At 61.4% G+C, this 111634-nt stretch carries 116 protein-coding genes, 2 tRNA genes and 1 pseudogene (2 of these 119 running past the window's edge); 50 read left to right on the plus strand and 69 right to left on the minus strand.

The window, feature by feature from the left end; all coding sequences use genetic code 11:
* A protein-coding gene (locus tag V6617_RS13275) for a curlin (RefSeq protein WP_338607439.1) crosses the window boundary here: on the minus strand, positions 1-45 show its start. The gene continues 360 nt to the left of window position 1, outside the view; 45 of the gene's 405 nt are visible here — the first part of the coding sequence; it begins with the start codon at positions 43-45; its stop codon lies beyond the left edge, outside the window.
* Between the two features lie 252 nt (positions 46-297).
* On the opposite strand from V6617_RS13275, the gene V6617_RS13280 reads away from it, so the two are divergent.
* A complete protein-coding gene (locus V6617_RS13280) occupies positions 298-1488 on the plus strand; it encodes a hypothetical protein (protein ID WP_338607440.1) in 1191 nt (396 codons plus the stop codon).
* Positions 1489-1541: 53 nt separating this feature from the next.
* On the opposite strand, the gene csgH is transcribed toward V6617_RS13280, so the two are convergent.
* From csgH to V6617_RS13295, 3 genes are all read right to left on the minus strand, one after another.
* Positions 1542-1952, minus strand: coding sequence for a curli-like amyloid fiber formation chaperone CsgH (gene csgH, locus V6617_RS13285; protein ID WP_338607441.1), 411 nt, complete (start codon positions 1950-1952; stop codon positions 1542-1544).
* A gap of 77 nt (positions 1953-2029) precedes the next feature.
* Positions 2030-2464, minus strand: a complete 435-nt coding sequence (locus V6617_RS13290; protein ID WP_338607442.1) for a curlin — start codon at positions 2462-2464, stop codon at positions 2030-2032.
* A gap of 161 nt (positions 2465-2625) precedes the next feature.
* The gene (locus V6617_RS13295; RefSeq protein WP_338607444.1) at positions 2626-3075 is read right to left on the minus strand and encodes a YcgN family cysteine cluster protein; all 450 of its coding nucleotides are present in this window, start codon (positions 3073-3075) and stop codon (positions 2626-2628) included.
* Between the two features lie 126 nt (positions 3076-3201).
* Here V6617_RS13295 and V6617_RS13300 point away from each other — a divergent pair, with 126 nt between their 5' ends.
* Genes V6617_RS13300 through V6617_RS13310 form a run of 3 tightly spaced genes read left to right on the plus strand, consistent with a single transcriptional unit; the run spans position 3202 to position 6513 of the window.
* Complete coding sequence (locus tag V6617_RS13300; RefSeq protein ID WP_338607445.1) at positions 3202-5391, plus strand: PBP1A family penicillin-binding protein; 2190 nt, start codon at positions 3202-3204, stop codon at positions 5389-5391.
* 4 nt (positions 5392-5395) lie between these two features.
* Positions 5396-5971, plus strand: coding sequence for a DUF1214 domain-containing protein (locus V6617_RS13305; RefSeq protein ID WP_338607446.1), 576 nt, complete (start codon positions 5396-5398; stop codon positions 5969-5971).
* Positions 5968-6513 carry a hypothetical protein gene (locus V6617_RS13310; RefSeq protein WP_338607447.1) on the plus strand — a complete coding sequence of 182 codons (546 nt, stop codon included), beginning with the start codon at positions 5968-5970 and terminating at the stop codon, positions 6511-6513. Before V6617_RS13305 ends, V6617_RS13310 begins: the two co-directional genes overlap by 4 nt.
* A gap of 1032 nt (positions 6514-7545) precedes the next feature.
* On the opposite strand, the gene V6617_RS13315 is transcribed toward V6617_RS13310, so the two are convergent.
* Entirely contained in the window at positions 7546-8358 is an 813-nt protein-coding gene (locus V6617_RS13315) for a hypothetical protein (protein WP_338607448.1), read from the minus strand.
* A 339-nt stretch (positions 8359-8697) separates the two neighbouring features.
* Here V6617_RS13315 and V6617_RS13320 point away from each other — a divergent pair, with 339 nt between their 5' ends.
* Entirely contained in the window at positions 8698-9849 is a 1152-nt protein-coding gene (locus V6617_RS13320; protein ID WP_338607449.1) for a DUF2336 domain-containing protein, read from the plus strand.
* Here V6617_RS13320 and V6617_RS13325 read toward each other — a convergent pair.
* The 3 genes from V6617_RS13325 to V6617_RS13335 are packed head-to-tail and all read right to left on the minus strand — an operon-like array spanning position 9846 to position 12956.
* Positions 9846-10181 (minus strand): DUF1491 family protein, encoded by a 336-nt coding sequence (locus tag V6617_RS13325; RefSeq protein ID WP_338607450.1) that lies wholly within the window; start codon positions 10179-10181, stop codon positions 9846-9848. The two genes, V6617_RS13320 and V6617_RS13325, sit on opposite strands and share 4 nt — an antisense overlap.
* A gap of 10 nt (positions 10182-10191) precedes the next feature.
* Positions 10192-11163, minus strand: a complete 972-nt coding sequence (locus tag V6617_RS13330; protein WP_338607451.1) for a peptidoglycan-binding domain-containing protein — start codon at positions 11161-11163, stop codon at positions 10192-10194.
* A complete protein-coding gene (locus V6617_RS13335) occupies positions 11160-12956 on the minus strand; it encodes a PAS domain-containing sensor histidine kinase (RefSeq protein ID WP_338607452.1) in 1797 nt (598 codons plus the stop codon). Before V6617_RS13335 ends, V6617_RS13330 begins: the two co-directional genes overlap by 4 nt.
* A 317-nt stretch (positions 12957-13273) precedes the next feature.
* Here V6617_RS13335 and V6617_RS13340 point away from each other — a divergent pair, with 317 nt between their 5' ends.
* Positions 13274-13546 (plus strand): hypothetical protein, encoded by a 273-nt coding sequence (locus V6617_RS13340; RefSeq protein ID WP_338607453.1) that lies wholly within the window; start codon positions 13274-13276, stop codon positions 13544-13546.
* Positions 13547-13591: 45 nt separating this feature from the next.
* Entirely contained in the window at positions 13592-14023 is a 432-nt protein-coding gene (locus tag V6617_RS13345) for a SufE family protein (protein WP_338607454.1), read from the plus strand.
* On the opposite strand, the gene V6617_RS13350 is transcribed toward V6617_RS13345, so the two are convergent.
* From V6617_RS13350 to V6617_RS13395, 10 genes are all read right to left on the minus strand, one after another.
* Entirely contained in the window at positions 14020-14505 is a 486-nt protein-coding gene (locus V6617_RS13350; RefSeq protein ID WP_338607455.1) for a DUF6456 domain-containing protein, read from the minus strand. The genes V6617_RS13345 and V6617_RS13350 overlap by 4 nt on opposite strands.
* Positions 14492-14899 carry a helix-turn-helix domain-containing protein gene (locus V6617_RS13355; RefSeq protein WP_338607456.1) on the minus strand — a complete coding sequence of 136 codons (408 nt, stop codon included), beginning with the start codon at positions 14897-14899 and terminating at the stop codon, positions 14492-14494. Before V6617_RS13355 ends, V6617_RS13350 begins: the two co-directional genes overlap by 14 nt.
* A gap of 137 nt (positions 14900-15036) precedes the next feature.
* Positions 15037-15459, minus strand: a complete 423-nt coding sequence (locus V6617_RS13360; RefSeq protein ID WP_338607457.1) for a MucR family transcriptional regulator — start codon at positions 15457-15459, stop codon at positions 15037-15039.
* Between the two features lie 135 nt (positions 15460-15594).
* Positions 15595-15948 carry a monovalent cation/H(+) antiporter subunit G gene (gene mnhG, locus V6617_RS13365; RefSeq protein ID WP_338607458.1) on the minus strand — a complete coding sequence of 118 codons (354 nt, stop codon included), beginning with the start codon at positions 15946-15948 and terminating at the stop codon, positions 15595-15597.
* Positions 15945-16271 (minus strand): cation:proton antiporter, encoded by a 327-nt coding sequence (locus tag V6617_RS13370; RefSeq protein ID WP_338607459.1) that lies wholly within the window; start codon positions 16269-16271, stop codon positions 15945-15947. The genes mnhG and V6617_RS13370 overlap by 4 nt, the downstream gene beginning before the upstream one ends.
* Entirely contained in the window at positions 16268-16747 is a 480-nt protein-coding gene (locus tag V6617_RS13375) for a Na+/H+ antiporter subunit E (RefSeq protein WP_338607460.1), read from the minus strand. Before V6617_RS13375 ends, V6617_RS13370 begins: the two co-directional genes overlap by 4 nt.
* Positions 16744-18336 (minus strand): Na+/H+ antiporter subunit D, encoded by a 1593-nt coding sequence (locus V6617_RS13380; protein ID WP_338607461.1) that lies wholly within the window; start codon positions 18334-18336, stop codon positions 16744-16746. Before V6617_RS13380 ends, V6617_RS13375 begins: the two co-directional genes overlap by 4 nt.
* A gap of 15 nt (positions 18337-18351) precedes the next feature.
* Entirely contained in the window at positions 18352-18729 is a 378-nt protein-coding gene (locus tag V6617_RS13385) for a Na+/H+ antiporter subunit C (RefSeq protein WP_338607462.1), read from the minus strand.
* Positions 18729-19160, minus strand: a complete 432-nt coding sequence (locus tag V6617_RS13390) for a Na+/H+ antiporter subunit B (RefSeq protein ID WP_338607463.1) — start codon at positions 19158-19160, stop codon at positions 18729-18731. Before V6617_RS13390 ends, V6617_RS13385 begins: the two co-directional genes overlap by 1 nt.
* Complete coding sequence (locus V6617_RS13395) at positions 19157-21532, minus strand: putative monovalent cation/H+ antiporter subunit A (protein ID WP_338607464.1); 2376 nt, start codon at positions 21530-21532, stop codon at positions 19157-19159. The genes V6617_RS13390 and V6617_RS13395 overlap by 4 nt, the downstream gene beginning before the upstream one ends.
* Before the next feature lie 203 nt (positions 21533-21735).
* Between V6617_RS13395 and msrB the strand changes: the two genes are divergently transcribed.
* The 4 genes from msrB to V6617_RS13415 all read left to right on the plus strand — a co-directional run bounded on the left by msrB (position 21736) and on the right by V6617_RS13415 (position 25689).
* Complete coding sequence (gene msrB, locus V6617_RS13400) at positions 21736-22134, plus strand: peptide-methionine (R)-S-oxide reductase MsrB (RefSeq protein WP_338607465.1); 399 nt, start codon at positions 21736-21738, stop codon at positions 22132-22134.
* A 45-nt stretch (positions 22135-22179) separates the two neighbouring features.
* Entirely contained in the window at positions 22180-24258 is a 2079-nt protein-coding gene (locus V6617_RS13405) for a S9 family peptidase (RefSeq protein WP_338607466.1), read from the plus strand.
* A gap of 122 nt (positions 24259-24380) precedes the next feature.
* Positions 24381-24980, plus strand: coding sequence for a superoxide dismutase (locus V6617_RS13410; RefSeq protein WP_338607467.1), 600 nt, complete (start codon positions 24381-24383; stop codon positions 24978-24980).
* A 148-nt stretch (positions 24981-25128) separates the two neighbouring features.
* Entirely contained in the window at positions 25129-25689 is a 561-nt protein-coding gene (locus V6617_RS13415) for a response regulator (protein WP_338607468.1), read from the plus strand.
* Here V6617_RS13415 and V6617_RS13420 read toward each other — a convergent pair.
* Together V6617_RS13420 and V6617_RS13425 are read right to left on the minus strand one after the other, a co-directional pair.
* Positions 25673-26203, minus strand: a complete 531-nt coding sequence (locus tag V6617_RS13420) for a hypothetical protein (RefSeq protein ID WP_338607469.1) — start codon at positions 26201-26203, stop codon at positions 25673-25675. The two genes, V6617_RS13415 and V6617_RS13420, sit on opposite strands and share 17 nt — an antisense overlap.
* Before the next feature lie 4 nt (positions 26204-26207).
* Positions 26208-27692 (minus strand): helicase HerA-like C-terminal domain-containing protein, encoded by a 1485-nt coding sequence (locus V6617_RS13425; RefSeq protein WP_338607470.1) that lies wholly within the window; start codon positions 27690-27692, stop codon positions 26208-26210.
* A 254-nt stretch (positions 27693-27946) separates the two neighbouring features.
* Between V6617_RS13425 and V6617_RS13430 the strand changes: the two genes are divergently transcribed.
* Positions 27947-29149, plus strand: a complete 1203-nt coding sequence (locus V6617_RS13430; protein WP_338607471.1) for a TIGR03808 family TAT-translocated repetitive protein — start codon at positions 27947-27949, stop codon at positions 29147-29149.
* 92 nt (positions 29150-29241) lie between these two features.
* Here the strand turns inward: V6617_RS13430 and V6617_RS13435 are convergent, their stop codons facing one another.
* The gene (locus V6617_RS13435; RefSeq protein WP_338607472.1) at positions 29242-30258 is read right to left on the minus strand and encodes an asparaginase; all 1017 of its coding nucleotides are present in this window, start codon (positions 30256-30258) and stop codon (positions 29242-29244) included.
* A gap of 89 nt (positions 30259-30347) precedes the next feature.
* A complete protein-coding gene (locus V6617_RS13440; protein ID WP_338607473.1) occupies positions 30348-30677 on the minus strand; it encodes a hypothetical protein in 330 nt (109 codons plus the stop codon).
* Between the two features lie 181 nt (positions 30678-30858).
* Here V6617_RS13440 and V6617_RS13445 point away from each other — a divergent pair, with 181 nt between their 5' ends.
* Positions 30859-31470 carry a PadR family transcriptional regulator gene (locus V6617_RS13445; protein ID WP_338607474.1) on the plus strand — a complete coding sequence of 204 codons (612 nt, stop codon included), beginning with the start codon at positions 30859-30861 and terminating at the stop codon, positions 31468-31470.
* Here V6617_RS13445 and V6617_RS13450 read toward each other — a convergent pair.
* The 10 genes from V6617_RS13450 to V6617_RS13495 form a co-directional block, all read right to left on the minus strand.
* Positions 31460-31684, minus strand: a complete 225-nt coding sequence (locus tag V6617_RS13450) for a hypothetical protein (protein WP_338607475.1) — start codon at positions 31682-31684, stop codon at positions 31460-31462. The two genes, V6617_RS13445 and V6617_RS13450, sit on opposite strands and share 11 nt — an antisense overlap.
* A gap of 229 nt (positions 31685-31913) precedes the next feature.
* Positions 31914-32723 (minus strand): 3-oxoadipate enol-lactonase, encoded by an 810-nt coding sequence (gene pcaD, locus V6617_RS13455; RefSeq protein WP_338607476.1) that lies wholly within the window; start codon positions 32721-32723, stop codon positions 31914-31916.
* Positions 32724-32885: 162 nt separating this feature from the next.
* Positions 32886-33590 (minus strand): ribonuclease activity regulator RraA, encoded by a 705-nt coding sequence (locus V6617_RS13460; protein ID WP_338607477.1) that lies wholly within the window; start codon positions 33588-33590, stop codon positions 32886-32888.
* Positions 33591-33601: 11 nt separating this feature from the next.
* Positions 33602-34387, minus strand: coding sequence for an SDR family oxidoreductase (locus V6617_RS13465; protein ID WP_338607478.1), 786 nt, complete (start codon positions 34385-34387; stop codon positions 33602-33604).
* 74 nt (positions 34388-34461) lie between these two features.
* On the minus strand, positions 34462-36432 hold the full coding sequence (locus tag V6617_RS13470; protein ID WP_338607479.1) for a tripartite tricarboxylate transporter permease: 1971 nt from the start codon (positions 36430-36432) through the stop codon (positions 34462-34464).
* A gap of 94 nt (positions 36433-36526) precedes the next feature.
* The gene (locus V6617_RS13475) at positions 36527-37621 is read right to left on the minus strand and encodes a tricarboxylate transporter (protein WP_338607480.1); all 1095 of its coding nucleotides are present in this window, start codon (positions 37619-37621) and stop codon (positions 36527-36529) included.
* Positions 37622-37708: 87 nt separating this feature from the next.
* Positions 37709-38584, minus strand: a complete 876-nt coding sequence (locus V6617_RS13480; RefSeq protein WP_338607481.1) for a CoA ester lyase — start codon at positions 38582-38584, stop codon at positions 37709-37711.
* The gene (locus V6617_RS13485; RefSeq protein WP_338607482.1) at positions 38577-39800 is read right to left on the minus strand and encodes a CaiB/BaiF CoA-transferase family protein; all 1224 of its coding nucleotides are present in this window, start codon (positions 39798-39800) and stop codon (positions 38577-38579) included. Before V6617_RS13485 ends, V6617_RS13480 begins: the two co-directional genes overlap by 8 nt.
* The gene (locus tag V6617_RS13490; RefSeq protein WP_338607483.1) at positions 39797-40669 is read right to left on the minus strand and encodes an FAS1-like dehydratase domain-containing protein; all 873 of its coding nucleotides are present in this window, start codon (positions 40667-40669) and stop codon (positions 39797-39799) included. Before V6617_RS13490 ends, V6617_RS13485 begins: the two co-directional genes overlap by 4 nt.
* Before the next feature lie 104 nt (positions 40670-40773).
* On the minus strand, positions 40774-41673 hold the full coding sequence (locus V6617_RS13495) for a LysR family transcriptional regulator (RefSeq protein ID WP_338607484.1): 900 nt from the start codon (positions 41671-41673) through the stop codon (positions 40774-40776).
* 330 nt (positions 41674-42003) lie between these two features.
* On the opposite strand from V6617_RS13495, the gene V6617_RS13500 reads away from it, so the two are divergent.
* A complete protein-coding gene (locus V6617_RS13500; RefSeq protein ID WP_338607485.1) occupies positions 42004-42672 on the plus strand; it encodes an NAD(P)-binding oxidoreductase in 669 nt (222 codons plus the stop codon).
* A gap of 116 nt (positions 42673-42788) precedes the next feature.
* Here the strand turns inward: V6617_RS13500 and V6617_RS19020 are convergent.
* Positions 42789-42890 (minus strand): annotated as a pseudogene (locus tag V6617_RS19020) (type 1 glutamine amidotransferase domain-containing protein); the annotation flags it as partial.
* Between the two features lie 115 nt (positions 42891-43005).
* Positions 43006-43080: transfer RNA gene (locus V6617_RS13505), tRNA-Gln, on the minus strand.
* Positions 43081-43325: 245 nt separating this feature from the next.
* On the opposite strand from V6617_RS13505, the gene V6617_RS13510 reads away from it, so the two are divergent.
* Positions 43326-43402 (plus strand) — tRNA-Pro (locus V6617_RS13510).
* A gap of 45 nt (positions 43403-43447) precedes the next feature.
* Here V6617_RS13510 and V6617_RS13515 read toward each other — a convergent pair.
* From V6617_RS13515 to V6617_RS13535, 5 genes are all read right to left on the minus strand, one after another.
* Positions 43448-45070 (minus strand): tannase/feruloyl esterase family alpha/beta hydrolase, encoded by a 1623-nt coding sequence (locus V6617_RS13515; RefSeq protein ID WP_338607486.1) that lies wholly within the window; start codon positions 45068-45070, stop codon positions 43448-43450.
* 156 nt (positions 45071-45226) lie between these two features.
* Positions 45227-46630: a DUF6351 family protein gene (locus tag V6617_RS13520; RefSeq protein WP_338607487.1), complete on the minus strand. Its 1404-nt coding sequence runs from the start codon at positions 46628-46630 to the stop codon at positions 45227-45229.
* A gap of 231 nt (positions 46631-46861) precedes the next feature.
* Complete coding sequence (locus V6617_RS13525) at positions 46862-48196, minus strand: NAD(P)/FAD-dependent oxidoreductase (RefSeq protein ID WP_338607488.1); 1335 nt, start codon at positions 48194-48196, stop codon at positions 46862-46864.
* Entirely contained in the window at positions 48196-48360 is a 165-nt protein-coding gene (locus V6617_RS13530; protein ID WP_338607489.1) for a hypothetical protein, read from the minus strand. The genes V6617_RS13525 and V6617_RS13530 overlap by 1 nt, the downstream gene beginning before the upstream one ends.
* A 118-nt stretch (positions 48361-48478) precedes the next feature.
* Entirely contained in the window at positions 48479-49093 is a 615-nt protein-coding gene (locus V6617_RS13535; protein WP_338607490.1) for a biotin transporter BioY, read from the minus strand.
* Between the two features lie 67 nt (positions 49094-49160).
* Here V6617_RS13535 and V6617_RS13540 point away from each other — a divergent pair, with 67 nt between their 5' ends.
* Positions 49161-50087: an MBL fold metallo-hydrolase gene (locus V6617_RS13540; protein WP_338607491.1), complete on the plus strand. Its 927-nt coding sequence runs from the start codon at positions 49161-49163 to the stop codon at positions 50085-50087.
* Here the strand turns inward: V6617_RS13540 and V6617_RS13545 are convergent.
* A complete protein-coding gene (locus tag V6617_RS13545; RefSeq protein ID WP_338607492.1) occupies positions 50049-50867 on the minus strand; it encodes a DUF1499 domain-containing protein in 819 nt (272 codons plus the stop codon). The genes V6617_RS13540 and V6617_RS13545 overlap by 39 nt on opposite strands.
* A gap of 4 nt (positions 50868-50871) precedes the next feature.
* The gene (pdxH, locus tag V6617_RS13550; protein WP_422394784.1) at positions 50872-51513 is read right to left on the minus strand and encodes a pyridoxamine 5'-phosphate oxidase; all 642 of its coding nucleotides are present in this window, start codon (positions 51511-51513) and stop codon (positions 50872-50874) included.
* Between the two features lie 139 nt (positions 51514-51652).
* Between pdxH and V6617_RS13555 the strand changes: the two genes are divergently transcribed.
* On the plus strand, positions 51653-52609 hold the full coding sequence (locus V6617_RS13555) for a J domain-containing protein (protein ID WP_338607493.1): 957 nt from the start codon (positions 51653-51655) through the stop codon (positions 52607-52609).
* Here V6617_RS13555 and V6617_RS13560 read toward each other — a convergent pair.
* Both V6617_RS13560 and V6617_RS13565 read right to left on the minus strand, forming a co-directional pair.
* On the minus strand, positions 52606-52974 hold the full coding sequence (locus V6617_RS13560) for a hypothetical protein (RefSeq protein ID WP_338607494.1): 369 nt from the start codon (positions 52972-52974) through the stop codon (positions 52606-52608). The two genes, V6617_RS13555 and V6617_RS13560, sit on opposite strands and share 4 nt — an antisense overlap.
* Positions 52975-52985: 11 nt before the next feature.
* Positions 52986-53936 carry an L-threonylcarbamoyladenylate synthase gene (locus V6617_RS13565; RefSeq protein ID WP_338607495.1) on the minus strand — a complete coding sequence of 317 codons (951 nt, stop codon included), beginning with the start codon at positions 53934-53936 and terminating at the stop codon, positions 52986-52988.
* Between the two features lie 70 nt (positions 53937-54006).
* Here V6617_RS13565 and V6617_RS13570 point away from each other — a divergent pair, with 70 nt between their 5' ends.
* Genes V6617_RS13570 through V6617_RS13585 form a run of 4 tightly spaced genes read left to right on the plus strand, consistent with a single transcriptional unit; the run spans position 54007 to position 56541 of the window.
* Positions 54007-54957, plus strand: coding sequence for a histone deacetylase family protein (locus V6617_RS13570; protein ID WP_338607496.1), 951 nt, complete (start codon positions 54007-54009; stop codon positions 54955-54957).
* A 16-nt stretch (positions 54958-54973) separates the two neighbouring features.
* The gene (locus V6617_RS13575; RefSeq protein WP_338610723.1) at positions 54974-55207 is read left to right on the plus strand and encodes an exodeoxyribonuclease VII small subunit; all 234 of its coding nucleotides are present in this window, start codon (positions 54974-54976) and stop codon (positions 55205-55207) included.
* Between the two features lie 15 nt (positions 55208-55222).
* Entirely contained in the window at positions 55223-55810 is a 588-nt protein-coding gene (locus V6617_RS13580) for an SCO family protein (RefSeq protein ID WP_338607497.1), read from the plus strand.
* A complete protein-coding gene (locus V6617_RS13585; protein ID WP_338607498.1) occupies positions 55807-56541 on the plus strand; it encodes a TlyA family RNA methyltransferase in 735 nt (244 codons plus the stop codon). Before V6617_RS13580 ends, V6617_RS13585 begins: the two co-directional genes overlap by 4 nt.
* Positions 56542-56549: 8 nt before the next feature.
* Here V6617_RS13585 and V6617_RS13590 read toward each other — a convergent pair whose 3' ends face one another.
* The 6 genes from V6617_RS13590 to fabI form a co-directional block, all read right to left on the minus strand.
* Entirely contained in the window at positions 56550-56816 is a 267-nt protein-coding gene (locus V6617_RS13590; protein ID WP_338607499.1) for a hypothetical protein, read from the minus strand.
* Between the two features lie 96 nt (positions 56817-56912).
* Positions 56913-57992: a 3,4-dihydroxy-2-butanone-4-phosphate synthase gene (gene ribB / locus V6617_RS13595; protein WP_422394834.1), complete on the minus strand. Its 1080-nt coding sequence runs from the start codon at positions 57990-57992 to the stop codon at positions 56913-56915.
* Positions 57993-57994: 2 nt separating this feature from the next.
* A complete protein-coding gene (gene aroC / locus V6617_RS13600) occupies positions 57995-59116 on the minus strand; it encodes a chorismate synthase (protein ID WP_338607501.1) in 1122 nt (373 codons plus the stop codon).
* A gap of 91 nt (positions 59117-59207) precedes the next feature.
* Complete coding sequence (locus tag V6617_RS13605) at positions 59208-59636, minus strand: group III truncated hemoglobin (protein WP_422394785.1); 429 nt, start codon at positions 59634-59636, stop codon at positions 59208-59210.
* Positions 59637-59643: 7 nt separating this feature from the next.
* The gene (locus V6617_RS13610; protein ID WP_338607502.1) at positions 59644-60285 is read right to left on the minus strand and encodes a histidine phosphatase family protein; all 642 of its coding nucleotides are present in this window, start codon (positions 60283-60285) and stop codon (positions 59644-59646) included.
* A gap of 57 nt (positions 60286-60342) precedes the next feature.
* Positions 60343-61143 (minus strand): enoyl-ACP reductase FabI, encoded by an 801-nt coding sequence (fabI, locus tag V6617_RS13615; RefSeq protein WP_338607503.1) that lies wholly within the window; start codon positions 61141-61143, stop codon positions 60343-60345.
* A 145-nt stretch (positions 61144-61288) separates the two neighbouring features.
* Here fabI and V6617_RS13620 point away from each other — a divergent pair, with 145 nt between their 5' ends.
* The 3 genes from V6617_RS13620 to V6617_RS13630 all read left to right on the plus strand — a co-directional run bounded on the left by V6617_RS13620 (position 61289) and on the right by V6617_RS13630 (position 63948).
* A complete protein-coding gene (locus V6617_RS13620; protein WP_338607504.1) occupies positions 61289-62701 on the plus strand; it encodes an FAD-binding oxidoreductase in 1413 nt (470 codons plus the stop codon).
* A gap of 55 nt (positions 62702-62756) precedes the next feature.
* On the plus strand, positions 62757-63317 hold the full coding sequence (locus V6617_RS13625; RefSeq protein ID WP_338607505.1) for a hemerythrin domain-containing protein: 561 nt from the start codon (positions 62757-62759) through the stop codon (positions 63315-63317).
* A 232-nt stretch (positions 63318-63549) separates the two neighbouring features.
* Entirely contained in the window at positions 63550-63948 is a 399-nt protein-coding gene (locus V6617_RS13630) for a hypothetical protein (protein WP_338607506.1), read from the plus strand.
* Between the two features lie 3 nt (positions 63949-63951).
* Here the strand turns inward: V6617_RS13630 and V6617_RS13635 are convergent, their stop codons facing one another.
* Positions 63952-64185 carry a hypothetical protein gene (locus V6617_RS13635; RefSeq protein WP_338607507.1) on the minus strand — a complete coding sequence of 78 codons (234 nt, stop codon included), beginning with the start codon at positions 64183-64185 and terminating at the stop codon, positions 63952-63954.
* Positions 64186-64563: 378 nt separating this feature from the next.
* Complete coding sequence (locus V6617_RS13640; RefSeq protein ID WP_338607508.1) at positions 64564-65271, minus strand: SOS response-associated peptidase; 708 nt, start codon at positions 65269-65271, stop codon at positions 64564-64566.
* Between the two features lie 87 nt (positions 65272-65358).
* Between V6617_RS13640 and V6617_RS13645 the strand changes: the two genes are divergently transcribed.
* The 3 genes from V6617_RS13645 to V6617_RS13655 all read left to right on the plus strand — a co-directional run bounded on the left by V6617_RS13645 (position 65359) and on the right by V6617_RS13655 (position 66514).
* Positions 65359-65766, plus strand: a complete 408-nt coding sequence (locus tag V6617_RS13645; RefSeq protein ID WP_338607509.1) for an NUDIX domain-containing protein — start codon at positions 65359-65361, stop codon at positions 65764-65766.
* Complete coding sequence (locus tag V6617_RS13650) at positions 65763-66128, plus strand: TIGR02301 family protein (protein WP_338607510.1); 366 nt, start codon at positions 65763-65765, stop codon at positions 66126-66128. Before V6617_RS13645 ends, V6617_RS13650 begins: the two co-directional genes overlap by 4 nt.
* A gap of 110 nt (positions 66129-66238) precedes the next feature.
* Entirely contained in the window at positions 66239-66514 is a 276-nt protein-coding gene (locus V6617_RS13655; RefSeq protein ID WP_338607511.1) for a hypothetical protein, read from the plus strand.
* 35 nt (positions 66515-66549) lie between these two features.
* Here V6617_RS13655 and V6617_RS13660 read toward each other — a convergent pair whose 3' ends face one another.
* The 5 genes from V6617_RS13660 to V6617_RS13680 form a co-directional block, all read right to left on the minus strand.
* Entirely contained in the window at positions 66550-67425 is an 876-nt protein-coding gene (locus V6617_RS13660; protein WP_338607512.1) for a helix-turn-helix domain-containing GNAT family N-acetyltransferase, read from the minus strand.
* A gap of 106 nt (positions 67426-67531) precedes the next feature.
* The gene (locus tag V6617_RS13665; protein ID WP_338607513.1) at positions 67532-68437 is read right to left on the minus strand and encodes a lipid kinase; all 906 of its coding nucleotides are present in this window, start codon (positions 68435-68437) and stop codon (positions 67532-67534) included.
* 90 nt (positions 68438-68527) lie between these two features.
* Complete coding sequence (gene tdh, locus V6617_RS13670; protein WP_422394835.1) at positions 68528-69556, minus strand: L-threonine 3-dehydrogenase; 1029 nt, start codon at positions 69554-69556, stop codon at positions 68528-68530.
* A gap of 12 nt (positions 69557-69568) precedes the next feature.
* The gene (locus tag V6617_RS13675) at positions 69569-70759 is read right to left on the minus strand and encodes a glycine C-acetyltransferase (protein WP_338607515.1); all 1191 of its coding nucleotides are present in this window, start codon (positions 70757-70759) and stop codon (positions 69569-69571) included.
* Between the two features lie 189 nt (positions 70760-70948).
* Positions 70949-71518 carry an XRE family transcriptional regulator gene (locus V6617_RS13680; RefSeq protein WP_338607516.1) on the minus strand — a complete coding sequence of 190 codons (570 nt, stop codon included), beginning with the start codon at positions 71516-71518 and terminating at the stop codon, positions 70949-70951.
* Between the two features lie 252 nt (positions 71519-71770).
* Here V6617_RS13680 and putA point away from each other — a divergent pair, with 252 nt between their 5' ends.
* A complete protein-coding gene (gene putA, locus V6617_RS13685; RefSeq protein WP_338607517.1) occupies positions 71771-75439 on the plus strand; it encodes a trifunctional transcriptional regulator/proline dehydrogenase/L-glutamate gamma-semialdehyde dehydrogenase in 3669 nt (1222 codons plus the stop codon).
* Positions 75440-75616: 177 nt separating this feature from the next.
* Here the strand turns inward: putA and V6617_RS13690 are convergent, their stop codons facing one another.
* Positions 75617-76954 (minus strand): dihydroorotase, encoded by a 1338-nt coding sequence (locus V6617_RS13690; protein ID WP_338607518.1) that lies wholly within the window; start codon positions 76952-76954, stop codon positions 75617-75619.
* A 72-nt stretch (positions 76955-77026) separates the two neighbouring features.
* On the opposite strand from V6617_RS13690, the gene V6617_RS13695 reads away from it, so the two are divergent.
* The 3 genes from V6617_RS13695 (at position 77027) to V6617_RS13705 (ending at position 79166) form a co-directional block, all read left to right on the plus strand.
* On the plus strand, positions 77027-77857 hold the full coding sequence (locus V6617_RS13695; RefSeq protein ID WP_338607519.1) for a folate-binding protein: 831 nt from the start codon (positions 77027-77029) through the stop codon (positions 77855-77857).
* A gap of 11 nt (positions 77858-77868) precedes the next feature.
* Entirely contained in the window at positions 77869-78471 is a 603-nt protein-coding gene (locus V6617_RS13700) for an HD family hydrolase (RefSeq protein ID WP_338607520.1), read from the plus strand.
* 140 nt (positions 78472-78611) lie between these two features.
* Positions 78612-79166, plus strand: a complete 555-nt coding sequence (locus tag V6617_RS13705) for a hypothetical protein (protein WP_338607521.1) — start codon at positions 78612-78614, stop codon at positions 79164-79166.
* 57 nt (positions 79167-79223) lie between these two features.
* Here V6617_RS13705 and V6617_RS13710 read toward each other — a convergent pair whose 3' ends face one another.
* Both V6617_RS13710 and V6617_RS13715 read right to left on the minus strand, forming a co-directional pair.
* Positions 79224-80255, minus strand: a complete 1032-nt coding sequence (locus V6617_RS13710; protein WP_338607522.1) for a cell wall hydrolase — start codon at positions 80253-80255, stop codon at positions 79224-79226.
* Between the two features lie 257 nt (positions 80256-80512).
* Positions 80513-82807, minus strand: a complete 2295-nt coding sequence (locus V6617_RS13715; protein ID WP_338607523.1) for a putative PEP-binding protein — start codon at positions 82805-82807, stop codon at positions 80513-80515.
* Between the two features lie 357 nt (positions 82808-83164).
* Between V6617_RS13715 and ispH the strand changes: the two genes are divergently transcribed.
* Both ispH and rnhA read left to right on the plus strand, forming a co-directional pair.
* Entirely contained in the window at positions 83165-84139 is a 975-nt protein-coding gene (gene ispH, locus V6617_RS13720; RefSeq protein ID WP_338607524.1) for a 4-hydroxy-3-methylbut-2-enyl diphosphate reductase, read from the plus strand.
* Positions 84136-84579, plus strand: coding sequence for a ribonuclease HI (gene rnhA / locus V6617_RS13725; RefSeq protein ID WP_338607525.1), 444 nt, complete (start codon positions 84136-84138; stop codon positions 84577-84579). The genes ispH and rnhA overlap by 4 nt, the downstream gene beginning before the upstream one ends.
* Positions 84580-84614: 35 nt before the next feature.
* Here rnhA and V6617_RS13730 read toward each other — a convergent pair whose 3' ends face one another.
* The 4 genes from V6617_RS13730 to V6617_RS13745 all read right to left on the minus strand — a co-directional run bounded on the left by V6617_RS13730 (position 84615) and on the right by V6617_RS13745 (position 89071).
* Positions 84615-85595, minus strand: a complete 981-nt coding sequence (locus V6617_RS13730; RefSeq protein ID WP_338607526.1) for a DUF808 domain-containing protein — start codon at positions 85593-85595, stop codon at positions 84615-84617.
* A 52-nt stretch (positions 85596-85647) separates the two neighbouring features.
* A complete protein-coding gene (gene glyS / locus V6617_RS13735; protein ID WP_338607527.1) occupies positions 85648-87684 on the minus strand; it encodes a glycine--tRNA ligase subunit beta in 2037 nt (678 codons plus the stop codon).
* A gap of 167 nt (positions 87685-87851) precedes the next feature.
* The gene (locus V6617_RS13740) at positions 87852-88217 is read right to left on the minus strand and encodes a VOC family protein (protein WP_338607528.1); all 366 of its coding nucleotides are present in this window, start codon (positions 88215-88217) and stop codon (positions 87852-87854) included.
* A gap of 11 nt (positions 88218-88228) precedes the next feature.
* A complete protein-coding gene (locus V6617_RS13745; protein WP_338607529.1) occupies positions 88229-89071 on the minus strand; it encodes an alpha/beta hydrolase in 843 nt (280 codons plus the stop codon).
* 228 nt (positions 89072-89299) lie between these two features.
* Here V6617_RS13745 and V6617_RS13750 point away from each other — a divergent pair, with 228 nt between their 5' ends.
* Positions 89300-89950 (plus strand): TetR/AcrR family transcriptional regulator, encoded by a 651-nt coding sequence (locus V6617_RS13750; RefSeq protein ID WP_338607530.1) that lies wholly within the window; start codon positions 89300-89302, stop codon positions 89948-89950.
* Positions 89951-90033: 83 nt separating this feature from the next.
* Here V6617_RS13750 and V6617_RS13755 read toward each other — a convergent pair whose 3' ends face one another.
* Positions 90034-91053 carry a polyprenyl synthetase family protein gene (locus V6617_RS13755; protein ID WP_338607531.1) on the minus strand — a complete coding sequence of 340 codons (1020 nt, stop codon included), beginning with the start codon at positions 91051-91053 and terminating at the stop codon, positions 90034-90036.
* Between the two features lie 220 nt (positions 91054-91273).
* Between V6617_RS13755 and V6617_RS13760 the strand changes: the two genes are divergently transcribed.
* The 6 genes from V6617_RS13760 to V6617_RS13785 all read left to right on the plus strand — a co-directional run bounded on the left by V6617_RS13760 (position 91274) and on the right by V6617_RS13785 (position 96729).
* Positions 91274-92062, plus strand: coding sequence for a tRNA1(Val) (adenine(37)-N6)-methyltransferase (locus V6617_RS13760; protein ID WP_338607532.1), 789 nt, complete (start codon positions 91274-91276; stop codon positions 92060-92062).
* A gap of 58 nt (positions 92063-92120) precedes the next feature.
* Entirely contained in the window at positions 92121-92984 is an 864-nt protein-coding gene (locus tag V6617_RS13765; RefSeq protein ID WP_338607533.1) for a S49 family peptidase, read from the plus strand.
* Between the two features lie 2 nt (positions 92985-92986).
* The gene (locus V6617_RS13770; RefSeq protein ID WP_338607534.1) at positions 92987-93208 is read left to right on the plus strand and encodes a hypothetical protein; all 222 of its coding nucleotides are present in this window, start codon (positions 92987-92989) and stop codon (positions 93206-93208) included.
* A gap of 100 nt (positions 93209-93308) precedes the next feature.
* Entirely contained in the window at positions 93309-94223 is a 915-nt protein-coding gene (locus V6617_RS13775) for a glycine--tRNA ligase subunit alpha (protein ID WP_338610726.1), read from the plus strand.
* 62 nt (positions 94224-94285) lie between these two features.
* Complete coding sequence (locus V6617_RS13780) at positions 94286-94843, plus strand: LemA family protein (RefSeq protein ID WP_338607535.1); 558 nt, start codon at positions 94286-94288, stop codon at positions 94841-94843.
* Positions 94844-94848: 5 nt separating this feature from the next.
* Complete coding sequence (locus tag V6617_RS13785) at positions 94849-96729, plus strand: DUF2207 domain-containing protein (protein WP_338607536.1); 1881 nt, start codon at positions 94849-94851, stop codon at positions 96727-96729.
* Positions 96730-96733: 4 nt separating this feature from the next.
* Here the strand turns inward: V6617_RS13785 and V6617_RS13790 are convergent, their stop codons facing one another.
* From V6617_RS13790 to V6617_RS13800, 3 genes are all read right to left on the minus strand, one after another.
* Positions 96734-97603, minus strand: a complete 870-nt coding sequence (locus tag V6617_RS13790; protein ID WP_338607537.1) for a 4-(cytidine 5'-diphospho)-2-C-methyl-D-erythritol kinase — start codon at positions 97601-97603, stop codon at positions 96734-96736.
* Positions 97603-99309, minus strand: coding sequence for a tetratricopeptide repeat protein (locus V6617_RS13795; RefSeq protein WP_338607538.1), 1707 nt, complete (start codon positions 99307-99309; stop codon positions 97603-97605). The genes V6617_RS13790 and V6617_RS13795 overlap by 1 nt, the downstream gene beginning before the upstream one ends.
* 260 nt (positions 99310-99569) lie before the next feature.
* Positions 99570-101222 carry an electron transfer flavoprotein-ubiquinone oxidoreductase gene (locus V6617_RS13800; RefSeq protein WP_338607539.1) on the minus strand — a complete coding sequence of 551 codons (1653 nt, stop codon included), beginning with the start codon at positions 101220-101222 and terminating at the stop codon, positions 99570-99572.
* A gap of 58 nt (positions 101223-101280) precedes the next feature.
* Between V6617_RS13800 and V6617_RS13805 the strand changes: the two genes are divergently transcribed.
* The 3 genes from V6617_RS13805 (at position 101281) to V6617_RS13815 (ending at position 104104) form a co-directional block, all read left to right on the plus strand.
* The gene (locus V6617_RS13805) at positions 101281-102099 is read left to right on the plus strand and encodes a uracil-DNA glycosylase (protein WP_338607540.1); all 819 of its coding nucleotides are present in this window, start codon (positions 101281-101283) and stop codon (positions 102097-102099) included.
* 121 nt (positions 102100-102220) lie between these two features.
* Positions 102221-103114 carry an NAD(P)-dependent oxidoreductase gene (locus V6617_RS13810; RefSeq protein ID WP_338607541.1) on the plus strand — a complete coding sequence of 298 codons (894 nt, stop codon included), beginning with the start codon at positions 102221-102223 and terminating at the stop codon, positions 103112-103114.
* A 105-nt stretch (positions 103115-103219) separates the two neighbouring features.
* Positions 103220-104104 (plus strand): NAD(P)/FAD-dependent oxidoreductase, encoded by an 885-nt coding sequence (locus tag V6617_RS13815; protein ID WP_338607542.1) that lies wholly within the window; start codon positions 103220-103222, stop codon positions 104102-104104.
* Between the two features lie 4 nt (positions 104105-104108).
* Here V6617_RS13815 and V6617_RS13820 read toward each other — a convergent pair whose 3' ends face one another.
* Positions 104109-105020 (minus strand): DMT family transporter, encoded by a 912-nt coding sequence (locus V6617_RS13820; protein ID WP_338607543.1) that lies wholly within the window; start codon positions 105018-105020, stop codon positions 104109-104111.
* Positions 105021-105292: 272 nt separating this feature from the next.
* On the opposite strand from V6617_RS13820, the gene V6617_RS13825 reads away from it, so the two are divergent.
* From V6617_RS13825 to V6617_RS13855, 7 genes are all read left to right on the plus strand, one after another.
* Complete coding sequence (locus V6617_RS13825; protein WP_338607544.1) at positions 105293-106594, plus strand: MFS transporter; 1302 nt, start codon at positions 105293-105295, stop codon at positions 106592-106594.
* Between the two features lie 3 nt (positions 106595-106597).
* A complete protein-coding gene (gene moaB / locus V6617_RS13830) occupies positions 106598-107131 on the plus strand; it encodes a molybdenum cofactor biosynthesis protein B (RefSeq protein WP_338607545.1) in 534 nt (177 codons plus the stop codon).
* Between the two features lie 200 nt (positions 107132-107331).
* Positions 107332-108396, plus strand: a complete 1065-nt coding sequence (locus V6617_RS13835; protein WP_338610728.1) for a PA0069 family radical SAM protein — start codon at positions 107332-107334, stop codon at positions 108394-108396.
* 36 nt (positions 108397-108432) lie between these two features.
* Complete coding sequence (locus V6617_RS13840) at positions 108433-108951, plus strand: hypothetical protein (protein WP_338607546.1); 519 nt, start codon at positions 108433-108435, stop codon at positions 108949-108951.
* Between the two features lie 15 nt (positions 108952-108966).
* Entirely contained in the window at positions 108967-109350 is a 384-nt protein-coding gene (locus tag V6617_RS13845; protein ID WP_338607547.1) for a nuclear transport factor 2 family protein, read from the plus strand.
* Between the two features lie 41 nt (positions 109351-109391).
* Complete coding sequence (locus tag V6617_RS13850) at positions 109392-110033, plus strand: ribonuclease HII (RefSeq protein ID WP_338607548.1); 642 nt, start codon at positions 109392-109394, stop codon at positions 110031-110033.
* A 94-nt stretch (positions 110034-110127) separates the two neighbouring features.
* A complete protein-coding gene (locus V6617_RS13855) occupies positions 110128-111264 on the plus strand; it encodes a site-specific DNA-methyltransferase (RefSeq protein ID WP_338607549.1) in 1137 nt (378 codons plus the stop codon).
* A 97-nt stretch (positions 111265-111361) separates the two neighbouring features.
* Here the strand turns inward: V6617_RS13855 and V6617_RS13860 are convergent, their stop codons facing one another.
* Positions 111362-111634, minus strand: partial view of an A/G-specific adenine glycosylase gene (locus tag V6617_RS13860; protein WP_338607550.1) — the end only. It continues 795 nt past the right edge of the window; the window shows 273 of its 1068 coding nt (coding positions 796-1068); the start codon falls outside the window, past its right edge; its stop codon occupies positions 111362-111364.

Genomic DNA, 111634 nt, shown 5'->3' on the forward strand with positions numbered 1-111634 from the left:
CAGTGCGAGACCGGCGGCCTTTGCTGTGTTGGTGTTGCGTCCCATGATCGTGCTCCTCTGGTTTTGCTGTGGCGGTGTTGCGCCTCCATGACCACGACTATGAATTGGGCGAGCTGAACCGACGTCGAAGGTCACGTTTATCTGGCGTTAAGGTTGCCTCGCCCCTCAAAGCGCCGTCATATTGGAACCCGTGCGGCGCGTTGCTTGTTGTTCGTGCGAGGGACAGCGCCAAGCCGGGACGCTCCTGCCATTTTCGCTTTACCAATTCGCTCCTCAACGGAGCCAAAAGGATTTGCCATGGACGACGACACCGAAACTCAAGACCGCTCGAGGAACCCGCTCGTTATCGCGCTGGGCGCTGCCGCCGTATTGGGCTGGGCGGCGTTCGTGATCTTGTGGTTTGCCTCATCGACAACGACGGGCGGCCTGCAAAACGAAGTCAACGCCCTGACGTCCGAGCGCGATCAGTTGGCAGCCGATGTCCAGACCATGGAAGAGTCGGGGACAACGCTCGAGGAACTCGAGGCCGAAATCAGCACGCTGACCGAGGAACGCAACCGGCTGACCGAAGAACGCGATACTATTGTCGCTGAACGCGACGAGGTACAGGCCGCCCTCGAGGGAGCCAACGCCGAACTCGAGACAGTCGCCGACGCACTGGCCGAGCGCGAGGGTCGCATCGAAGAATTGCAGGCCAATCTCGCCGAAGCCGAAAGTTCGTTTTCCGAAGTGCAGGACCGAATTGCCCAGAGCACGGCAGAGTTGGCCGATGTGGGCAGCCGGTTGCAGACGGCGCGCAGCGAGGAAGCCGAGCTGCGCGAAACCGCGGCCCAGTTGACTCAGGAAGCGGCCGACGCCACGCGCACGTCAGCGGAAATGGAAAGCGAAGTGCAGGCGGCGCGCGAAGCGCAGGCTGCCGCCCAGACCCAGCTGTCCGAGCTGCGCGCCAGCCAGGCCGAATTCGAAGACCGGCGCGAAAGCCTCGAAACCGTGGTGGCCGACCTCGAAGGTCAGCAGACCGAACTGGAAAGCCAGGTTGCCGACGCGCAGGCCCAGCGCGAGGAGGTGCAGGCCCAACTCGAAACCTTGACGGCCACGCTGTCGGACCGCACCGACGAGCTTGAGGCTCTCGAAGCCGAGGTCGCGTCCCGTCAGGATGAAAGCGACGCGGCCGCGCAGGCCAGCATCAGCGGCATCGGGCCGGGACGGTTCGTGGCGCAGGGCGAGGGCACGAACAGCCTGACCTTCCTGTTCGGCAATGACGGATCATTTGCCGCCTGGGAGGGTGTCGTGCTCGATGCCGAAGCGACAGAGCCCGCGCTGAGCGGCACCTATGCGGCAAGCGAGGGCTCGTTGACCATCGAGGAGATCGATGGCGGCAGTTCGGTGCCCACACCGATCGAATGCGAGATCGTGGCCGGGGACAGCGGTCTGGCTGTCGAAGGAGACTGCGTCCTCTCGGGCCTGACGCTGCGCCAGGTCCGGTAGCGCTGCGATACACGCCAAAGAAAAGGGGCTCCCGTTTCGGAGCCCCTTTTTCGTCAGGCCCAATTGCCCTGCGGATCGAGGCAGGTGTGGACCACCCCGTCGACCTCGACGGTCAGGGCGATATCATATGCCGGCGCGTTGCCGACCGAGACGCGCCCCAGGCTGACAGGCCCGGCGGCGTGTGCGGCAAAGCCGCCACCCTGATTGATTGTGGAACTGTTGGCGCCGCCGACCGACTTTACCGAAAGACGGTAGGTGCCGTTGGTCGGTCCCTGGGCGTTATAGATGGCCTCGAGGGCCATGCCATTGCCTGCAGCGGTCGAAACCACCTCGCAGGGCACCGGGCGTGTTGCGCCGGCGACATCGTCGGTCGAGCGGGCATAGCTGGCCGTACCGACAGCGACAAGTGCGACGGCGGTGCCGAGAATGGAAAGCGAATAGGCCTTGCGGCGATCAATGGTCATCGGATGCGTCCTTCCTTGGCGCCGGGGGGCTAAAAGCCCTGCCCGGCTGGGGAAAATGGGTGAGCCATGCGCGACTGTCAGGGGCAGACCTGAACGAAGGCGGCGACATTGCCCGATCCGTTCTGATCAACCGCAGCAGTGCAGCCATCGCCGACCTGGACGCCGGCAGCCACGTTGCCATTGCCGTCCTGAGTAAGGACCGAGGTATGGTTGGACCCGAACTGGCCAACGCCGGCCTCATTGAAATTGCCGTTCTGCCAGGTTTCGGACTGGTTGTCCCAGCCGCTCTGGCCGCTGGCGGCGACATTGCCGTGGCCCGACTGATGATGGGTGCTCGAATTCCACCAGCCGTCCTGGAAAGCACCGATGGCGTTGCCCGTGCCCGACTGGGTGCCGCCGGCCGAATTGCCCCATCCGAACTGGTTGATGTAGATGTCGTTGGCCATGGCAGGAACGCTCACGGCGCCGAAGCTGGCAGCGAGGGTGGCTGCGATGATGATCTTTTTAAACATTGTTCCGTCTCCTGGTTGGGTTGGGCGGGTGTTGCGTACCGCCGGTTGCCTCTTGCAGGATCAGGTTTAGTTCTCTCGGCCGGAACCGGCCGTGAACTCGATATTCAGAAAGCGTTCATCACGATTTTTCCCGGTCCGAACCGTTTGCAGGGCCGGGTTGGTTATTCGGCCGGTTCCCAGTCGACCCAGTCTATGATGTGGCTTTCCCAGTCGGACGTGTCGGCATTTTCTTCGGCAATGGTGCGGCCGCGAACGGAAATTCCGGCGGCGTGGACGGTCTCGGGATCGCCCGAAACGAGCGGATGCCACCAGGCCAGCCCCCTGCCCTCGGCGATGCGCCGATAGGCGCAGCTCCTGGGAATCCAGGCGATCTCGCGGACCTTTTCAGGGGTAAGCTTGATGCAGTCGGGAACCTTGGCCTGCCGGTTGGGATAGTCCGAACAGCCGCAGGTGTCTCCATCGAGCAGCTTGCAGCGCACATTGGCGGGGAAAATCTGGCCGCTCTCCTCGTCCTCGAGCTTGAGCAGGCAGCATTTGCCGCAGCCGTCGCACAGCGCCTCCCACTCCTCGGTGGTCATGGCTTCAAGCGGTTTTTCGTCCCAGAATGCCATTGTCGGCACCAACTCCACACTTTTAACCCCGTTGGCAAAACCACATAAAATTGTGATGACCCATTGGGGCTTAACGCCATACAATACCATCGGTTCGGGATCGAGCGCACCCGGACGGGCAAACAATTGAAGCCGAGCAGCAAAAGGCCCAAGGTGCAGGACCCGTTTTACACAAAGCAGAAGCGTGCCAAAGGCAAGAACCGGCTGCTCGAGGCCGACGCATGGCTGGATTCGTTTCTCTATGACGGCATGCGCTCGACGGGACGAGTCTATACCAGGATTCAGGATTTTTTCTCGCTTTTTTCGGTGCGTGGGCTGCGGCGGATTTTCGTCGAACTGGCATCGGACGCCTTGAGCTTTGGCGCCATGGGCTCTGTGCTGATGGTGGCGCTGGCGCTTTCGGCGATGGATGCAACCGCCTCGGGCGAGTTCAACCGGGCCGAGGACTATTCGGTGATCTTTCTGGACCGCTACGGCAACGAAATCGGGCGGCGCGGCATCCGGTCCGACGATTCGGTGGCGCTGACGGAAATCCCCGACTTTTTGATCAAGGCGACGCTGGCGACCGAGGACAGGCGGTTTTACGAGCATTTCGGCATCGACGTATGGGGTACGACCCGGGCGCTGCTCTCCAATGCCGGGGGCGATTCGGGCCTGCAGGGTGGGTCCTCGATCACCCAGCAATTGGCCAAGCTCCTGTTTCTGACCAATGAGCGGACCTATGAGCGCAAGATCAAGGAGCTGTTTCTGGCCTTCTGGCTGGAAGCCAATTTCACCAAGGACGAAATCTTAAAGCTCTATCTCGACCGCGCCTATATGGGGGGCGGCAATGTCGGGGTGACGGCGGCGGCCGAGTTCTATTTCGGCAAGCCCATCCAGGATATCGATCTCGCCGAGGCCGCAATGCTGGCCGGGCTTTACAAGGCGCCGACCCGCTGGGCTCCTCATGTCGATATCGCTGCGGCGCGCGGGCGGGCCAATGTGGTCCTCACCAACATGGTCAATGGAGGCTATCTGACCGAAGGCCAGGTGACGGCAGCGCGGCGCCGGCCGGCTGAGCCGGTCGACCGTTCCGCCGAAGCCAATTCGCCCAACTACTTTCTCGACTGGGCGTTTCTGGAAACCAAGCGCCTTGTGGGCGACAGCCCCGAGGTGGGGTTCGTGGTGCGCACAACCATCGATCCCGACCTGCAGGTTCATGCCGAAGACGCCATTATCTCGGTCCTGCGCGAACAGGGCACCGCTTACAATGTGAGCCAGGGCGCCATGGTGGTCATGGAGCACAACGGCGCCGTGCGCGCCATGGTGGGCGGCACCGATTACGGACAGAGCCAGTTCAACCGGGCGGTGGCGCCCAACCGGCAGCCGGGATCGGCGTTCAAGCCATTCGTTTATGCCACCGCGTTCGAGATGCTCGGGCTCACGCCGCGCAGCCCGATCACCGATGCACCGATCTGTATCGGCAATTGGTGCCCGCAGAATTACGGGCGCTCGTTTCGTGGCGGGACGACGATCCGCGCGGCGATGGCCGCTTCGATCAACAGCGTTCCGGTTCGCCTTTCCACCCAGACCGGGCGTGAGCCGATTGCCGAAATGGCGCATCGTCTCGGCATCCGCAACGCGTTTCCGGTGACCCGTTCGCTGGCGCTGGGCGTGGCCTCGGTGAGCGCACTCGACATGGCTTCGGCCTATGCGGTGTTTGCCAATGGCGGCTATCGGGCGACCGGGTTCGGGGTCACGCGCATCACGACGTTGCGCGGCGAAGTGATTTATGAGGCCAATCCTGACGAGAACCGGGTGCGGCTCCTTGATGAGCAGATCGTTTTGTCGATGAACGACATTCTCAACGCCGTCAATTATGGCGGCACGGGCGGACGCGCGGTTGTCGAGGGTGTCCCGAGTGCGGGCAAGACCGGAACGACCAGTTCGTACCGCGATGCGTGGTATGTGGGATATACCGGCAATTACGTCGCCTCGGTCTGGTACGGAAACGACAATTACACGGCCATGAACAATCTGACCGGGGGCAGTCTGCCGGCCATGAGCTGGCAGAAATTCATGGCCTACGCACACACCAATATCGAAGTGAAGCCGGTTTTCGGGGTGGATATGGAGCCTCGGCCCTTCATCATCGCAGATTCGGCAAACGGGGAAGATGGCGAACAGGCGCCCGAGCGCGCGCCGACCCTGGCCCCGGCAGCGGCGATCAAGCTGCTTGATCTGTCGGAAAAAATGCGCCAGTCCCTTGCCGTTGGGGGGAGCGGGGCCATCGATCAGGCAACGGCTCCAGTCGCCGGCGCCAACGAAAGTCTGTGACGTCTTGGGTTTGATTTTCCGACTGCTGGTTGGCCTCGTGGTCGCCCTCTCGGTGGGGTTCGGGGCAAGCTATTATGCGCTGACCGACGGCAGGCTGTTTGCGGCGGTCCGGGTCGGCTCCTGGGCCGCGTGGCCCGATGTGGGACAACCCATACCCAACCCCTACAGCCGGGCCTATCTGGCGCGGACGGGCCATCTTCAGCTTGGCTATGCCGAGGGCCTTCAATTTCGCGCCTACACGGACGATTCGGGCGATCCGCTGGACGCGCGGTGCCAGTACCTGGTGGCTGGGAAAGTGCCCGGTGCCAGTTTCTGGACGCTTGTGGCAACCGACCCGGACGGCGCCAATATCGCCGCTTCGCCCGAGCTTCCCGCGTTGCACAGCGAACGCGTGGCGCGATGGGGCGATGGTGGGCTCAATGCGACAATCGGGACCGAAATGGGCCCGGGCAACTGGCTGGAAATCGAAGGAACGGGACCGTTCACGCTTGCTCTGACCCTTTATGACGCCGTGGTGTTTTCAGGCGCCAACACAACAATCGAAGCCATGCCGGCCATCGAAAAGGTGTCCTGCCAATGAGCCGGCTGTTGTTCTGGATATTGGGCGGGGTGGTTCTGGGCGGGCTTATCCATCTGGTTGTCATCCTCACCCTGCCCGACGCGGCCGTGCGCGATGTGTGGCATCGGCTCGAGGCTGTCGCGCCGCTTGAAACCTTTGTGGTTTTCGATGATCTGGCTCCCGGTGAAGCCAACCCGATGGGGCTGGACCCCGAACTGCTCTATGGTGTGTGCAGGCTGGAGCTGGGCGACGGGCCGGGCATCGTCAACGGAGATTTGCCGCTCGCGTTCTGGTCGGTCGCTGTGTTCAACGCCGATGGGCATGTGATCTATTCCACGACCAATCGTTCGGGTTCGGGTGATCTGCTGGACATGGGCCTGTTCAATCCCGCCCAGACGCGCCTTCTGGCCGAACAGCGCTTCGAGATCGACGAAGGACTTTTGATCGTTGAGGCGCAGGGCAACGACGTTGCAGTCGTCGTGCGGCTGGCGCCGCCCCATCAGGCCATGCGGGAGCGCTATCGTGACGCGCTCTCCCAACTGAGCTGCTCGATCATCCGTTAGAGCCGTTCAGGATTTGATTGACTCAAATCCTTGGCTCTAAACCCTGGTTCTGTCGCGTGTCCGAACCGCAAAACCGTTTCCACTCTTGCTTCTCCCCGCCGCTTTGCGTCCCCCCTCGCTGCCCCGGCGCACGCCGGGGTCCATGTGCCTTTCCATTCGCTTGTGAGCATGGGCAAGGCTGCTGGGTCCCGGATCATGTCCAAGATAGCAATGGGGCTTGGGCCGCCTTCTCGGCTCCATCACCACCATTCACCCCACCCCCATCGTCATCCTCGGGCTCGACCCGGGGAGTGAGTGCCGTCCGTAGGCAAATCGCTCCGGTGGAGCGATTTGAGGCGCGAACGCCCGGAGCGCTATGCGCGAGGGCAGCAACGCCCGAGGATGACGTGGGTGAAGGTGGAAACGCTGCGTAAAAAACTTTATCCCCGCCCCCTCACCCCCGTGCCATTGTTCCCGCACGGCCGCACCAGAGACGAGGATGCATACGAGCTTCCGGTGAGGGCGGGATTGGAGAAGGGGGAGCATGGGTCCGAGCCTTAGGACCGCATCGGCCCTCGGGCACTTCGATCCCATCCGACAGGCCGATCCGGGTTCCATGCGGGTCGCCGCAGGGAAGGCCCAAAGCGGACGGATGGCCGGGCGAGGATGGGAGTCCACGTCGTACTCCCGAAAGGGAGAGGGGCACCGACGGGAGGTTGGCAGGGAAAGTGGGCACCGGTTTCCCGGTTCGCCAACCGACCCACTAAAAATGCCAATATCCCGGACGACAAACCCCAGCCCGAGACGCCGCCATAAGCCCAAAACCCCGGATGCGTGGGGCGATGATCGCTTCATATAAAAACTAAATCATGCGGAGCGCTCATCGCCCCATGCCGTCTACTTCGATCCGTCCTTCGGCCAATCGTGCCGGTGGCACGATTGGAGGTGAGAAGGCCATGAGAGCTAAGCTCGAATGGCAATCATAGTCCGAGGTCATTGGCCGTCGGACGTCTTGGCATGCCTTTCGGCCCCATCAGCCCCGGCACGATAGCGCTATTTCCGCACCAGCGGTTCGGGCGTGAACGGAGCCGTTTCATAACGCGAGGCGATACCGGTATCCTTAAAGACCAACCCCTCCCCACCGGTCAGACAGAAGTCGCCCGCCTGGGCGCGGGCCACGTAAGGCTGCATGCGGGCAAGCTGGGCGTCGACGACGCGGCCTTCTTCATGCGGCGTTTCGACGAGAAGGCGTTCCAGCGCGACAGAATAGGACTGATAGCGGTAGGTCAGCGCACGGGTGAACCAGTCGATCGTCCGGTCATTTTCCCATTTGCGCGCCGCGACTCGCGCCGCGGCATCGGGCGCGGCGAGCGTCACATTGGAAACGGCGATGGCGCGCTGGCGGTCGACCTCGATGACCCGGCAGATAGCGGCAAAGGTCGTGGGTATTGTGGCGATGTCGATACCGATATCATCGGCGACCTTGCGGTAGCGGACGCGCGAGGACTGATATTGTGTGCTGCGCAGGGACGAATAATAACGGTCCGCGATGAACTGGACGTCGAGGTTGGCAGCGATCCTGGTGCGCTGGAGTTCGACGGCTGTATCGTAAAACCAGTCATGGGCGTGTGGCGCGATGAGAAAACGCCAGACACGATCATGCATCTCGCGTTCCTGATCGGTCTGATTGAAGTTGGAAACCGGCTCGCCATCGGCTGCGGCGCGTGCGTCACCCACCGTTGGCATGATGCGATCGTGGAGCACGCCGGGCGCGGCGCGGCCGAAATCGCCCGTCGGACGGGCGCAGCCGGACAGCAACAAACATGCCACGGCTGCACATGCGCCGCCAAGCAACCAGTCTCTCAAAATCTTCAGCCCTTGCGGGTCCGCCTGATCTTTGGGGCCGGTGCGGGCTTATTCCCGCCGGCCCCGCGCTCATAGCGAACGCCTGTGAACAATATGACCTGCGCGCCTGGTCCTCCGGTCGACACCGGTGCCGAGCGGGCGTCTTTGGGGCTGAATTTTACCAGCATACCCATATTTGGCCTCGTGGTGCGTCCGGTCCTCCGCTTACCCCAGCCGGCACCATGCCGTCCCGGATCCGAACATTACCCATTAAGACTTCGTCAAGGTTAACAGTCCGCTAACGAATCTGCGGCAATAGTGAAGAGCAACAAGAGTGGACCGGGGGATCGAGTCGACCAAATGATCGGCTTTCAGCCATACGAGACGTTTCAGCTGCTGATTGAAACCGGCGGCGTCGAGCGGGCCAACACGCTTCTGGTGGCGGCGTGCGACGCCTATGCGCGACGCAGCAGACCACTGGCAGCAGAGGCCGAGCAGTTCGAGGCACTGGCCAAGCGCTTGTTTCCGACAGCTGCTCCGACAGCGCGCACCAAGGCGGCGGGCATACTGGCGAGCGCGCAACACCTGACGCCGCAGCTTGAAATCCTGGTCTATGACCATCTGGGCACGGGCCTGATCGCTCATATCGAGCGCGCACCGTCGCTTTCCGACGATGTGATGATGCGCCTTATCGAAAAGGGCAACGCGGACGTGATCGCGGCCATTGCCCGGCGCCCTGCCCTGTCCAATGCCATTCTGGCCCGACTGTTCCCGGTCAACAGCCGCAAGGTGTACCGCGCGCTGGCAGCCAACGGATCGATGGCCCCACGGGGCGCCTACCTCAACGCCCTGACCCGCTCAGCGGAGATGGACCACGAGGTCGCTGCGATCCTCGCCAGGCGCGAGGATTTCGACGCGGCGCTTTTGACCGGCGTGTTTTTCGATCTGCCCGAAGAGGGGCGAATCAACGTGCTGCGCGCCTATGCGCGCCGCAACCTGCCGCAAGCGCCGATGATGCGGACCTTTGAGCAGATTTCGGTGGCCACCGACGAGTTCACCGGTGCGCTCATGAAGCTGTTCTCGGAAAACCGCCGGCCCAAGATCACCCGCCTTCTCAACCAGATCACCGGTCTGGACGAATTGCGTTGCGCCGAAATCGCCCATGACACGAGCGGCGCTGCGTTGTTCGTGGTGCTGCGGGCCTTTGGGTGCACCTCTTATGATGGGCTCAAAGTGCTCATTCACGCGACCAGCCACGATGCCGACAGGTCCAAGACGCTGGCCAGTTTTGCGCGGCTGTTCGATGAGGTGAGCGTTCCGGCCATGGTGTTCATGATGAGCGCCTGGCGCGGTGACGTCAGGCCCGCCGAACTCACACGGCCCGAATATGCCCGTTTTGCCGAGCCCAGTCGGCGGACGCCCGAAGGCAAGCAGGTTGCGCGAACGGGAACCGTGGGCGATCAGGCGATCGAGGCGCTCGACCGGATGAAGTCGACGCGCAAGGCGGGCTAGATCACGTCCAACCCCAGATCATCAGTGCGGCAATCGACAGATAGAACCCAGAGGTCCTGATCGAATTCGATTTCCCGCGCTATGCGGTCCTTGACCGTTAGCGGATCGGTCCGCTCGAAGCGCTTCTGGAAGACCCGATAGTCAGGAGGCGAATCCATGGTGGCACCGGGGGCTGGCGTAAAGAGCGAAACCGTCCCGTCGAGGTGATCGACCTCTATCCATATCTGACCTGCCACGGCGTCACCGCGCCGCGAGACGACGCAGAAGTTTCCCATGTCGTTGTGACGGCGCACAAAGGCGGCGCACCAGATGTCGGACCTAAGCTGCTGCATGGAGTCAGCGTTACAGGAAAGCCCCCGCCTCGACCAGCATCTGCCGCAGCACAGGGCTGACCTCGCCGGTCGGTCGGTAATTGTTGAAAATCTGGAACTGGCGGATGGCCCGCGCCGTGGCCTCGTCTGCAACCCCGTTGACCGGTCCCTGCAGGAAGCCAAGACGGCTCAGGCCACGCTGGATGTCGCTGACCAGATCGCCATCGAGCACTGCGGGAACATTGGGCTCCGCGGTTGCTGGCGTGGTCTGGGGAGCAGCAGCGGGCAGGTCAGGCGAAATATCGGCCACCGTCTGCCGTTCGACGCTGTCAGCGACTGTGGGGGCCGTTTCCTGCATCTGGGCGAGCAGCGGAGCGATGTCATCGGTCTGCGGGGCTGCAGCGACCGGCGCCGGCTCATTCGCCTGTGAGGTTTGTAGCGGCGCGTCCTTAACGGCCTGGATCACCTGCGGAGTGGCAGCGCCAGTGCGGGGGAGATCAAAGCGGGCCTCGAAATCGCGAATGGCGTCAGCGGTCCTCGGACCGTAATAGCCATCGACCGTTCCATCGAAAAAGCCCATCGCCTTGAGCTTTTCCTGAAGGTCGGCAATGTCCTGATTGCCTATGGCGGGCTCTGCGGGCTCAGGTGCCTCCGGGACGGAAGTCGCAGTCCGCGCGGTGGTCGTCGGCGCTGGTCCGGGTGTAACCGGTTGGGCGGTGGGACGTTCCGGGATTTCCAGCGGTTCGACCACGACCGGCTCGATGGGGGTCCGGGTTGCGGCACCTGCCGACCCCGATACGAACAAGGGGGCTGGGTGGCGCGTGTCCTGAAGGAACAGGGCGTTGGTCGCAGCCATAAGGGTAAGCCCGGAAATCAGCACCAGACCCGTGGAGGCCATGGGTGAACGGGCAAAGCGCGTAAAGCCCCACGAGAGGGCATGACCGACCATGCTGGCGGCGCCAGCGCCGACCGCAAGGGGAATCTGGGCAATACCGGCGTTCATTTTGCTGCGCTTCTTTTTTCGTCTTGGAGCCATTTGTCTTCGTCGCTATCGCGCTTGGTCGCGTAAAGATGTTCGATGGTCGCCGAGCTTTTCCCGGCGCCCAGCGGACCTTCGAAAGGGAGGAGCACACTTATCGTTGTTCCCATACCCTGCTCGGACACCACGTCGAGGCGGCCGCCGTGCAGGCTGACCAGTCCCTTGACGATGGACAGCCCCAGCCCGGTGCCTTCGTAGCGGCGCGAGAGGCTGTCCTGAGCCTGCAGGAACGGTTCGCCGATTCGCTCGACGGTCTCGGGGCGCATGCCGATGCCCGAGTCGCTGACCGATATCGCCAACATCTTGCCTTGCCGGCGCATGGCCAGCGCAACCTTGCCGCCATCATGGCTGAATTTTACAGCATTGGAGAGTAGATTTATCAAAATCTGCCGGCAAGCGCGTTCATCGCCCATGATCTGGGGCAGTTTTTCGGGAATAGAAGATTCTATGGTGACGGCACGGTCGCGGGCCAGATTTTCGACCATCTGCAGGCACGGTTCAACCAATGCCTGGGGTGCAAACAGTTCTGCATGGACCTCGAACTTGCCCGCCTCGATCTTCGACATATCGAGCAGCATGTTGACCACGTCGAGCAGGTGATGCCCGCTGCGACTTATGTGGCCCGCATATTCGGCGTGAGTTGGCGACAGGGTGCCGCCAATCTCTTCGGACATCATGTCGGAGAAGCCCACTATGGCATTGAGCGGGGTCCGCAGTTCGTGACCGATGGTGGCCAGGAAACGCGACTTGGCTTCCGAGGCCTCTTCGGCCTGCTGGCGCGCCGCATCGACCTGCCGTTCGGCATCCTTGCGCACGCTGATATCGCGAAGCACGGCCAGCACGTCACTCAATGAGTCATTCGGGCGCTCGTCGTCCAGTGGCGCAAGTGCGAATTCGACCCAGATATAGCGCGCATTGGCGCCCGGCTCAGTATCATCGCGGCGCAAGCGCAATTCGATAGTGCTTGCGCCAGCACCGTTCGAGGCGTCCGAGATGGCCTTTCGGTAGGCGGGACGGTCCATGACATGGACTCGCTCAAACAGGCCAGCGCCATCAAGCTCAAACGTGCGGCAGCCTAAAAGATTGCCCGCCGAGCGTGAGATAAAGACCGGACCACCGTCTGCGCCGTAGCGGACCACGGCCCCAAGGATGTTTTCAGCCAGGACGGCAAAGGCACGCGTCTGGGACACGGGCGATTCGGCCGAAATAATTTCGAGGCGGGTGGCGGTGATGGCTGCTATGGCGGCAAAAACCGCCAGCGCCAACACTGAGTAAGGCTGCAGCGCTGCGCTTGAGGCGACATGCGACCCCAATACGCCGGCGAGAAGGATTATTGGCGGAATTGCCCAGGCGAGCGTGCGAAAGCGTCCCTTGGCGAGAACCTGAGCGTAGAGCGCGGCCAAAAGCCCAAGAGCCAGGCCCAGATCAACCATGGCCGGATCGCCCGCCGCAAAGAGGGCTCCGATCGAACCGAGCGCCAGGGTGTGAAGCACGATTGCGGGCTCGAAATCGCCACGCAGGAGCAGAGCCCCTGACAGCGCGACAGGGCCGGCAAGGACAGTTGTTGCAATGAGCGGTGCAACATTGCTGCCAAAGAGCATGACGAGGGATAGAGCCATCGCCAGTCCCAAGCCAACCATCATGGCAAGTGTGTTGAGAACCAGAACACGATGCAGGACAGAATTGCGCTGGCCGGACCGGGCCGTGCCGGTCGGGAACTGTGGGGCAATTGTGAAATCCGCAAAGGGGTTACGCATGAAACGCTCAACTTCATATGCCGCGATACGCTGCGGCCTTGCTTCGGGACGACTTCCTTTGGCCGGCACACACTTCCATCCAAGCCCTAAGACACCCTTAAGTGAGACCGGGTTCGGTCGGCCTGGAGCAGAATCGGGTAACGTTCGAGGCAGGTTTCTAGGGGTAGCGTAAACAGAGTCTTGCTTAACGGGTCGCTTTCGAGCCCGATCGCATTCGCTTAAAATTTTACGCGAGTTTGCCAAAAATGCTTCATGCCGGTTCCCTAGGCTAGATCCCGACGCTGTCCATATGTCCCCGGACGACGAGGTTTGGCTCTATGTTTGTTGTTCGCTCTGCCTTCTGGCTTTCTGCCGCCTTTCTCATCATGGCCCCTGGCGCGGGTATGGATGTGGGCGATTCGGCGCGCGCAACCGGCAAACACTTGGCCAACCAGGGCGTTCAGGCCGTCAGCGACACGCTGACCCCCTCCGATTGTTTTAGCGTTGAATGCGCAGTGGGGCGTACGGTTCTGGCGCAGATCGCCGTGCCGCAAACGAGCGTAGCCGCCAAACGCGCCTTCCCCCCTCCCCGCCCCGACTGGGCCTATTGAGGCTCACCCCTTCCAATGGAAGGAATCAGGGACTAAATAGCGGGCATGAATACAACAGCCGCATTTGACGAGATCGCCGACAATCTTTCCTTTCTCGACGACTGGGAGGACCGGTACCGCTACATCATCGAGCTCGGCCAGGGACTGGCGCCGCTTACCGATGATGAGCGCACCGCCACCAACAAGGTGCATGGATGTGCGTCGCAGGTGTGGCTGGTGACCGGAAGCGAAGCGGGCGAGAAAGGAACTGTGCTGACCTTCCGCGGCGATTCGGATGCGATGATCGTTCGCGGGCTGGTGGCCATAGTTCTGGCGCTCTATTCGGGGCGTCCTGCTGCAGATATCGCGACGACCGACGCCCTGCCGATTCTCGATTCCATTGGATTGCGGGAACATCTTTCAACACAGCGCTCCAATGGACTGGCAGCCATGGTGACGCGCCTGCGCGCAGACGCGCAGGCGGCCGTTCAGGTCTAACCGAACTCTGCGGGCCGTGCGCCCACACCCAGCCAGTTTCGGGTGCTTGTTCTCGTTGCGCCAGTGGCGGCCGCAGTCAGGCCAAAGCGGGTAGCCAGGGCGTCGAGGCCGATACGCAGGACCAGCTTGGCGCTGCGTCTGGGCCACCCGCGCTCGCGCTCGATATCCTGCAAACCCTTTTCGTAGCCGCAGACATCAATGACGACCTCCACGCAGTCGCGGGGAATGGCTGTATAGAGCTCTGCAAGCTGCCTCCTGGCATCGAACGCCATATCGCCCATGTCCTGGGCGTGCCCGCCGTGCCCGCTATCAACGCGCGGTCCGTAGTTCATTGTGGTCCGGGCGCGCAGCCGGCTACGCTCGAACAGCGTCAACAGGCGCCCCGCGGCCTCCAGGTGATGGGCATTGAGAAAGGCCGGCTCGCCGTTCCGGCTGCGAGCCAATTGCCCCAAGGGCGTCGAGCCAAAATCAGACGCTGGCATGGGCCGTCTCCGGCGGTGTGACCTCGAGCACGCAAGGCTGGCGCCTGGCCGTTTCTATGCGCTCTTCAAGCGCCACGAGCCGGCGGTCGTAATCGCCTCCATCGTCACGCATGTCTTCGACGTGAGCACACGCATAGGCGACCGTGGTGCGATCCCTGCCGAAGAACTGGCCGACCTGGGTCAAGGTCATACCCAAGAGCACATGGCACAAATACATCGCTAACTGCCGCGCGGCCGCCGTGTGCAGGCCCAGCCGTGAGGGGGCGAAAAAGTCGCAATAGCGGACCCCTGTTTCACCGGATACCGTGCGAACGACAAGCTTGCAGTCTTGCCGTTGTGCTGCCGATAACCGATTGCGTTCGAGCCGCGCTGCCGTGGATATCCAAACCGTCATAGGACCACTCTCTCATAAATAGGATATAATTCCTATAACGGAGAGAAGGTCGCGCGGGGATAAGTTCAGAAATGGTTTGGATACAAAAGAGAAAGGGCCGCAAATGCGGCCCTTTGACTGGTAAAGCTATGGACCGGTCAACCGGCCTTGCGGCCCAATCCGTTGTCCTTTGCCAGCTTGGAGCGCGTGGCAGAATAGGACGGAGCGACCATCGGATAGTCGGCGGGCAGGCCCCACTTCTCTCGGTACTCTTCCGGCGAAAGGTTGTAGTGGGTGCGCAAGTGCCGCTTGAGCGACTTGAACTTTTTCCCGTCCTCCAGACAGACGATATAATCCGACGTCACCGACTTTCTGACGGGCACAGCCGGCTTTTTCTCTTCGACGGGAGCGGTGGTTTCTTCCGAACCCAGCGACCGAAGCGCGGCGTGAACTTCCGAGATCAATTTCGGCAGGTCGGTCGGGCTGATCGCATTGTGGCTGACATAGGCAGCGACAATCTCAGTACTGTATTCGACAAGGTCAAGCTCGACCCTGTTCTCGGCATTCGCCGGAGCGGTCATCGCAAATCCCTTCTTGCGTATGGAAGCTACTTATTGGGGCGGGCTAATCCCGGGGGAACCCCATAACCTCGCAATTAATGACGTTCTTCTAATTTTGCAACCATTGAACAACAACTTGGCGAAATTTAGAGTGAATCACTCTTTACTTTGCAGTCCGTTGGAATTTTCCAGATCATCGACCACGAAACGCGCAGCCGGGCGATAACCGGCTACATAGGCGGCTCGCGCTAGAAGATGGGCCGAAATAGGGGCCGTCAGCATGAAAAAGATGAAACCAAGCAGGGCGCGCAGGATCACCGAACCGTCGAAGCTGACCAGTGCTATGGCCAGAAGGGTCAGGCCCGAGCCCACCGTTCCGGCCTTGGAGCCCGAATGCATGCGGGTGTAGAGATCGGGCAGTCGAACAATGCCAAGGGCCGCCACGAAGCTGAACAGAGCGCCGACGATCACCATGATGCCGGCGAGATAATAGAGTGCCTCCACAATCATTTCCGGCTCTCCTCAAGATGATCTTCCCGGGCCGCTGCGTCGATCTGCCAGCGCTGGAGAATGAACCTGGCGAACGCGACTGTAGACAAAAACCCAACAAGGCCCAGCGCGATGGCGATATCGAGATAGAGCATGAACCCGGTTCGCAGGGCGATTGCAGCGATATAGCCGATGACCACAGCAACCAGCATATCCAGGCCCAGCACCCGATCGGGCAGGCTGGGACCAACGACAATGCGGTAAATCGTTATCAGCAGAGCCGCTGTGAGAACACCAAGTGAGACGGTGGTGGCCAGATGGAGAAATTCGGGGCCCGCTATCATTCAAACACCTCGATGATCCGTGCTTCGAAACCATTCTTGATCGACGCGATGACATCCTCGCGGTCGTTCATTTCGAGCACGTGGATGTACAAAGTCTTCCGATCGTCGGAGACATCAACGCTCAAGGTGCCCGGCGTGAGGGTAATCAAATTGGCCAGCAGGGTGATCTGGACGTCACTTGTGACCGATAGTGGATAGGCAATAATTCCCGGCGCCAGGCGCTTTTTCATGCCAGGCGATATGACCAGGATAGCAACCCGGGCTGCCGATAGGGCGAGCTCGTAAAAAAACAAGGCAGCAAGCGAAAGGGCACGAACGAACCGGCGCATCATATACGGGCGCTCGACCCGGTCGCGGATGAACAGCACGGCCATCGCACTGATGAAGGCGCCGAGCAAAAGGTTGAGCAGGGTGAAGGAGCCGGTGACGGCGGCCCAGACCAGCGCGAGAGTTATAACAAGAAAGGCAAAGCTCATGGCTGGGGCACCTGTGCAAACACGGCGTCGACATAGCGCGTGGGCGAGAGCATATCATGGGCGGCGATGCCCGAGGCGGTGAAAAGCCAATCAGGGAAAAGGCCGAAGACCACAATGACGGCAAAAAGAACTACCGTCGGCACCAGTCCCATCCCCACCTCACGAGCGGACAAGGGACGCAAATCCTCATTGGCCTGCTCAGAGCGCTCCCCCTCCTGCCCGTTACGCCAGAAAATATGGGCCCAGAGACGGCTCGCGGCGATCAGGGTGAGGAAGGAATTGAACAGCACCGCAAAAACGAGCCACCAATTGGCGGCGCGGATGCCACCCTCCACCAGCAGGATCTTGGGCCAGATGCCAAGGAAGGGCGGCAGTCCGGAAATGGCGAACACCATGATGACAAAGAGAATCGACATGGGAGCGCTGGCGCCATAGATGCCGCCCATCTTGCGGATGTCGCTGGTGCCACTCATACGCTCAATCAACCCGGCCAGAAGGTAAAAGGCCGTGACCGTGAGCATGGAATGGAAGGCGTAAAACACTGCTCCCCCGATTCCGTGCGTGGTGCCCAATGCGAACCCAGCGAAAATCGCACCGATGCCGCCGATAACCAGAAAGCCCACGGCGCGGCGCAGATTGGTCTGCGCGATGGCGCCCAGCGGGCCCAGAATGAGCGTAGCGAACGCAACGACCGCAATGACCGTCTGGATTTGTGCATAGCCTTCAGGCAGCGCCATGGTGAGAACACGGATCGCGGCATAGGCGCCGACCTTGGTGAGCAGGCCACCGAAAATGGCCGACACGGAAACGGCGGGCGTATGGTAAGAGGCCGGCAGCCAGGCATTGGCAGGAAAGGCAGCGGCTTTCACCCCAAAGGCGAAAAGAAACAGCACAGAGACCGTGACAAGCGGGCCGATTGGCAGATCGGCGCCCTTTGCCACGAGATCGGCGAAATTGAGCGTGCCCGTCAAGCCGTAGAGATAGGCGATGGCTACAAGAAAGAAGGTCGTCGCGAGGAAATTGAGAAAGCCGTATTTTATGGCACCGTCGAGCTGAAGCTTGCGGCCCCCGAGGATCATCATGCCGAACGAGGCGATCAGCATGACTTCAAACCACACGTAGAGGTTGAAGATATCACCGGTCAAAAACGAGCCACTGACGCCACACAACAGCAGCAGCAGCATGGGGTAAAAGCCAAAACGATGACCACGGTCAGTCAACTCGATCTGAGCATAAAAGGCGACGATGAGTGCAGCGATGGATGCGGCGAGCGAGAAGATGGCGCTCGTCATATCGGCGGCAAACGTTATGCCGAAAGGCGGCAGCCACTTGCCCATGGTCATGGCGATGGGGCCGGTCTCGAAGACGCGAAGCAGCAGATAAATATTCGAAACCATGATCGCCAGGATCACCGCAACAGCGAAGGCAAGCTGCATGTGACGCTGGTTGCGCAGCATGACAAGCAGGCCCGCGCCAAGGAGTGCCAGCGCCACCGGCCACACGACGATCCAGTCGGCGGCAGGCGTTGCCACATCGATCATCGCCGTGGGCAGCTCGAGAGACTCGTATGATGTACCGGCAGTCGCCATTATTGTGTGTGTTCCCTAGTAACTCAGGGGAGGCCGAGGCGCATTTTCAGGCTCGGCGACGCGCATGTTGTCGGTGTTGTCGGCATCGAGTTCCTGATAAGCCCGATAGCCTAGGACCAGCAGAAACGAAAACAGGGCAAAACCGATAACGATGGCCGTCAGGATCAGCGCCTGTGGAAGCGGATTGGCCGAGCCTTCAAGCGGGAAATATTCCCCCGCCGGTACGATGGGTGGAACTTCGGCGGTCAGCCGGCCGATGGTGAAGATAAGGAGATTGACGCCATTGCCCAGGATCGCAACGCCCAGAAGCATACGAATGATCGCCTTGGACAAGAGAAGATAGGCGGCGGCGGAAAAGAACAGGCCGATCAGCCCGGCAAGCGCGACTTCCATCAGTCATCCTCCTCTTCGCCTTCTTCGCCCTCGAGCGACAGGGCAATTGTGCCCACGGCACCCACGACGACGGCATAGACCCCGATATCGAAGATCAGCGGGGTGGACAGAGCAATTTCGGTACCCTCGAACTCGAAAATCCACCATAGGCCGGTCAGAAATGGCACCTCGGCAGCAAGCGAGATGAACCCGGCAATGGCGGCGAGAACGACGCCCAGACCCGCCAGGACAATGGGATGAACCCGCAGCGCCCGGCGGCACGCATCGACGCCGGCGGCGATGCCATAGATTGCGAGACCGGACGCGCCGATCAGCCCGCCGATAAAGCCGCCGCCCGGCTCATTGTGGCCGCGCAGCAAAACGAAGATCGAAAACACCAGCATGAGCGCAGTCAGCACAGGTGCTGCAGTTTTGAAGATGACGGTATTCATCGTGCACTCCCGATCCTGCGGGCACGGCCCGCTCTGGCGCCCCGCGTTCCGCTCGTCGAAGCCCGAAGCCGGATAAGGGCCAGGATGGCGAGACCGGCGGCCATGACCACCGAAATCTCACCCAGGGTATCAATGGCGCGATAGTCGACGAGAATGACGTTGACGATATTGCGGCCATGGGCAATCGGCGTGCTGGTGGCGCGGAACAACTCGGTCAGCGACAGATCGAGATCGGTCTGAAGCACGACCAGCAGCAGAATGGCGATGCCAAGGCCGACGGCAAGGGCAACAACACCATCGCGAATGGCCGTTTCAAGGTCACGGCTGTCGGCTTCATCGAGATGCAGCCGGGTCATGACGAGCGCAAGGATGATAACAGTCAGAGTTTCGACCATGAACTGGGTGAAGCTCAGGTCGGGGGCACCAAAGAGCATGAAGATGACGGCCACTGCGAAACCCTGGATACCGAGCGCAACGATGGCGGTCAGGCGGGTCCGGGCGATGAGCACCGCAATGAGCCCGATGGCGGCGATGCCGATGGCGCCCCACTCGTAGAAGTTGAGCACGGGCCAGGCGGGAAGCGGTGGCAGGCTGTCTGTGATGAGCAAGGGCGCAAAGATGCCTACGGCCAGCACCGTGAACATCAGCAGCAGATACCATTCGAGGCGACCATGATGGAGGACGCGCGTAATACGATCGGAGAGCCGGACGAGTCCGAACATGCAAGCATCAAAGCCGATATCAAAGGTCCAGCCAATGGCTTCGCCGGTGCGCCGCAATGTGGAGCGAACAGCATCGACTTTCCATAACAGAACGCCGCCCAGCGCCCATGTGGCTATGGAAGCCCATACGGCGGGGTTGGCGAGATCAAAGGCGAGGTGGATATGGGCATCGACCGCGGAATTGTAGATGGATCCCCCTGCCGGATCGAGCACGACATGGTTGATCCAGTCGGTGAACAGGCCCGCGCAAATGCCCAGAACGCCCAGAGTAACAGGGCCGGAATAAAGGCTCAACGGCCCCTCGTGGGGCGCGTGCGGTGTTGGACGCAGATCACCCAGGAAGGGCTTAAAGGCGATCATCAGGCCCACCACCATCATCAGGGCATTGCCCACGATGAGCACGGCGAGGAACAACAGGTCGGGCCACAGACCCGAAGTTAATGCCAGATACATCTCCTCTTTGGCCAGAAACCCGATGGCAATGGGAAAGCCTGCCATGGAAAAGCCGGCGAGAAGGGCCGTAATAAAGGTGATCGGCATGGCTTCGCGCAACCCGCCGAGCACTGTGATGTCGCGTGTGCCAGTGCCGTGGTCGATCGTGCCGGCGATCATGAACAGCGCACCCTTGAACAGGGAGTGAGCGCAAAGATAGAGCAGCGCGCCGAGAATGGCTTCCTTGGTGCCCACGCCGATAAGCATGACGAGAAGGCCGAGCGAACCAAGGGTGGTATAGGCCAGCATCTGCTTGAGATCGGTCTGGCGCACGGCCAGAGCACTGCCCATCAAAAGAGTTGCGCCGCCGAACAGGGTCAGAATCCAGAACCAGGGTTCGGTATCACCCAGAATGGGGGTCATGCGGGCCAACAGATAGACGCCGGCCTTCACCATGGTGGCCGAATGCAGATAGGCTGAAACCGGGGTCGGCGCTTCCATGGCGTTGGGGAGCCAGAAGTGCAGCGGAACCTGAGCTGATTTTGCGAAAGCTCCGGACACAACCAGTAGCATGGCAATGAGGTAAAGCCCGCTCTCCTGCGCCGCACCGGCCGTCGTCAGCATACCTGTTAGAGAATTCTGGCCGGTGATCAGGGTCAGAAGAATGAGACCCGCCAGCAGCGCGAGCCCGCCGCCGCCGGTGACGACCAGCGCCTGGATGGCAGCCCGGCGCGCGGCCTGACGGGAGTGGTCAAAGCCGATCAGCAGGAAAGAGGTAATCGAGGTCAATTCCCAGAAGACGAACAGGGTGAAGACGTTGTCGGCGAGGACCAGACCGAGCATGGACCCCATGAACATCAGGATGTAGGAGAAAAACCGGCCTTGATGGGGATGACCGGCCAGATAGCCGCCGGAATAGATGACGATAAACGTGCCAATGCCCGAGATCAGCAGCCCGAAAACGAGACTCAACCCATCAACGAAGAAGGAAAAGGAAATTCCGTAGGCCGGTATCCAGTCGAGGCCGACGCGAATGACTGAAAAATCGGCAATCGGACCGATAAAGGAAGTGAAGGTCGCGAAAATGGCGGCGGGAACGATGGCCAGTATCCAGCCAGCTGATGGCCCGGCAAAGGTCTTGATCCACGGAGCGAACACAGCCGCTACAAAGGGAGCGACCGCAATCAGCGCGACAATCACATCAAGACCTGGTCCCAAGCGAGCCCCCGAACTTCATTTCACTGTCCAATCGCTGCCGGAGGCAGCCGAAAAGAATCAATCGCGCAAACAGTACGCATCCCTGTCGCAAGCTCAACCAAAACCGGTTGATTGGAACGCAATATTGACCCCAGCAGTTGTGATAACCACATTGCTCTCAGCTGATACATGTCTGAGTGCACAGCTGGCAGGAGTGGCGCAAGATGAACGACATGCAAAAGATATCCAATAGCGAGTGGCGCGATAAATTGACGCCCGAACAGTATCATGTGACGCGCGAACACGGCACCGAACGTGCTTTTTCTCATGCCTACAATGTGGAAAAGCGGGCGGGCGTTTATCATTGCGTGTGTTGCGACGTGCCGCTTTTCACGTCCGATACCAAGTATGATTCCGGGTCGGGCTGGCCGAGCTTTTTCCAGCCGGTTTCCGAGGATGCAATCAAGGAGATCGACGATAGGAGCCATTTCATGCGGCGCACGGAAATCCGCTGCGCCAATTGCGATGCGCATCTCGGGCATGTCTTTCCCGACGGTCCTGCTCCGACGGGTTTGCGCTATTGCACCAATGGGCTTGCGCTGAACTTCATCCCCGACGAATAGTGACGACGTTTTAAGATCATATTTTTTGACTTTCAGGGATAGACCATGACCGACTTCGCGCCACCCGTTGCCGCGCAACACCCCCATTCGGACACGCGGCATGGGGTGACCCGTAACGATCCGTATACCTGGTTGCGGGCCGACAATTGGCGCGAAGTTATGGCCGACCCTGGCGTGCTGCCAGACGATATCCGCTCCTATCTTGAGGCTGAAAATGCCTGGTACGAAAGCGGTTTCGGAAAGCCGACCGAGCCATTGCGCGAAACGATCTATTCGGAAATCCGCGGACGGATCAAAGAGGATGACAGTTCCGTGCCCTCGCCCGACGGTCCGTTTGCTTATGCTTCGCGAACGCGTGAAGGCGATCAGTATCCACTGATGGTGCGCACACCGCGCGACGGGGGCACCGAGACAGTATTGCTCGACTGCAACGCCGAAGCGGGGGAAGGCTATTTCGGGTTTGGTGGCGCTGAACATTCGCCCTGCCACACGATGATAGCCTGGGCTGCAGACCGGAACGGGTCTGAATACTACACCATATTTATTCGCGACCTCGACACGGGCAAGGACCGTGACGAGCGGATTGAAAAGTCCGGTAGCGGCGCTGTCTGGGCCAGTGATTCATCACGGTTCTACTATGTCGAACTCGATGAGAACCACAGGCCCTTCAGAGTGCGCGAGCACATGCTGGGAACAAGCCAGGCCGATGATGCTATCGTTTACGAAGAAAAGGACGCGGGCTTTTTCGTCGGTGTGGGAATGACGCAATCACGGCGTTACCTCACCATTTCCGCGCACGACCATCAGACCTCGGAAGTCTGGCTGATCGATGCGGAAAATGGCGGCGCGCCGTTCTGTGTGGAAAAGCGGCACGAGAATACCGAATATTCTCTCGAAGAACGGGACGGCACGCTTTACATCCTGACCAATGACGACGAAGCCGAAGATTTCAAGATCGTTACGGCTCCAGTCGATGCTCCGGGCGTGGACAATTGGGCCGATCTGGTGCCGCACGAGGCGGGACGACTGATTCTCGACGTTGAAGTTATCGCCAACCATCTGATCCGGCTCGAGCGTAAGGATGGCCTGCCACGGATCGTGGTGCGCGATCTGCGCGATGGGAGTGAACAGACAATTTCGTTTCCCGAGGAAGCCTATTCGTTGGGGCTGATTTCCGGCTACGAGTTCGATACAGCAACCCTCCGGTTTTCCTATTCCTCGCCCACCACGCCGGCGCAGATTTTCGACCTCGATTTGGCGACTGGTGAGCGGGTGCTGCGCAAGCAGCAGCAAGTGCCTTCGGGGCACGATCCTGCCCTCTATGAAACACGCCGGTTGTTTGCCAAAGCGCCGGACGGCGAGGATGTGCCGGTGACCTTGCTTTATCGCAAGGGCCTCAAGCTCGACGGCAGCGCCCCTACCCTGCTCTATGGATATGGCGCTTACGGTCATTCCATCCCGGCGGGGTTTTCGGTTTCGGTGTTTTCGCTTGTCGACCGTGGATTTGTCTATGCAATTGCCCATATACGCGGCGGGATGGACAAGGGATATCGCTGGTACAAGAATGGGCGGGCGGCCTACAAAACCAACACGTTTTCCGACTTCATCGCCGCTGCGGAAATGCTGATCGAAAAGGGCTACTCGTCCGAGGGCAGGATCGTGGCCGAAGGCGGGTCGGCCGGCGGCATGCTGATGGGCGCAGTCGCCAATATGCGGCCCGAATTGTGGGCTGGTGTCATGGCGATCGTGCCGTTCGTGGACGTGCTGAACACCATGCTGGACGATACTCTGCCGCTCACCCCACCCGAATGGCCTGAATGGGGCAACCCGATTACCTCGGAAGACGATTACAGGCGGATCGCCGCCTATTCACCCTATGACAATGTCGATGCCAAAGCCTATCCGCCGATCCTGGCGCTGGCGGGGCTGACGGATCCGCGCGTCACCTATTGGGAACCGGCAAAATGGGTGGCGAAACTGCGTGCAACCAAGACCGACGAGAACGCATTGTACCTGCGCACCAACATGGACGCCGGACACGGTGGAGCTTCCGGACGCTTTGAACGCATCAAAGAAACAGCGATTACATATGCCTTTGCGCTCAAATGCGTCCAATTGGCATAAGTTTTCCCGTCCAGCCGTTGCGCCGGTGTCATGGCGGCGGTATATAAGAAGCATTAGCTTGGTAAATTCGCGACCAATTTATCGAGCGAGAGATTTTCAGAACCTTATAAGGAGGCCCTCCGATGAGCTTTTCACTCCCAGACCTGCCCTATTCCTATGATGCGCTCGGCCCGTACATGTCGGCTGAAACGCTTGAGTTTCATCATGACAAGCACCATCAGGCCTACGTGACCAACGGCAGCAAGCTGCTCGAAGGTTCAGGCCTTGAGGGCAAGAGCCTCGAAGATATCGTCAAGGAAAGCTTCGGCAAGAACCAGCCCCTGTTCAACAATGCCGGCCAGCATTTCAATCACATTCATTTCTGGAAGTGGATGAAGCCCAATGGCGGCGGCAAATCCCTGCCCGGCAAGCTGCAGGCGGCCGTCGATTCCGACCTTGGCGGGTTCGACAAGTTCCGCGATGATTTCCTCGCCGCTGGCGCCGGTCAGTTCGGTTCGGGCTGGGCTTGGCTGACCCTCAAGGACGGCAAGCTCGAAGTGACCAAGACCCCCAACGGGGAAAACCCGCTGGTGCACGGCGGCACGCCGCTGCTGGGTGTGGATGTGTGGGAACACTCCTATTACATCGACTACCGCAACGCGCGCCCGAAATATCTCGAAGCCTGGTTCGACAATCTTGTGAACTGGGACTACGTGGCCGAGCTGCACGAAGCCGCCTCCTAAATTATACTATTGCATCAATGGGATATGGCCCGTCTGTCCACAGGCGGGCCATATGCTTTAAGGTTACTGGAATTGGCACCTTCCGGCTGCACGATGGGCGTGTTAAGGCTTGGGTAACCATTGATATTTGATGCCAAGCGAGCCGCCCGTGTTGCCTGTTCCGACCATTGCCGTTCTTTCCAACAGCCCGGCGCTGGCATCGGTTCTGGGAGCGACATTGCGGAGGGGGCATGGCTGGCGCGTGCGCGAATTTTGCGACCACCGGGCGCTGAGCGACTACATGCGCATCGCGCCGCTGGCGCTGCTGGTAACCGATTACGACCTCGACCGGGTGACGGCGGCGGACGTGGCGCTTTCGATCCGCAACGGCGATGATCTTGCGTCCCGACATGTCCAGATCATTGCCCTGAGCCGGACCGTGGATAGCGAGATGAGGCGGCGATGTGTGCAGGCGGGCATTGACGAAGTCATCGTCAAACCCATGAGCCCTGTGTATCTCGAAGAGCGGATTGCCGCGCGGCTGGCCAACGGAACCGGTGGGTATGTGAGCGCCGAGCCCTATTATGTGGGGCCGGACCGGCGAAACCGGATTGCGTTGGACGACACACGGGTCATTCCTGTCGAGCGGCGCGGCGAAAACATCGTCTCGTTTCTCGCCCACAAGGCGATGCGCGAACAGCGCCCGGATTCATCTAGACCAGACGCGTAAGCCTGTTCCACAGATCATCGAAAGTCTCCGATATCTGAATCAGGCCATCGATATTGCCGCGACCGACGGAGGCGACATCGCCGGCAAAGCCTTTCACGACTTCATAGGCTCTGCCCTGATTGAGCAGGCCGACAGGGCGGTCGCTTTGAGCACCGCCGGCGGCGACCCAGGCCGAATAGAGGGCGGCGACCGTATCGATGCCGCCCGGCAGGCCGATCAATGCCTGACTGGCCCTCACCATACGGGCTGCAGCGGCGGATTCGGTGTCCTCGGAAACGATCTCGACCCCCTGCGGCACGTCGAGACGACGGGTGATGGGACCGGTGGCGACTGTGACGTGGCCACCGCCAGCCAGCGCCGATTCAATCAGGGTTCGCGGCCATTGGCCATTGCGGGCGATGCAATGGAGATGCGCACCATTGCGCGCGATGGTGGCGCCGGCCTGACGGTAGAGCGCCTGGTGAGCGGTCAGCCCAGTATCGGCGAATATGGCAACGGCGCTGAGCTTTGCCATATCGCTAGCGCCCCCTGGTAAGCGTGCCGAGCACACTGCGCACAAAGGAATCCCCGGCGCGGCGGGCGACGGTGCGGGCAAAGCTGGTCAGCGCGGCTTCCATCGGGGTTTGCCGGGTGGAACGGCGCGTCGCAGGCTTGGACCGGGCCTGTTCGATCTTTTCGAGTTCGGATTCACGAGCCGCAATCTCGGCCTCGCGCAGCGCCTGGGCGGCGCGGGCGTCGAGAAGCTCATAGGCCGACTCGCGATCGATTACGGCGTCGTAAAGCCCGGAAACCGGGCTCCCGGCAATGACAGTGGCTCGCTCTTCTGGCGTGATCGGGGCCATGCGGGAGGATGGCGGACGGATCATGGTGCGACCGACCACCGAGGGAATGCCTTTTTCTTCCAGCACGGAGACCAGCGCCTCGCCCGTACCGAGTTGGGTGATGACTTCGGCGGTGTCGAAATCGGGATTGGGCCTGAAGGTTTCGGCGGCGATCCTGACGGCCTTTTGTTCCCTGGGGGTATAGGCGCGCAGGGCGTGCTGGATGCGGTTGCCGAGTTGGGCGAGGACGCCTTCGGGTACATCGGCGGGATTTTGCGTTACAAAATAAACACCTACGCCTTTCGAGCGCACCAATTTCACGACCTGCTCGATCTTGTCGAGCAGCACTTTTGGCGCCTCATCGAACAAAAGGTGCGCTTCGTCGAAAAAGAACACCAGTTTGGGCTTATCGGGATTGCCCACTTCTGGAAGTTGCTCAAACAGTTCCGATAACAGCCAGAGCAGGAACATAGCATAGAGCCGAGGAGCGCGCATAAGTTCGTCGGCGGCGAGGATCGAGATGAAGCCGCGGCCTTGCGTGTCGGTGCGCATGAGGTCGGAAATTTTCAGCGCCGGCTCGCCGAAAAAGTTCTCGGCGCCCTGCTGTTCGAGGACGAGCAGCGCGCGCTGGATGGCGCCGACAGAAGCTGTGGAGATGTTGCCGTAGTGGGCGGAGAGTTCGGCCCGGCGCTCGGCGACGTGGCTGAGAAGTGAACGCAAGTCCTTGAAATCAAGGAGCAAAAGACCTTCCTCGTCGGCCAGTTTGAAGGTGGCGTTCAAGATGCCTTCCTGAGTGGCGTTGAGGTCGAGCATGCGCGAGAGCAACAGCGGTCCCATCTCGGAAACCGTGGTGCGGATCGGGTGTCCCTGGCGGCCGAACAGGTCCCAGAAGATGGTTGGGAAAGCCTCGTAGGCATAGTCGGAAAAGCCGATCTTTTCGGCGCGTTCGGCAAGGAAGTCCTTGGGCTCGCCCGGCTTTGAAAGCCCTGCCACATCGCCCTTGATGTCGGCGCAGAAAACCGGGACCCCGGCGCGGGAGAAGCCTTCGGCAAGTATTTGCAGGGTAACGGTTTTTCCCGTTCCCGTTGCGCCGGTGATGAGGCCGTGGCGGTTGCCGAAACCGAGATGGAGGTATTCGGGCCGGGCGCTGGTTCCGAGATAAACGGCGTCGTCGAGGAGCATGGGCGGGGTCCGATTCAACAGCAGGACCCAATCTATAGCGGGGTGCAAGCGCGCACCGCAAGGATTCACTATTGCGCGTAAAAAGTATGGAGTTGAGTGAAATTTACCCGTTAGTTGCCGGAATCGGAGGAAATATGAAAATCGACCGTCGCAGATTTCTCGCAGCTTCACTTATCCCCGCGCTATGCACCCCGTTTATGATGCGGGCAGCCTTTGGTCAGGCGGTGACGCCATGGCCGGACGCAGCGACGGACATGACCGAAATGTTGCAGGCCGCTATCGATAGCGCGCGCGACACCGGGCATCTGGCGCTACCGGCCGGGCGCTTTTCGACGCGGGGCTTGCGCCTGCCCTCGGGGTTCATGCTGTCGGGCGTGCCCGGCTCGACCGAGCTGGTGCATCTGGGCAGCGATCCCCTGCTGGGCGCCGAGGGCGAAGCCAACATCGTTCTGGCCGGGCTGTCGATCGACGGCAGCGGTGCGGGCGGCGAGATGTGGCATGGCGGACTTGTCCATTTTGCCGATTGCGCGAACGTGACGATCCGCGACTGCGAGGTTTCCAATACGGCACTCAACGGCATTACGCTGATGGGATCGTCGGGGCGGGTTGAAAATTGCCGGGTGAGCGGCAGCGCCTATACCGGGCTGTTCGTCTACGACGGGGCGGGCGTCTCGATTGACGGCAACACCATAACCGAGTGCGGCAATGGCGGGGTCAGGGTGTGGCGCGGCGAAGCGGGGGCTGACGGGACAATCATTTCGGGCAACCGGATCTCCGGAATCGACTGGACAGATGGCGGCAATGGGCAGAACGGAAACGGGATCAACATTTTCCGGGCCGATGAGGTGATCGTTTCGGGCAACCATATCTCCGAGTGCGCCTTCTCGGCGATCCGCCTCAACGCCACCAACAACACCCAGATCACCGGCAACACATGCCTTGGCAGTGGGGAGGTGGCGATCTTTTCGGAATTTTCGTTCACCGGCTCGGTGATCGCCAACAACATCATCGATGGGGCGGCTGCGGGCATTTCGATGACCAATTTCAACGACGGCGGACGGCTGGCGGTGTGCACGGGCAATATCGTGCGCAATCTTTATCAGGCGTCCGAGACCAATCCCGACCTCGATACGCCCTATGGGATTGCAGCGGAGGCCGATGCCATCATTTCCGACAATGTGATCGAAAACGTACCGGGGACCGGCATAACCGCAGGTTGGGGACCGTATCTGCGCGATGTGACGATCAGCGGCAATTTGGTGCGCGATATCGATACCGGCATCGTGGTGAGCGTGGCTGAGGGTGCGGGCGCTGCGAGCGTTACGGGAAACACGATCATCGGAGCGCGACAGAACGGCATTGTCGGCAGTGCGTGGTGGGATTTGATCTCCAGCGATCTGGCGCAGGAGACGGAGCGGTTTCCGCAGGTTTTGGTCGAGGGGAACCGGGTTTCCTGACGGCACGGCCGGTGCGAGAGGCTTGAGCGCTGCCGGTTACCGGGTCCCGGGTCTTCGCCCGGGATGACGGTGGGGGCGTGGTGGGCGTTGGCTCAGAGTTTGAGACGCGCGGCCTCGGTGGCTTCGATATAGCCGATTTCGTGGCCGGCCCAGTTGCGCTGGTGCTGGCGGGCGCGCGATTGCAGGACTTTTGCCTGTTCGGGCGTTGGGCTGGAAATTTCGAGCAGGAGGGCGGCGGCCATGGCGGTTGCGGCGGGGACGCTGCCATCGTCGCATTTGAGGGCAAAGCCGATGCCCTGCTCGGGCAGCGCACCGCAATAGATGCCGTCCGCGCCGAATTTGAGCATCAGGCGACCATCAAATACCGCCATGGCGTCGGTATCGAACGCGCCGGTGCCACCGATCAGAAAGGGATGAGAGGTGGCGGCGGCGAAAATCTGGTGCGCGGCGGCTGCGGTTTCGGCATTCAGCCCCTCGCCCGTGGCCATGCGGGCAAAGCCTCTGGCAAAGGCATGGATCGGCGCAGCCCAGGTGGGGATCGAGCACCCGTCGGTCCCGCATTTGCCCTCGGTGAGGGGATGATCGAGAACATCCTCGAGCGCCTGCCGGACACGCTGCTGAACCGGATGCTGGCGGGTGGAATAGCCCTTGGGGTCCTCACCCAGAGCCCGAGCAACGGCGAGCATGCCAGCATGTTTGCCCGAGCAGGCATTGTGCAGGGCGCCAGGCTTTCCCCCTTGCGCGAACAGGGCTTTGCGCGCTGCAGGGTCGATGGGCGGATGGGCACCGCATTCGAGCGCCGTCTCGTCGAGATCGATGGCGGCAAGCATCGATGCGGCCAACTCGGTATGAGCCGGTTCGCCATTGTGCGAGGCGCAGGTCAGGGCAATGGCCGGGCCGGCCAGGCCATAGCGCGCGTTGGCACCGGTCGCGAAAATGGGGAGGGCCTGCATGGATTTGATGGCCGAACGGGGAAAGATTTCAGCCGTCACCTCGCCAATCGAGGCGAGAATGTTTCCCGCGGCATCGGACACGCAGATGGCGCCGCGATGGCGGTTTTCGATCCAGTTTCCACGCACCGAATGCGCCAGTACAGGATTGGCGGTCATAAGAAAAATCCCCACGAAATGCTGGTCTGGGTGGACCGCAGGCCGTGGGGAAAGTCAAGAGTGGAGGTCAGAGTCCGAGGGTGTCGAAATCAGATATCGGCGGGCGTCAGATATTTCGAATTGACCCAACCCTTTATGGTGTCACGCTCCACGAGACACCAGTCGGTGGAGCGTTCGACTTCGATGCAGCGTTCGACCCAGACATGGACGAGCGGGGCGAGGTGGCCGACCTTTCGTGAATAGGATGCGGGCCAGCGCCGGACATTGAGATGATCCCATGCGGCAACGCCGGTGACCTGCGCGAGCGTATCGACGGGATAACCACGGGCCTGGACCGGCGGCGCGAAAATGCCCGAAGCGAGAAGAAGAAAAACGCCCCCCGCGACAGCGGGCAGTGCCAGACGAGATGAAAACGACATTTCAGGGTCCCCCAAAAGCGCGAGATGCGCGGTTCAATTTGTCTGTGGAGAATTACCCTGAACCTTTTGAACGCGTTCTGATTTGACTATTCAGCCACTGTTCAGCACCATGAACCCGTATTAACCCTTGTTAAGGGGGCGGGGGCGTCACAAGGGCTATGAGTGCCGAGGAGGGTCTTTGATGTCGGCCACACGATTGCTTGTTCTCGCTTTTGTCCGCGCGCACCAAAGCGCGCATGGCTACCTGATCGGGCAGGAACTGCTCGCCTGGAACGCCGATAAATGGGCCAATACCAAGACCGGCTCGATCTATCACGCGCTGCGGCAGCTGGCCAAAGAGGGATTTCTCGACGAGATCGACGTTCCATCTTCGGGCACGGCTCCGGCGCGCACGGAGTATTCGATCACCGAAGCGGGGGATGCCGAGTTCCATCAGCTGATGGAAAAGGCGCTCACATTGCCACAGCCGCGATCGGACATGTTGTGCGCGGGGCTGGTGCTGATGTCGGCCCTGCCGCGACCGACCGTTCTCGCGCTGCTCGGCAAGCGGCTGACAACACTGGCAAAGCAGCGAAGCGAGGTCAGCAGGGCGAACAGCACGGTGTCGTTCAGCGGGGCAAACGCCCTGCCCCCGCATGTGGAAGCGCTTTTAAGCTTCTGGACGCACAATACGGACTGCAACCACGACTGGCTCACCGGGCTGATCGCAAAGATCGAAGCGGGCGCCTATGTTTTTGCCGACGAGGATCCCATGGCATTCGGCGTGCCGGGGGGATCGTTCGTCATTCCGTAAGCGGGCCGGAACGGGTTCGACCGGGGGGCGATCTATCCATGAAGGCATCGATGGCCCGGGTGGCGCGATGGCGGCAGGCGTCTTCGCCCTCGGCCCTGCTGGCGCGGATCGTCTCCATGGCCTGAGCAGGCCGAAGCGGCGGCCACATCCTGATTTTCCAGTCTTTTTCGAAAACCGTTCTGACACGAAATCCGCGATATTCGAACTCGGCCATACCCATCCTCCGCTCTGGGTTTCGACGATCACACGCCAACAGATCGACATGGCGCCAATATGACATTTGCGGGCATTTTCCGCCCGTCTGCTGCCGTCCATCGAAATTGAAAAGCCGCCTGCCCCAAAATGGTTGCGAGAGGTCCGGGGCATTGATCGAAAGCAATCGGCGCGGCGCGTGATCGGGCGGAACCGGCCGCTTGCTTGATATTTCAGCTCGCGCGGATCGATCAGTTCAGCGTGACCCGATTTTCGAGGCCACCGATGAAGACCAGGATGATATCGGCCAGCCGTTCGGGCGTTTCCACGCAGGGGAGGTGAGCGGCGCCCTTGATGATTTCAAACCGCGAACCGGGGATCGACTTTGCGAGGTCGGCAACGGTCTCGACCGGGGTCGAGCCATCCTCGTCACCCACGATACATATGGCAGGCACCCCGATCTGGCGGGCTTTTTCGCGCAGATCGGCATCGCGGATGGCGGCGCAGGTCGCCATGTAGCCGGCCGGGGATTGCCGTTCGAGCATGGTGCGGTAGCCGGCCAGTTCCTCGGAGCGGTCGGCACGGAATTGGCCCGTGAACCAGTTGGGCATGACACTGTCGCTCAACGCCGCAATGCCGTTAGCCTCGACCGTGGCGATGCGCTGGCTCCAGCTCTGTGCATCGCCCAGTTTGGCGGCGGTGTCGCACAGGATGAGGGCGGACACGAGGTCGCGGCGGTCGATATAGAGTTGCTGAGCGATCAGCCCGCCGACCGACAGGCCGCATATGACCGCCGATCCAAGTCCGGCGTGATCCATGATCGCGGCGAGGTCCTCGGCGTGGCGCGCGATGGTGACGGCGCCCTCGCCTGTTTCGGACAGCCCGTGACCGCGCTTGTCATAGGTGAGGATGGTGAACTTGCCGACCAGGCGCACGATAACGTCACGCCAGATGCGGAAATCGGTGCCCAGCGCGTTGGCGAACACCAGCACCGGCCCATTTTCGGGACCGCCGATCACCTGATAATGGAGGACGGCATCATCGACCTTGAGAAACTGCACGGCGCGCTCCGTTTATTTTGCGCGATCCTAACCGGATTCGCGCGCCGGGGCGAAGGGCGGGGGCGATCATGGGCAAGTTAAGTCTGCGCATATGCCTTGCGGAAATACCGCCGAACGCCTTCTGGGGCCGGGATTGCTCATAAACGCCCTGCCGTCTTGGCATCAGGAATTGGCTTTGTGGTCCTCGTAGCGCTTTTTGGTTTCCGCGTTCATGGGATAAAGACCGGGGAGTGGGACGCCGCGATCGACTTCGGTCATGATCCAGGCTTCCATGGCTTCCTGTTCGGGCGCTTCGGCGAGGACGTCTTCGAGCAGCGCCTGGGGGATCACGACGGCGCCATCGTCGTCGACAACGACGGTATCGCCCGGGATCACTGCAACCCCGCCACAGCCGATGGTTTCCTGCCAGCCCACAAAGGTCAGACCGGCCACCGATGGCGGTGCTGAAATGCCGTTGCACCAGACTGGAAGATTGGTGGAATGAACACCGGCAGCGTCGCGCATCACTCCGTCGGTGACCAGTGCGGCGACACCCTTTTTCGCCATGCGAAAGCACAGGATGTCACCGAAAATCCCGGCATCCGATACCCCCATGGCATCGGCGACGACGACGGCGCCTTCGGGCATGTCTTCGATGGCGGCGCGGGTGGAGATCGGCGACGCCCAGCTGGCCGGTGTCGCAAGGTCCTCACGCGCCGGGACAAAACGCAGGGTAAAGGCCGGGCCCACGATGCGCGGCAGACCCGAGCGGATCGGGCGCGCATTGCGGATCCACACATTGCGCAATCCCTTTTTGAGCAGGACCGTGGTGAGGGTCGCTGTCGAGACTTTTTCCAGCGTTGCGATGGCGTCCTTGGTCAATGTCATTGTGAATACCCCTAGATGCTGGCGATCAGCCCGCCATCCACGCGGATGACCGAACCGGTGAGATAGGACGCCCTGGCGCTCGCCATGAACGCGACCATATCCCCATACTCGCCCGGATCGCCATAACGGCCAAGCGCAATGGACGCGGTGCTTTCGGCCGAGACATCTTCGACGCTGCGGCCCTCGCGCTTGGCCTTTTGTTCGTCGAGAAAGGTTATCCGCCCCGTGGCGATGCGGCCGGGCAGAACGATGTTGGCAGTGATGCCATCTTTGCCCACTTCGCGGGCCAGGGTTTTGGACCAGCCCACCAGCGAAAGGCGCAGAGCGTTGGACAGCCCGAGATTGGGAATGGGGGCAACAACGCCCGATGAGGTCGATGTGATGATCCGGCCCCATTTGCGTTCGCGCATACCGGGCAGCACCGCATCGGTGATGGCGATAACCGAAACGACCATCGAGCGGAAGAACTTCTCCCAATCCTCGGGCGCCTGTCCGGCAACCGGGGTGGGCGGAGGGCCGCCGGTATTGTTGACGAGGATATCGATCGGTCCGAGATCGGCCTCGACCGATCCGATATGGGCCGGGATGGCCTCAAGATCGGCCAGATCCCAGACCAGCGCCTTTGCGACCCCGCCCTGACCGGTTATGGCATCGACGGTTGCCTGCGCGGCCTGGGCATTGATATCGGCAACGGCGACTTTGGTGCCCTCGGCGGCCAGGGACCGGGCAATTGCACCACCGAGCCCGCCACCGGCACCGAACACAAGTGCTGTCTTGTCAGAAATTCCCAAGTCCATTTCGTTCTCCGTTAAAGGATTGATTGGTGGATGGCGTTGGCCAACCCTCCGGGGTCTGCAACCGGCCGAAACGACTAGCCACCGAGCCAGTAGGGAGCATCGAGCGAACGCGGAACAAGACCCGGCGGATAGGCGAGATACAAGAACTCAGAAAGCGCTCCCAATACCGCCAAAAGGCAAACGCCGGCCACGACCGACCTCCAGATCGGCACCCCGCCCACAAACCGCAGATAGGCGAACGTGAAGGCAAAGGCCGCGAGCGGAAACCCGATCACATAGCCCAGCACCGCGAAACCGACGAGCCAGGCCATCGGCCAGAGAAAGGAGTTGTCGGTCGGATTGGTGATCGCGGTATCGGCGAGTTCGGGAACCGATGGCTTTGACGAAAGCTGCTGGATTATCACAAGTCCGGTGAGGACGAGCCCGCCGATGGCGACGGAAGTCGGGAAGATGCGCGCCATAAAGCCGAAATGCATCGTCGAGACCAGCATCACGCCGCACGCCAAAAAAGCAAGGGCCGAGACGGCGATCTGGGAGTTCCGGGTCCGCAGCAGTTCGGGCGGATTGTCCTTTTTGGCCTCCTTGCGCCTCTGGATAAAGGTCACCACAATCACGCCGATCGAGAGCGCCATGAGCACCAGCGCAATGGGACGCTCGAAGATCGAAGCGCCATAGACCTGAACCGCCTGGTAGATCGAGGTTTCAAGCCTTGCCGACAGCACGAAGCCGATCAGCAGCGCAGCACGCGACCAGCCATAGCGGAGCATCAGAACACCGAGAACGCCGAGCACGATGAGAACCACCACGTCCTCCCAGGCCCGTGTGGCCTGAAACGCGGCAAATACGACGACAACCAGCACGAATGGGCCGATAAAGGCGTATCTGATGGTCGAGAGCATGGCGACCGGGCGCGTCAAGGCGATGCAGGCGAGCGTCACGAGAATGTTCCCAATGGCGAGGGACCAGATTATCGTGAAGGTCAGGTCGAGATCGTCCCGGATCATGCCCACGCCCGGCTCGATGCCGATCAGAACGAACCCGCCCAGAAGTACCGCCATGGCGCCCGAGCCGGGAATGCCGAACAGCAGGGTCGGGATCAGCGCGCCGCCTTCCTTGGCGTTATTGGCCGATTCAGGAGCAATGACCCCTCTGATATCGCCATTGCCGAATGAATCTCGGTCCTTCGATGTCTGGACCACATGTCCGTAGGCGATCCAGTCGACAACCGAGCCGCCAAGGCCGGGCAGCGCACCGACCATGCTGCCTATTGCCGAGCACCGCAGGACGATCCACCAGTTCCTGATGGTGTCGCGCACGCCATCGAGCATGCCCGAGCCAAGCTGCTGTTTTTCCGAAATGGCCCGATCGCGCCGCAACAGGTCGAGCACTTCGGGGACCGCGAACATGGAAAGGCCGACAATGACCAGTGGAATGCCGGCGCTCAGATAGGTGGAGCCGAAAGTGGCCCGCAAGTCGCCGGTTGCCGGGGCCGCGCCGATCGAGCCCAGCAAAAGGCCGAGACAGCACGAGGCAAGCCCCTTGAAAACACTGCGTCCGGTCAGGATCCCGACCATCGAGATGCCGAACACGACGAGGAAAAGCTGTTCGGCAAAGCCGAATTGCAAGATGATCGGACGAATGCCGAAAATGGCGACCGAGAGGAGCGTCGCGCCGATCAGCCCGCCCATCATGGACGCGGCAAAGCCAGCGCCGAGCGCCCGCGCGCCTTCGCCTTTCTTGGCCAGCGGAAACCCGTCGACAACGGTGGCCTGAGAACCACTGGTGCCCGGTATGCCCATGAGAACGGCGGGGAAAGTATCGGAGGTGGCCGTGGCCGACAGCATGCCCACCATCATGGCAAGGGCAAGCGAGGGCTCCATGCCGAACACGTAGGGCAAAAGGATGGTCAGTCCGGCGATCCCGCCCAGTCCGGGCAGAATCCCGATCAAGAGCCCGAACAGAACCCCACCTGTCAGGTAGGCGAAATGCAGCGGGTCGAAGAGCTGAACGAGAGCCGAAATAACGACTGTATCGACGGATTCCATGGTATCGCTCCCTCACAATTCCGGACCGAAGCGGAACCGTGCGATGATCGAAAAATGACCGGCACCGATAGTGACGGTGCCGGTCTGTCTGGTCCTAGAGCGAGACGTCGTATGTCTCGACCAACCAGTTGCGCAGCCACTCCCGGGATTCGGAATCGAACTGCAGGCTCTGCTGCCAACGGTCCGCAGCTTCCTGACCATAAAGCGTCGGATAACCGCCCGTAAGCGACTCGATCGCTTCGATATAGGCCGGATCCTGGGTCATGGCCTCGGCGGCCTGCCGATAGGCTTCGACGATCTCGGGCGATGTGCCCCTGGGCAGCTGGACAGACTTGGACGCCATCACGCGGCTGAAGAACATGGTCTGCCAGGCGTCGTATGCCGGTCCGGACGGCGCTTCACCGGTCACCGTTTCAACGGTTTCGGGAAAGGTCGGCAGATCCGGGAAAGCGGGATCGACCACATGGTCGCCCGATGCGTCCACATACCCCATCGTATAAATCGGCTTGGCAATGCCCGCTTCGACCATCGGCTCGACATAGGTGCTGTAAGCAAGCGGATTGTCGTAGCTGATCTGGATTTCACCGCGTTCAAATGCCTGCTTGGCATCGCCGCGCTGCAGCCCGAACACCGGCTCGACATCAAGCCCGAGAATGTGAAACTCGATTAGCTGGACAAGATCGGCCGATGTCGGGGTGTGCGCCCCGCTGCGGATCGGGGTATCGAGAATTGAGGGCAGTTCCTCGGCAGACTCGATTCCAAGCTCCTCGCGCACATAGACCATCATGCCCAGGGGATTGACCACCACCGGCGTCATCTGGGTCAGATCATAGTTCACCCGCGAATCCTGGAGCAGATAGTTCATCTGCGTCGAGGTCGAGGTGACCAGAAGCATGGTGCCGTCCGTATCCGCGTTGGCATCGAAATTGTTGGTTCCGGCAATGGCGCCCGCACCCGGCTCGTTGCGCACGATCACCGTGGGGTTGCCCGGAAGATGGGGTTGAAGGTACTTGGCGATGAGCCGGCCATAAGCATCTGCCGAGCCACCGGGTGAATAGGGCAGAACCACTTCCACACGTTCACCGCGCAGCGTGAAGTCCTGTCCATAGGCGGCCGTGACGGCTGTCGCCGAAACCCCGCCTGAAACCATTGCCGCAATGGCAAGGCCGATCGTCTTGGATTTGGTCATCTTCTCTCCTCCATTTCATTCTCAATTTTGCCGCCCCGAGACGGGGCGACTGTCTTCTCCACTGGCGGGGCCAGCGGAAACTCGATTTCAGCGCGCCAACGCCACGATCCGGCGGGCCCGGGCAGCGACCGGCGCATCGATCATGCGGCCGTTGACTTCAACAGCGCCCCGTCCCGCCCGTGTGGCCGCTTCGAGCGCCTCGACGATCTGCCGGGCATCTGCGATTTCGGCTTCGGTCGGCGCGAAGGCCGTTTTGATCGGACCCACCTGTTTGGGGTGAATGCACGTTGCCCCCCAAAAGCCATAGCGGCGCGAATTGCGGGCCACCCGCAGCACATTTTCGGGATCGGCAAAATCGGCGATGCTGCCCATCAGGCCGAACGGGGCGATGCCCGCGGTGGCAGCGGCAAAGATCATCTGCTGACGCGGCCAGGCAAGTGTATCTTCACCCGAAGCGGCATGAATTTGTGCGGCGATGTCTTCGCCGCCCATTGCCATGCCGATGACCCTGTCGCTGGCCCCGGCGATTTCGCGCATCATCCAGAACGCATCAAGGGACTCGACGAGCGGGAGCAGATAAAGCGGATGGCTGCGCTCAAAACGGGATTCATGCCGGTCGAGATAGTCGGCAAGGAGCGTGAGATGGGCCGGGCCTTCCACCTTGGCGACGACGACCGCGTCCGCATTTGCGGCCAGCGCCGCCTCGATATCGGCGATGCCCCATTCGATCTCGCGGTTGATACGCACCAGAACGCTATTGCCCGTCTCCCGCACCAGGGCGGCGGCCTGAGGCAATTTGTGCCGGGCCTCCTCTTTCTGGGCAGCGGGAACCGCATCTTCGAGATCGAAAATGATGGCATCGGCCCCCACATGGGCCGCTTTTTGATGAAACTTGTCGACATGGGCGGGCACATACATGAGCGCGCGCCATTTTGCGGCAAGCTCGAGCCTTGTCTTATCCATTGTGCGATTCCTCCGCGTTGCGCCCGAAAACAGCCCCCGCCTGCCTCAGGGCAGCGATCCGGTTATCGGGGTAACCGAGGTCGCGCAGCACCTGGTCGGTGTCCTGCCCGATGTCGGGCGCCGGAACAGATGGCTTTTCCCAATTCTTGGATGTGCGGTTTGGCAGCCGCATATCGGTGAGCCTGCCTTCGACCGGGTGGTCGAGCGTGTCGAAAAACTCAACGGCCGAAAGCTGATCGTCGGCCATCAGGCTCTCGAACGTGTGACACGGCATGGCCGGCACGTCCGTCCTGTCGAAAATTTCGAGCCAATGCGCGCTCGTCTGCCGGGCCAATGCGGCGTCGCGCGTGGAAAGATAAAGATCGATATTCTTGAGCCGCGCCGAAACCGACGAGAAGCGGGGGTCGGTTTTCATGTCCGGGCGGTCGATGGCGTCGAACAGGGCAAAAGCCTGCTTGTCGGTGTTGGCCGACACACAGATATAGCCGTCGCTTGTCCTGATGGGCTGGGTGAGCGGATTGAGGATACGGAGATCTCCGGTCGGCCCGTCTGAACCTGTAAAGACCTTTTGACCCATATGCTCGGACAGGATGAAATCGGCCATGTTTTCGAACATGGGCACTTCGATCGACTGGCCCTCCCCGGTCATGCGCCGGTGCAAAAGGGCCAGCAACACCATCTGAACCGCAATAAAGCCCACGATGTGATCGGTGATGGTCAGCGGGACGTAGCGCGGCGTTCCCTCCATGCGGGCAAAGGTATCGGCGAACCCGCTCGCGCCCTGCACGATCGTATCGTAGGCGGGTTTGCCCGCGTAGGGGCCTCTCTGATCGAACCCCACGATGGAGCAATGGATGACGTCCGGCCTGATGGCGCTGACCGAGGCGTAGTCCAGCCCCAGCTTGACCAGTGCATTGTGGCGCATGTTCGTGATGACGATATCGGACTGGGCGATAAGATCCCGCATCAAGGCCTGGGCCTCGGGATGCTTAAGATCGATGCCCAGCGAGCGCTTGTTGCGATTGAAATTGAGGTATTTGGGCGAAAAGCGGCCCGATGAGGACACACCGCCCAGCGTGCGGATCAAATCCCCGCCTTCGGGCTCGACCTTGATGACGTCGGCCCCGTAGTCGGCCAGCCAACGGGTCGCCACCGGCCCGACAATCACGGAGGTCAGATCGAGGACCTTGATGCCCTTGAGGGGAAGCTGGCTCATTGGGCAGGCCCCCAGACCAGTTGGGCCTGTGCGCATTCCGCACCGTCCCCGTCAACGGCGATGAATTCTGCGGTGGCCTCGCCTGTCCGGCGTCCCCAGATCCGGACGGGCCTGTCCACGAACAACGGCTTTTTGTTGCGCACGCTGAATTCGCTCAGCCGCCCGGGCCGAACCTGGCGGGCGAATTTCAGCATCATGATTGCCGTCAGCCCGCCATTGACCACCCGGTCGGGATAGCCCTCGACGTCGCGGGCGTAATCGTTGTCGTAATGGATGCGGTGGCCGTTGAAGGTGACCGCAGAATAGCGGAACAGCAGCGCGGCATCGGGGGTATAACCCATATGCCAGGTGTAGTCCGCTTCGAGCGGATGAACGGGTGGCGCCTGGGTTGGGGCCGTGCCCTTGGGGTCCTCACGATAGACGATCTGCTGCTCTTCGGTGACAGCCAGGCCGCGCGGGCCGACAAAATCATGCACCACCTTCACGAAAGCCAACAGCCCCGACCGTCCCTCCTTGGGGACCACATCTTCGATCCGTGAAACCCGCGTTACGGCATCGCCGATCAGCAGGGGCTGGTGGAAAACGACCCGGCGGGAGGCGAACATGCGTCTTGGCAATGGCAGGGCCGGCAGAAATTCTCCGGTCTGAGGATGTCCATCCCGGCCGAGCCCCGACGTCGGAGCCAAAGGCGGGAACAGAATGACGTGCCAGCCCTCGGGCAATTCGGTGCCGTGCGCGAACCCTTGGGCGGGCAGATCAAGCGTTGCCGCGAGCCTGCGCGCCGCCTGGCCCGTAACCTCGTCCTCGGCCCGCTCCTCGCGTCCGACCCATTGGCTTGCGCTCACACCGATTGATGCGAGATCCGGCATATCGCCTCCTCCCTCTTTGTAACCTGAGGGACCTTAGGCGTGACGCATTCCCACACACAACTGCATTAAACTGCACAATTGCAAACTTTTGTGCATCAATACATTCAGGACTGACCGCTGCGGAAACGCGCGAGGATCATGGACCGAAGCTGATTGACGAGCGGTGAGAGCGGTCGGTCGTTGCGGCGCAAAAGCCCGATCGAGCGCGACACTTTGGGCCCTTCCACAGGGACGGCAACCACATTGGACAGCTTCTCGTCAGCGGCGATGCGGGGCAACACCGCCACGCCGACGCCGCCGCCCGCAAGGCTCACTGCGGTGTGCAATTGCTGGACCTCATAGTCGAACTCGAAATCGATCCCGTGGGCTTCAAGGGCTTCCTCGACGACCCGGCGTGTGCCGGAAAGCTTGGCTATGGCAATCAACGGATAATCACGCAGTTCGGCCCAGGTGACAGATGGCCGCCGGGCCAGGGCGCTTTCGCGCGCCGTCCAGGCGACCAGCGGCTCGGAATAGAGAAAATCGGTCGCCAGATCGTAATGGTCGGCGCCTACGAAACTGATGCCGAAATCGGCCTTTTCGTTGCGAATGCTCTCGAGAATGCGCGTGGCCGAAACATCGAGCAGCTCGACCCGGACATCGGGGTGAACCTTGGCGAACTGTTCGAGGATTTTAGGCATGTGGAACGAGGCGACGGTGGCCAGGCAGGCAATCGTAATCCGCCGCTCGCCATAGCGGCCACGGTTGCGCAGATCGCTGAAAATCTCCTCGACCGCGCCGAGCATCTCCTGGGCACGGGGCAGAAATTCCGCCCCCAGACGTGTCAGAGTGACCTGCCGCGTCGTGCGGGTGATGAGCACAACGCCCAGCGATTCCTCGATCTTTTGAACACGCCGGCTTACGGCCGTGGAGGTCAGATTGAGGCTTTCGGCGGCCTTGCGGAAACTGCCCTGTTCCGCGACGCTTATGAAAGCCTTGAGACCCAATACATCAAGCTTGTCCACCAAATTCCCCAAGCACAGGCCCAGATTTCGACTCCATCTGAAAGCAGGCGATCAGCGGAGCCATTTGTCATCGATACCACGGAGTCTGGCCAAGGGCGACTGCCCGGCGAAACGGGAAAGCGGGCGAATTTCCGATGGGATGGTGATCGGCACCATAAACCAGGGCCTGCGGAGAACCGGATGAGCCCCGGGCTCTCGCATGGCTTGTTTGCAGCCCATCCCGGGCTTATCAATGGCGATCTCGCCGTCACCCCTGTCCGGCTGCGAGCGCAACCCGGGGACATATCCGGCACAACGTGACGCGGCCTGAGTGATCCAAGGAGAATGAAGATGAAGGTCTTTGTTATCGGAATTGCCGGCGGCGTGGGCCACCGGCTCGCCAAAGCGCTCATTGCGAAAGGCGACGACGTAAGCGGCCCGGTCAGGCGCCCCGAACAGATCGATGCACTGGCCCAGGACGGCGTGCCGTCGTTTCAGGGCGACTTCCTTGCCATGTCGATCGACGAGCTCGCCCGGGCCATGGCGGGAAGCGACGCCATCGTGTTTACCGCAGGCGCGGGCGGAAAGGGCGGCGCGGCGGCCACCACCGCCATCGACGGCGAGGGTCCGGGCAAACTGGCCAAGGCGGCAATCGAGGCCGGCATCAAGCGCTTTGTGCTGGTTTCAGTCTTCCCCGAAGCCTGGCGCGAACGGCACATGAACGAGAGTTTCGAACACTACATGGTCCAAAAGAAAAGGGCCGAGATCGATCTCGTGCAATCGGATCTCGACTGGGTGATCCTGCGGCCCTCGGCCCTGACCAACGATCCGGGCACGGGGCTGGTCGATCTGGGCCTGGCACAAGTCCATCACGAGATCACCCGCGACGACGTGGCTGCGACCATTGTCGACCTGCTCGAAACGCCAAAAATCAGCCGCATCATTCTCGAGGTGACCGGCGGCAGCACGGCCATCGGCATGGCTGTCGAGGCCGTTGCCCGATCAGCCGCAAAGCCCTGACCGCGAACTGAATTTTGCAAAAAAAGAACGCCGGCGCGATGCCCGAGATCAGGCGGCATGGGGGCGCCCCTGGTTGGAGCGTGCGAACGTTGAGACACCATGCGTTCGGGCGCGACAACGCGCCAATCCTTCACCTTCGAGAAGACAGCGCCCAGGCCGATGAGCTCGTCTTCAACCAGGAAGGGACCGATCTTGGTCAAACCAACGGCCTCTTTTTCGGTGCCATGGCATCGTTCCGTGACTCACGCGTGCGCCTCAGTCGTGCGACCACTGAGGATTGACATGCGCGGTCAGGCGAAACTTTTAATGCAAAATCAATAGCTTACGGGAGGATGGCTGGGGCGGCAGGATTCGAACCTGCGAATGTCGATACCAAAAACCGATGCCTTACCACTTGGCGACGCCCCAAAGCGCGTTGGTTCCTACACCGTTTGCATAGCACCCGCAACACCTTCGGCGCGCGGGTTTTATCCGAGCGGCGAATTTTTTGGGGAGCCAGACTGAACGGCAACGAAGGCGTGAACCGCGGTCGATTTTTGCCTACCGGGTGGATGCGAACAGGCTTGAACCGGCGTCGGACGCACTATATAACGCGCCGCAACGATGCTCCATCGGTCATGGCCGGGTGGAGCAACGGACCAGAAAAAACCTATCGGAGTATAGCGCAGCCTGGTAGCGCACCTCGTTCGGGACGAGGGGGTCGGGTGTTCGAATCACCCTACTCCGACCAATAAAGCCGGGACCTTGCGGTCCCGGCTTTTCCTTTACCCGAGAACTACTCTGTGGCGCAGTGGTAGCTCGACGCTTCGTTGATATCGCCATCACCGCTATACATCGGGAACGCGGGATATTCGCAAACCGGCCGTGTGCGACCACGGGTCTCGCTGTCGGTGCCATCCACCATGATCATCCCTGCGGGCGGGACACCGTTTTCGACCCAGTTATCAAGAGCCGCCAGCGTGTCGATTTCAGGGCTGAACCGACCGCCACCGTGAGCCAGGCCCGGCACCACATAGAACCGCAGGAACTGTTCGACAGCTTCGTTCCCCATATCCTCGCGAATGCGGTCGACAAGGGCCACACTGCTCCATGGGGTGATCGAGGGGTCATCAGCTCCGTGGATCCAGATGATCTTGCCACCCGAGTTCGAGAAGTCGCTCAGGTCGGTCTCGGTGGCGCCGATGATCTCGGCGAGTTCGACAAGTCGATCCTGATGCTCACCGGGATTCTGGATGTCGAATTCCAGAAGATCGAAGTCTTCGGAGGTGTCCACGAAATTGGTCGTGAACTGGAAGGCGCGATTGACGTGGTGGGCGTTGGGACCGGAAGGCGGAGGATTGATGAACTCGGCCTGGGTGCCGATGTTCATGACCACGCCTTCAAGGCTGTTATAGCCGGGATATTCGGACAGCCCGCCCAGTTCGTAGGGAAGAGAATAGCCTTCGTGATAGACACCGATGACCCTGTCGATCTGGGTCTGGTTGAGGCAGGTTTCATCCTCCTGGCCCTCGGGACAGCGCAGGTCGTCCACGATGGAAGACGAAACCGCTCTGCACTCTGCCGGGTTGCTCACGAGCCCGTCTTCGACCCCGTCGAGGGGATCGCACAGTGCAATGGCACGTTCGGCGATGGTTTCGACAAGTTCGGGCGGGAACCAGCCGGCCGAATCGTCGGAATAGATGGCGTCGGCGAGCGCAACGCCCCAGAGACGCAGACCCATGAAGTGGGCGCTGGGGTAATAGGTTATTATGCCATCGTAAGAGTCGGGCCAGCGCATGGCGGCCGTGAGCCCCTCGCGTCCGCCGGTCGATCCGCCGCTGAAATAAACAAGGTCCGCAGCCTCGCCATACGCCTGTTCGGCGACGATGGTCATGGCATCGAGAGTCTTCTTGATGTGGGCGTAGCCATAATTGACCAGCGCCTCATGATTGCGCGCGAACGCCGCACCGCCGCCGGACTCGGACGGATGACCGGAATCACCGCCGAAGGTTACATAGCCCTGAGACAGTGGCGTCGCCGTTGTCGTCAGGCCAAGCTGGACGTGGCGCAAGGTGTTGGGAATTGTCCCGTTGTAGCCACCGCCACCATACTGGATGGCCTTGCCGTTCCAGTTCGAGGGGAAATTGGCCTGCCAAAGGATGGGCCAGGCTTCGGGATCGACGGGGTTGATCGAGCCCATCACTTCGCAATAGGTGCCGTGGCTGTCCGTCTCCATCCATGTGGCGGTATCGACGACACCGCCGGTTGTGTCCAGCTCGATCGCCTCCGCCGGCAATTCAAGCCCTGCCAGAGCCTCACATTCCTGCTGTGAGAGGGACGCTTCCTGTGCCAGTGCGGGCGCGCCGAGGCCGGCACCGATGATGCAGGCAGCGCTTAAGCTGAATCGTAATATTGTCATCTCTCTATCTCCTCCTAAAGATTTCGGATTGATGTCGACGGCTTTTCGGGCCGTGCGTTGACACGACGTCTCGTGCCACTCCTCCCAAAAGGATGGCTCCAGGGCCGGGCAGCAGACACCATCGCATCAACTGCCCGGACAAGACCTTGGGTGTTCTTATTCGGCTACAAGGCCAGGAACCTCGTCGTCGCGGAAGAATGCGCGATTGAACGGGTCCGGGAGGCGGAAGCCGGTATTGTCATCAAGGGCAAGGAAGCGCGCTTCACCGAGGCCAGAGGCTTCGCCGGCTGCATTCATCGCTTCAGGGCTCGTGTTCCACTCGCCGGTTTCAAGGCGCTCGACGAGCGTGTCGACCGAAGCGGCGAGCTCGGCCAGATTGAAGGTGCAGTGGCCCGCGGCATCGATGAATGCCTGGCGGTAGAGATCTTCCGTACCCTGCTGCTCGATCTTGGCCTCATAGCCGGCCATGACCGCGGCCGGTGTGCCGCCATCACCAATATTGGAGATGTGCAGGACCGGTATGCCGATGTTTCCGCTATGAGTACGCGAGCGGAAATACTCGACACCCGCTTCGGTCGCCGCGATGCGGGGGAACGCATTTATCTGCTCGATGTCGGCAAGAATCGCATCCTCGCCGCCCAGACCGGCCGCCTCATACATCTGGCTGACCATTTCACGCTGCATGGGATTGGCGTTTTCGTAGAACTGCTGGTAGTCGACGTCGGTGGTCCAGGACATCAGGCCCGCCGGCTGATCCCACATGGGACGACCGGTAACCGCCCTGCGCAGGCCATCGACCGCGGCGCGCACCATGGTATCCTGTACCGATTGCGGATCGTCCCAATCGGGCTTTTCGGCCTGGGGCTGGTTCTGGCTGCCCCACATCGGATATTGAGCCACCGCTGCTGCCAGTGCCATCCGAGCACGCCCTTCGGGCGTTGCCTGGGCCTGCTCAAGTGCCGCGAGCCACGCCTCTTCCGCTTCGGCCTGCTGGCCATCCTCGATAATCAGCGGCAGGTCGCCGTCCGGGTCGAGGAGCGCTTTGAGGGCGACGGAGAGATCGAGCCGCATATTGGCCAGTTCAACGGGCGTCGATGCGTGCATGGAGATGACGCCATCGAACCGGCCGGGGTGATCTTCTGCAACGCTAAGCCCTACCGATCCGCCGCCCGAGCACCCGAACTGAATGGCGTGGGCCGGTGTATCGAAGTTCTCTTCAAAGATATCGAGGACGCGGACCATGTTGTCGGACTCGGCCTGCGGATCCCAGTTATAGCCACGATCGGGGTGACGGCGGGTGCCGGTGTAAGCGTATCCATTTTCGAGAAAGAACGTGGCCCGATCCGATGCATTTTCGACGTTGCCGACAGAATCGAGATCGTTGATGAGCACGCCGTTCCAATCGGCAGGCACACTCAACTGCCATTCCTGGCCATCATCAAACGTGCCTGTCATATGCTCGACGCCTTCGAGCAGTTCATTGGCTGAGACTGCCGTCAGAGCAAGTGACGCTCCGACCACCAGGGCGCAAACCGAGATCGCAGTATGGGAATATTTCATGGATTTCTCCTCCAAAACGCCCCGCAACGCATCACTAAAGGGCCCGCAGAACGGGCGAAATCATTTGATGTCGGGGCTCTCTCCACGCGCCGGACGCTTCTCCTCGAAAACATCCAGCACATGAAGCGTACGGCGCCAGACTGTCCAAAAGCTGTCCGACGCCATTTTTGTGTCCAAGAGGATGCAATTTTTTCGGGGTGGGCGGAGCCGGAGCCGTCGAGATCGGAGCGGCTAATCCAGCGTGTTGACCGTCTTGTCGAGTTCTTCGTCGACGGCTTTGGGGTTGTCGAGGGCGCGGGTGGCGGCCTGGTCGGGGCCGGTGATCAGGCGGGCGCCCTTGGCGTAGGTCAGCCAGTGCCAGAGCCAGTTGACCAGGACGTTTATGCGGTTGCGGAAGCCCACGAGATAGGCGATGTGGACCGCGCCCCACAGCATCCAGGCGGCAAAGCCGGTCAGTTCGATCTTGCCGAATTTGCCAACGGCAGCGGAGCGGCCGATGGTCGCCATGGTGCCCCAGTCGCGGTAACGGAACGGGTTTTGCGGGCTTTGGCCCTGTTGCGCGCGGATAATCGCTTCGGCGACATATTGGCCCTGCTGCTTGGCGACCGGTGCCAGGGCGGGAAGCGGCTTGCCGTCCTCGCCTTCGACCGATGCCGCATCGCCGATGACGAACACGCCGGGCAGATCGGGGATGGTCAGGTCGGGGGCGACCGGGACCGTGCCGTTTCTGTTGGTTTTCAGACCCAACCATTTGCCGACCGGGGTCGCCTCGACACCGGCGCACCAGAAGATGTTGGAGGTTTCGATGAAATCGTCGCCGGCCAGAACCCCGTTTTCGTCGATGCGTTCGACGGGGGCATTAGTGTGCACCTCGACGCCCAGATCGGTTAGTTTGCCCACCGTATAGGCGCCCAGATGGGCAGGATAGGCATTGAGCAGGGTATCGACGGCCTCGACGAGGACGACGCGGGTGTCGCGTGGGTCGATATTGGTGAAATCCTTTGCCAGGGTTGCCTTGGCCAGATCGGCAAGAGCGCCGGCGGTTTCCACACCGGTGGGGCCGCCGCCGATGACGACGAAGGTCATCAGGCGCCTGCGCAGTTCCGGGTTGTCGGTGGTCTCGGCGCGCTCGAAGGCCAGAAGGACCCGGCGACGGATGTTGAGGGCGTCATCGATTGATTTGAGCGCAGGGGCAAAGGGCCGCCATTCATCCTCCTTGCCAAAATAGGTGAAGGACGATCCCGTGGCCAGGATCAATTGGCTATAGGCGATTTCATCACCGCCCACCGCCTTTACGACGCGGCGCGCGGTATCGATGCCCTCGACCTCTTCCATGAGAATTTCGACGGAGCCGCCCTTTCCCGGCGAGAGCACGGCCCGGATAGGGACCGCGATTTCCGCGGGTGACAGAGCGGCGGTTGCCACCTGATAGAGCAAGGGCTGGAACAGATGGTGGTTGCGCCTGTCGATGATGGTGAAGGGGACACCGGCGCGGGCGAGAGTCTTGGCAGCGCTTAACCCGCCGAAACCGGCCCCGACGATGACGACACGGCCCTCACCCGCCATCAGTTCTTGCTCTCATCCTTGTGATAGATATCGTGTGCGCCACGTTCGGCGGCATCTTTCTGGCGCGTCGTGGCCTTTGACGATCTGATTGCGCCATAGGCGATGACTAGAGCGAGAATGACGGCGCCGCCCAAAACGGCAAAAAGCCAGGGGAAGGCTTCCATTTCGTTCTCCTTTCGATACTGCACATCAAAAGAGAACGCCTGCCGCCCGTGAGAGTTGCAAAAACAAAGGGCCAGTCGCTGGACTGGCCCTTCACGATCATATCAGGTGGAAAGCGCCTTACTTGCGCTGCAGCAGCGACCAGCCGCCAACCACGGTCAAGGCGGCAAAGGCCATCTTGACGATGTCCCAGACGATGAAGGGCTGGACGGCCCCCTGGAAGGCGGAAACCAGTGCATTGGACTGGTCGATCCATGCGGCCTGACCAGCCATGGTCAACAGCCAGACAAAACCGATGACAAACATCACGACATTGCCGGCCAGCATGGCGGTAAAGCCGGTAAAGACGTTGCGCATCGCGCCACGATCGGCCAGCCAGCCGATGATGGCGGCCATAACAAGGAAGCCGATCAAAAAGCCGCCGGTCGGGCCAAACAGATAGGGCATGCCCGCAAAGGCGCCGGCAAAGACCGGAAGGCCCATGGCGCCCTGTGCGAGATAGAGGCCGACGGTGGCCGTCGCCATACGGAAGCCGAAGGCGCCGGCGATCATCGCAATGGCCATGGACTGGAGAGTGACAGGCACCGGCCAGACCGGCACGTTGACCTTGGCGGCCATGGTGATGAGCACAGAACCGATGAAGGCGACAGCGACCGCAGAAGCGACGCGCGCAGCCTGCGACTTGGGCTGGTAAAGACCGAGAAGCGTGTTGGAAGTGGCAAAAGTCGTGGCCATAACTTGTCCCTTTGCGTTAAAGCCGAAGCAGAGACCATCGTTCTAACCACACATGGCACCGCGCGCAATGCCCGCAAGTTCCGCCTCCCCACCCTATGACCGCACGTTCGACCCCCGCACCGGTGAGGCGGTGGGCGTGGCGCCAGCTATCGTGCGGATCACAGCGCCCAATGCGAGCGCCTATACGTTTACGGGGACCAACAGTTTTCTGATCGGGGAGGATCAGATTGCCGTGCTCGATCCGGGGCCGAACGACGATGCCCATTTCGGCGCGCTGATGAAGGCCATCGCCGGCCGCAGGGTGGTTGCGGTGATTGTGACCCACACCCATCGTGACCATAGCGGGCTGGCGCGGCGGCTGATGGCACAAACGGGTGCTCCGTTGTGGTCGAACGGGCCGCACAGGCTATCGCGGCCGCTCAAGCCGTTCGAGTTCAATCCGTTCGGCCGGTCGGGCGATTTCGCGCTCAAACCGGATAAGGTTCTGGGCGATGGAGAGATTGTCGAGATCGATGCGGTAAGGCTCCGCGTCGTTGCCACGCCGGGCCATTGCGCCAATCATCTCGCGTTTGCGGTCGAGGGTGGGGATGCGGTCCTGATGGGTGACCATGTGATGGGGTGGAACTCGACGGTGGTGGCGGCGCCTGACGGGGATCTGGGGGACTATCTGGCATCGCTGGACACTGTCATTGCCCTGCCCCAGACCCGCTATCTGCCGGGACATGGCGGCGAAATCGCCGATGGACGCGCATTTGCCCACGCACTCAAGGCGCATCGGCTGATGCGCAACGGGCAGTTGCTCGAGGTGGTGCGGCGTGGGCCGACCACCCTTTCGGCGGCAGCACGGGAAATCTATCCCCAGCTTGCGGGCCGATTTGCGATGGCCGGCAAACGGACTTTGCTCTCGCACGCCGAGTACCTTGCGGCGCGTGGGGAAATCGAGTTGCGGCGTACGCTATTGGGCATCAGGTTGCGCGTCGGGGGCCAGATCTGACTCGGGCACGGGCGGTTCCTCGGGAACGGGTTGGGCCATATTATCCTGGATATAGGTCGAAACCCTGTCATCGAGCGCGAGAAGAAACGCCTCGATGGCGCGGCCATTGTCGCCGAGATCGTGATAGACCGGATCAAGCGAGGCGGCCCGCAAATCGATCAGCGAACCGATGGGATTGGGTGAGACGCGAAACGCAATCTCGTTTTCGAACCCCAGCAGGGAGCGGCGCAGCGCATTGAGCTGGCCGGTGCTGGTTTCGGTGGGAGGCGTTGCGGCCAGAATTTCCCAGCCATTGGCGCGCACCAGCGACTGGCCGAGCGAAAAGAGCTCCTGGGGCGGAATCTGATAGGCGCGGGTGATGAGATTTGGAAACGAGGCCAGAACCGTTTCCGGATCGATCCCGGATTCGTTGGGCTGGGCCTCGAGAAGTTGCGGTGGGGCGCCCAGAGCTGTCGTAACATCGGCTGTCGAGGGATAAAATTCGCTCAGGGCCAGAACGATGCCGGCCGGGCCCAGACACAAAAGGCCGAGCAATAAACCGACGCTGGCCGGGGCCCAGCCCCTGTCGCCGGTAAACCAGAGAACGACATAGGCGGCCATGCCGATCAGAAACGCCGCGCCGGCCGACACGGTGCCGATCACCAGGCTGATTTCAAAGACATCGGCGGCAATCTGGCCGAAAAAATGCAGGCCGGTCGAAATCAGAATCAGGGCGGCAGAAAACAGCGCCAGCCGACGTGCCCAGATCGCCAGTTTCGAGGTGCGGACGAGGATGCGCATGGTGTTACGGGAAAAGCCGCGTGCGGGACCAGTCGGACTCGGGATCGGGGCGCGTGAACACCACCCGGTCGTGAAGCCGGAAGGCGCCGTCTTTCCAGAACTCGATCTGGAGCGGCGTCACCCGGAAACCCGACCAATGGGCGGGGCGTCCGATTTCGCCATCGGCAAATTTTTCGGTCAGCGTCGCGACGCGCTCGACAAGCACATTGCGACTTTCCAGCGGTCGGGACTGATCGGATGCGTGTGCCCCGATGCGCGACTGGGCCGGGCGGGAGGCGAAATAGGCGTCGGCATCCGAGTGTGGCACCTGTTGGACCGGGCCGCGGACGCGAACCTGACGGCGCAGGCTCTTCCAGTGAAACAGCAGAGCCGCCCTGGGATTTGCGAGCAGTTCGCGGCCCTTCGCCGATTCGAAATTGGTAAAAAAGACAAACCCCTGATGCGAATAGCCGTTGAGCAGCACCATGCGCAGGTCGGGCATGCCGGTTTCATCGACGCTTGCAAGCGCCATGGCGTTGGGATCGTTGGGCTCGGTCTCGCGGGCCTCTTCGAGCCAGTGAGGGAAGAGTTCGAGGGGGTCGATGGCGCCGTCATAGGCATCGTCGAACAGCAGATCAGTGAGCGAAGCCGTCACGGCAAAATCCATCCCGTCTGGACATTATGAGGGGCCGTGGCCATATAGAACGCAAAGCTGCGGTGCTTCAATGCCCGCAAATCGTGGATCGAAAGGACGTGGCGCTGCCGGATCACAAGCCGGAGCGCCCTTTCAAGGTGTAACAAAGCGAATGCGCGACCCCTATACAGTGCTCGGAGTGCCAAAGAGCGCCAGCGAAAAGGAGATCAAGAGCGCCTACCGCAAGCTGGCCAAGACTTTTCACCCGGATCAGAATCCGGACGACAAGGCGGCGCACGAAAAATTTGCCGAGGCAACAGCGGCCTACGACCTGCTGTCGGACAAGACCAAGCGGGCGCAATATGACCGTGGCGAGATCGATGCCGAAGGCCATCCCAAATTTGGCGGGTTCGATTCGTCGGGCATGCGCGGCGGGCGTCCTGGCGCCGGGGCCGGAGCGGGCGGGTTCAACGCCGAGGATATCTTAAAGGAATTCATGAGCGGGTTTGGCGGCACGCGACGCGGGCCGGGCGGCAATCCCTTCGGCGCGGGTGCCGGTGCCGGCGGCGCGAGCTGGGACCCGTTTACCGGCGCAACGACGGGCTCTTCGGGTTCGGCCAAGGGCGAAGACGTTGTGGTCAATCTGGCCGTGTCGCTGGAAGACGCCCATAAGGGCGGCTCGGTGCCGGTCACCCTGCCCTCGGGCAAGACGGTCTCGGTCAAACTCCCCTCCCCGCTCGAAGAGGGCCAGCAGGTGCGGTTGCGCGGCCAGGGCCGGCCTTCACCGCTGACCGGGCAGCCGGGCGATGCGCTGGTGACGATCAAGTTTGCCCGGCACAAGCAATTCCGCAAGGACGGGCACGATCTGCGGGTCGATGTGCCGATCACTCTTTATGAGGCCGTGCTGGGCGCCAAGGTGCGCGTGCCGACGCTCGATGGGGCGGTCGAACTCAATCTGCCGCCGGGGCCTGATACGGCCAAGGCGATGCGGCTCAAGGGCAAGGGGCTGTTCGGCAAGGGCGATCTCTACGTCAATCTGCGAATCGTCTTACCCAAGGGCGGCGACCCCGATCTCGAGAGCCTGATGCGGTTCTGGAAGGACCAGAAGCCCTATAAGGTTCGCGATTAGTCGCGATACAGGCTGATGGCGGCAATGCTGTCCGCCTTGGCATTCCTGAAATCGAGAAACAACGCGAAGCTGGTGCGTTTTCCGGACCGGACGATGGTGCCATTGACCGCGCCGACCCGACCGTGGGTGATGGCATGGGTTATCGTGAGGGCTTCGGGAGTGGCGCCGAGGTCGGCGATTGCCGCCAGCACGGCTTCGACGCCCTTTGCCTCCCGGCCATCGGGAAATGCCGCGACACAATCGCCGGTGAGCGCTTGCGTCAGCATCTGGGAGTCTGAAGCCAGCACCGCGACCGCGACTTTTTCGGCAAAGGCGTTCTTGGGCGAGTTGCCACACTCTCCGCTTAAAGTGATTTTGGTTTTCATTGCGGGTTCCCCTATCGGTTGCGGGGCGCGGCGGCGCGTTCGAGACGGTCGTTGATCGCTTCGCCCAGGCCGGTATGAGGAATGGGCGCGACGGCAATCGATTTTGCCCCGGATGCATCGAGCCGGGCAAGATGGGAGAAGAGGTTTTGCGCCGCTTCGCGCAGATCGGCCGATGCCGAAAGATTGAGCACCGGGCCGTCATGGGCAGGAGCCGGGCCGAAAACAAGGTAGGCTTCGCCGGGCTCGGGCGCTGTGACTTCGAGGCGGAGGGCGGCGTTGGGAGCATAGTGGCTTTTGAGCATGCCCGGCGCGGTGATTGCGGCATTTGGGGCGGCGAGCGCAATGGGATGACCGAGAAGGGCCTCGACATCCTCGCGCGCAAGGGCACCGGCGCGAAGCTGGGTGACCGTATCGCCAACAATGGCAATGATCGTGGATTCCAGGCCGTTTTGACAGGGGCCGCCGTCGAGAACCGGAACCGCTCCGGAAAAGGCCGCGCGGACGTGGCTTGCCGTTGTGGGCGAGAGTTTGCCCGAGGGATTGGCCGAGGGGGCGGCGACGGGGCGGCCAAGGGTGGCGATCAAGTCGCGGGCCATGGGATGGGCAGGGACGCGCAGGCCGACGGTATCGAGACCGGCAGTGACGAGGTCGGAAAGGCCCGCGTCGGGCTTGAGGGGAACGACCAGCGTTAAAGGGCCGGGCCAGAAGGCGTCGGCGAGACGGCGGGCGAGTGGGGAAAAGTTCCCGAAGCGTTCGGCCATTTCCATATCGGCGCAATGGGAAATGAGCGGATTGAAACGCGGGCGGCCCTTGGTTTCGTAGATCTTGAGGACAGCACCGGAATTGGTGGCGTCGGCGCCCAGGCCATAGACCGTTTCCGTCGCGAAGGCGCAAAGGTCCCCCCGTTGCAGCAGGGCTGCGGCATCGGCAACGGTCTGGGGATCGGCGGGCGCTGAGTTCATCGAGGTTGTTTGACAAGCGCCCGGTGCCGCGTCAAGAAGAGGCAACAGCCGAGGCATAGATCCCGACGAAATGACCACCCTTCTGATCAGCCAGACAAACGGGTCCGCGCACGCGACGCCGAGCGGCCATGCCGAGCGGCAGGAGCGGATCGAAGCGGCGGCCAGGGCGCTCGACCATCCCCGGTTTGGAGCCCTGATGCGCGAGATGGCCGCCCCGGGCGATCTCGAATTGGCCGAGTTGGTCCACAGCCCAAAGGTCATGGATACGATCCGGGCTATCCGGCCGGCCGAAGGGATCGGGCAGATCGATCCGGACACTTTCGTCTCCGCGCGGAGCCTTGAGGCATCGGCGACGGCGCTGGGCGGGGTGTTGCGAGGCATTGAAGCGGTTATTCTGGGCGAGGCGCACAACGCATTCATTCTGGCGCGACCGCCCGGACATCATGCCGAGCGCGACCGGTCCATGGGGTTCTGCCTGGTCAACACCATCGCCATCGCGGCGCGACAGGCGCAGCGGCTTTATGGAGCCGAGCGCGTGGCGATCATCGATTTCGACGTGCATCACGGCAACGGCACTCAAGACATTTTTGCCGACGACCCCTCGGTCTTTTACGCCTCCTCCCACCAGATGCCGCTGTATCCGGGGACCGGGGCGCCCCATGAGAGAGGTGTCGGCAACATCGTCAATGCAGCGCTTGAAGCGGGAAGCGGCGGTCAGGAGATGCGGGCGGCGTATAAAGAGCAGATATTGCCGGCGCTCGACAATTTTGCGCCGGACCTGATTCTGGTTTCGGCGGGCTTTGACGCGGAGCGGCGCGATCCGCTTGCGCAGCTCGAATGGGTGGGTGCCGATTACGCGTGGCTCACGGGAAAGTTGATGGACATTGCCGAGAAGCGCTGCTCAAACCGTTTGGTCTCGATGCTCGAAGGCGGCTACGATCTGGGCGGGCTTGCCTCGGGGGTGTCGGCGCATGTAGGCATGCTGCTGACCGGCGAAGCCGGACCCGATTATGACGATTAAAGACGAAGGGGCAGTGATGACCGAGATCGCCGAAATGAGCTTTGAAGCGGCGCTGGACGAACTTGAAAAGATCGTTGCGCAGCTCGAAGGCGGCAAGGCGCCCCTGCAGGAATCGATTGCGATCTATGAGCGCGGCGAAGCGCTCAAGCGCCATTGCGAAGCCCTGCTCAAGCAGGCAGAGGCGCGGATCGAAAAGATCACGCTGGCCAAGGACGGCACGCCCACAGGCGTCGAGCCGCTGGATCAATAGGTCAGGAATTTCGCCGTGCTGGGAAAAGTGCGCATCGTTTTGTGGGCCCTTGTGGCGCTTGCGGCGGTTTCGGCCACTGTCATCTATTTCACAAAGCCCATTCAGCCCTCCGGTGCGATGTTTGGCGGGCCGTTCGAGATGGTTGCGACATCGACGGGAGAAACGTTTACCGAAGACGATCTGCTCGGCACGCCGACGCTGATGTTTTTCGGGTACACTTTTTGCCCGGACGTTTGCCCCACAACGCTTGCCGAAGCGACTGGGTGGAAACAGACGCTGGGGCTCGATGATGACGAGTTGCGGATCATTTTCGTTTCGGTGGACCCCGAGCGCGATACCATCGAGCATACGCGCGAATATCTGTCCAATTTCGGACCCGACGTGATGGGCCTGGTGGGCAACGAAAGCCAGACCGAGCAGATCAAGCGCTCTTATGGGGTGTTTTCCGAAAAGGTGGAGGCCGAAGGCTCGACCGACTATCTGGTCAATCATACAGCGTCGGTGTTCATGATCGATGCGGAAGGCGATTTTTTCGGTACGATCGCCTGGGGCGAGGACAGCCAGACAGCGCTCGACAAGGTGAGGCGCCTCACGGCGTCATGAGCCGGATAAGGCTCGACATCGCGCTCGAACAGCGCGGGCTTGCTCAATCGAGAGCAAGAGCGCGTGACGCCATTCTGCGTGGCACAGTGAGCGTCAACGGCGTTCTGGCCAGCAAGCCGAGCCAGCTTGTGGGTGAGGGCGACGCGGTCGCGCTGAACGATCCTGCATCACACTATGTTTCGCGCGCGGCGCTCAAGCTGGCCGAGGGGCTGGAGAAAAGCGGCTTCGATCCCGAAGGCAAAATCTGTCTCGATCTGGGGGCTTCGACGGGCGGGTTCAGCCAGGTGCTGGCCGAACGTGGCGCGCGGAAAATCTATGCTGTCGATGTCGGGCATGGGCAATTGCATAGCGATGTTGCCGGGCTCTCCAATCTGGTGTCGCTCGAAGGGCTAAATGCCCGCGACGTTACGGCGGAGACGATCGCCGAGCCGATCGATTTCCTGGTGTCCGATGTGAGCTTTGTGTCGCTGATCAAGATCATCGATGCGCCATCGGCGCTGTGTGCGCCGGGTGCAAAGGCTCTTCTGCTGATCAAACCGCAATTCGAGGTGGGACGCGATCATGTCGGCAAGGGCGGGATCGTGGTGCCCGGGCCGCATGTGGCCATGGCCATAGAGGCCGTGCTTGCCCATATGGACGGGCTGGGCTGGCAGCGGGCGGGACTGTGGCCATCGCCGATCAAAGGCGGTGACGGGAATGGTGAATTCCTGGCCGGGTTTCGTCGGCGCTGAGCGCTGGTTTAGCCGGGGCGGTGCGGACGGGAGCGCCTGAAGGTGCGGGCGATGGTGCCCGCGGTGCGCGCCTCGAGAAGGGTGAGTGCCTGATCGAACCCCTTCCAGCGGCGGCGTAGGCGGCGAACCGAGCGCAGGGCAAATTTGGAGCTGCCGATCAGCAGGAAGAGGGCAAGGGCCATCATTGGCACGCCGACCGGGATCGGGGTTGGCGCCAGAATGGCTCCGGCAATCAGGAGAACAAGCGCGAGGGGAATCGTGACGATCCTCCACATACAAGCTGTCTCCCGATCCTGAGCACTCGGGCCATCCTTAGCCGCTATCGGCCACAGATTGATGACGGCGGCCAGCACCGCCGCAAGCAACGCACTCTAATCGGAAATGGTGATGCCGAAGGCTTCGAGCCCGACATAGCGGCGAGAGCGCGAGGACATGGGCTTGATGGCGGAGATTCCGAGATCGCGCAAAATCTGGGCGCCGAGGCCGACTTCGCGCCACTCTGCATCGCGATCTCGCGCTGAGCCATGGTCTTCGCGTTCGGCTTCAGTCGCCGCCCTGTCATAGGCAACGCCGGCATTACCCTCGCGCAGATAGACCAGCACGCCGCCGGTTTCGGCCAGGGCAGCGATCGATGCGTTGAGTTTTTCCGCGCTACCGAAAACGTCGGTGACGATATCCTCGCGCTGGAGGCGGACGTTGACGGGCACCCCCTGCCCCACGTCGCCGAACACCAGCGCAAGGTGTTGGACGCGGTCGAATGGGGTCGAATAGGCGTAGGCGATGGCGCGGCCGGCGGCGGTGTCGATCTCGAAGGTGGCGACGCGCTCGACGAGCTTTTCGCGGCGCTGGCGATAAGCAATGAGATCGGCGACCGAGATCAGCGGCAAATCGTGGGCCGCGGCAAAATCGGCGACCTGCTGGCCGCGGGTGACGGTACCGTCGTCATTGACCAGCTCACAGATCACACCGACATCGGGCAGATCGGCAAGCCTGCAAAGATCGACTGCCGCCTCTGTATGGCCCGAGCGCATGAGAACGCCGCCGCGCCGGGCGATGAGCGGGAAGATGTGGCCGGGGCGGGAAAAATCCTCGGCAGCCACATTGCCATTGGTCAGCGCGCGCACGGTGGCCGTGCGGTCCTCGGCGGAAATGCCGGTGGTGGTGCCGTGCTTGAAATCGATGGTGACGGTGAAGGCCGTCGTATGGGCGGAGTCGTTTGAGGCGACCATCGGATCGAGGCGCAGTTTCTGGGCGCGCTCACCGGTGATCGGCGCGCACACGATGCCGGAGGTGTGGCGGACGATGAAGGCCATCTGCTCGGGCGTGATGGTGGACGCGGCAGCTATGATGTCGCCCTCGCCTTCCCGATCGTGATCGTCGATCACAACGACCATCTGGCCATGCTTCATGGCGTCCAGCGCCGCCTGGACGCGTGTGTCGGATTCAGAGATCATTACAGATCGTTCCTTCCAAAGCCGATGCCGCCTTCGCGGCCGGTCTGGCCACGGTGGCGCAGCATGTGGTCGGCAAGGACACAGGCCATCATCGCTTCGCCGATGGGCACGGCGCGGATGCCCACGCAGGGGTCATGGCGGCCCTTGGTGATGATGTCGGCATCCTCGTTTTCCGTGGTCACGGTCTGGCGGGGGGTGAGGATAGAACTTGTGGGTTTGACCGCAAATCGCGCGACAATGGGATCACCATTGGAGATGCCGCCGAGGATGCCGCCGGCCTTGTTGGACAGGAATTTTGGCAGCGGGCGGTCCGAGCGCATCTGGTCGGCGTTTTCCTCGCCGGTCAATTCGGCGGCGTGCATGCCCTCACCGATCTCGACGCCCTTGACGGCATTGATCGACATGAAGGCCGAAGCGATGTCGGCGGACAGTTTGCCATAGATCGGAGCGCCCCAGCCGGCGGGCACGCCTTCGGCGACCACTTCGACAATGGCCCCGGCGGACGAGCCGGCCTTGCGGATGCCGTCGAGATAGGCGGCCCAGGTTTCAGCGGCTTTGGGGTCGGCGCAGAAGAAGGGGTTCTGGTCGACCTGATCCCAATCGAAATTGGCGTAATCGATCTTGTGGGGTCCAATCTGGACCAGCGAGGCGCGAATGGTGACGTTGGGGACTACCAGTTTGGCGACAGCGCCGGCGGCGACGCGGGCGGCGGTCTCGCGGGCCGAGGAGCGGCCACCGCCACGATAATCACGAATGCCGTATTTCTGGAAATAGGTGTAATCGGCGTGGCCGGGGCGGAACTTGTCGCGGATTTCCGAATAGTCCTTGGAGCGCTGATCGGTGTTTTCGATCATCAGCGAAATCGGCGTGCCGGTGGTACGAAGGCCATCGGTGCGCTCGTCCTCGAAGACACCGGAGAGGATTTTGACCTCGTCGGCCTCGCGGCGCTGGGTGGTGTAGCGCGACTGGCCGGGCTTGCGGCGATCGAGATCGCGCTGGATCATTTCGGCGGAAATGGGAAGGTCGGGCGGCACACCATCGACGACGACCCCGAGCGCGGCGCCATGACTCTCACCCCAGGTGGTGAAGCGGAAGAGGTGGCCGAAGGAATTGTCGCTCATGGGAAGTGCCCCGGAAATGTTGGAGGTGTTCTAGGCAGCGGCGAGGACGTGGTCAATCGTTCGATGGGATTAGCGAGCGCGAGCCTTTGCGCTAGCGCGCGTGGCGGGGCGAGCGGATTTCGCCGCGCATGGTGCCGATGGCCAGTTCGAAATTGTCGGCGATGCGGCGGGCCCGGATCATGAATTCGTGGGTGATCTCGGGGGTAAAGATTTCGGCGGCGGTCTGCTCGAAAAGAGCAAGCCAGCGGTCGAAATGTTCAGCCTCGATGGGCAGGCGCAAATGTGGATTGAGCGGGCGACCCGAATAGCGGCCTGTGCGCAGCATGATCGAAGACCAGAAATCGGTGATCTGGGCGATGTGCTCGTCCCAGTCGTGGACGGCGCGATCAAAGACCGGGCCGAGGATGTCATCCTCGCGGGCGCGGGCGTAAAAGATCGCGACCAGCCTGGCGATGTCGGGATCGGTGATGTCGGGGTGCGCCGGACCCGGGCGGGTCAGCGGGTTGTCATCGGCCGTCAAGATTTTCTCACCACGTCTTTTTCGCTGCGTGCAGGGTCATCCGGCCGGCGGCGAAATGGGCGATGACGCCCTGGGGCGGGGCCCAGTTGAGGACTTCGCCACGGGTTACGCCTTCGACCAGATGGCGCAGGACACGCAGCACGCCGCCATGGGCGACGATGATCGAGTGATGGGTGAGCCCCTGGGCAAAATCGAGCAGGCGGTCGGCGAGGTCCTGATAGTTCTCGCCGCCTTCAGGGCGGAAATTCCAATAGGTGGCGTCGCGCTGGCCGGGAGCCAGAGCCTCGCGCTCGCGGGCGATTTCCTCGTGCAGCAGGCCCTCGAATTTGCCGAAGGAGATTTCGATCAGCCGCTCGTCGTAAATGACATCGGGGAGCGGAACGTCGAAGGCGGCGCGCATGCGCTCCATGGTTTCGCTGGCCCGGCTCAGGGGCGAGGCGTACCATTTGAATTTGGCCGGATCGCTGCCGGCTTCCTCAAGCAGGAAACGCAACAGCGGACCGTTGGAATCGGCCTGGCGCCGGCCGGTTTCGTTCAATGGAATATCGCGGCTGCCCTGATAGCGGCGCTCGCGGTTCCAATCGGTTTCGCCGTGGCGCGCGAAGTAGAAATCGGGCCAGGTGACCTGGTGCATGGACGAATCAATCATTGACAGATTTGAGGAGCGCGCAAGCTAGCGCGCTCCTGTGACGTTTTGTTTGGCCGGCTATTCGGCGGGCGCATCCTGGGGCATGGCTTTCATGCCGATGATGTTGTAGCCGGAATCGACGTAATGAATTTCGCCGGTGACCCCGCTCGAGAGATCCGAGAGCAGATAGAGCGCCGAATTGCCGACTTCGTCGATGGTGACGTTCTTGCGCAGGGGCGCGTTTTCCTCGTTCCATTTGAGCATTTCGCGCAAATCGGCAATGCCCGAGGCCGCAAGGGTCTTGATCGGGCCGGCGGAAATGGCGTTGACCCGGATATTCTGCGGGCCGAGATCGGAAGCGAGATAACGCACCGAGGCCTCGAGCGCAGCCTTGGCGACACCCATGACGTTGTAGTTCGGCAAGACCTTTTCGGCGCCGTAATAGGTGAGGGTCAGGATGGCGCCGCCATCGTCCATCAATGCTTCGGCGCGCTTGGCCAATGCCGTGAGCGAGAACACCGAGATGTTCATGGTCAAAGCGAAATTGCCCGGTGTGGTATCGACATAACGCCCGTCAAGCTCTTCCTTGTTGGAGAACCCGATGGCGTGGACGAGAAAATCGAGCTTGCCCCATTTGGACTTGAGCACGTTGAACACGGCGTCCATGGCGTCTGGATCGGTCACATCGCATGGCAGGACCAGATCCGAGCCGAACTCGGCTGCGATCGGCTCGACGCGGCGGTGGAGCGCCTCGCCCTGATAGGTGAAGGCCATTTCCGCGCCCTGCGCGTGCAGCGCCTTGGCAATGCCGTAGGCGATAGAGCGGTTGTTGGCGACGCCCATAATGAGCCCGCGCTTGCCTTCCATCAAACCAGCCATGGTGTTCTCCGATGATCGTTTCGTTGCCGGTGGTTTTGGCACAGGGGATGGGAACGGGCAAGGTGGGAAGCGGTGTGGCGTGGTAGCGAATCCCCTGCCCGCCATGCGATAGTTGACCCAAATGCCTGCAGAAAGACTTTTAGAGATGACCCTTTCCAAAGACCAGATCGTTCCGGCCCTTGTCCAGCTTCTCGGGGAAAGCAGCGTTGTTTCCGAGGCCGGCGATATGGCGGGCTATGTTTCCGAGCCGCGCCGACGGTTTCACAAGCAGGCACAGGCCGTGGTGCTGCCGCGGACGGTGGCCGAGGTGCAGGCGGTGATGGAATGGGCCAATGAGGTGGGCGTGCATATCGTCCCGCAGGCCGGAAACACCGGGCTGGTCGGAGGGCAGGTTCCCCTGTTCGGCGACGAGGTCATTGTCTCGATTTCCAAGCTCAAGGGCGTACGGAACGTCGATGCGGCGGCCGGGCACATGACGCTCGATGCGGGCACGACGCTGCAGGAGGCCCATGAGATTGCCGAGGGCGCAGGGATGATGTTTCCGCTCTATATCGCCTCACAAGGTTCGGCGCGGATCGGGGGCGTTCTGGGGTCGAACGCGGGGGGCGTGCAGGTTCTTTCCTATGGCAACGCACGCGAGCTGTGTATCGGGGTCGAGGCCGTGATGGCGGATGGGTCGATCTACAAAGGGCTCAGTGCGCTACGCAAGGACAATACGGGCTATGATCTCAAAGACCTTCTGGTGGGTTCGGAAGGCACGCTGGGGATCATCACGGCGGCGACGCTGAAGCTTTTTCCCAAGCCCGATGCTCACGAGACGGCGTTGCTCAATGTGGCAAGCCCCAAGGCGGCGCTGGAGCTGTTCACGCTGCTGCGGGCGCGGGCCGGCAATACGCTGACGGCATTCGAATTGATGCCGCGCATCGGCATCGATTTTCAGCTCAAGCACGAGATGATCGCGCAGGATCCGAGTGCGGAGATTTCGGACTGGTATGTGCTGGCGGAGATCTCCGTGCCCAGGGGCGGCGTTGCCGGCGGGCTGTCACAGGCCATCGAAGCGGCTTATGAGTCCGGGTTGGTAGGAAACGGGGTGATTGCGGAAACGCTGGGCCAGCGCGAGGCCTTCTGGACGGCGCGCGAGCAGATGAGCGAGGTCCAATCGCGCGAGGGGGCCTCGATCAAGCACGACGTCTCCGTGCCGGTGGCGGCGGTGCCCGAATTGATCGCGCGGGGCAGCGAAGCGGCGCAAAAGGCGGTGCCCGGCATCCGGCCCGTGCCCTTCGGGCATCTGGGCGACGGCAATATTCATTTCAACTTTTCCCAGCCCGAAGGGGCGGACGGCAAGGCGTTCATGGATGGGGCCGAAGCGGTGCACGATGCGATTTACGCGGTGGTGCGCGATCTTGCCGGATCGGTTTCGGCCGAGCATGGAATCGGGCAGCTCAAGACCGGTCTGCTCAAGCAGGTAAAGGATCCGGTGGCGCTGAAAATGATGAAGGCGATCAAGTCGGCGCTCGATCCGAAAGGGATTCTCAACCCGGGCAAAGTGCTGGGGTAGAAATCGGCGCAGCAATGCCTAGATTGGGGCCGTATTCAACGGACCTCACATTACCATGCTTCTCGATATTGCCTTTCTCGACGATGCCACGCGCCCGCGTGCGCCCAAGCTCGAAAATCTGACGGCCCAGCAGCGCGCGCCGGGCCGGCACCTGAAGATGATTCACGATCATCTGCGCCAGAACGTTAGCGTGCTGCGCAACATGATCGAGGAGGTGATGGCGGGCGAAAAATCGGTCGCGGAGGTCGAGGCGGAGGCCGAAGCGCTGACGATGGTTTCGAACTATCGCCAGTTCGGAAATTTGTGCGGCCAGCATTGCCAGACCGTACACACGCACCATTCGATCGAGGACGCCCACATCTTCCCCGCGCTTTCCGAAAAGGGCGAGGCCTGGAAGAAGGTCACGGATCGGCTGCAGGCCGAGCACGAGATCGTGCACGCGCTGCTGGTCAAGCTGATCGCGGCGCTCAACACGCTGGTGGGCGACCCGAGCGCTGCAAATTTTGCGCAGGCGCGCGAGATCAACGACGCGCTGGAGCGCGTGCTGCTTTCCCATCTCGGTTATGAGGAAGACGAAATCGGGGACGCGCTGGGGTACTTCGAGATCGGGGTCTAGAGCCGTTCAGGATTTGATTGAATCAAGTCCTTTGCCCTAAACCCTTGTTTTGTCGCGTATCCGCACCGCAGGACCGTTTCCATCCCCGATCGCGTCGAGGACATGCTTTTGCTGGACACGCTCCAAATCCTCGGTCTCGAAAATCCGCACTATTAAGGTAAACATAAGGTTAGAACGGCGCTGACGACTCCGGCGCACTATCATCTCCCCGGGTGCAAGGCGGGAGATGCTGATGCTGCGCTGGAAAATCTATGCGGTGTTCATTCTGGTGTTCGGCACCATCGGAACGCTGTTCACAATCCCCCAATGGATCGGCGATCCGATGGGCTTTGCGGGAGCGCTTCTCTTCCCGTTCTCAGTCACGGCGGTGTGGGGATACGCCTTTTCCAAGCCGCTCTGGCCGGGAAGACACTGGTACTGGTTCGCCAATCTCTACAGCGTATGGTCGGCAGCGGTGTTTGGAATTTTCCTGGTGAGCGCGCATCAACTGCTCAACGACGCGCCGGGAAATCCCGAACTGGTGGGTAGCGCAATCGGCACCGCGCTCGGCGCCGCAATGATCTTCATCGACTGGCTGGGCGTCTGGCGCTACGGCCAGATGAACGAATTTCCGTCCCAATACACGGGGTAGAGATCAGGCCACCATGCCGCTGTCGCTGCCATCGTCGGGCTCGAACGAACTGGCAAGTGCGGCCGCGCCCTCGACAACAGCCTCGGCGGCGGCGCGAGCGGCGTCGATAGACTGGAAAATCCGGCCGTCGAGCGGAAACACGCCCAGCTTGACCGCCATGAAGCGGAAGTCCTGACCGTTGGGGACAACGACGCCCTGCGGTTCACCGGCAACTGAAATAACGATTGGCTTGGTCATGATCGAACACTCTGCGATACGCGATTCCGCCCAGCCCTGAGCGGTGCTAACAGTCTAATGTGAGGGTCTTGTGACGGGGCGGAAGGGCCAGTTGTCAGCCGCTATACGCGCCACATCCAGGAGCGACACATGAGACCGGTACGTTTGGAACTAAATCGTACGCAGTTGGTCTCGGACGCGGTCAGGCGTGCCCATGCAGTTAGTGTTTTCATGTTGCCGTTCTCCAGCCTGACCTCGGGACACCGCATCTGGTGCCACGGGCAATAAATAACAAGGCTTGACGAAAAAATCGAGTGCGTTTGTGTCAAATCGACACGCCAGCGCGAAAATTCCTGCTCCAAGAACGAGCGGTTGACGAACCGGTTCCGGCCGGAACCGTCAAAAAAGATCGAGCTGTGCCGACTTTTTTGCCTTGACTGCCATGGACTTGTCACCGGGGCCATCATCGAGCACTTCGCTGACCGGAACGATGAGATCGGGTCCTTCATTGGCTGCGGAATTGACCCGGGTCGAGACAGGGTGAGAGGCCATGGTGCCCTCCGGTTGCGGCACCACGAAGGGTTGGACCTCGGCGAATCGCATGGTTTTCGTATCGAGCCAGGCATCGATCTGATGGCCCCGCATCAGGGCAGGCATCCGGTCATGGATGTGGGCGACATCGGGACCGGCAGGCACGGTGATTGTCGCGACCGTATCGATTTCCTCGCCATCGGGTCCCATCCAGCTCGAATAGAGCCCGGCCAGTGCCAGGGGCTCTTCGTCCTTAAGGGTGATGTAATGGGGTTGTTTCTTGCCGCCGGGCAGCGTCTGCCATTCGTAATAGCCCGAGGCCGGCAGGATGCAGCGCTTGTGCTTTACCGAATCGCGGAAGGCGGGCTTATCGGCCATGGTTTCGGCGCGGGCGTTGACCAGAAGGGGAAATTCGCGCGGATCCTTGACCCATCCGGGCACCAGACCCCACCGGGCGAGCTTTGCGGTGCGGCGCATGGCATCATCGATCCAGATGGCGATGACGGGCTGGGTGGGAGCAATGTTGTAGCGCGGCACAGACTGAATTAGATTGTCGGTAGCAAATATCTGGCGCATCGCGTCGTCTGGCAAAGTAACCGCGTATCGTCCGCACATGAGTCTTTGGTCTCCGTTCCCCACCACTATAGCGATGGCAGCTAGCACATGAAGCCCGACGCATGCTCGATCGGGCTTTTCAATGGCGATCAGGTGCTGCTGATCCAGCGCGCTTATGCTCCGTTTCTGGGACAATGGACGTTTCCCGGTGGGCGGATGGAGCCGGGGGAAACACCGTTCGAGTGCGTGCAGCGCGAATTGTTCGAGGAAACCCGGCTTCTGGTTTCCGATCCCATGCAGGTGCTGGTCGAAACCGTGGGCGAAGGCGAAAAGACCTTTACGCTTGCCGTGTTTGCCGCCCACTGCCCGATGGGTGCGCCGGTGACGAGCCACGAAATCAGCGATTGGGACTGGGTACATATCGAGGAGGTGCAGTCCTATCGCACCACCGACCACCTCGCCGAGATTGTCGAAGCCTGCGCCCAATGCCTGGGACTGGCGGGGGTGGACCGATGAAGCCACTCTGGCGGCTGTGCCTCCTGGCGACGCTTGCGGCACCCTGCCCTGCGCTCGCCATCGACCCGCCCTATCAGGGACAGATGGAGCGCCTGTCGGAAATTCTGGGATCGCTCTACATGCTGACGCCGCTGTGCGGCGACCAGACGACGGACTGGCGGGGGCAGATGGCGGAGCTGATCGAACTGGACGAACCTGACGAGGACCGTCGCGCACGCCTGGCGGGGGCGTTCAACTCGGGATATGAGGCCTATGCCCGGTTCTATCGCAGTTGCACACCTTCGGCAGAAGCGGCGATAACGCGTCTGTTGACCGAAGGGGACTCGCTGGCCCGCGACATTCATCAGCGTTATGCCGAATAGGATTTCCTCTTGGCTTCCGCAGGGCGCACTCGGAACCAATTTGGTGCGGCACGTTAACCAATTGGTCATTTCCTCTTAGCAGCGCCCAAAAGGCATGTTAACTAGCGATCATGACCACGCGCACGACATTTCCGTACCCGACCGAGTCCGCCGCCATCGAGGCCGAGCAGGAAGAACGTCAGATCGCTCTCGAGTATCTGGCGGAAGCTTGGAATTCCGCCGATACGGACGGCGTCGATACCGAAGCACTGGCCCATGCGGCGCTTTTTGCAGCAGTTGCCACGCTGGTGCGCGAATATGGCGAAGAGGCCGTGGCAAAGCTGATCGGGAACATCCCCGATCGAATCAGCAATGGCGAATATACGCTCGACAGGGTGCTGCAGTAGGCGGCCTGCCCTTTCAACGGAAATACCGCTTGATCCTATAGCCGCTTTTCAAAGAAGAAGTCGGGATAGGGATCGTCGTTGAAGCGGTCGATTTTGGTCCAGCCGGTCTTGCGATACATGGCAATAGCTTCGGGCAGTGCGCGGTTGGTGTCGAGGCGGAGAAGGGCGATGCCGAGATCGCGGGCGGCGCCCTCGGTTGCGGCCATCAAACGATGGGCCAGGCCGAGCCCACGGGCCGAGGGGGCGACCCAGAGGCGCTTGATTTCGGCATAACCTTTTTTAGTGCCCTTGAGGCCGACGCAGCCAATGGGCAGGCCGTCGGAAACCGCCAGAATGAATGCACCGCGCGGACGGATCATGTCGATTGCGTCTGGGTCGGCGGAGCGTTTGACATCGAACCCCTCCTCGAAGCGGCGTGCCAGTTCCTCATAATATTGCTGGAGGCAGAAGCGCGCAGCCTCGCTGCGCGGATCGACTTCCTCAAAGGATATGCGGTCGCGCCCCAGAGCGGAGGCGACGAGATCCATGGCGGCCAGCAACGCCTCGGGGCGCGGGTGGCGGGCCAGAAGGGTTTCGGCGCGGGCGTTGGAAATATCTTCATAGGCGGTGAACTCGTCCCGGCCCGCCGGAGTCAGGGCCAGAAGGCGGCGGCGGCCGTCCTGCGGATCGGGCCGGGTCTCAACCAGCCCTTCCTCTTCCAGACCGCGCAGCAGGCGGCTCATCAGGCCCGAATCGAGGCCGAGATAATCGCGAAGCTGTGCAATGTCTGTGCGGCCATGGCCGATGGCGTTGAGCACACGGGCCGAGCCAAGCGGTCTTGCGCGCCCGAGAAAGGAATCATCGAGCGCGCCGACCTCGGAGGTCACAGCACGGGAAAAACGGCGAAAACGGGCGATGGGATCGTGTGACATGATAGCTGACTTAAGTCAGCTATCGAATTTCGTCAAATGAAATGATGGCGGGGCAGAGGGCCAACCGATGCTGCGATGACAGAGAACGATCCGGGTTGGCAGGGCTTTACGATGCCGAATTGCTTTCGGGCACGAAGACTGTGATGGCCCGGGGCCGGACTTCAAATTTTGCGGGTGTCTGGGTGATGATGTCACCATCGACGTTAACGTCCATGGGCTGTGCGGTGCGCAGCTCGAACGCGACGCATTTTTCGGTGCGGACCTCGCGCCAGGTGCCGTGGGTGCCGCGGCGGAAGGCGCCGAGCATGGTGACGAGTTGCCAGACATCGCGGGCTTCTAGGCTGTAGAGGTCGAGTGTGCCGTCATCGATCCGCGCGTCGGCCTCCACCACCGTGCCACCGCCATAATAGCGTCCGTTGCCGACGGCGATCTGGAGCGTCTTTACCTTCGAGGTCCCGTTGGAGCTGATGATTTCGGCGCGAAAGGGATGGACGGTCGAGGCGATCTTGAGGGCCGTCATCGCATAGCCCAGCTTTCCCCAGCGGCGCTTTGTGCCCTTGTCGAGCTTGTTTGCCAGTTCGGCAGAAAGCCCGATACTTGCGACGTTGAAGAAAGGTCTTCCGTTGACGACACCGACATCGATGGTGCGGGTGTGACCGGCGGCAATGATGTTGGCCGCCGTAGTGAAATTTTCCGGAATGTGGAGGGTGCGCGCCAGATCGTTGGCGGTGCCCATGGGAATGATGCCCATGGGCAGCCCGGTTTCAATGATGGCGGGGGCAGCGGCGTTCATGGTGCCATCGCCACCGCACACGATCACCATATCCACCTCATGGCGGCGGCGGGCAATGTCGGCGGCCAGTTCCTCGGGGGTCTGGAACCGCTCGATCATAACCTCCAGCCCGAGAAAGCGCAGCCGTTTGGCGATGGGCTCGACAGCTTCGCTGCCGCGCCGTGCATTGGGATTGACCAGCATCAGGGCACGGCGGATCTTGGGCGGAACGGGGCTCATGGCGGCACTTTCGGCGGCAGGTCGGAACGATCATAGTGGTTGTTAATGTGCCATATAAGGTGAATTTGCGGCGGCTACCTTACCGTTTGCTCATGTTGACCATTCAAGCACGATCTTGCCCGCGCCGCCCTGTATCGCTGACTGGAAGGCGGTATCGAACTGATCGGCCGGAAAGCGGTTGGTGATGACCGGACGGATATCGAGACCGGACTGGAGCATGGCGAGCATCTTGTGCCAGGTCTCGAACATTTCCCGCCCATAAATGCCTTTGATGGTGAGCATTTTGAGGACCATCTTGGCAAAGTCATATTCGAAAGGTTTTGCGGGCAGCCCGAGCATGGCGATCTTGCCGCCCATGACGAGGTGATCGGTGAGGGTGGCCATGGCGGCAGGCGCACCGCTCATTTCAAAGCCGACATCGAACCCTTCGTTCATGCCGAGCGATTTCGCGACGGCACGCAGATCGTCGGATGTGTTGACGGTGATGATTGTGGGCTCGGTCTTTCTGGCCAGCTCCAGCCGATTGTCGTTGGGATCGGTGATGACGACATGACGGGCGCCGACATGTTTTGCCACGGCCGCGCTCATGATGCCGATGGGGCCGGCGCCGGTGATGAGCACATCTTCGCCCACCAGGTCGAAGGCGAGCGCGGTGTGGACCGCATTACCGAGCGGATCGAGGATGGAAGCGAGCTCATCATCGACGCTGTCGGGCAGCGGGACGATGTTGAAGGCGGGAATTTTGACGTATTCGGCGAACGCGCCGGGCAGATTGACGCCGACGCCCTTGGTTTCGGGGTCGAGATGGAAGCGCCCTGCCCGGCTGGCGCGGGATTTAAAGCCGATGACATGGCCCTCGCCCGAGACGCGCTGTCCGATATGGAGATGGGTCACGTTGGCGCCCAACTCCGCGATGGTGCCCGAATATTCATGGCCGACAGTCATGGGGACCGGAACGGCGCCCTGGGCCCAGTTGTCCCATTTGTAGATGTGCAGATCGGTGCCGCAGATGCCGGTCTTGGTGACTTTGACGAGGACATCGTCGGGGCCGATTTGCGGGACCGGCACGTCTTCCATCCACAGGCCCGGTTCAGCCTTGGCCTTGACGAGGGCTTTCATGGTGCGGGTCATCTAGATGGCTCCAAGGTCTTTTCCGGCGCTGATGAAAGCGTCGATGGCAAACGAGATGTTGTCGTCGGAAAGCCCCGCCGACATCTGGGTGCGGATGCGGGCCTTGCCTTTGGGCACGACGGGGAAGGAAAAGGCGGATACCAGCACGCCCTTGTCCTGCAGTGCCTTGGCCATGCCCTGGGCCTTGACGGCGTCGTGGAGCATCACGGGGATGATCGGGGTTTCACCGGGCACGAGGTCGAAGCCGGCGTCAGCCAATGCCGAGCGGAAGCGTTTGGTGTGCCGGTCGAGCGTTGCGCGGCGGTCATCGGCCTTTTCGGCGATCTCGATGGCCTTGATGGCCCCGGCAGCCACCGAGGGCGGCAGGGCGTTTGAGAAAAGATAAGGCCGGGCGCGCTGGCGGAGGAGGTCGACAACCGGCTGAGGCCCGGCGATGAAGCCACCCATGGCGCCGCCGAGCGTTTTGCCAAAGGTGCCCGAGATGATGTCGATGCGGTTGCCCGCGCCGGTGAGGGCCGGAGTGCCCCTGCCCTTTTCGCCCAGATGGCCAGTCGCGTGGCATTCGTCGATCAGCACGGCGGCCTTGTAGGCTTCGGCGAGGTCGCAGATTTCGGGCAGCCTGGCGATATAGCCATCCATGGAGAAGACGCCATCGGTGACGATCAGTTTAAAGCGCGCACCATCGTCTTCGGCAGCCTGAAGCTGGAGGCGAAGATCGTCCATGTCAGAGGTGTGGAAGCGGTAGCGCCGGGCTTTTGACAGCCGGACGCCATCGATGATCGAAGCATGATTGAGGGTGTCGGAGATAACCGCGTCTTCGGGGCCAAGCAGAGTTTCGAAAATGCCGCCATTGGCATCAAAACACGAACCGAACAGGATCGCGTCGTCCTTTTCGAGATAGCGGGCGACGGTCTGTTCAAGCTCCTTATGCAGCTCATGAGTGCCGCAGATGAAGCGGACCGAGGCCATGCCGGAGCCATATTTTTCCAGCGCTTTGACGCTCGCTTCGACCACTTCGGGATCATTGGCAAGGCCGAGATAATTGTTGGCGCACAGATTGACCATTGTGCGACCACCAACGGTGACCTCGCCCTGCTGGGCCGATCCAATGACCATTTCAGACTTGAAAAGCCCTTCGTCGCGAATGCCGTCGAGGGTCTGGCTGAGGTGCTGGGCGAAACCGTCCATCATGGTGGCTACTCCTTTTTGTTGGAGGTATTTTCCGGTATATTGGAATTTTCGTCAATGGCATTGGAGGGCCAACGTGACAGGCGTGGGGAGAGTTGCGGTGCGATGGGAAATGTGGAGGCGCTGGGGGTACTGGATCCCGGATCAAGTCCGGGATGACGGTGAGGGTGTGGCACCGGCGAGCGGAAAAGATCAGTTGTAGAGCACCACGAGCCAACCGTTGGCGAGGGCATCTGAAGTGTTGGAAATGGCGTGGGGCACGTCGGCGGCATAGCGTGCGACTTCGCCTGCGGTCAGGGCGGTCGTCGTTTCGCCGCTGGTGATGGCAATACCGTCGGTGAGCGCGGTGAAATGCTCGCGGGTGCGCGGGGCATGGGCGGCACTGACAAGAGCGCCGCCGGGCTCGATTTCGACCTGATACCACTCGGTCTTGCCAGCCAGGGCGGGCGGGGAGAGAATTTTCAGCCGACAGGCGCCATCGGGAGAGGCGATCAAGGGGACATGATCGGCCGGGACGATGTCGATAAGCGCCGATTTCCGGGCCACCGCGTCACCGGACACGAGATCGGAAAATTCGATATTGAGGGCCTGGGTGAGGCTCCAGACGACGGCAAAGGTGGGATTGGTTTCACTGCGCTCGATCTGGCTGAGCATGGAGCGCGACACCCCGGAGAGCTTGGCCAGTTGCTCCAGCGTCAGATGCCGGGCCTTGCGGGCCATCTGGATCACCGGGCCGATTTGTGGTGGGGTCGTCTCGCTCATAGGCCCACGCTTTTAGAGAGGAAACGCCGGGCCGGCAACTGACGGAGAATCAGCCGGCATTCCTCCAAGCATACGTCGTGTGGACGGCGCTTCGTTGCACCTGCCGTATAATTCATGGAATTTAGGCAAAAATTCTGCCTTTTTTACGATGATCGGCTTTCTTATCACCTAGACCTCCGGGGGAACTGACTTAGTTTTTGCGCCATTGAAAGTCCATGTTCGCCCAGTTGGGCCAAAGGAGACCTTGCGTCTATGCCGGCATCGCACACTTCCCCTTTCGAAGCGTTTTCGGATCGTCCGCTCAAGACCGATACGGCGCTGCGCGAAGCGATCACTTCGGCCTATCGGTTGGCCGAGACCGAAGTCGTTCCGGCCCTGATCGAGGCTGCAGCCGTCGATCCGAAACGGGCAAAGGCCATTCGCGCTACCGCAGAAAAGGCCGTCAAAGGCATCCGCGCCAAGGGCAATGGCGGCGGGGTCGAGGGGTTGATGCACGAATATGCGCTCTCGAGCCAGGAGGGCATCGCGCTTATGTGCCTGGCCGAGGCGCTGTTGCGCACGCCCGACAATTCCACCCGCGACCTTTTGATTGCTGACAAGATTGCACCGGGCAACTGGCAGAAACATCTCGGACTCGACCGTTCGGTGTTCGTCAACGCGGCGACCTGGGGGCTGGTTGTGACCGGCAAGCTCGTGACGCCCGTCGATGAATCGGGATTGTCCAATGCGCTGTCGCGGATCGTGGCGCGGTCGGGCGAGCCGGTGATCCGGGCCGGTGTGAAAATGGCGATGCGCATGCTGGGCGAACAATTCGTCGCCGGGCAGGACATCGGCGAAGCGCTCAAGAACGCCAGATCGTGGGAGGCCAAGGGGTTTGGCTATTCCTACGACATGCTGGGAGAGGCCGCGACCACCGCCCATGACGCCGAGCGGTATATGGCCGAATATGTCGGGGCGATCCATGCCATCGGTAAGGCCTCGGCGGGCAAAGGACCCTATGGAGGGCCGGGCATCTCGATCAAGCTTTCGGCGCTGCACCCGCGCTATGCCCGCACCAAGTATGATCGTGTGATGGCAGAATTGTTGCCGCGTCTCAAGGCGCTGGCGGCGCTGGCGAAATCCTACGACATCGGGCTCAACATCGATGCGGAAGAGATGGACCGGCTCGAACTCTCGCTCGATCTGCTCGAAGCGCTGGCCACCGATCCAGATTTCGACGGCTGGAATGGGATCGGATTCGTGGTTCAGGCCTATTCCAAGCGGTGCCCTCTCGTTCTGGACTGGATCATCGATCTGGCCCGGCGCTCGGGGCACCGGATCATGGTGCGGCTGGTCAAGGGCGCGTATTGGGACAGCGAGATCAAGCGCGCGCAGATGGACGGGCTTGAAGACTTTCCGGTGTTTACCCGCAAGGTGCATACCGATGTGAGCTATATCGCCTGCGCCAAGAAGCTGCTGGCGGCGCGGGACGTGGTGTTTCCGCAGTTTGCGACGCACAACGCGCAGACCATGGCGACGATTTATGAATTGGCCGGGTCCGATTTTGAGCTCGGCAGCTATGAATTCCAGTGCCTGCACGGCATGGGCGAACCGCTTTACGAGCAGGTGGTGCCCAAGGACAAGCTGAACCGTCCCTGCCGCATCTACGCGCCGGTGGGGAGTCACGAAACGCTGCTGGCCTATCTGGTGCGGCGACTGCTCGAAAATGGCGCCAATTCAAGCTTCGTCAATCAGATCGCCGACGAGGACGTCCCCGTGGACCGGCTGATTGCCGATCCGGTCGAGATGGCGCGGCAGATTGCGCCGGTCGGCACCCCTCACGAGCAGATCGATCTGCCAAAAGACATTCTGGCGGCGGGACGCCGCAATTCACGCGGGATCGACCTGTCCAACGAGCAGGTTCTGCGGGCCCTGGAAAAGAGCCTGAAGGCCGGCGCCGAACGGGCGTGGGTGGCAAAGGCCGAGGACGCGAAGGGCGAAGCCCGGCCCGTTCTCAATCCTGCCGATCATCGCGACGTGGTTGGCGAAGTGATCGAGCCTTCGGTGGACCAGATCGACGCCATCATGGCCAGGGCACAGCGCGCTGCTTCAGGATGGGCGACAACACCGCCCGCCGAACGCGGCGCGATGCTGATGCGGGCGGCGGGCGCCATGGAGAGCCAGATGGAAATCTTCATGTCGCTGGCCATGCGCGAAGCCGGCAAGACGGCAGCCAATGCGATTGCCGAAGTGCGCGAGGCGGTCGATTTCCTGCGCTATTACGGCAAGCAGGTCAAAGAGAGCTTTGCCAACGACACCCATATCCCTCTGGGGCCGGTGGTGTGCATTTCGCCGTGGAATTTCCCGCTTGCGATCTTTACCGGGCAGATGTCGGCGGCGCTTGTCGCGGGCAACCCGGTGATTGCCAAGCCGGCCGAGGAAACGCCGCTGATTGCGCAATTGGCGGTCGATTTGATGCACGCCGCCGGCGTGCCGGCCGATGTGCTGCAGTTTGCACCGGGCGACGGCAAGGTGGGCGCGGCGCTGGTCGGGCATCAAGCAACATGCGGGGTGATGTTTACCGGGTCGACCGAGGTAGCGCGGCTGATCCAGAAACAACTGGCCGGCCGGACACTGGCCAATGGCACACCGGTTCCGCTGGTAGCGGAAACCGGCGGACAGAATGCTCTGGTGGTGGATTCCTCGGCGCTGACCGAACAGGTGGTGCTGGACGTCCTGGCTTCTGCCTTCGACAGCGCCGGACAGCGCTGTTCGGCGCTGCGGGTATTGTGCCTGCAGGAGGAAGTGGCCGACAAGACACTCGACATGCTCAAGGGCGCGATGGCCCAACTCGATATCGGCAATCCCGACCGGCTGACGATTGACGTGGGACCGGTGATTACCGCCGAGGCCCGCGATGGGATCAATGGGCATATCGAGGCGATGCGCGCCAAGGGCTGCGCGGTAACGCAGCTCGATCTGCCCGAATTGGCGGAACAAGGGACCTATGTGCCGCCAACGCTGATCGAATTGGGCGATATTTCAGAGCTGGGGCGCGAAGTGTTCGGGCCGGTGCTGCATGTGGTGCGCTTCAAGCGCAAGAACCTCGATGGGTTGCTCGAAAAGATCAACGCGCTGGGCTATGGGCTGACTTTCGGGCTCCATACGCGGATCGACGCGACGATTGCGGAGGTTTCGGCCAGAATCGAGGTGGGCAATATCTACGTCAACCGCAACCAGATCGGCGCCGTTGTGGGTGTGCAGCCGTTTGGGGGACACGGGCTGTCGGGCACCGGCCCCAAGGCTGGTGGCCCGCTTTATCTGCGACGGTTGGTACAAACGACCAGCCAGACGGTCTGGGGGTTGCCGGCGCGTCAGGCCGGTCCGACGTTGGTGACGCTGGCCGAATGGTTGCGTGGCAACAGCCAGGACGATCTGGCCGAGGTGACGCTGAATTATGCCAACCATCCGGCCATCAACGCCTTTTCCGAGCTGGACGGGCCTGTGGGTGAGCGCAACACTTATCTGACCAAACCAAAGGGCAAGGTTCTGCTCAGCGCAAGGACACTGACCGGGCTTGTGCATGGGCTTGCGGCAGGACTGGCAGCGGGAAATCAGATGCTGGTCGAGGCTTTTGGTGATCTGGGATCAGTGGTTCGCGACCTGCCTGAGGACATCAGACAGCGCGTTGAAATGGTGCGCGAAATCGGTTCGGGCGCGGCTCGGGCGGTTCTGGTGGAAGGCGACGGCGAAGCCGTGACCGCGATGAGCAAGGCCGTTGCGGAGTGGGACGGCCCGATCGTGACCGTGCAGGGCGTTTCGAGCGAAGCGCTGGAGCATGGCGAGGCGGTGTTCGCCATCGATCTGCTGGTCGATGAGGTTTCGACCAGCGTCAATACGGCAGCGGCTGGGGGCAATGCAAGCCTGATGGCGCTGGCCTGAGAATGCCTTATCGTGCCTTCTTGCGAGCGTCATCCCGGGCAAAGACCCGGGATCCGGCAGGCGGGAGAGCCGGTGATTCCAGCTGACGCGCTGAGTGTACTGGACCCCGGCTTAGGGCCGGGGTGACAGGGTGGTGGATTGATAAGATATTGAGCCGCCACGCAAATTTCGATGGTGCTATGGTTGAGGGACCAGGGTTTCCATGAAGTGGATGGGCTGGCCCTTTGCGGGGGTGACGAGTTGGCCATCCCACATGACTGTGTTGCCGCGAATTATCGTGCCGACCGGCCAGCCTTTGACCGAGACGCCGTCATAGGGCGTCCAGCCGGCTTTTGACGCGACCCAGTCATTGGTGATGGTTTCGGTGCGGTTCATATCAACGATGGTGAGATCGGCATCGTAGCCGACGGCCACCCTGCCCTTGCGGGCGAGATTGAACAGACGGTTGGGGCCGTGGCTGGTCATATCGACAAAGCGTTGCAGGCTGAGCCGGCCGGCATTGACGTGGTCGAGCATGATGGGAACCAGGGTCTGCACGCCGGTCATTCCCGAAGGCGAAGACGGGTAGGGCTTTTCCTTTTCCGCGCGCGTATGGGGGGCGTGATCGGAGCCGAGAATGTCGGCAACACCATTGGCGACCCCCTGCCAGATGCCCTCGCGGTGTTCGGCGTCGCGGACCGGCGGGTTCATCTGAGCGTAGGTTCCCAGCCTTGTGTAGGCGGTTTCGTCCAGCGTCAGATGGTGCGGAGTGACTTCGACCGAGGCAACGTCCTTGTGATCGGCGAGGAAGGCAATTTCTTCTTTTGTCGAGATGTGGAGAACATGAATGCGCTTGCCGGTCTTGCGGGCGATGCGCACAAGGCGTTCGGTGCATTGGAGCGCTGCCTGCGGGTCACGCCAGATTGGGTGGGAGGACGGGTCACCTTCAACGCGAAGGTCCTTGCGCTCTTCGAGCCGGTATTCGTCTTCGGCGTGAAAGGCGGCGCGGCGGGAGATGGCCGACAGGATCGCTTCGACGCCATCATCGTCGGCGACCAGAAGGGAGCCGGTGGACGAGCCCATGAAGACCTTTACGCCCGCACAGCCGGGGAGGCGTTCGAGTTGAGGCAGTTCGGCGACGTTTTCGCGGGTGCCGCCGATATAGAAGGCGAAATCGCAATGCATGCGATCGGTGGCCCGGGCAATCTTGTCCTCGAAGGTCTCGCGGGTGGTGGTCAGGGGGTTGGTGTTGGGCATTTCGAAAACGCCGGTAACCCCGCCCATGACTGCAGAGAGTGAGCCTGACTGCAAATCTTCCTTGTGGTCGAGGCCGGGCTCGCGGAAATGGACCTGGGTATCGATGACGCCGGGAAGGATGGTAAGGCCGATGCAGTCGACATCGTTATCGGCGGTATCGGACAAGAGCGAGCCGATGGCGGCAATGCGCCCCTTGATGATGCCGATATCGGCGCTACCTATGCCATCGTGGTTGACCAGCGTGCCGCCCCGGAAAATCGTATCGAAGTGGCGACTCATGGCATACCTCCGGCTCGGCGACTGAATGGGGCGGGTTTAACGGATGGCACAGGAACAAGGCAAGGGCAGCATATGACAATCGAAAAGCGCGTCGACCGGGTGACCTTCAAAATTTCCGGTCCGGATGCGACCCATCTTCTCCATGATGTCCTGACCCCGCCTGTCCTCGAGGATGGCGAGGCGCGCTGGTTTGCGCTGCTGGCGCCGCAGGGCAAGTTGCTCGCCGAAGGACTGATCGGGTGGGCCGATGGCGCCCATTGGCTCGATGTTCCGGCCGCAGTGACCGAGAACTTCTTCAAGCGCATGAAGATGTATCGGCTGCGGGCCAAGATGGACATCGAGATGCTGGCCGAGACTCATGCGGTGGGCTGGTCGGCAGACGCGCCCGAGACGGGGATCGTCCATCGCGACGGACGCGGCGAAGGATTGGGATATCGGGTGATTGCTGCTCTCGCGGACGCTGAAGATTGGGCCGAGGGCACGGGGCAAGCCAAGGCGCGCATTGCGGCGGGCATTGCCGAGATGGGCCCGGACTTCGCGACCGAGGAGGTATTTCCGCACGATATCGGGATGGATCATCTGGGCGGTGTCGATTTCAAGAAGGGCTGTTATGTGGGCCAGGAAGTGGTGTCACGCATGCAGCATCGCGGCACGGCGCGGCGGCGGCCGGTGATCGTATCGGGCATCGTGGCGGGCGCGCGCGGCGATGCGGTGGTGATCGGAGGGAAAAGCGTCGGCACGCTCGGCGGCGTCGTGGGCGGAACGTCCGTTGCGATTGCCCGGATCGACAAGATCACCCATGGCAGCGCAGCCAGCGTGGCGGGTGCTCCGGTCTCGCTTGCCCTGCCCCAATGGGCGCGCTACGATTTTGCAACGCCGGGCGGCGATTCCGAAGACGATTAGGATCGAGGACAATGGCACGCGCACAATCCCGCGCCTGGCAGCGCATGCTTTCGGGACGTCGCCTCGATCTGTTGGACCCCTCCCCGATCGATGTGGAACTGTCCGATATCGCGCACGGGCTGGCGCGGGTGGCCCGCTGGAACGGGCAGACCAAGGGCGATTATGCGTTTTCGGTGGCCCAGCATTCGGTGCTGGTGCTCGAGATCGCTTCGGCCATGGATCCCGAGATCGATGACCGGGGGCGGCTCTACGCCCTGCTCCACGACGCCCCGGAATATGTGATGGGCGACATCATCTCCCCCTTCAAGGCCGCCATGGGCGGCAATTATCGTGATGTCGAGGCGCGTCTGCTCGGCGCCATCCATATCCGCTTCGGCCTGCCGGCCATAGCGCCGGCGGCGCTGAAAAAGCTCATCAAACGGGCAGACCGCGAGGCTGCCTTTTTCGAGGCGGTCAATCTTGCCGGTTTTGCGCCCGATGAAGCGCGGAAATTTTTTGGAGAGCCGAGCTTGGCCGGGTTTGATCTTCCCGGCTTTGACCGGCTGATCCGGCCATGGCCGACCCAGCAGGCGCACGATCACTTCGTGGATGTGTTCGAAAGCCTGGGTACTTAGCTATCTTGGGGCTCAACCCATTGTAATCACTAAAATTTTAATCTCATTTTACGTGTTAACCCTGTCGCGGATGAGGCTTTGCGTTAACGGATCGGAAAGGTTGATAAAGCGTTAAGACGCCGTCAACCGGAGAGACGTTCATGCGCTTTGACCGATCCCACAACCGCCCCCGCAGGAGCATCGCGTTGCGCTATCGGGCGGGCGTTGCCGCCGCGCTGTTTCTGGCAGGAATCTTCGGGGCCGGTCTGGCCGGCGCAACCGCCGCGCATGCCGACGGGCTGATCAGTCATGCTCCGCCGCCCCTGACCACGCTGGTCAAGTTCTACGACCGGCAGTACGAAATCGCCTATGCGGATTCGGTTTCGCTGGAGCCGACCTCCTCAGCGATCGTGCGCAAGGTGGGATATGGCCATGTGCGCGACGTCAATATAGCGACGACCACAAGCGGCACTTATTCCAGCGACGGGCTTGTATCGCCACATGTGCTTTATCCGGGAATAGAGGTGGATCGGGTTGCCGACGATTCCAGCCACTATCACGGTTACAGCGTATGGCCGGAGGGGTCGAGCTTCATGATCCTGTCGGTGGGCCGCAATCCGGTCAACGGCAATCTTGTGTTCAACAACGTTTCCGACCGCGGGGTGCGCTCGTGCATGACGCGCGGATCGTTCATTTCGTGCTACCGGACGTATTAGAGCCGTTCAGGATTTGATTGACTCAAATCCTTGGCTCTAAGCCTTTGTTTTGTCGCGTTACCCGAACCGCCAGCCGGGCTTGAACTTGTAAAAGACGTGCAGGCCGACCTGGGCCAGTTTGTCCATGTTGCGGGCCCATGCGGGCCGGACATAGGTCGCGTGGTAATGCGTCGCGTCGGCGACTTCGGTCAGATAGATTTCCTTGTTGAGCACTTCCTGGGTGATGGACTGCGCCCGATCCCATGCCGCAACTTCCGAGGTGCGGTTGACATTGGTCTTGCCATCGCAGGCGAACGAGAACTGGCAGGCATTGCGGCGGTGCTGGTTCTGGTAGACCACGCCGCAGATGGTATCGGGGTAATTGGGGTGGTCCACACGGTTCATGATGACCTGGGCGACCGCGACCTGGCCGCGATAGCTTTCGCCGCGCGCCTCGAAATAGATGCCGGTTGCCATGCACCATTGCTCGCGTTCGGAGTAGGTGTGGCTGACGGTGAATTCGGTTGCCGGGGTGTTGGCGCGACCATAGGCCAGCGTTTCGGGAACGCCCACGGGGCTTGGGGTGTTCGGATCGCGATCGGAATCTTCGGAAATGGCGTCAATCGCGGCCAGACCGGCCGAATTGACCATGTCGGGATCGATCGAAGCCACCGAAATGCGCGGGCCCTCCTCTTGCGCGTCACCCTCAGCGACCATGATCGACGACTGCTGGGTGGTGTAAGGATCGCCAGCAGAGCGGGCCGAGGCAATCGAGAGCCGCACCGCGTCAAAGGTCTGGGAAAAGGCGACAAGGTTGACCTCGGGCAGCGCCCTGTCGGTCTTGTCGGTCCTGTTGGGACCGGAAAACATCGCCGTATTAAACAGCGGGGCAACGGTGCCGGAAATGACGGGATGATCGCCCTCAAAGGCGAGGGACGCCATCGGTGTGGGGGGAAGTTCGGTCGCCGGATCGACGGCGCGAAAGCCACCGGTCCCGGGGACCGCAAAGCCGTAAGCAACGACGCTGAGCGTCAGTGCCCCAACAGCCTTCAAAACTTTTCGCGAGGCACGCGCCGGGTTGGCACGCACCGGGGAGATCCCATACGCCATACTAACGCTTTTCTACGCCACAACACTGACCCGCCGGCCTTGCACGAAGCACCGGAACCCTTGATGAAAAATACGCCATCGTTCCGATGTCGAGCCGACCGTTCTGGCATGCGATGCACAAGTGCAACACCAAGACGATCAAATGCCGACAATCCCGATGATCGTTGATTAGGGTTATGAAGGGGTAAACACGGGCAAATTGGCACGGAAAAGTTCAGATTGCGGCACTGGCAAGGCATTGTGGGGGCCGCCAATGGCTAACTGGCGTCATCCGATTGGGCCAGAACCATACGGGCGACCGGCACGCGATAGGGCGAGCAGCTGACGTAATCGATATCGAGCCCGGAGAAAAAGCGCAGGGAATTGGTTTCGCCGGCGTGTTCGCCGCAAATGCCGACCTTCAAATGCGGATTGACCGCCCTGCCCCGCTCGATGGCGATGCGGATCAATTCGCCCACGCCGCGCTGGTCGATGGTGACGAACGGGTCGACGTCGTAGAGCCCGCGGCGGTGATATGTCGCAAGGAAGGCCGGGGCGTCGTCGCGCGAGATGCCATAGGTCGTCTGGGTGAGATCGTTGGTGCCAAAGGAGATGAAATCGACCTCCTTGGCGATATCACCTGCCCTCAAACACGCGCGGGGCAATTCGATCATCGTGCCGAACGCCAGATTGGCGCCACGCTGGAAGACCGGCGCGTTGCCCACGATATCCATGATGCGCGATTTGACCCAGGCGACCTCCCGGGCCGAGGTGACGAAGGGCACCATGATCTCGAGATTGACCGGCATGTCCTGGTTGTCCATGGCCGCTTCGACGCCAGCCACCAATGCCCGAACCTGCATGGCAAGGATTTCGGGATAAGTGATGACCAACCGCACGCCGCGATGGCCGAGCATGGGATTGACCTCATCGAGGCGCTGGAGGCGCGCCTTGAGCGCCTTGAGAGAGAGGCCCAGCGCTTCAGCGGTGTCTTCGATATCGTCCTCGCTGCGGGGCAGAAATTCGTGCAGGGGCGGATCGAACAGGCGCACATTGACGGGCTTGTTCTGCATTGTCTGGAACAGCGCTGCATAATCGGCGGCCTGATAGTCGACGAGCCCTTCGAGCGCTGTGGCGCGATCCTGCTCACTTTCAGACAGGATCAGGCGGCGCAGGGCGCGCATGCGCTCGCCGGAAAAAAACATGTGTTCGGACCGTGCCAACCCGATGCCTTCGGCGCCAAAGCTGAGCGCCGTGCGGGCGGCCTCGATGGTTTCGGCATTTGTCCTGACGGAAATGGTGCGGGTGTCGTCGGCCCAGTCCAAAAGCCGCGAGAGCGCACCGCCGATATGAGGCCGCGAGAGGGGAAGCGCGCCTTCGTAGATGGCGCCCTCGGACCCGTCGATGGTGAGACGCTGACCGTTGGTAAAGACTTTGTCGCCGATCTTGCAGACGCCATTTTCGGCATCGATCTGCAAGGTCCGCAGGCCGGCCACGCAGGGCTTTCCGGTTATGCGGGCCACGACGGCAGCGTGACTGGTCATGCCGCCGCGTGCGGTGACAAAACCGGTGGCCGCCTTCATGCCCTCGATGTCGCCGGGGCCGGTCTCCATGACCACCAGGATGCAATGGCGGCCCCGGGCGCGGCACCGCGCCGCATCGTCGGGGGTAAAGACGATTTCCCCACTGGCCGCGCCGGGCGAAACGCCGAGACCTGTAGCAATGGCGGTTGCCTTGTGGTCGTCGGTGAGGCGTGGGTGAAGCAATTGGGAAAGCTGAGCGGGGTTGAAACGCCTGACCGCTTCGGCCGGCATCCACACCCTGGCGTCGACCCGTTCAACCGCCGCTTCGAGTTGTGCGCCGGCGCTGACCTGGACCGGCCGGGCCGAAACCAGCCGCGCCACATCGCCTTCGATCGACACGACACAGGCCATGTGCTGACCTGACGCCGCGTCGATGGTTTCGATCAGCTTTGCGGCGCTTGGTGGCAGTTTGGGCAGCGGTTCACCCGGCGGAGCAACCGGGCCAATTCGCCCCGTTGTCGTATTGCGGGAGAGAAAATGTTCGATCCGACCGCTGACCGTGGCTTGCACGATGACGATCTGATTGTCGCGCGCCTCACGTTCTGCCTCGCTCGCCCAGCCGGCCGGCGCCGGGCCATAGCTGGCAAAGGCGGCATTGATCGCCTTGCCCATGGCGCGTTGCGGATCAACGGCTTCAAGCTCGTTGGAGGGGGCGGCCAGACCCGTTCGCGCGGGCTCAAGGCCGGCGATATGGCGGGGTGCGGAGGTCCGAACGACAAGTTCGGGAGGTTTTTTGCCTGGTGTTACCAGCTTGAAGAGCGTCGTGACCCAGACCTTGCGCAGCGTGTCGGTTCCCGCCCTGCGCTCGGCCTGCAGCGCATCCCAGGCGGTCCGGGTGATGGCAATTGTCGGCGCGACAGCGAGCCCGGCATCGGCGACAACATGAAGCCAGCGCGCCTTGCCGACCAGAAGACGCAATTGTGCGCGGCTGAGGGAGGGCTTTCCCTGAGCCGGGGCAATTGCGAACATCTGCTGGGAAGGCGCAACCAAGAAAAAAACCCCAACTGAATCGGTGCCATATTGCCTGTGTGCCGGGGTTCCGGCAACAGGGGCCCGGTAACGTCTTTTGTCGCGCTTCCGAACCGCAAAAGTCTGCAACTTTTGCTGGAGGCGCTCATCTGCCTGCTCGCGCTTCCGAACCGCAAAAGTCTGCAACTTTTGCTGGAAGCGCTCATCTGCCTGCTCGCGCTTCCGAACCGCAAAAGTCTGCAACTTTTGCTGGAAGCGCTCATCTGCCTGCTCGCGCTTCCGAACCGCAAAAGTCTGCAACTTTTGCTGGAAGCGCTCGTGCAAAAGCTCACAGCAAGGTGGCTTGACTTGGGCAGGGACAAACCGCATGTGAGAACCATGACCGACAAGCCCAGCCTCGACATCCTGTTGTGCGCGCCGCGCGGATTTTGCGCCGGTGTGGATCGTGCCATTCAGATCGTGGATCTGGCGCTCAAAAAGTATGGAGCGCCGGTCTATGTGCGCCATGAGATCGTTCACAACAAATTCGTGGTGGATGGGTTGCGGGCCAAGGGTGCGGTGTTTGTTGAAGAGCTCGAGGAAATTCCCGAGGGCACCGACGCACCGGTGATCTTTTCGGCGCATGGGGTGGCCAAATCGGTGCCCGCCGAAGCCAAGCACCGCAACATGTTCTTTCTCGACGCCACCTGTCCGCTGGTGACCAAGGTGCATGTGGAGGCCCAGCGTCACGCCGAGGACGGCCACGATATCGTGCTGATCGGCCATCGTGGGCACCCCGAAGTGATCGGCACCATGGGGCAATTGCCGCCAGGCAAGATTACCCTGATCGAGACGGTTGCGGATGCCGAGGCATTTGCGCCGCGCGATCCGGACAATCTGGCGCTGGTAACCCAGACCACGCTGTCGGTGGATGACACAAGCGCCATGGTGATGGTGCTCAAGAGCAGGTTTCCCAACATCTCGGTGCCGGCCAAGGAAGACATCTGCTATGCCACGACCAACCGGCAGGAAGCCGTGAAGGCCGTGGCGCCGAAAGTGGATGCGATGATCGTTGTTGGCGCTCCCAATTCGTCGAACTCCATGCGGCTCGTGGAAGTGGGCGAGCGGGCCGGATGCAGGGTTTCGGTGCTCGTTCAACGGGCCGATGATATCGACTGGGATCAGTTCGGGGATATCTCTTCGCTGGGCATCACCGCCGGAGCCTCGGCGCCGGAATCGCTTGTCGAAGAGGTGATCGAAGCCTTTGCCGAGCGGTTTACGGTCAATGTCGAGATCGCGGTGACGGCTGAAGAAAATATCGCGTTTAATATCCCGCGTGTCCTGCGCCAGCTTGAAGAGGCGTCGGGGCATTGAGCGAGAAGGTGGTGATCCATACCGACGGGGCCTGTTCAGGCAACCCGGGCCCCGGCGGCTGGGGCGCTGTGCTTGAATACAATGGTACGGTAAAAGAGCTCAAGGGCGGCATGGCCCAGACCACCAACAACCAGATGGAGCTGACGGCCGCCATCGAGGCGCTCAATGCGCTCAAGCGACCCTGCGCGGTGGAAATCCACACCGACAGCCAATATGTCAAGAACGGCATTGGTGGCTGGCTGCATGGCTGGAAGCGCAATGGCTGGAAGACGGCGGCGAAAAAGCCGGTCAAGAATGTCGAACTCTGGCAGGCGCTCGATGCGGCGACCAAGCGGCACACCATCACCTGGCACTGGGTGAAAGGCCATGCGGGGCATGACCTGAACGAACGCGCCGACCGGCTGGCCAATGAGGGCATGGCGCCGTTCAAGGGACGCTAACCTCAACTCTCCTCAACTCAGGCGATTCCAGCGGTTCAGTGTGCGACCGGCTTTTCCTTGCGGAACAGGGCCAGCACCGGCGCGATGGCGAACTCGGCAACCGGAATCAGGATGAATCCGATCACGAGGCCAAGGATGCCCGAGATAACGGCAATGGTAATCCAGTTGAGAGCGCCCGCAATGGCGGGGACCGCGCCTTCCACCAAGTGAGCGACGTCTTCGATCCAGTGCTCAGGCCCGGCAAAGCCCATGCCCGCCAATCCGTGGACGATAATGCCACCGCCGACCCAGAGCATGGCGGCGGTGCCCACGATGGCAAGCCATTTGAGAAAGACGGGCATGCCCGCGACCAGCCCCCGGCCTATGGCACGGCCCAAACCGGTCTTGCCGTCCTTTGCCAGATAAAGCCCTACGTCGTCGGCTTTGACGATCAGGGCCACACCGCCATAAACGAGAATGGTCATGCCAAGGGCCACGACCAGAAGCACCAGCGCCTGGTTGACGACGTTGCCGGCCGGGATTTGCGCCAGTGCGATGGTCATGATTTCGGCGGACAGGATGAAATCGGTCTTGATTGCGCCGGCGACCTTTTCGGCCTCGAGCTTTTCGGCGTTGGCGGCGGACGGAACCACCTTTTTCTCGTGCTCGTGTGCCTGGTGTGGGAACGCCGCCTCATAGATTTTTTCGGCGCCTTCATAGCACAGATAGGCCCCGCCCAGCATCAGGAGGGGATTGATCATCCAGGGCAGAAAGGCGCTGAGCAGGAGGGCGGCAGGCAGGAGGAAGATCAGCTTGTTCTTGATCGAGCCCAGAGCGATCTTGCCGACGATTGGCAGTTCGCGCTCGGGTTTGAAGCCCTGGACGTATTTGGGCGTCACCGCGGCGTCGTCGATCATCGCCCCGGCCGCCTTGGCACCGGCTTTCATCGCCTGGCCGGCAATATCGTCGACCGAAGTCGCCGCCACCTTGGCGAGCGCGGCAACATCATCGAGAAGGGCGAGTAGGCCGACGCTCATGTAATAAATCCCCTATGTGGCGTTCATAACTGCTTGGCCAGGCCGTGGTTCCCTAGCCTGCGACCTTACCGAAGTCAGCGACCAGATGCATCGTGTCGCGCAGGGACGCCAGAAGATTGAGGCGGTTGGCGCGGATGGCCGGATCGGGGTCGTTGACGAGGACGGATTCGAAGAAGGCATCGACGGGGGTGCGGAGGGAGGCAAGCACCGAAATGGCGCCGGCGTAGTCGTCGTTTTCGAGGCGAGCGATCACGTCGGTGCGGGCCCGTGCGATGGCGGCCGCGAGGCTTTGTTCCTCGGGGGTGGAAAGCCTTGCAGCATCGATCGGGTCGGCATAGGCGCGGCCGTCCTTTTTCTCCTCGGCGGTGAGGATGTTGGCGGCGCGCTTGTAACCGGCCAGCAGAGCCTTGCCGTCTTCGGCAGCGAGGAGTGAGCCGAGCGCGTTTACGCGCGAGACGATTTGCAGGATGTCGTCGCTATCGGACGAGATCACGGCATCGACGAGATCGTGGCGGGTGCCGGAATCGCGGAGCGAGACCTTGAGGCGATCGTGGAAGAAGCTAAGCAAATCAACGTCGGACACGAAACGGCCGAGCGCAAGCCGCAGCCGATTGTCCACGATCAGCCGGATCACCCCGAGCGCGGCGCGGCGCAGAGCGTAGGGGTCCTTGCTGCCGGTCGGCTTTTCGTCGATGGACCAGAAGCCGGTCAGGATGTCGAGCTTGTCGGCGAGCGCCACCGCGATCGAAACCGGTTCGGTCGGCACGCGATCGGAAGGGCCTAGCGGCTTGTAGTGTTCTTCGATGGCCGTCGCGACTTCGGGCTTTTCGCCCTGAGCAAGCGCGTAATAGCGGCCCATCAGGCCCTGGAGTTCGGGGAATTCGCCGACCATGCCGGTGGGCAGATCGGCCTTTGAGAGTTTTGCGGCGCGCTTGGCGTCTTCAACGTCGGCGCCGACCAGCGGGGCGATTTCGGCGGCGAGTTTTTCGATGCGGGCAACGCGGGCGGCCTGGGTGCCCAGCTTGGCGTGGAAGACGACATCTTCGAGCTTGGGAAGATTGTCGAGCAGCGGGGTCTCGAGATCGGTTTCGTAGAAGAATTTGGCATCGGACAGGCGGGCGCGGATGACGCGCTCATTGCCCGCAACGATGGTTTTACCGTCGTCCTCGGCGATGAGGTTCGATGTCAGGATGAACTTGTTGGCCAGTTTACCCGTCGAGGCGTCGCGCAGGCAGAAACATTTCTGGTTGGCGCGGATGGTGGCAATGATGGCTTCTTCGGGCACCTTGAGAAAGGCTTCGTCGAACGACCCCATCATGACCACGGGCCATTCGACCAGTCCTGCGACTTCTTCGAGCAGGCCCTCATCGACGATCAGGTCGAGCCCCTGGGCGAAGGCGAGCTGTTCAGCGTCGGTGCGAATGATCTGCTTGCGGCGGTCGATGTCGAGCACCACGCGGGCCTTTTCGAGCGCCTGCACGTAATCGTCAAAGCGGCGGACTTTTATGGCATCGGGTGCCATGAACCGGTGGCCGTAGGTGGTGTTGCCCGAGGTGACAGTGCCCAGTTCGAACTCGATAACGTCAGGCTCTTCCCCTTCGGGGCCGAAGGTTGCGGTGATGGCGCGCAGCGGGCGGACCCATTCAAGACGCCCTGTCCCCCAACGCATGGGCTTGCCCCAGGGGAAGGACTTGACCGTTGCGGGCAGAATGTCGCGCAAAATCTCGATGGCGGGGGCGCCCTTTTTCTCGATCACTGCGACGTAGAAATCGCCTTTTTTTTCGTCGGACTGGACCGTTGCCTGATCGATGCTCGACAGCCCGGCGGCGCGCAGGAAGCCATCGAGCGCCTGCTGGGGGGCGCCGACCTTGGGGCCCTTGCGCTCTTCGCGCGTGTCGGGGGAAGCTGCGGGAAGGCCCGTTACCGTAAGCGCCAGGCGGCGCGGCGTGGCGAATGCGCCGGCGCTTTCATAGACAAGACCTTTTTCGACCAGAGCATCGGTTACGGACTTCTTGAGGTCCTCGGCGGCCCGGCGTTGGAGGCGCGCGGGAATTTCCTCGGAAAAGAGCTCAAGCAGCAATTCGGGCATAGTCGGGGTGCCTTGGGCGGGTCTTTGGGAATGTTGGCGAAGCGGTAGCAGGGGATGGGACGAAAGTCCATTGGGAGCGGCCATGGCCGCGCCGCAACACTGGGTTTTTGCGGTGCAAACGATATGCGGCAAGTTATGTCTCGCCGCATACTCTGGGGAATTTTCGCCTATGGCGTACCGATCACCATGCGGTTGCCCTCGCTGTCGTGAAATTCGGCCACGGTTCGGCCGGGCTGCCAGGTGGGCTCGTGCGGTTCGGTGACAATCTCGACCCCCTTGACGCGGAGCGCCTCGATGGTGCCCGCCACGTCATCTGCAACGAACACCAGGACGGGCATCTCCGAGGGCGTGTCGTTCTCGCGACGGACAAAGTGCAGATTGGTTTGCGTCCCGGGGAATTTGAGTTCGATCCACCGCCAGCCATCGGCGCCCATCGGGGCGTCCGCAGCCACTTCGCAACCGAGCCTTTCGGTATAGAACGCCTTGGCGCGATCCTGATCGCTGACCGGCAGTTCGGCAAACTGAATGTACATTGGCTATCTCCCTAATTGGCGCCGAGCGTCTGGTGCAAGGTTTCGGCGAATGCCTCGGCATGGGGTTCAAAGCCCGTATGATCGCCGGGGAATGTGACAGGAACAACGCCCAGCGCGTTCACGAGAGCCATGCTGAGTTCCTCGATGGGGCTGCCCCTGGAATCCGCACCGATGCCGACAATCACCCGCGGCGCGCCAGCCTTGAGCGTTTCAACGTCAGGCGTGTAGTGCGAGAGCGGCAACATGGCGTGGGCAAGCCAATATTCGAAATTGCCGCTGACACGCTCAAAGGTTTCGGCGGCCTCGGGCGACATATCGAAATCGGGCCCGGCGTCCGCTTCGGAGCTCTCGGACATGCCTGCGGCTCCAAAGAACATTCTCATGGCAGCCTCAACGCCCTCACTTTTGTAGGTCGCGTGAAGCGCCTCATCAAAGGCAATTGCCTCGGTGGGATCCTCGAGCAGCATCGTGGACGGAGGCTCGTGGGCGACAATCGCCTTGACCTTTTCGGGATAGCGTGCGGCGAGGTTGAGCCCGATATGGGCGCCGCCACTGGTCCCCATGACATAGGCTGTCCCCTGCCCCAGCGCGTCGATCAGCGCGGCAGCGTCGTCAGCCTGGATGTCAAGGTCGAGAGGCTGAATGGCCCCATCGAATGTCGAGCGCGAATTGCCGCGTGGGTCGTAAGCGACAACGGTGTAGCGGTCCGCCAGCGCACGGGCGAGATCGGCAAAAACGCCGGCATCCTGCGGCCCGCCGGGAATGATGAGAAGCATGGGGCCATGGCCCCAGCTTTCGTAATAGAGCGTCGCGCCCGGAACCTTCAGCGTGCCGGTCTTGGGGGATTGGGTCATTGTCATCTCTGCTGTTGGTGTCATCGGAACTTCGGTGGATGGCGCCTGCGCCACGGCACCCTGCGGACTGATCAGGAGGCCCGTTCCAAACAGAGTCGCCAATAATCCAAGCTTTCTCATTTCATGATCTCCTAGAACTAGACCGTCCAGTACTACAAGGCTTGCAAAGAACTAGACTGTCCAGTACTGTACTGTCAATCACAAACTGATTTGGATGGCCGAGACACGATGCCAAAGGCGGAAACGAATTCAGGAACGGCTATCGAGACGGCGCCCCGTTCGGCGCGCAAGCGGCAGGCAATCCTTGAAGCGGCGACCGAGATATTTCTTATCAACGGCTATCTCGGGACCAATATGGACGAGATCGCAGCGCGCTCGGCAGTATCAAAACAGACCGTCTATAAGCACTTTTCCTCAAAGGAGGCCCTGTTCATTGAGATCGTGTCTTCGCTGACCGACAGGACGGGCGACCGCGTCCATGGAGACGCACCGCCGGTCGATCCAGAGAACCTGGCGGCTTATCTGGAGGAATATGCCTTTCGCCAGCTCTATATCGTGCTCAACCCACGCATCATGCAACTGCGGCGGCTGGTGATCGGCGAAGTGCCGAGGTTTCCCGAATTGGCGCGCGTTCTTTACGAACGCGGGCCACTGCGGGCGATTGGAATCCTTGCCAACCTGTTCGAGTCACTTAAGGCGCAGGGACTATTGAGGTTTGACGATTCGATGGTTGCGGCGTCGCATTTCAACTGGCTGGTGATGTCGACCCCGCTCAACCAGGCGATGCTCTTGGGCGACGACGCCATTCCCGACTCCGAAGCGCTGCGCAAGGAAGCACGTGATGGCGTCAGAGTCTTTCTCGCAGCATATGGGCGATAAAGAGCCCAGATAAGCCAACGACCGGTCGTGATCTGCCGCGATTGTGCGTGGTCAGCGCTGACGCCGCGATCTGACCCCGAAAGTCAGTACGCGCGCGCGGTGCAGAATTCGGGGACGCCGAACAGGATGTCGCGTTCGACAGTCTGGGGGATGTTGGCAAGGGCGGCGCGGGCCGCTTCGGCGTGGCGTTCGGCTTTGGCCATGGTCTGGGCCAATGTATCGTGACGCGCGAAAATGGCCAGGATATCGGCCAGTTCGGTTTCCCCGGATTGAGGATTTCCCAGAGCCTTTCCGATCGTCTCGCGCTCGGCTTCGCTGCCGGCCTGCAGGGCGAGGATGATGGGCAAGGTCATTTTGCCTTCACGCAGATCGTCGCCGGTGTTCTTGCCCAGAGCGCCTTGCGCGCCGCCGTAATCGAGAACGTCATCGACAAGCTGGAAGGCCATGCCCAATTCACGGCCATAGGCGGCGAGCGCCTTGCGGGAGACTGTGTCGGCACCACCGGCCATCGCGCCCACTTCGGTGGCCGCTTCAAAGAGCGTGGCGGTCTTGGCGTGGATGATCTTTTCGTAATCGTCGGGCGTGGTGGACAGATCGCCGGCCTTGGCAAGCTGGAACACTTCGCCCTCGGCAATGACCGCTGCAGCACGCGAGAGCACGCCGAGCGCATCGATGTCGCGCGATTCCACCATCATCAAAAATGCCTGACCGAGCAGGAAATCGCCCACCAGAACCGATGCCTGATTGCCCCAGATCGTGCGCGCGGCAGGGCGGCCGCGGCGCATGTCGCTTTCGTCGACCACATCGTCGTGGAGCAGCGTTGCGTTGTGCATAAATTCGACGGCGGCGGCAAAGCGGATTTCATTGCCGCCGGCCCGGCCGAACAGCGCGGACGCGGCGAGCGTAAGCATGGGGCGCAGGCGCTTGCCGCCGGCATCGATGAGATGGTTGGCGACTTCAGGGACCATATCGACGGGGCTGTCGGAGCGCGACAGGATGAGGCGGTTGACGGCCTCCATGCCATCCCCGGTCGCAGCCATCAGATCGTCGATTACCGCCGAGGCGTCGGCAAGAGGTCTCGGCGCCAGATTTTCAACCGCCATTGACGTTCAAACTCCCCAAGGAGGCCATTGCCCTCCCGATACAGTGCTTTTCAAGGCGATCCGGTTCCGCGAAAAGGGAACCGGGAGCCCACTTGTTTGTTACCGCGCTTCCGGACCGAATATGGAATACCCACTTATTACCGAAACACTCTATTGTCAGCCCCGCGCCGCAAGAGTGAAATTCCACTTTGGCCTGAACACCAACCCGGACCTTGTGCCCATGTCGGTAAACCAGCCGCCCGAATTTGTAAAACGCCAACAGCAGGATGCCGACGCGTTTCTGGGCGGCAAATTGTCCATAACCCAGCCCGAAAAGGGATTTCGGGCCGGGTTGGACTCGGTGCTCTTGGGCGCCAGCCTGCCCCAGGGTGCGCGCCAATTGCTCGATCTGGGGGCAGGTGCAGGCGTGGCGGGACTGTGTGCGCTGGCCCACAATGATGGACTGGAGGCGACGCTTGTCGAAAACAACGCCGACATGGCGATGCTGGCTGCCGCCAATGTAGAGGCCAATGGCTTTGCCGAACGCGCAACAATTCTGAAAATCAGCGCCACGGCGACCGGAGCCGAACGCAAGGCATTGGGGTTGGGCACCGACAAGTTCGATGTGGTGATTGCCAATCCTCCGTTTTTCGACGCGGGCACCCATGCGCCCGACCCGGCGCGAGCGGCGGCGCGGCATACAGACGGGGAGGTTTCGGGCTGGGTAAGGACCGCGGTTTCGTGCGCCCATGCAAAGGGCGAAGTGATCTTTATCCATTTGGCGCAGGCCCTGCCCCAGCTTCTTGCAGCGTTCAATTCGCGCATGGGCGCCATTGCCGTTCTGCCCATAGCGCCGCGCCCCGGCATGGCAGCGACCCGGGTGCTGGTCAGGGGGTGCAAGGGCAGCAACGCTCCAATGGCGCTGTTGCCGCCATTGATCGTGCATGGGGAGACGGGCAACGGTTTTTCCGAGCCGGTGCGATCGATCCTGCGCGGCGAGGCGCGGTTGGACTGGCACGACGGCAAATGAATGCCTAAATGAGAGCCAAGGCGTTCGCCAAGAGCCCATTTCCAAAAGGGAGACAAAGATGACCGCATTTTCCGACGGCCAGATCGAGGCTCCCAAGCGTCCCTGGTACAAAAGGTTTTTCGGCAATCGCGGGCCGGTTATCCCCGTTGTCCGGCTGCAGGGGGTCATCTCGCAGGATCTCAAGCCGGGCCGGCTCAACATCGCCTCGGTGGCGCCGCTTCTGGAAAAAGCGTTCAAGATCAAGAAAGCGCCGGTGGTGGCGATCGTGGTCAATTCGCCGGGCGGATCGCCCGTGCAATCGCGCCTGATTGCCCAGCGCATCCGGCAATTGGCCGACCATCATGAAAAAAGGGTTCTGGTGTTTGTCGAGGACGCGGCGGCATCGGGCGGGTATTTCATTGCCTCGGCGGGCGACGAGATCATTGCCGACCCCTCCTCGCTGGTGGGATCGATCGGGGTGGTCATGGCCAGCTTCGGGTTTGTCGATGCGATCGCCAAGCTGGGCATCGACCGGCGCCTCTATACGGCGGGCAAGAACAAATCGACGCTCGATCCCTTCCTGCCCGAAAAGCCCGAGGACGTCGCGCGCATCAAGCAGCTGGAGCTCGATATCCACGAGGTGTTTATCGACCATGTGAAATCGCGGCGGGCTTCCAAGATCACTCTGGCCGACGACGAGATTTATACCGGCGAGTTCTGGACGGCGAAACGCGGGCTGGCGATGGGGCTCGTTGACAGCCTGGGTGACCTGCACGGCACGTTGCGTGAGCGGTTTGGCAAGGAGGTGACGATCAAATCGATTGCACCAAAGAAGAGCCTGCTGCAATTGCCCAATTTCGGGCTATCGGCGGGCGGAGATGTCGCCGGGGATGTGATGGCAAAGATCGAGGACCGGGAAGCCTGGTCGCGGCTGGGGTTGTAACCATGGGAATATCGACACTCGTCACCATTCTGCTGGCGCTGCTGATCGGGATCGGGCTGCGCTCGATCGTACGGGACTGGCGCAAGAAATTCGCCGAGGACGACTCGCGCGCTCAGGAAAAACGCAAGGCCCAGATCGAGCGCAACAAGGCCGAGCTGAAATCGGGAGGCGTGGTGACGCTGGAGCGCGGCGAAGACGGGGTTTATCGCCCGGGCAAGGAATAGCCTGTCGCGCTTGACCTTGGATGGCGGCACAACTACGGTCGCGCCGCTTTCAACAACGGCGTTATCCGGAACAAATATGGCTGAGCTGCACAAGCCCCACATGGACCCCAGAAATTCGTTTCAGGGCCTGATCCTGACCCTGCAGAATTTCTGGGCCGATCAGGGCTGTGTGATCCTGCAGCCCTATGACATGCAGATGGGCGCGGGAACGTTTCACACCGCGACCACCCTGCGGGCGCTGGGGCCGAAACCGTGGAACGCGGCTTATGTGCAGCCATCACGCCGGCCGACCGACGGGCGCTATGGGGAAAATCCCAATCGGCTGCAGCACTATTATCAGTTCCAGGTGATCTTAAAGCCCTCCCCCGCCAATATTCAGGAGCTCTACCTTCAATCGCTGGCCGCCATCGGGCTGGACGCGAAGCTGCACGATATCCGCTTTGTCGAGGATGACTGGGAAAGCCCGACGCTGGGGGCATGGGGGCTGGGCTGGGAGTGCTGGTGCGACGGGATGGAGGTTTCCCAGTTCACCTATTTCCAGCAGGTCGCGGGCTTTGAATGCTCTCCCGTTCCCGGGGAAATCACCTATGGGCTGGAACGGCTGGCGATGTATGTGCAGGGGGTCGAGAACGTTTACGATCTCAACTTCAACGGACGCGAAGGCGATCAGAAGGTCACCTATGGCGAGGTGTTCCTGCAAAACGAGCAGGAATTTTCCAAATACAATTTCGAGGCGGCCGATACCGAAATGCTGTTTCGGCATTTCAAGGATGCCGAGGACGAGTGCAAGGCCATCCTTGCGGCAGGTCAGGATGGTGAGCGCCAGACCATGGCCGTGCCAGCCTATGAGCAGGTCATCAAGGCCAGCCACAATTTCAACCTGCTCGACGCGCGCGGGGTGATTTCGGTGACCGAGCGCCAAAGCTATATCCTGCGCATTCGCGAGTTGGCCAAGGCGTGCGGTGCGGCGTGGCTGCAAACGGCCGGCGGCGGGGCGACCGGCGCCGATAAGTGATTGATATAGCCCATTAATGGTGCCACTCTGGCCGCAACCATGCGGCAGGAGGGAAGCGGCAGATGGAATGGGTGATCCTGATACTGGTCGTGGCCGTTCTCGGCTATGCGATCTATGTCTACAACAATCTGATCCGCAATCGGCAGCTGGTGGAAGAGGGCTGGTCGGGCATCGACGTGCAGCTCAAGCGCCGCGCCGATCTCATTCCCAACATGCTCGAAACGGTCAAGGGCTATATGGCCCATGAACGCGAGACGCTGCAGGCGGTGACCGATGCGCGCGCGGCCGTGCAGGCGGCACAGAACGCTTCGCCCGGCGAACGCGGACAGGCGGAGGGGCTTCTTTCGGGGGCTTTGGGGCGGCTTTTTGCGGTGGCCGAGGCCTATCCCGACCTCAAGGCCAACACCAATTTCCTTGAGTTCCAGACGGCGCTGCAGACTGTGGAAGACGAGATCCAGCTTTCGCGGCGTTATTACAACGGGGCCGTGCGCAATCTCAACATCGCCGTGGAATCGTTTCCTTCCAACATCGTTGCCAATGCCTTCAAATTCGAAAAGGCCGAGTATTTCGAGCTGGAGAACGAGGCGGACCGGGCGGTGCCGCAGGTCAAGTTCCAGTAAGGCCGATGCAGCGTTTTCTCATTGCCCTGATCGTTTTGATTTGCGCCACGCCTGCGTGGGCGCGCGAGGAAATCCGCGAGTTCAACGCGATTTTCGAGGTTCATGCCGATACTTCAGTGACCATCACCGAACAGATCGCGGTGAATGCCGAGGGCAACGAAATTCGGCGCGGAATCTTCCGCGACATCCCAACCCTTCTCGAAACGCCCGATGGCCGGACGATCCGGCTGCCGTTTGAGGTGATTTCCGTGATGCGCAATGGCGCGGCAGAACCCTTTGCGGTCGAGGGAATATCGGGCGGACAACGGATCCGGATCGGGTCGGCCGAGGTGCTTTTGCAGTCGGGTGTGCACCGCTATGAGATCGTCTATCGGATGGACCGTGCGGCACGCCTGTTCGAGGATCACGACGAGTTCTACTGGAACGCGACGGGCAATTACTGGAATTTCCCCATCCTGCGGGCGCGCGCGTTGGTGAAGCTGCCCGAAGGCGCTCAGATCACTGAACTCAATGCCTATACTGGCGAATTTGGGGTGCGTAGCGCGGACAGTTCGGCCGAACGACTCAACGACCGGCAGGCACGATTTACGGTGACGCGGGCGCTCGGGCCGGGCGAAGGGCTGACGGTTTCGGTTTCCTTCGAGAAAGGCATTCTCACGCCGCCCCAAGGCACCGACGCGCTGGTGTTCTGGTTTTCCGATTATCGCGACTACATCATCCCGCTGGCCATGCTGTTGATCGTCATTGCCTATAATGCGCTGGCCTGGGGCGCTGTGGGCCGCGATCCGGCCAAGGGCGTCATATTTCCCAGATTTTATCCCCCCAAAGGCTTTTCCCCTGCACTCGTCCATTACGTGCACACCATGGGATGGGGGAAAACGGGCTGGACAGCCTTTTCCGCCGCGCTGATTTCACTGGCCACCAAGGAGTTGATTGAAATCGGCAAGCAGGGAAAGAAAAACACCCTGACGGTGACCGGGCAGTACCCGAAAGAACCGCTGCCGCCGGGCGAAGCGGTGATTTACGGGGATTTGAAATCGATGAGCCCGGTGACCATCGACAAGACAAGCGGGCCGGAACTGGCCAAGGCCAAGTCCGCCTTCATCGCTGCGCTGGAAGCCGAAAACCGCAAGGTCTATTTCAACAGCCATATGATCTATATCGCTGTCGGCGTGCTGATCGGCATTTTGTCGCTGGTCGTCATGGTGGCAACGGGCGTGTTGCACCCGTTGTTTGTGTTTTTTGCTGCCTTTGCCGCGGTCTTCCTATCGATCATTGGGACGGCGGCGCGCTCCTTTTGGCAGGGCCATGGGATCGGGCGGTTTTTCGGTTTGGCGATCATGGGCATTTTTATCGCCAATTCTGGGGCCTTTGCTTTGGATGTGCTCGATCTCTCCAATATCGATTTTCCGTTCGTCGCGGCAATCACCATCATTGCGGTAACGCTGGTGTTTGCCGTTCTGATGCGGGCGCCGACCGTGCATGGGCGCAAGATCATGGACGAAATCGATGGCTTCAAAATGTATCTCGAGACGGCCGAAAAGGAACGGCTCAACTTTCAGGGCGAGCCCGACATGAGCGTTTCACGCTTCGAGGCCATCCTGCCCTATGCCATGGCGCTGGGCGTGGAAAAGCCCTGGTCGACGCGGTTCGAGAACGATCTGGCCCGTCACGCCGTCAAGGATGCGGGCACAGACTACTCGCCGCACTGGTATAGCGGCGGCAATTTCTCTTCGGGCAGCTTCGCGCGCACCATGGGCGGGGTGGCGACCGGGCTCAGCGCTGCGATGATCTCGTCCCAGCCGCAGGCATCGAGTTCGTCCGGGTCGGGGGGCGGTGGCTTTTCGGGCGGCGGCGGAGGAGGCGGCGGCGGAGGAGGCTGGTAGCAGCCTATTGCCCGAGCAGCGGCGTGGCGGCGACCCAATGGCCCGAGAAGCGTTCGCGCAAATCGTGAGCCGCCTGGTGGGCGGCGGCGGCGCTGCCGTATAGGCCGAAGCAGGTGGCGCCGGAGCCTGACATGCGGGCGGTGACGCAGCCTGATGTGGTGGAGATCGCGCCCACGATCGAAGCGATGGAAGGCACCAGTTCGGTGGCGGGGGCCTCAAGATCATTGCGGGTATCGGCAAGCCAGAGCGAGAGCAGCGCTGCACGATCGAGCGGCGCGGGCAGCTCGGGCATGGGCGGATTGTGCTTTTGGGTCAGCCGCTTGAACACATCAGGGGTGGAAACCTGTTCGAGAGGATTGACCAGAACCAGGTGCATCTGAGGAAAGGTTGTGAGCGGTGCGATTTTTTCGCCAATGCCGGTTACCTCGCAAGGCTGACTCAAAAGGCACATGGGCACATCGGCACCCAGCGTGGCGGCAAGGGCAAAGATTTCCGCATCGGCGATGGGGGTTTGGCTCATGCGCGCAAGAACGCGCAACAGGGCGGCAGCGTCGGCTGAGCCCCCACCGAGCCCGGCAGCAATGGGGAGGTGCTTTTCGAGATGGATTTCGATCCCGTCGGGCAGATGACCGGGAAAGCGGGCGCGGAATTTTTCCAGCGCCCGGATGACAAGGTTGGCACGCCCGTTGGGCAAATCGGCGCCGAACGGGCCCGAGACGTGAAGCAGGTCCTTCCGCGCAGGCGCGACCGAAACCAGATCGGCCAGTTCGGTAAAAACGCACAGGGTGTGGAGGAGATGAAAACCGTCCTCCCGACGCCCCACAACATGCAGCGCGAGATTGACCTTGGCCGGGGCGGGCTCTGTTAGCGGCATCAATCGCCGATGGGCGCGTTCGGGTCCAGCCCGTGAAGCAGCTTTGGCGTGGCGCGCTCGGTGACCGCGCCGTCCTCATCGACATCGATGGCGATGCGCCACTGGAACATGGCTTCGCGCTCTCTTCCGGCAACCCAATAGACATCGCCAAGATGGTCGTTGATCTCGGGGTCGGCAGGCAGAAGGTTGACCGCATCCTCGAGCACCTCGACGGCCTCGTCTATGCGGCCAAGCTTGTAGAAAGCCCAGCCCAGGCTGTCGACGATATAGCCGTTGCGCGGTGAGAGCTCGACGGCCTGCTCGATCATTTCAAGCGCCTGTTCGAGGTTTTTGCCCTGATCCACCCAGGTGTAGCCGAGATAGTTGAGAACATCGGGATGATTGGGGCGCAACTCGAGAGCCTTGAGGAAATCGGCCTCGGCGCGGTCCCATTGTTTGGCGCGCTCATAGGAGATGCCGCGCACATAATAGAAGCGCCAGTCGTTGGGACGGGCCGGATCGAGCCGGTCAATGACCGCTGAATAGGCCTCCGCCGCCTCTTCCCACCGTTCGGCATAGCGCAACGTGTCGCCCAGGATACCCTGCACTTCCTGATTGTCGGGATTTGAGACAGCGATATTCTGAAGACGGGAAATGGCGGCATCGCGATCGCCGCGCAGATCGATGTTTTCGGCGAGCCGGACCAGCGCGTTGACACGGAGGGGGGAATCGTTGGGGACGGTCTCAAAGATCGTGTCGGCTTCGTCGTAGCGGCCGGCGCTGGCCAGAAGCTCGCCAAGCGAAATCGAAATGATCGCCTCGTCGGGATCGAGGTAATTGGCAAGTTGCAGGAAGCCGACGCCGAGCTGGATCGAGCCATCGCGGGCCAGCGCCGTGCCCAGTCCGTGAAGCATTTCGGCCGCGCCCGACTGGACCGATCCGGCGAAAAGACCGGGCTTTTGACCGTTGGCGATGGGCTCGCGCAGGGAATCGACAACAGGATGCTCGACACCCTGTTCAGCAAAAGTATCGAGCACGGCCTGGGCTTCATCGAAGCGTCCGGCATTGCCCAGCATGCGGATATAGGCTTCAGCGATGCGCGGGACGAGCGGATCGAGTTCATAGGCCTGGCGGGCCAGATCGATCGCCTCATCGCGTTGGCCGCCGACATCGGCCAGAATGGCGCGATGGAAGATGATAAACTCGTCAAACCCGCCCTGCCCGACCTGGCTCAGGATGGCATTTGCGGCGTCAGTATCGTCTTCGCCGACCTTGGACCAGGCGCGGATAACCGAAGCGATAATGCCGACCAGCGAAGCGTCGGGAACGCGCGAAAGCAACTGATCGGCTGAAGCGTAACGGCGCTGTTTGAGGGCAACCGAGCCCAGAACAAGATGGGCGAGCTCGTCTTCGGGCGTCAGGTCAATGACGTGTTGAGCCATGGTGGCGGCTTCGGAAATGTCGCCGGCCAGAAGATAGGCGAGGAACGCCTGGCTGGAATAGACCGGATTGTCCCAATCGCGCTCGGCGGCCTGCATAAACAGTGAAGCGGCGCGACGGGCGTCGAGTGCATCGATGGCGGAAAGGCCGGCCAGATAGCTGCCCATCGTGCTCGAGACGCGCATGGGCAGGATATCCTGCTGCGCGAATGACGATGAGAGTGGAACGCCAGCGCAGAGCGCGGCAACGATCAGGGCATGGATCGGCCGTTTGAGCAGCTTTAGCACGATTGTTCCCGAACTCCTCGCTTGCAGGCCTGAAACCGACCTATCATCTCCAATAGCCAAACCCGGCAATCCTGTCGATTGTTGGGCGCATCAGCTGGATGCATTTTCACGTTTCTCCGAATCGCGCAAATTGCTCCAAGTTCTTGTCTTGTCGCGCTTCCGAACCGGATAAGCGGCTTCCAATTATCCTGGAAGCACTCCCACGAGACCTTTTCACGCAAATGCGCGAGCGCCGCAAGCCTTGAGGGCTCACACGATTTTCACATTCCCGAATAGTTGGGACCGCTTCCACCCTCGGGGGGCACCCAGTTGATGTTCTGGGCCGGGTCCTTGATATCGCAGGTCTTGCAGTGCACGCAGTTCTGGGCATTGATCCTGAACACGGGATCGCCGCCTTCCTCGATCACCTCGTAAACACCGGCGGGGCAATAGAGCGGCGCGGGCTCGCCATATCTCGGCAGGTTGTCGCGAATCGGAACTTGCGGATCGGTGAGCCGCAAATGGACGGGCTGATCCTCGTCATGGGCGATGTTGGCGCGATAGACCGATTCGGTGCGCGAGAAGGCGATTTTGCCATCCGGTTTGGGATAGGTGATGGGGGCAACTTCGGAAATCGGTTTAAGCCGTGCGAAATCGGGCCTGTCGGAAACCAGACCACCCAAGGGGGAAAGTTTGGCGAGGCTGGAAACCCACATGTCGGCGCCGGCCAGCCCCACCCCGACAAAGGTCCCCAGCTTGCTCCAGAGCGGCTTTACGGCGCGGACCGGATAAAGATCGTCGCGGATGCCCGAAGCGAGGATGGCTTCGTCGAGCGTTGCGATTTCATCATTGGCGCGGCTGGCGGCGATGGCGTTTGCAATTTCGGACGCCGCGGCCATGCCCGAGCGGATGGCGTTGTGGATGGCTTTGAGCCTCGGCACATTCATGAAACCGGCCGAACAGCCGATCAAAGCGCCGCCGGGGAAGGCCATTTTGGGGATGGACTGCCAGCCGCCCGAGGTCAGCGCGCGTGCGCCATAGGAAAGGCAGGTCGCCCCTTCGAGCAGTCTGGCGATTTCAGGGTGCTGCTTGAAGCGCTGGAATTCGCCGAAAGGGGACAATGTGGGGTTCTCGTAGTCGAGATGGGCGACAAGCCCAAGATAGATCCTGTTGTCCTGGGCATGATAGCAAAAGCCGCCACCGCTGGTGGAATTGCCCATCGGGTAGCCCATGAAATGGGTGACTTTGCCCGGCTTGTGTTTTGCCGGATCGATTTCCCAGATTTCCTTGAGGCCCAGACCATATTTTTGCGGCGCGCGGCCTTCGTCCAGACCGAATTTGGCGATCAGGCGCTTGGCAAGCGAGCCGCGGGCGCCTTCGGCAATGAGCGTATATCTGGCGCGCAACTCGATGCCGGGAGTGAAATTGGGCTTATGGCTGCCGTCGCGAGCAACGCCCATGTCGCCGGTGACGATGCCGAGGATTTCGCCATTCTCGCCGGTGATAAAATCGGCAGCGGTCGTGCCGGGAAAAATATCGACGCCCAGTGCCTCGGCCTGTTCGGCCAGCCAGCGGCACAGATCTCCGAGCGAGATGATGACGGCGCCCCTGGTCTTCATGATCGGCGGGATCAGGGCGTGGGGGAAGGGAATGGCGGATTTTTCGGTGAGATAGACGAAGCTGTCTTCGGTGACGTCGGGGCCGACCGGAGCGCCTTTTTCGCGCCAATCTGGGATAAGGGCATCCAGACCAGCAGGATCCATGACGGCACCTGAAAGGATATGACCGCCGATGTCTGCGGATTTCTCGACGACGACGATTTCGAGATCGGGGGATTTCTGTTTCAGCGCTATGGCTGCGGACAACCCGGCCGGGCCGGCGCCGACAATCACTACGCCGGTCTCCATCATCTCGCGTTCGATCGCATCGGCCATCAGTCATTCCCAAGTGAGGTGGAAGCGTGGGTCGCGGTGTGACATAACAAAAAGCGACATGACAAATCGACAGCTAAATCGTGAAGAAATTCTGGCCACGCTCGACTGGTACGTCGCGGCGGGGGTCGATATCGCGGTTGGCGAGACACCGGTGGACCGGTTTGCGCAATCGGCAATCAAGCCGGCGCCTGCCCAGCGGCGGGCCGCGCCGTCGATTGTACCGCAAGCCACCCAGCAGCGCCCTACCCCGCCCCTGCCCGTAGCGGGCGGGCCGGCCGATGTGGACCCCGGCGAAGCTCGGGCGATGGCGTCGAGCGCAACGAGTCTGGAGCAATTGCGTGGCATGCTCGAAACCTTTGACGGGTGCGGGCTGAAATTGCGGGCCACCAATCTGGTGTTTGCCGATGGCAATCCGGATGCCGAGATCATGCTGGTGGGCGAGGCGCCGGGGCGCGAGGAAGATTTGCAGGGCAAGCCCTTCGTGGGCCGATCAGGGCAATTGCTCGACCGGATGCTGGGCGCCATAGGGCTGGACCGGACCAAGGTCTATATCGCCAACACGGTGCCCTGGCGGCCACCGGGAAACCGCACGCCATCGCCATCGGAAGTGGCTGTGTGCCTGCCGTTTCTTTACCGGCAGATCGAACTGGTGGCGCCCAAGGTGCTGGTGGCGCTGGGCGGCGCTTCGGCATCAACGCTGTTCGAGACCGACACAGGCATAACCCGACTGCGCGGGCAATGGCGTGACCTTAGCGTGGGCAGTCATTCCATGCGGGCCGTGGCAACGCTGCACCCGGCCTATCTGTTGCGCCAACCGGCGGCCAAACGGCTTGCCTGGGCCGACCTGCTGTCGGTCAAGGCAGCGCTGGAAAGTTAGAGCATTTCAGCGCTTCTTCGAATCGCTTCAATTGCTCTAGGCCCTTGTTTTGTCGTGCTTCCGAACCGGATAAGTGGGACCCACTTATCCTGGGAGCGCTCTAGCCAGAAGGATTTTCAAATTGGGCAAACGCATCGTCTTTACCGGTGGGAGCGGGAAAGCCGGCCGTCATGTTGTTCCTTATCTGCTCGATCAGGGACACGAAGTCTTCAATATCGACCTGCAGCCGCTCGATCATCCGGACGTCAATACGCTTTCGGCCGATCTGACCAATAGCGGCGAGGCCTTCAACGCGCTTTCGATGCATTTTGGATTCGAGGGGCTGGCGAGCGGGAATGGCCCTGCCCCGGTCGATGCGGTCGTCCATTTTGCCGCGGTGCCGCGCATTCTGCTCAAGCCCGACAATGTGACGTTCCAGGCCAATACCGTTTCGACCTACAATGTGATCGAAGCGGCGGTGAAGCTGGGGATCAGAAAGATCATCATCGCTTCGAGCGAGACGACTTATGGGGTCTGCTTTGCCGAAGGCGACAAAGACTACCACCGCTTTCCGCTCGAGGAGGATTATGACGTCGACCCGATGGACAGCTATGGGCTGTCCAAGGTGGTCAACGAAAAGACGGCGCGGGCGTTCGCGATGCGCTCGGGCGCCGATATTTATGCGTTGCGGATCGGCAATGTGATCGAGCCGCATGAATACCCGAAGTTCAATTCCTTCCTTGCCGACCCCGCTTCGCGCAAGCGCAATGCCTGGAGCTATATCGATGCGCGCGATCTGGGACAGATTGTCGATCTTTGCATCGCAAAGGACGGACTTGGCTTTGAGGTGTTCAATGCGGTCAACGACACGATCACCGCGGACGAACCCACCGCCGAGATTCTGGCCAAATGGGCGCCCAATACGCCGATCGTAAAAGAGATGGGGACCAACGAAGCGCCGATCTCGAACCGGAAAATCCGCGACGTTCTCGGCTTTGTCGAACAGCACAATTGGCGCAAATACCTGCCCCAATAGCCACTTTCGCTTGATCGATATCTTGTAACTCATTACATTACGTAATATGTGACGTTACAAGATGGCCCCGCCGGTTGCGGGGTCGGTCAGCGATCGAGGTACGACATGACATACGACGTCATCATTATCGGCGGCAGCTATGCGGGGATGTCCGCCGCCTTTCCCCTGGTCCGCGCGCGGCGCAGCGTTCTGGTCATCGATGGCGGCAAGCGGCGCAACCGGTTTGCAAGCCATTCTCATGGGTTTCTGACGCAGGACGGCGTGGCGCCGGACGTAATCGCAGCCCAGGGCGGCGTGCAACTGGCGGCCTATCCGACCCTGTCCTGGGTCGAAGGCGATGCGGCAGGTGCAGAAAAGAGCGCCGATGGGTTCAGGGTCACGCTGGACGATGGGCGGGATTTCGTCGGCCGACGGCTGATCCTTGCCCATGGGGTGACCGACACCCTGCCCGAGATCGCCGGCCTCAAGGAGCGATGGGGGCAGAGCGTGTTCCATTGCCCTTATTGTCACGGCTATGAACTGGACCAGGGCCAAATCGGGGTGATCGGGGTTGGCCCCATTTCCATGCATCACGCCCTGATGCTTCCCGATTGGGGGCAAACGACATTTTTGCCTAACGCCAGTTTCGAGCCCGACGCCGAGCAGTTGGCCCAGTTGGCGACCCGAGGTACGGCGCTTGAAACCGGCACGATCGCCGAGATCACCGGCCGGGCCGATGTGCGGCTCACCGACGGGCGGGTTCTCTCATTCGACGGACTGTTCGTTGCCTCGATCATTGCACCATCGAGTCCCATTGCCGAACAGCTGGGGTGCGCCATCGAGGAATTGCCCAATGGCCGCCAGATCGTGACCGACGAGATGAAACAGACCAGCGTGCCCCATGTCTTTGCCTGCGGAGACGCGGCGCGGGCGGCAGGATCGGTGCCGTTAGCGGTAGGAGACGGAGCAATGGCGGGCGCGGCGTGCCACCGGACGCTGATGTTCGGATAAGACTTCAGACCGGACTGGACACCTTGCGCATTTTGGCGCGGTCGAGACCGAGCCTGTGTTCGCGGTAGATAATGAAGATTCCGGCGGCGGTGACGATACTGCCGCCGATCAGCATTTCGATGGTCGGCACTTCGCTGAACACAAGAAAGCCGATGGCAATCGAAAGAATCATCGAGGAATATTCGAACGGAGCGACGGTGGTCAGTTCGGCGTGGCGATAGCTTTCGGTGAGAAAGATTTGCCCTATACCACCGCAAATTCCCGCACCGATGAGAATCAGAGCCTCTTGAGGGCTCAAGGGCACCCAGCCGAAGGGTATCGAGGCCAAGCCGATAACGGTACTGACCAGAGAAAAATAGATGACGATGGTGGCGCTGCGCTCGGTCTTGACCAGATTGCGTACGGTGAGCATGGCCGTCGCCGAAACCATGCAGGCAGCAAAAGCGGAAAGCGCTCCGACCGCCTGAGGACCGAGGGTTTCGGCATCGCTCGAGAGGAAGGTGAGACGCGGCCACATGATGATGATGACTCCCACCAGCCCTACAACCACCGCACTCCAGCGGAACAGCCTGATCTTTTCGCGCAGGAACACGGCCGAGAAGATGACGATGAACAGAGGCGTTGCGTAGTTGATGGTTATCGCTTCGGGCAGCGGGAGGCGCGTCAGGCCAAAGAAAATCAGGATCATGCCGGACGTGCCCAGAACGCCGCGAAAGATATGAGACCCCAGCCGGGTGGTCTTGAAGCCATCCACCAATTGTCTGCGCAGCCCCAGGATGAGAAAGACCGGCACCAGGGCAAAGGCTGAGCGGAAAAAGATCAACTGACCGACCGGCACACCCTCGGCGCCCTTGACGATGGCGCTCATGGCCACGAACACGAACACCGAGGCAACCTTGAGCCCGATGCCCAGCATGACATTCCGGCGCGGCGCCGGGGGTGTATTTTTTGCGGACGGGGACAGGGCGGGCTCGGACACCGGAAGACGCTTTCGGGGGAGAATAATGATGGCGCGGGGGCAGGAAAATCCATGCTATCGCTAGCCGCGTTTCCAAGGCGTGACAAGCGCAAGGACAATTTTTCGGCTTTTGTCGAAACGAATTGCAATCCGGTCACGTTTGCGCGGTAGGCACACCCGGACGAACACGCTAACCTGCGCCGCAACAAGAGAACCATCCAAGGTCCCCCATGTCGCAAATGGTCAAGATTTCCGCGCTCTTGATGTCGTCCGCCCTGCTGATGATCGCCGGGGGGATGCACGGGCTTATTTTGCCCGTACGCGGGGCGGAAGAGGGATTTTCGCTGCTGGCGCTGGGCCTGATCGGGACGGGTTGGTCCATCGGGTTCATTTCCGGCTCGATTTCGGTGCCCCATCTGGTGCGACGGGTGGGCCATATCCGCGCCTATGCGGTCATGGCGGCCATCGCCTGCATGACCATTCTGCTCAATCTCATTTTCATCCACGACGCCGCGTGGATTTTCCTGCGCATCTTTTCGGGTTTCTGTTTTGCCGGAGCCGCCATGGTGGTGGAAAGCTGGCTCAACGAGGTATCGGACAATGAAAGCCGGGGCACCACGTTCTCGATCTATGTGAGCGTGACGCTGTTTGCATCGACCGCCGGGCAGATGGTTATCGCGGTGACGGGCGTGGCCGGATTTATTCCGTTCGTTCTGGCCGCCATCGCCTACATCGCAGCGGTTTTGCCAACCGCCGTTACCCGCACGCCGCAGCCGGCGCCCCTGCAGACGGTCAGTCTGGATGTGGTCGTGCTTTACAAGACGTCCCCCATCGCCGTTGTCGCGGCTTTTTCGGTGGGCATGGCCAATGGCGCCTTCGGCACGCTGGCACCCGTCTATGGAATAGAGCGCGGGTTTTCGACGGCGACAATAGCGTATCTGATAAGTCTGGCGATTGTGGCGGGCGCGATTGCGCAGGTGCCGCTGGGGCGGCTTTCGGACAGGATCGACCGGCGCAAAGTGATGATGGGCGTTGCGATCATCGGGGCGGTGGCTGGCCTTCTGACGATTGTGTTCAATCCCGGCGAAAACGCCCTGCTCTATCTTCTGTTCGCCCTTTACGGGCTGGCCGCCTATTCGCTCTATGCCATCGCCGTGGCGCATGCGAACGATTTTGCCGACGATGGCAGCTTTGCCAAGATTGCTTCGGGCATGCTGCTGGTTCTGGGTTCGGGACAGATGCTGGGGCCTATCGTCGCCTCGCTGACCATGCAGTGGATGGGACCGGTCGCGCTGTTCATGGTTCCGGTGGCATTTCATGGCGCGCTTGCCGCGACCGCCTTCTTCCGGATGCGCATCCGCGATGCAGCGCCCGCCGAAGACCGTGCACCTTTCCAGGCCATGCCCTCGGAACGGCTGGTGACGGGCGAGACACTCAATCTCGACCCCCGTTCGGAAGAGAACGAGTTCGAGTTCGACGAAAACACTGGCGAGGCCCCTGCTACCGAGGGTTCCGAACCGCAGCAAGGTTGAGCGATGTTTCCCTACAAGATCGACGACAGTCATGCCTTCGTGCCCGTTACCTTCGCCATCCTGGCGGTTTCGGACACCCGCACGCTCGAAACGGACACATCAGGCGCACTGCTCAAGGAGATGATCGAGGGCGCGGGGCATCGGGTGTTCGAGCGGTCGGTGGTCACCGATGACAAGGCGGCCATCGCCGATCAGGTCAAGGCCTGGGTGGATGAAGACGGCATCGATGTGGTGCTGACGACCGGCGGAACGGGCTTTTCGGGGCGTGATGTAACCCCGGAGGCCGTGGAGCCTTTGTTCGACAAGCGCATGGACGGGTTTTCGGTGTTGTTTCACCAGTATTCGGCCACGACCATTGGCACCTCATCGATCCAGTCGCGGGCCACCGCCGGACTTATCGGCACCACGTTCGTCTTTTGCCTGCCGGGATCGCGCGGGGCATGCCGGGATGCGTGGGAGGCGATCCTGAAATACCAGTTCGACAGCCGGCACGTGCCCTGCAATTTTATCGAAGTGATGCCGCGCCTCGCCGAGTAGGGCGCTCCAATCATCTTTGTTCTTGTTTCGTTCCATTCCTTTCGCTAGGGTTAATGGAACGGACGGGCCGCGATTCGGCTTGTTCCTGTATCTTTCCGATGGGAGCGCCGGCCATGGCCGAAACAGGACCCAATGTAAGCCACAGCGAAGCGCGCCGCCGCCTGTTCGGCACGCGCGACGTCGACCTTTTGAGCCGCCCCATGCTGGAGACGCCAAAGCTGCGCGGGCGCGGTGCGGCGAGCAATGAAAGCGGGCGGTTCGAAGCGCACAAGCGCGAGATGTTTGCCGATGGCTGGGAGCCGGAACCCGAGGAAGGGTTCGAGACGCGTGAGCATATCGAACGCGCCAAATCGATCATCACGCGCAATGTTTCACCCGATATCGGGTTCGACCGCTCGATCAATCCCTATCGCGGATGTGAGCACGGCTGTTCATATTGCTTTGCGCGGCCGACCCACGCCTATCTCGGCCATTCGGCGGGGATCGATTTCGAGCGCGACATCTATGTGAAGGTCAACGCCGCCGAATTGCTGCGGGCCGAACTGGCCAATCCGCGCTACAAGCCGAAACCCATCGCCATCGGCACCAACACCGACCCCTATCAGCCGCTGGAGCGCAAATACAAGATCATGCGCTCGGTGCTCAAGGTGTTGCTGGAAGCGAAACATCCGGTGACCATCGTCACCAAATCGGCGCTGATCGTGCGCGATCTCGATATTCTGACCAAGCTCAACAAGCTGGGACTGGTTTCGGTCGGCATTTCGGTAACCTCGATGGATCACAGGCTGTCGCGCTTCATGGAGCCAAGGGCTTCGACGCCCTCACGGCGTCTCGAGGCCATCAAGCTGCTGTCCGAGTCCGGCATTCCGACCCGGATCATGGCGGCACCGATGATCCCGGCGGTCAACGATCATGAGCTTGAACGCATTCTCGATGCGGGTAAGGCGCAGGGGGCAACGACGGCTTCGATGATCCTTCTGCGTCTGCCCGGCGAAGTGCGTGATATTTTCCGCGAGTGGCTGCTCAAGACCTACCCCGACAAGGTCAAGCACGTGATGAACCTGGTACGCGACTATCGCGACGGGCGCGACAACGATCCCAGGTTCGGGTCGCGCTTTACCGGCGAGGGGCCTTATGCCGTGTTGATGCAGCAACGGTTTGAAAAGGCCGCTGCCCGGCTCGGGTTGGAGGAGGATTCAATGCCGTTGCGAACCGACCTTTTTGCGCACCCGCAAAAGGAGACAGCGCAACTGAGCCTGTTCTGATAGGATCGAACGATCCCGAGTAAAGGATCATCGGAAATGGCTGGAAGGCGACTGGCGTGGATGGTTGTGTTGGCCATGCCGATGGGGGTGGGGTGGGCACAGGAGAGCCCGACTCTCTATCTGGCGCCCGGCGGGCTGGATGCGGAAACGGCCTATGACTCCGTTCATATCGGGATGGATGTGACCAGCCGGACCGACACGGTGAAATCGGCCATAAAACTGTGGGGCGGGGCTCTTGAGCAGGGACGGATGGAAGAGTGCGGTGCCGGCCCGATCGATTTCGCGCGGTTCGGCAATGGCGTGACCCTCCATTTTCAGGACGAGACGTTTGTCGGCTGGTCGGCGTCGGCCGAAAGTTCGGCCAGTTTTGCCAACGGCCTGACCATCGGCGCACCGGTGATCGGTATCGAGGCGGTGGCGGGGCCCGTGGAGACGTTTGAATCGACGCTGGGCCATGAGTTTGGCGGCGAAAACCTGTTCGGCATTGCGGACGGGCCGGGAACCAAGGCCAAAATCGAAGTGTTATGGAGTGGAATGTCCTGCGTTTTCAGGTGAGCGAGGAGAGAACGGGTGACAGACGCGGCAACGCTGGCACAGGAATTCTGGTGGCGGATGGGCACCAACCAATGGGCGCTCGCCGCCGGGCTGTTTGCCGGCAATATCGAAATCATCTGGCCGCAGTCGGGTGAAGTGATCGGCTCAGCGGACGATTTTGTTGCGATCAACGAAAACTACCCGTCTCATGGAAAATGGAGTTTCAAGGTCAAGCGGGTGATTGGCGCGGGTGGGCATGCGATCACCGAGACCGAGGTTTCCGATGGCACCGCAAAAGCCTTCGCCGTCTCGATTTTCGAATGCGCCGACGACCGGATCGTAAGGATCACCGAATACTGGCCTGAACCCTTCGCAGCGCCGGACTGGCGGCGCCAATGGGTGACGACCCGCGCCGAGTGAAAGGGCTTTATCGGGCCGCGAAAATCGGGTTGGTTCGAACCATGCCCAAAAGTGATTCGAAAACAATCGTCGTCGAGGCGCCCAGCTATGCGCTGGAAGCCGCTGCGCTGGCCGAAGGCCATGCGACGGTCGCCGGGATCGACGAGGCCGGGCGCGGGCCACTGGCGGGACCGGTCGTCGCTGCCGCTGTCATTCTCGATCCGGAGGCGATCCCTCAAGGGCTCAATGATTCCAAAAAACTCACCGAAGACAGGCGCGAAGCGCTGTTTGCCCAGATCGTGGCGACATCGCAGGTGGGTTTCTGCGCGGCACCGGTCGAGGTGATCGACAGGCTCAACATTCGCGGCGCCACCCTATGGGCCATGTGCCGAGCGCTCGATGCCCTGCCCGTCCGGCCCAACCTGGCGCTGATCGACGGTCGCGACGTGCCAGAAGGCCTTTCGTGCACGGGACAGTTCGTGATCGGCGGTGACGGAAAATCGCTCTCGATTGCGGCAGCGTCGATCATTGCCAAAGTCGTACGCGACCGGATGTGCCAGATCATGGATAGCGGGCTCCCGCACTACCGCTTCGGCCAGCACAAGGGCTATGGCACCGCGCTGCACCTTGAGGCGCTGGCCACGCACGGCCCTTGCGAGATGCATCGGATGAGCTTTGCGCCGGTGCTCGCGGCGCGGCGCTGATTGGCCTTAACCCCAAGTTAACCCTAACATTTAGGCGCCGCTTAACCCCAACGCTGTAGAAATGGCGTGTTAGTTTTGCGTTAGGGTTATCAGTATGTTGCGTACAGGTTCAGCGGCGCGGAAACGCGCGCCGGGGCTTGAAGAAAGCCACCTCCCCATCGACACGATCCTGGTTGGTGACAGCATCGCGCACATGAATGCGCTTCCCGAAGCCTCGGTGGACCTGATCTTTGCCGACCCCCCCTATAATCTGCAGCTCGAAGAGGGCCTGACCCGCCCCGACCAGTCCAAGGTCGATGCTGTCGACGACGAATGGGACAAGTTCGAGAGCTTTGCTCATTACGACGCCTTCACCCGGGCCTGGATGGCGGCGGCCCGCCGGATTTTGAAACCCAATGGCGCGATCTGGGTGATCGGCTCGTACCACAATATTTTTCGGGTGGGCGCAGCGCTGCAGGATCTGGGCTTCTGGATGCTCAACGACGTGGTATGGCGCAAGGCCAACCCGATGCCCAATTTCCGCGGCACGCGGTTTACCAACGCGCATGAAACGCTGATCTGGGCATCGCGCAGCCAGAAGAGCCGCCCGACCTTCAATTATGAGGCGCTCAAACTCTCCAATGACGATACGCAGATGCGGTCCGACTGGCTGTTTCCCATCTGTACGGGCAGCGAGCGGCTCAAGGATGCCAATGACGAAAAGGTTCATCCGACCCAAAAACCCGAAGCGTTGCTCTATCGCGTGCTGATGGCCACGACCAAGCCGGGCGATGTGGTGCTCGATCCGTTTTTCGGCACGGGCACGACGGGTGCCGTGGCCAAGAAACTGGGGCGGCACTTCATCGGCATCGAACGCGAAAACGCCTATATAAATGCAGCTTTGAAACGCATTGCCGCCATCAAACCGCACGATTTGAATGCCATTGAAACCACTGTGCCCAAGCGCTCTGCGCCGCGCATTCCGTTCGGTTCGCTGATTGAACAGGGATTGATCGCGCCGGGCACGAAACTTTTCGACGCCGCAAGGCGTTATAGTGCAGTGGTTCGTGTCGACGGTTCACTGGTCAGCGACGACAAGAGTGGGTCAATCCACAGGGTCGGCGCTCTCGTTCAGGGCTTTGAAGCCTGCAACGGCTGGACCTTCTGGCACTATGAGGATGGTAGCAAACTGGCGCCCCTCGATACGCTTCGTGAGCGCATACGCGCTTCGCTCGACAAGCTTTCTGCCTGATTTCGACCTCCAATCAGTCAGGCATTCTGGCCCCCGGTTTTGCCGGGGGCTTTTTTTGGTTTTTTCTGTCTCACGGCGCGCACCACTGCGGGTGCCGCTATTCAAGGCCCGAAGTCTTAAGCACCTTGCGGAACAGGCTGGGCAAGGCTTCGCGGTCCAGCATCGTCTCCTCGGCCCACCAGCCCTCATCGAGGGGGGTGTCGGCGGTGACCGACCAGACGGTCAGTGTCAGGTGGAAATGAGTAAAGGTGTGGTTGACCTCTCCAGCGGCGCGCCAATCTCCGGCAAAGGGAAAGGTGGCGGCGGTTTCGGTATCGCTCCACGGGCTGCCGGGCGTTTCGGTCATTTTGGCGAGCATGCCCTTTGGCCC

Origin of the sequence: Pelagibacterium nitratireducens, assembly GCF_037044555.1 — a bacterium.
Classification (GTDB): Bacteria; Pseudomonadota; Alphaproteobacteria; order Rhizobiales; family Devosiaceae; genus Pelagibacterium; species Pelagibacterium nitratireducens.

Bases quoted from the DNA above. Each gene is read 5' to 3' on its own strand.
- V6617_RS13280 (WP_338607440.1), top strand. From the start codon at position 298: ATGGACGACGACACCGAAACTCAAGACCGCTCGAGGAACCCGCTCGTT.
- csgH (WP_338607441.1), bottom strand. From the start codon at position 1,952: ATGACCATTGATCGCCGCAAGGCCTATTCGCTTTCCATTCTCGGCACC.
- V6617_RS13290 (WP_338607442.1), bottom strand. From the start codon at position 2,464: ATGTTTAAAAAGATCATCATCGCAGCCACCCTCGCTGCCAGCTTCGGC.
- V6617_RS13295 (WP_338607444.1), bottom strand. From the start codon at position 3,075: ATGGCATTCTGGGACGAAAAACCGCTTGAAGCCATGACCACCGAGGAG.
- V6617_RS13310 (WP_338607447.1), top strand. From the start codon at position 5,968: ATGAGCCGGCTGTTGTTCTGGATATTGGGCGGGGTGGTTCTGGGCGGG.
- V6617_RS13320 (WP_338607449.1), top strand. From the start codon at position 8,698: ATGATCGGCTTTCAGCCATACGAGACGTTTCAGCTGCTGATTGAAACC.
- V6617_RS13325 (WP_338607450.1), bottom strand. From the start codon at position 10,181: ATGCAGCAGCTTAGGTCCGACATCTGGTGCGCCGCCTTTGTGCGCCGT.
- V6617_RS13330 (WP_338607451.1), bottom strand. From the start codon at position 11,163: ATGAACGCCGGTATTGCCCAGATTCCCCTTGCGGTCGGCGCTGGCGCC.
- V6617_RS13335 (WP_338607452.1), bottom strand. From the start codon at position 12,956: ATGCGTAACCCCTTTGCGGATTTCACAATTGCCCCACAGTTCCCGACC.
- V6617_RS13340 (WP_338607453.1), top strand. From the start codon at position 13,274: ATGTTTGTTGTTCGCTCTGCCTTCTGGCTTTCTGCCGCCTTTCTCATC.
- V6617_RS13345 (WP_338607454.1), top strand. From the start codon at position 13,592: ATGAATACAACAGCCGCATTTGACGAGATCGCCGACAATCTTTCCTTT.
- V6617_RS13350 (WP_338607455.1), bottom strand. From the start codon at position 14,505: ATGCCAGCGTCTGATTTTGGCTCGACGCCCTTGGGGCAATTGGCTCGC.
- V6617_RS13355 (WP_338607456.1), bottom strand. From the start codon at position 14,899: ATGACGGTTTGGATATCCACGGCAGCGCGGCTCGAACGCAATCGGTTA.
- V6617_RS13360 (WP_338607457.1), bottom strand. From the start codon at position 15,459: ATGACCGCTCCGGCGAATGCCGAGAACAGGGTCGAGCTTGACCTTGTC.
- mnhG (WP_338607458.1), bottom strand. From the start codon at position 15,948: ATGATTGTGGAGGCACTCTATTATCTCGCCGGCATCATGGTGATCGTC.
- V6617_RS13370 (WP_338607459.1), bottom strand. From the start codon at position 16,271: ATGATAGCGGGCCCCGAATTTCTCCATCTGGCCACCACCGTCTCACTT.
- V6617_RS13375 (WP_338607460.1), bottom strand. From the start codon at position 16,747: ATGAGCTTTGCCTTTCTTGTTATAACTCTCGCGCTGGTCTGGGCCGCC.
- V6617_RS13380 (WP_338607461.1), bottom strand. From the start codon at position 18,336: ATGGCGACTGCCGGTACATCATACGAGTCTCTCGAGCTGCCCACGGCG.
- V6617_RS13385 (WP_338607462.1), bottom strand. From the start codon at position 18,729: ATGGAAGTCGCGCTTGCCGGGCTGATCGGCCTGTTCTTTTCCGCCGCC.
- V6617_RS13390 (WP_338607463.1), bottom strand. From the start codon at position 19,160: ATGAATACCGTCATCTTCAAAACTGCAGCACCTGTGCTGACTGCGCTC.
- msrB (WP_338607465.1), top strand. From the start codon at position 21,736: ATGAACGACATGCAAAAGATATCCAATAGCGAGTGGCGCGATAAATTG.
- V6617_RS13405 (WP_338607466.1), top strand. From the start codon at position 22,180: ATGACCGACTTCGCGCCACCCGTTGCCGCGCAACACCCCCATTCGGAC.
- V6617_RS13410 (WP_338607467.1), top strand. From the start codon at position 24,381: ATGAGCTTTTCACTCCCAGACCTGCCCTATTCCTATGATGCGCTCGGC.
- V6617_RS13420 (WP_338607469.1), bottom strand. From the start codon at position 26,203: ATGGCAAAGCTCAGCGCCGTTGCCATATTCGCCGATACTGGGCTGACC.
- V6617_RS13425 (WP_338607470.1), bottom strand. From the start codon at position 27,692: ATGCTCCTCGACGACGCCGTTTATCTCGGAACCAGCGCCCGGCCCGAA.
- V6617_RS13430 (WP_338607471.1), top strand. From the start codon at position 27,947: ATGACCGAAATGTTGCAGGCCGCTATCGATAGCGCGCGCGACACCGGG.
- V6617_RS13435 (WP_338607472.1), bottom strand. From the start codon at position 30,258: ATGACCGCCAATCCTGTACTGGCGCATTCGGTGCGTGGAAACTGGATC.
- V6617_RS13440 (WP_338607473.1), bottom strand. From the start codon at position 30,677: ATGTCGTTTTCATCTCGTCTGGCACTGCCCGCTGTCGCGGGGGGCGTT.
- V6617_RS13445 (WP_338607474.1), top strand. From the start codon at position 30,859: ATGTCGGCCACACGATTGCTTGTTCTCGCTTTTGTCCGCGCGCACCAA.
- V6617_RS13450 (WP_338607475.1), bottom strand. From the start codon at position 31,684: ATGGCCGAGTTCGAATATCGCGGATTTCGTGTCAGAACGGTTTTCGAA.
- V6617_RS13460 (WP_338607477.1), bottom strand. From the start codon at position 33,590: ATGACATTGACCAAGGACGCCATCGCAACGCTGGAAAAAGTCTCGACA.
- V6617_RS13465 (WP_338607478.1), bottom strand. From the start codon at position 34,387: ATGGACTTGGGAATTTCTGACAAGACAGCACTTGTGTTCGGTGCCGGT.
- V6617_RS13470 (WP_338607479.1), bottom strand. From the start codon at position 36,432: ATGGAATCCGTCGATACAGTCGTTATTTCGGCTCTCGTTCAGCTCTTC.
- V6617_RS13475 (WP_338607480.1), bottom strand. From the start codon at position 37,621: ATGACCAAATCCAAGACGATCGGCCTTGCCATTGCGGCAATGGTTTCA.
- V6617_RS13480 (WP_338607481.1), bottom strand. From the start codon at position 38,584: ATGGATAAGACAAGGCTCGAGCTTGCCGCAAAATGGCGCGCGCTCATG.
- V6617_RS13485 (WP_338607482.1), bottom strand. From the start codon at position 39,800: ATGAGCCAGCTTCCCCTCAAGGGCATCAAGGTCCTCGATCTGACCTCC.
- V6617_RS13490 (WP_338607483.1), bottom strand. From the start codon at position 40,669: ATGCCGGATCTCGCATCAATCGGTGTGAGCGCAAGCCAATGGGTCGGA.
- V6617_RS13500 (WP_338607485.1), top strand. From the start codon at position 42,004: ATGAAGGTCTTTGTTATCGGAATTGCCGGCGGCGTGGGCCACCGGCTC.
- V6617_RS13515 (WP_338607486.1), bottom strand. From the start codon at position 45,070: ATGACAATATTACGATTCAGCTTAAGCGCTGCCTGCATCATCGGTGCC.
- V6617_RS13520 (WP_338607487.1), bottom strand. From the start codon at position 46,630: ATGAAATATTCCCATACTGCGATCTCGGTTTGCGCCCTGGTGGTCGGA.
- V6617_RS13525 (WP_338607488.1), bottom strand. From the start codon at position 48,196: ATGGCGGGTGAGGGCCGTGTCGTCATCGTCGGGGCCGGTTTCGGCGGG.
- V6617_RS13530 (WP_338607489.1), bottom strand. From the start codon at position 48,360: ATGGAAGCCTTCCCCTGGCTTTTTGCCGTTTTGGGCGGCGCCGTCATT.
- V6617_RS13535 (WP_338607490.1), bottom strand. From the start codon at position 49,093: ATGGCCACGACTTTTGCCACTTCCAACACGCTTCTCGGTCTTTACCAG.
- V6617_RS13540 (WP_338607491.1), top strand. From the start codon at position 49,161: ATGCCCGCAAGTTCCGCCTCCCCACCCTATGACCGCACGTTCGACCCC.
- V6617_RS13545 (WP_338607492.1), bottom strand. From the start codon at position 50,867: ATGCGCATCCTCGTCCGCACCTCGAAACTGGCGATCTGGGCACGTCGG.
- pdxH (WP_422394784.1), bottom strand. From the start codon at position 51,513: ATGGATTTTGCCGTGACGGCTTCGCTCACTGATCTGCTGTTCGACGAT.
- V6617_RS13555 (WP_338607493.1), top strand. From the start codon at position 51,653: ATGCGCGACCCCTATACAGTGCTCGGAGTGCCAAAGAGCGCCAGCGAA.
- V6617_RS13560 (WP_338607494.1), bottom strand. From the start codon at position 52,974: ATGAAAACCAAAATCACTTTAAGCGGAGAGTGTGGCAACTCGCCCAAG.
- V6617_RS13565 (WP_338607495.1), bottom strand. From the start codon at position 53,936: ATGAACTCAGCGCCCGCCGATCCCCAGACCGTTGCCGATGCCGCAGCC.
- V6617_RS13570 (WP_338607496.1), top strand. From the start codon at position 54,007: ATGACCACCCTTCTGATCAGCCAGACAAACGGGTCCGCGCACGCGACG.
- V6617_RS13575 (WP_338610723.1), top strand. From the start codon at position 54,974: ATGACCGAGATCGCCGAAATGAGCTTTGAAGCGGCGCTGGACGAACTT.
- V6617_RS13585 (WP_338607498.1), top strand. From the start codon at position 55,807: ATGAGCCGGATAAGGCTCGACATCGCGCTCGAACAGCGCGGGCTTGCT.
- V6617_RS13590 (WP_338607499.1), bottom strand. From the start codon at position 56,816: ATGTGGAGGATCGTCACGATTCCCCTCGCGCTTGTTCTCCTGATTGCC.
- aroC (WP_338607501.1), bottom strand. From the start codon at position 59,116: ATGAGCGACAATTCCTTCGGCCACCTCTTCCGCTTCACCACCTGGGGT.
- V6617_RS13610 (WP_338607502.1), bottom strand. From the start codon at position 60,285: ATGATTGATTCGTCCATGCACCAGGTCACCTGGCCCGATTTCTACTTC.
- fabI (WP_338607503.1), bottom strand. From the start codon at position 61,143: ATGGCTGGTTTGATGGAAGGCAAGCGCGGGCTCATTATGGGCGTCGCC.
- V6617_RS13620 (WP_338607504.1), top strand. From the start codon at position 61,289: ATGACCCTTTCCAAAGACCAGATCGTTCCGGCCCTTGTCCAGCTTCTC.
- V6617_RS13625 (WP_338607505.1), top strand. From the start codon at position 62,757: ATGCTTCTCGATATTGCCTTTCTCGACGATGCCACGCGCCCGCGTGCG.
- V6617_RS13630 (WP_338607506.1), top strand. From the start codon at position 63,550: ATGCTGCGCTGGAAAATCTATGCGGTGTTCATTCTGGTGTTCGGCACC.
- V6617_RS13635 (WP_338607507.1), bottom strand. From the start codon at position 64,185: ATGACCAAGCCAATCGTTATTTCAGTTGCCGGTGAACCGCAGGGCGTC.
- V6617_RS13640 (WP_338607508.1), bottom strand. From the start codon at position 65,271: ATGCGCCAGATATTTGCTACCGACAATCTAATTCAGTCTGTGCCGCGC.
- V6617_RS13645 (WP_338607509.1), top strand. From the start codon at position 65,359: ATGAAGCCCGACGCATGCTCGATCGGGCTTTTCAATGGCGATCAGGTG.
- V6617_RS13650 (WP_338607510.1), top strand. From the start codon at position 65,763: ATGAAGCCACTCTGGCGGCTGTGCCTCCTGGCGACGCTTGCGGCACCC.
- V6617_RS13655 (WP_338607511.1), top strand. From the start codon at position 66,239: ATGACCACGCGCACGACATTTCCGTACCCGACCGAGTCCGCCGCCATC.
- V6617_RS13660 (WP_338607512.1), bottom strand. From the start codon at position 67,425: ATGTCACACGATCCCATCGCCCGTTTTCGCCGTTTTTCCCGTGCTGTG.
- V6617_RS13665 (WP_338607513.1), bottom strand. From the start codon at position 68,437: ATGAGCCCCGTTCCGCCCAAGATCCGCCGTGCCCTGATGCTGGTCAAT.
- tdh (WP_422394835.1), bottom strand. From the start codon at position 69,556: ATGAAAGCCCTCGTCAAGGCCAAGGCTGAACCGGGCCTGTGGATGGAA.
- V6617_RS13675 (WP_338607515.1), bottom strand. From the start codon at position 70,759: ATGATGGACGGTTTCGCCCAGCACCTCAGCCAGACCCTCGACGGCATT.
- V6617_RS13680 (WP_338607516.1), bottom strand. From the start codon at position 71,518: ATGAGCGAGACGACCCCACCACAAATCGGCCCGGTGATCCAGATGGCC.
- putA (WP_338607517.1), top strand. From the start codon at position 71,771: ATGCCGGCATCGCACACTTCCCCTTTCGAAGCGTTTTCGGATCGTCCG.
- V6617_RS13690 (WP_338607518.1), bottom strand. From the start codon at position 76,954: ATGAGTCGCCACTTCGATACGATTTTCCGGGGCGGCACGCTGGTCAAC.
- V6617_RS13695 (WP_338607519.1), top strand. From the start codon at position 77,027: ATGACAATCGAAAAGCGCGTCGACCGGGTGACCTTCAAAATTTCCGGT.
- V6617_RS13700 (WP_338607520.1), top strand. From the start codon at position 77,869: ATGGCACGCGCACAATCCCGCGCCTGGCAGCGCATGCTTTCGGGACGT.
- V6617_RS13705 (WP_338607521.1), top strand. From the start codon at position 78,612: ATGCGCTTTGACCGATCCCACAACCGCCCCCGCAGGAGCATCGCGTTG.
- V6617_RS13710 (WP_338607522.1), bottom strand. From the start codon at position 80,255: ATGGCGTATGGGATCTCCCCGGTGCGTGCCAACCCGGCGCGTGCCTCG.
- ispH (WP_338607524.1), top strand. From the start codon at position 83,165: ATGACCGACAAGCCCAGCCTCGACATCCTGTTGTGCGCGCCGCGCGGA.
- V6617_RS13730 (WP_338607526.1), bottom strand. From the start codon at position 85,595: ATGAGCGTCGGCCTACTCGCCCTTCTCGATGATGTTGCCGCGCTCGCC.
- glyS (WP_338607527.1), bottom strand. From the start codon at position 87,684: ATGCCCGAATTGCTGCTTGAGCTCTTTTCCGAGGAAATTCCCGCGCGC.
- V6617_RS13740 (WP_338607528.1), bottom strand. From the start codon at position 88,217: ATGTACATTCAGTTTGCCGAACTGCCGGTCAGCGATCAGGATCGCGCC.
- V6617_RS13745 (WP_338607529.1), bottom strand. From the start codon at position 89,071: ATGACCCAATCCCCCAAGACCGGCACGCTGAAGGTTCCGGGCGCGACG.
- V6617_RS13750 (WP_338607530.1), top strand. From the start codon at position 89,300: ATGCCAAAGGCGGAAACGAATTCAGGAACGGCTATCGAGACGGCGCCC.
- V6617_RS13755 (WP_338607531.1), bottom strand. From the start codon at position 91,053: ATGGCGGTTGAAAATCTGGCGCCGAGACCTCTTGCCGACGCCTCGGCG.
- V6617_RS13760 (WP_338607532.1), top strand. From the start codon at position 91,274: ATGTCGGTAAACCAGCCGCCCGAATTTGTAAAACGCCAACAGCAGGAT.
- V6617_RS13765 (WP_338607533.1), top strand. From the start codon at position 92,121: ATGACCGCATTTTCCGACGGCCAGATCGAGGCTCCCAAGCGTCCCTGG.
- V6617_RS13770 (WP_338607534.1), top strand. From the start codon at position 92,987: ATGGGAATATCGACACTCGTCACCATTCTGCTGGCGCTGCTGATCGGG.
- V6617_RS13775 (WP_338610726.1), top strand. From the start codon at position 93,309: ATGGACCCCAGAAATTCGTTTCAGGGCCTGATCCTGACCCTGCAGAAT.
- V6617_RS13780 (WP_338607535.1), top strand. From the start codon at position 94,286: ATGGAATGGGTGATCCTGATACTGGTCGTGGCCGTTCTCGGCTATGCG.
- V6617_RS13785 (WP_338607536.1), top strand. From the start codon at position 94,849: ATGCAGCGTTTTCTCATTGCCCTGATCGTTTTGATTTGCGCCACGCCT.
- V6617_RS13790 (WP_338607537.1), bottom strand. From the start codon at position 97,603: ATGCCGCTAACAGAGCCCGCCCCGGCCAAGGTCAATCTCGCGCTGCAT.
- V6617_RS13800 (WP_338607539.1), bottom strand. From the start codon at position 101,222: ATGGCCGATGCGATCGAACGCGAGATGATGGAGACCGGCGTAGTGATT.
- V6617_RS13805 (WP_338607540.1), top strand. From the start codon at position 101,281: ATGACAAATCGACAGCTAAATCGTGAAGAAATTCTGGCCACGCTCGAC.
- V6617_RS13815 (WP_338607542.1), top strand. From the start codon at position 103,220: ATGACATACGACGTCATCATTATCGGCGGCAGCTATGCGGGGATGTCC.
- V6617_RS13820 (WP_338607543.1), bottom strand. From the start codon at position 105,020: ATGCTGGGCATCGGGCTCAAGGTTGCCTCGGTGTTCGTGTTCGTGGCC.
- V6617_RS13825 (WP_338607544.1), top strand. From the start codon at position 105,293: ATGTCGCAAATGGTCAAGATTTCCGCGCTCTTGATGTCGTCCGCCCTG.
- moaB (WP_338607545.1), top strand. From the start codon at position 106,598: ATGTTTCCCTACAAGATCGACGACAGTCATGCCTTCGTGCCCGTTACC.
- V6617_RS13835 (WP_338610728.1), top strand. From the start codon at position 107,332: ATGCTGGAGACGCCAAAGCTGCGCGGGCGCGGTGCGGCGAGCAATGAA.
- V6617_RS13840 (WP_338607546.1), top strand. From the start codon at position 108,433: ATGGCTGGAAGGCGACTGGCGTGGATGGTTGTGTTGGCCATGCCGATG.
- V6617_RS13850 (WP_338607548.1), top strand. From the start codon at position 109,392: ATGCCCAAAAGTGATTCGAAAACAATCGTCGTCGAGGCGCCCAGCTAT.
- V6617_RS13855 (WP_338607549.1), top strand. From the start codon at position 110,128: ATGTTGCGTACAGGTTCAGCGGCGCGGAAACGCGCGCCGGGGCTTGAA.